Source organism: Microbacterium sp. GW823-FHT02G05 (genome assembly GCF_058797175.1).
Map to the genome: position 1 here is coordinate 1,075,788 of NZ_JBXAJK010000001.1, position 112,447 is coordinate 1,188,234.

104 protein-coding genes and 1 riboswitch (2 of these 105 only partly in view) are annotated in these 112,447 nt (G+C 68.1%); of the genes, 63 read left to right on the plus strand and 41 right to left on the minus strand.

All coding sequences use genetic code 11. The features are described from left to right. A protein-coding gene (locus AC1REM_RS05105) for an ATP-binding cassette domain-containing protein (RefSeq protein WP_492513645.1) crosses the window boundary here: on the minus strand, positions 1–2,003 show its 5' portion. It extends 721 nt beyond the left edge of the window; only the first 2,003 of its 2,724 coding nucleotides appear in the window; the start codon lies at positions 2,001–2,003; the stop codon falls past the left edge of the window. A gap of 183 nt (positions 2,004–2,186) precedes the next feature. On the opposite strand from AC1REM_RS05105, the gene AC1REM_RS05110 reads away from it, so the two are divergent. The 3 genes from AC1REM_RS05110 to AC1REM_RS05120 all read left to right on the plus strand — a co-directional run bounded on the left by AC1REM_RS05110 (position 2,187) and on the right by AC1REM_RS05120 (position 7,401). Beyond that, positions 2,187–3,278 (plus strand): enoyl-CoA hydratase/isomerase family protein, encoded by a 1,092-nt coding sequence (locus AC1REM_RS05110; RefSeq protein WP_492513646.1) that lies wholly within the window; start codon positions 2,187–2,189, stop codon positions 3,276–3,278. 161 nt (positions 3,279–3,439) lie between these two features. Further along, the gene (locus AC1REM_RS05115) at positions 3,440–5,167 is read left to right on the plus strand and encodes an ABC transporter ATP-binding protein (protein ID WP_492513647.1); all 1,728 of its coding nucleotides are present in this window, start codon (positions 3,440–3,442) and stop codon (positions 5,165–5,167) included. A 44-nt stretch (positions 5,168–5,211) separates the two neighbouring features. Beyond that, on the plus strand, positions 5,212–7,401 hold the full coding sequence (locus AC1REM_RS05120; protein WP_492514471.1) for an ABC transporter ATP-binding protein: 2,190 nt from the start codon (positions 5,212–5,214) through the stop codon (positions 7,399–7,401). A gap of 67 nt (positions 7,402–7,468) precedes the next feature. On the opposite strand, the gene AC1REM_RS05125 is transcribed toward AC1REM_RS05120, so the two are convergent. After that, a complete protein-coding gene (locus AC1REM_RS05125) occupies positions 7,469–8,992 on the minus strand; it encodes a D-alanyl-D-alanine carboxypeptidase family protein (RefSeq protein WP_492513648.1) in 1,524 nt (507 codons plus the stop codon). A 76-nt stretch (positions 8,993–9,068) separates the two neighbouring features. After that, a riboswitch (TPP riboswitch) is annotated at positions 9,069–9,178 on the plus strand. On the opposite strand from AC1REM_RS05125, the gene AC1REM_RS05130 reads away from it, so the two are divergent. The 3 genes from AC1REM_RS05130 to AC1REM_RS05140 all read left to right on the plus strand — a co-directional run bounded on the left by AC1REM_RS05130 (position 9,171) and on the right by AC1REM_RS05140 (position 12,072). Further along, positions 9,171–9,794 (plus strand): ECF transporter S component, encoded by a 624-nt coding sequence (locus AC1REM_RS05130; RefSeq protein WP_492513649.1) that lies wholly within the window; start codon positions 9,171–9,173, stop codon positions 9,792–9,794. (Overlaps the previous riboswitch by 8 nt.) A 2-nt stretch (positions 9,795–9,796) precedes the next feature. Next, on the plus strand, positions 9,797–11,263 hold the full coding sequence (locus tag AC1REM_RS05135) for an ABC transporter ATP-binding protein (RefSeq protein WP_492513650.1): 1,467 nt from the start codon (positions 9,797–9,799) through the stop codon (positions 11,261–11,263). Beyond that, positions 11,260–12,072, plus strand: coding sequence for an energy-coupling factor transporter transmembrane component T family protein (locus AC1REM_RS05140; protein ID WP_492513651.1), 813 nt, complete (start codon positions 11,260–11,262; stop codon positions 12,070–12,072). The genes AC1REM_RS05135 and AC1REM_RS05140 overlap by 4 nt, the downstream gene beginning before the upstream one ends. A 14-nt stretch (positions 12,073–12,086) precedes the next feature. On the opposite strand, the gene AC1REM_RS05145 is transcribed toward AC1REM_RS05140, so the two are convergent. Genes AC1REM_RS05145 through AC1REM_RS05155 form a run of 3 tightly spaced genes read right to left on the minus strand, consistent with a single transcriptional unit; the run spans position 12,087 to position 13,602 of the window. Beyond that, positions 12,087–12,479, minus strand: a complete 393-nt coding sequence (locus tag AC1REM_RS05145) for a hypothetical protein (RefSeq protein WP_492513652.1) — start codon at positions 12,477–12,479, stop codon at positions 12,087–12,089. Next, positions 12,469–13,098 carry a nucleotidyltransferase family protein gene (locus AC1REM_RS05150; RefSeq protein ID WP_492513653.1) on the minus strand — a complete coding sequence of 210 codons (630 nt, stop codon included), beginning with the start codon at positions 13,096–13,098 and terminating at the stop codon, positions 12,469–12,471. Before AC1REM_RS05150 ends, AC1REM_RS05145 begins: the two co-directional genes overlap by 11 nt. A 27-nt stretch (positions 13,099–13,125) precedes the next feature. Next, a complete protein-coding gene (locus AC1REM_RS05155; RefSeq protein WP_492513654.1) occupies positions 13,126–13,602 on the minus strand; it encodes a DUF1801 domain-containing protein in 477 nt (158 codons plus the stop codon). Positions 13,603–13,754: 152 nt separating this feature from the next. Between AC1REM_RS05155 and AC1REM_RS05160 the strand changes: the two genes are divergently transcribed. Together AC1REM_RS05160 and AC1REM_RS05165 are read left to right on the plus strand one after the other, a co-directional pair. Next, a complete protein-coding gene (locus AC1REM_RS05160) occupies positions 13,755–14,141 on the plus strand; it encodes a helix-turn-helix transcriptional regulator (protein WP_492513655.1) in 387 nt (128 codons plus the stop codon). Between the two features lie 10 nt (positions 14,142–14,151). After that, positions 14,152–14,556 carry a VOC family protein gene (locus tag AC1REM_RS05165; protein WP_454127632.1) on the plus strand — a complete coding sequence of 135 codons (405 nt, stop codon included), beginning with the start codon at positions 14,152–14,154 and terminating at the stop codon, positions 14,554–14,556. A 7-nt stretch (positions 14,557–14,563) separates the two neighbouring features. Here the strand turns inward: AC1REM_RS05165 and AC1REM_RS05170 are convergent, their stop codons facing one another. Beyond that, the gene (locus tag AC1REM_RS05170; protein WP_492513656.1) at positions 14,564–15,289 is read right to left on the minus strand and encodes a phosphotransferase; all 726 of its coding nucleotides are present in this window, start codon (positions 15,287–15,289) and stop codon (positions 14,564–14,566) included. A gap of 22 nt (positions 15,290–15,311) precedes the next feature. After that, positions 15,312–15,671: a DUF488 domain-containing protein gene (locus AC1REM_RS05175; protein ID WP_492513657.1), complete on the minus strand. Its 360-nt coding sequence runs from the start codon at positions 15,669–15,671 to the stop codon at positions 15,312–15,314. A gap of 125 nt (positions 15,672–15,796) precedes the next feature. Between AC1REM_RS05175 and AC1REM_RS05180 the strand changes: the two genes are divergently transcribed. Together AC1REM_RS05180 and AC1REM_RS05185 are read left to right on the plus strand one after the other, a co-directional pair. Beyond that, entirely contained in the window at positions 15,797–16,558 is a 762-nt protein-coding gene (locus AC1REM_RS05180) for an SDR family NAD(P)-dependent oxidoreductase (protein ID WP_492513658.1), read from the plus strand. Positions 16,559–16,634: 76 nt separating this feature from the next. Beyond that, entirely contained in the window at positions 16,635–17,465 is an 831-nt protein-coding gene (locus AC1REM_RS05185; RefSeq protein WP_492513659.1) for an SDR family oxidoreductase, read from the plus strand. A 7-nt stretch (positions 17,466–17,472) separates the two neighbouring features. Here the strand turns inward: AC1REM_RS05185 and AC1REM_RS05190 are convergent, their stop codons facing one another. After that, the gene (locus AC1REM_RS05190; protein WP_492513660.1) at positions 17,473–18,207 is read right to left on the minus strand and encodes an ankyrin repeat domain-containing protein; all 735 of its coding nucleotides are present in this window, start codon (positions 18,205–18,207) and stop codon (positions 17,473–17,475) included. 35 nt (positions 18,208–18,242) lie between these two features. Beyond that, complete coding sequence (locus AC1REM_RS05195) at positions 18,243–18,881, minus strand: bifunctional 4-hydroxy-2-oxoglutarate aldolase/2-dehydro-3-deoxy-phosphogluconate aldolase (protein ID WP_492513661.1); 639 nt, start codon at positions 18,879–18,881, stop codon at positions 18,243–18,245. Between the two features lie 186 nt (positions 18,882–19,067). Here AC1REM_RS05195 and rlmN point away from each other — a divergent pair, with 186 nt between their 5' ends. Both rlmN and AC1REM_RS05205 read left to right on the plus strand, forming a co-directional pair. Further along, positions 19,068–20,312 carry a dual-specificity RNA methyltransferase RlmN gene (gene rlmN / locus AC1REM_RS05200; protein ID WP_492513662.1) on the plus strand — a complete coding sequence of 415 codons (1,245 nt, stop codon included), beginning with the start codon at positions 19,068–19,070 and terminating at the stop codon, positions 20,310–20,312. Positions 20,313–20,378: 66 nt separating this feature from the next. Then, complete coding sequence (locus tag AC1REM_RS05205) at positions 20,379–22,070, plus strand: DUF4407 domain-containing protein (RefSeq protein ID WP_492513663.1); 1,692 nt, start codon at positions 20,379–20,381, stop codon at positions 22,068–22,070. Here the strand turns inward: AC1REM_RS05205 and AC1REM_RS05210 are convergent. Further along, a complete protein-coding gene (locus AC1REM_RS05210) occupies positions 22,067–22,678 on the minus strand; it encodes an NAD(P)H-dependent oxidoreductase (protein WP_492513664.1) in 612 nt (203 codons plus the stop codon). The genes AC1REM_RS05205 and AC1REM_RS05210 overlap by 4 nt on opposite strands. A 65-nt stretch (positions 22,679–22,743) precedes the next feature. Between AC1REM_RS05210 and AC1REM_RS05215 the strand changes: the two genes are divergently transcribed. After that, complete coding sequence (locus AC1REM_RS05215; RefSeq protein WP_492513665.1) at positions 22,744–23,304, plus strand: TetR/AcrR family transcriptional regulator; 561 nt, start codon at positions 22,744–22,746, stop codon at positions 23,302–23,304. Here the strand turns inward: AC1REM_RS05215 and AC1REM_RS05220 are convergent. Both AC1REM_RS05220 and AC1REM_RS05225 read right to left on the minus strand, forming a co-directional pair. Beyond that, a complete protein-coding gene (locus AC1REM_RS05220; protein ID WP_492513666.1) occupies positions 23,301–23,816 on the minus strand; it encodes a glycine cleavage system transcriptional repressor in 516 nt (171 codons plus the stop codon). The genes AC1REM_RS05215 and AC1REM_RS05220 overlap by 4 nt on opposite strands. Positions 23,817–23,848: 32 nt before the next feature. Then, a complete protein-coding gene (locus AC1REM_RS05225) occupies positions 23,849–24,904 on the minus strand; it encodes a PLP-dependent cysteine synthase family protein (RefSeq protein WP_492513667.1) in 1,056 nt (351 codons plus the stop codon). A 106-nt stretch (positions 24,905–25,010) separates the two neighbouring features. On the opposite strand from AC1REM_RS05225, the gene AC1REM_RS05230 reads away from it, so the two are divergent. The 4 genes from AC1REM_RS05230 to AC1REM_RS05245 are packed head-to-tail and all read left to right on the plus strand — an operon-like array spanning position 25,011 to position 29,228. Then, complete coding sequence (locus tag AC1REM_RS05230; protein WP_492513668.1) at positions 25,011–25,673, plus strand: GntR family transcriptional regulator; 663 nt, start codon at positions 25,011–25,013, stop codon at positions 25,671–25,673. Next, the gene (locus tag AC1REM_RS05235; protein WP_492513669.1) at positions 25,670–27,196 is read left to right on the plus strand and encodes an MmgE/PrpD family protein; all 1,527 of its coding nucleotides are present in this window, start codon (positions 25,670–25,672) and stop codon (positions 27,194–27,196) included. The genes AC1REM_RS05230 and AC1REM_RS05235 overlap by 4 nt, the downstream gene beginning before the upstream one ends. Then, positions 27,196–28,098, plus strand: a complete 903-nt coding sequence (gene prpB / locus AC1REM_RS05240) for a methylisocitrate lyase (protein ID WP_492513670.1) — start codon at positions 27,196–27,198, stop codon at positions 28,096–28,098. The genes AC1REM_RS05235 and prpB overlap by 1 nt, the downstream gene beginning before the upstream one ends. A gap of 2 nt (positions 28,099–28,100) precedes the next feature. Next, positions 28,101–29,228 carry a bifunctional 2-methylcitrate synthase/citrate synthase gene (locus AC1REM_RS05245; protein ID WP_492513671.1) on the plus strand — a complete coding sequence of 376 codons (1,128 nt, stop codon included), beginning with the start codon at positions 28,101–28,103 and terminating at the stop codon, positions 29,226–29,228. Positions 29,229–29,282: 54 nt separating this feature from the next. Here the strand turns inward: AC1REM_RS05245 and AC1REM_RS05250 are convergent, their stop codons facing one another. Further along, positions 29,283–29,897 carry an antibiotic biosynthesis monooxygenase gene (locus AC1REM_RS05250; protein WP_492513672.1) on the minus strand — a complete coding sequence of 205 codons (615 nt, stop codon included), beginning with the start codon at positions 29,895–29,897 and terminating at the stop codon, positions 29,283–29,285. Between the two features lie 199 nt (positions 29,898–30,096). Between AC1REM_RS05250 and AC1REM_RS05255 the strand changes: the two genes are divergently transcribed. Together AC1REM_RS05255 and AC1REM_RS05260 are read left to right on the plus strand one after the other, a co-directional pair. After that, complete coding sequence (locus AC1REM_RS05255) at positions 30,097–30,615, plus strand: hypothetical protein (RefSeq protein WP_492513673.1); 519 nt, start codon at positions 30,097–30,099, stop codon at positions 30,613–30,615. Between the two features lie 27 nt (positions 30,616–30,642). After that, positions 30,643–31,827, plus strand: a complete 1,185-nt coding sequence (locus AC1REM_RS05260; RefSeq protein ID WP_492513674.1) for a thiolase family protein — start codon at positions 30,643–30,645, stop codon at positions 31,825–31,827. 16 nt (positions 31,828–31,843) lie between these two features. Here AC1REM_RS05260 and AC1REM_RS05265 read toward each other — a convergent pair whose 3' ends face one another. Further along, positions 31,844–32,884, minus strand: a complete 1,041-nt coding sequence (locus AC1REM_RS05265; RefSeq protein WP_492513675.1) for a putative endonuclease domain-containing protein — start codon at positions 32,882–32,884, stop codon at positions 31,844–31,846. Positions 32,885–33,347: 463 nt separating this feature from the next. Here AC1REM_RS05265 and AC1REM_RS05270 point away from each other — a divergent pair, with 463 nt between their 5' ends. From AC1REM_RS05270 to AC1REM_RS05295, 6 genes are all read left to right on the plus strand, one after another. Continuing rightward, positions 33,348–34,847 (plus strand): CoA-acylating methylmalonate-semialdehyde dehydrogenase, encoded by a 1,500-nt coding sequence (locus tag AC1REM_RS05270; RefSeq protein ID WP_492513676.1) that lies wholly within the window; start codon positions 33,348–33,350, stop codon positions 34,845–34,847. 30 nt (positions 34,848–34,877) lie between these two features. Next, entirely contained in the window at positions 34,878–36,059 is a 1,182-nt protein-coding gene (locus tag AC1REM_RS05275; protein WP_492513677.1) for an acyl-CoA dehydrogenase family protein, read from the plus strand. Next, entirely contained in the window at positions 36,059–36,949 is an 891-nt protein-coding gene (gene mmsB, locus AC1REM_RS05280) for a 3-hydroxyisobutyrate dehydrogenase (RefSeq protein ID WP_492513678.1), read from the plus strand. The genes AC1REM_RS05275 and mmsB overlap by 1 nt, the downstream gene beginning before the upstream one ends. 47 nt (positions 36,950–36,996) lie before the next feature. Further along, positions 36,997–37,773 carry an enoyl-CoA hydratase-related protein gene (locus AC1REM_RS05285; protein WP_492513679.1) on the plus strand — a complete coding sequence of 259 codons (777 nt, stop codon included), beginning with the start codon at positions 36,997–36,999 and terminating at the stop codon, positions 37,771–37,773. A 2-nt stretch (positions 37,774–37,775) separates the two neighbouring features. After that, a complete protein-coding gene (locus tag AC1REM_RS05290; protein ID WP_492513680.1) occupies positions 37,776–38,222 on the plus strand; it encodes a putative immunity protein in 447 nt (148 codons plus the stop codon). Positions 38,223–38,314: 92 nt separating this feature from the next. After that, the gene (locus AC1REM_RS05295; RefSeq protein ID WP_492513681.1) at positions 38,315–39,469 is read left to right on the plus strand and encodes a MalY/PatB family protein; all 1,155 of its coding nucleotides are present in this window, start codon (positions 38,315–38,317) and stop codon (positions 39,467–39,469) included. A 1-nt stretch (position 39,470) separates the two neighbouring features. On the opposite strand, the gene AC1REM_RS05300 is transcribed toward AC1REM_RS05295, so the two are convergent. Continuing rightward, a complete protein-coding gene (locus AC1REM_RS05300; RefSeq protein WP_492513682.1) occupies positions 39,471–40,013 on the minus strand; it encodes a MarR family winged helix-turn-helix transcriptional regulator in 543 nt (180 codons plus the stop codon). Positions 40,014–40,155: 142 nt separating this feature from the next. On the opposite strand from AC1REM_RS05300, the gene AC1REM_RS05305 reads away from it, so the two are divergent. Genes AC1REM_RS05305 through AC1REM_RS05315 form a run of 3 tightly spaced genes read left to right on the plus strand, consistent with a single transcriptional unit; the run spans position 40,156 to position 43,579 of the window. Then, positions 40,156–40,932 carry an electron transfer flavoprotein subunit beta/FixA family protein gene (locus tag AC1REM_RS05305; protein WP_492513683.1) on the plus strand — a complete coding sequence of 259 codons (777 nt, stop codon included), beginning with the start codon at positions 40,156–40,158 and terminating at the stop codon, positions 40,930–40,932. A gap of 8 nt (positions 40,933–40,940) precedes the next feature. Then, positions 40,941–41,918, plus strand: a complete 978-nt coding sequence (locus AC1REM_RS05310; RefSeq protein ID WP_492513684.1) for an electron transfer flavoprotein subunit alpha/FixB family protein — start codon at positions 40,941–40,943, stop codon at positions 41,916–41,918. A gap of 2 nt (positions 41,919–41,920) precedes the next feature. Continuing rightward, positions 41,921–43,579, plus strand: coding sequence for a cytochrome b/b6 domain-containing protein (locus AC1REM_RS05315; protein WP_492513685.1), 1,659 nt, complete (start codon positions 41,921–41,923; stop codon positions 43,577–43,579). A 63-nt stretch (positions 43,580–43,642) separates the two neighbouring features. Here AC1REM_RS05315 and AC1REM_RS05320 read toward each other — a convergent pair whose 3' ends face one another. Then, on the minus strand, positions 43,643–44,149 hold the full coding sequence (locus AC1REM_RS05320) for a GNAT family N-acetyltransferase (RefSeq protein ID WP_492513686.1): 507 nt from the start codon (positions 44,147–44,149) through the stop codon (positions 43,643–43,645). Positions 44,150–44,289: 140 nt separating this feature from the next. Here AC1REM_RS05320 and AC1REM_RS05325 point away from each other — a divergent pair, with 140 nt between their 5' ends. Continuing rightward, positions 44,290–44,850, plus strand: a complete 561-nt coding sequence (locus AC1REM_RS05325) for an acyl-CoA thioesterase (RefSeq protein WP_492513687.1) — start codon at positions 44,290–44,292, stop codon at positions 44,848–44,850. A gap of 13 nt (positions 44,851–44,863) precedes the next feature. On the opposite strand, the gene AC1REM_RS05330 is transcribed toward AC1REM_RS05325, so the two are convergent. Together AC1REM_RS05330 and AC1REM_RS05335 are read right to left on the minus strand one after the other, a co-directional pair. Continuing rightward, positions 44,864–45,283, minus strand: a complete 420-nt coding sequence (locus AC1REM_RS05330; protein WP_492513688.1) for a hypothetical protein — start codon at positions 45,281–45,283, stop codon at positions 44,864–44,866. Further along, a complete protein-coding gene (locus AC1REM_RS05335) occupies positions 45,270–46,613 on the minus strand; it encodes a hypothetical protein (protein WP_492513689.1) in 1,344 nt (447 codons plus the stop codon). The genes AC1REM_RS05330 and AC1REM_RS05335 overlap by 14 nt, the downstream gene beginning before the upstream one ends. Before the next feature lie 62 nt (positions 46,614–46,675). On the opposite strand from AC1REM_RS05335, the gene AC1REM_RS05340 reads away from it, so the two are divergent. Then, positions 46,676–47,959 carry a hypothetical protein gene (locus tag AC1REM_RS05340; RefSeq protein ID WP_492513690.1) on the plus strand — a complete coding sequence of 428 codons (1,284 nt, stop codon included), beginning with the start codon at positions 46,676–46,678 and terminating at the stop codon, positions 47,957–47,959. On the opposite strand, the gene AC1REM_RS05345 is transcribed toward AC1REM_RS05340, so the two are convergent. The 3 genes from AC1REM_RS05345 to AC1REM_RS05355 are packed head-to-tail and all read right to left on the minus strand — an operon-like array spanning position 47,943 to position 49,851. Further along, positions 47,943–48,560, minus strand: a complete 618-nt coding sequence (locus tag AC1REM_RS05345) for a hypothetical protein (RefSeq protein WP_492513691.1) — start codon at positions 48,558–48,560, stop codon at positions 47,943–47,945. The genes AC1REM_RS05340 and AC1REM_RS05345 overlap by 17 nt on opposite strands. After that, positions 48,557–49,117, minus strand: coding sequence for a DUF4352 domain-containing protein (locus AC1REM_RS05350; RefSeq protein ID WP_492513692.1), 561 nt, complete (start codon positions 49,115–49,117; stop codon positions 48,557–48,559). The genes AC1REM_RS05345 and AC1REM_RS05350 overlap by 4 nt, the downstream gene beginning before the upstream one ends. Next, positions 49,114–49,851, minus strand: coding sequence for a hypothetical protein (locus AC1REM_RS05355; RefSeq protein ID WP_492513693.1), 738 nt, complete (start codon positions 49,849–49,851; stop codon positions 49,114–49,116). The genes AC1REM_RS05350 and AC1REM_RS05355 overlap by 4 nt, the downstream gene beginning before the upstream one ends. A gap of 138 nt (positions 49,852–49,989) precedes the next feature. Here AC1REM_RS05355 and AC1REM_RS05360 point away from each other — a divergent pair, with 138 nt between their 5' ends. The 6 genes from AC1REM_RS05360 (at position 49,990) to rocD (ending at position 57,825) form a co-directional block, all read left to right on the plus strand. Next, entirely contained in the window at positions 49,990–53,676 is a 3,687-nt protein-coding gene (locus AC1REM_RS05360; RefSeq protein ID WP_492513694.1) for a proline dehydrogenase family protein, read from the plus strand. Positions 53,677–53,884: 208 nt separating this feature from the next. Next, positions 53,885–54,334 (plus strand): hypothetical protein, encoded by a 450-nt coding sequence (locus AC1REM_RS05365; protein WP_492513695.1) that lies wholly within the window; start codon positions 53,885–53,887, stop codon positions 54,332–54,334. Next, positions 54,334–54,549 (plus strand): helix-turn-helix transcriptional regulator, encoded by a 216-nt coding sequence (locus AC1REM_RS05370; RefSeq protein ID WP_378788610.1) that lies wholly within the window; start codon positions 54,334–54,336, stop codon positions 54,547–54,549. Before AC1REM_RS05365 ends, AC1REM_RS05370 begins: the two co-directional genes overlap by 1 nt. A 26-nt stretch (positions 54,550–54,575) precedes the next feature. Continuing rightward, on the plus strand, positions 54,576–55,598 hold the full coding sequence (locus tag AC1REM_RS05375; RefSeq protein ID WP_492513696.1) for an NAD(P)-dependent alcohol dehydrogenase: 1,023 nt from the start codon (positions 54,576–54,578) through the stop codon (positions 55,596–55,598). A 155-nt stretch (positions 55,599–55,753) separates the two neighbouring features. After that, positions 55,754–56,629: a dimethylargininase gene (gene ddaH, locus AC1REM_RS05380; protein ID WP_492513697.1), complete on the plus strand. Its 876-nt coding sequence runs from the start codon at positions 55,754–55,756 to the stop codon at positions 56,627–56,629. Then, positions 56,629–57,825 (plus strand): ornithine--oxo-acid transaminase, encoded by a 1,197-nt coding sequence (gene rocD / locus AC1REM_RS05385; RefSeq protein ID WP_492513698.1) that lies wholly within the window; start codon positions 56,629–56,631, stop codon positions 57,823–57,825. The genes ddaH and rocD overlap by 1 nt, the downstream gene beginning before the upstream one ends. A 65-nt stretch (positions 57,826–57,890) precedes the next feature. On the opposite strand, the gene AC1REM_RS05390 is transcribed toward rocD, so the two are convergent. Both AC1REM_RS05390 and AC1REM_RS05395 read right to left on the minus strand, forming a co-directional pair. Next, positions 57,891–59,231 carry an MFS transporter gene (locus AC1REM_RS05390; RefSeq protein ID WP_492513699.1) on the minus strand — a complete coding sequence of 447 codons (1,341 nt, stop codon included), beginning with the start codon at positions 59,229–59,231 and terminating at the stop codon, positions 57,891–57,893. Further along, positions 59,228–59,671: a MarR family winged helix-turn-helix transcriptional regulator gene (locus tag AC1REM_RS05395; protein ID WP_204938965.1), complete on the minus strand. Its 444-nt coding sequence runs from the start codon at positions 59,669–59,671 to the stop codon at positions 59,228–59,230. The genes AC1REM_RS05390 and AC1REM_RS05395 overlap by 4 nt, the downstream gene beginning before the upstream one ends. Positions 59,672–59,791: 120 nt before the next feature. Between AC1REM_RS05395 and AC1REM_RS05400 the strand changes: the two genes are divergently transcribed. The 5 genes from AC1REM_RS05400 (at position 59,792) to AC1REM_RS05420 (ending at position 64,439) form a co-directional block, all read left to right on the plus strand. After that, the gene (locus AC1REM_RS05400) at positions 59,792–60,529 is read left to right on the plus strand and encodes a copper homeostasis protein CutC (RefSeq protein ID WP_492513700.1); all 738 of its coding nucleotides are present in this window, start codon (positions 59,792–59,794) and stop codon (positions 60,527–60,529) included. Between the two features lie 43 nt (positions 60,530–60,572). Next, the gene (locus tag AC1REM_RS05405) at positions 60,573–61,433 is read left to right on the plus strand and encodes an alpha/beta fold hydrolase (protein WP_492513701.1); all 861 of its coding nucleotides are present in this window, start codon (positions 60,573–60,575) and stop codon (positions 61,431–61,433) included. 28 nt (positions 61,434–61,461) lie between these two features. Continuing rightward, positions 61,462–62,511, plus strand: coding sequence for a lipoate-protein ligase LplAB (gene lplAB / locus AC1REM_RS05410; protein WP_492513702.1), 1,050 nt, complete (start codon positions 61,462–61,464; stop codon positions 62,509–62,511). Then, complete coding sequence (locus tag AC1REM_RS05415; protein ID WP_492513703.1) at positions 62,508–63,476, plus strand: DNA-methyltransferase; 969 nt, start codon at positions 62,508–62,510, stop codon at positions 63,474–63,476. The genes lplAB and AC1REM_RS05415 overlap by 4 nt, the downstream gene beginning before the upstream one ends. Before the next feature lie 84 nt (positions 63,477–63,560). Then, a complete protein-coding gene (locus AC1REM_RS05420; protein WP_492513704.1) occupies positions 63,561–64,439 on the plus strand; it encodes a M48 family metallopeptidase in 879 nt (292 codons plus the stop codon). A gap of 77 nt (positions 64,440–64,516) precedes the next feature. On the opposite strand, the gene aztA is transcribed toward AC1REM_RS05420, so the two are convergent. Further along, positions 64,517–65,170, minus strand: a complete 654-nt coding sequence (aztA, locus tag AC1REM_RS05425) for a zinc ABC transporter ATP-binding protein AztA (RefSeq protein ID WP_492513705.1) — start codon at positions 65,168–65,170, stop codon at positions 64,517–64,519. A 54-nt stretch (positions 65,171–65,224) separates the two neighbouring features. Between aztA and aztB the strand changes: the two genes are divergently transcribed. Genes aztB through aztD form a run of 4 tightly spaced genes read left to right on the plus strand, consistent with a single transcriptional unit; the run spans position 65,225 to position 69,405 of the window. After that, on the plus strand, positions 65,225–66,055 hold the full coding sequence (gene aztB / locus AC1REM_RS05430) for a zinc ABC transporter permease AztB (RefSeq protein ID WP_492513706.1): 831 nt from the start codon (positions 65,225–65,227) through the stop codon (positions 66,053–66,055). Beyond that, positions 66,052–67,254 (plus strand): hypothetical protein, encoded by a 1,203-nt coding sequence (locus tag AC1REM_RS05435; protein ID WP_492513707.1) that lies wholly within the window; start codon positions 66,052–66,054, stop codon positions 67,252–67,254. Before aztB ends, AC1REM_RS05435 begins: the two co-directional genes overlap by 4 nt. A gap of 2 nt (positions 67,255–67,256) precedes the next feature. Beyond that, a complete protein-coding gene (locus AC1REM_RS05440) occupies positions 67,257–68,174 on the plus strand; it encodes a metal ABC transporter solute-binding protein, Zn/Mn family (protein WP_492513708.1) in 918 nt (305 codons plus the stop codon). 34 nt (positions 68,175–68,208) lie between these two features. After that, positions 68,209–69,405 carry a zinc metallochaperone AztD gene (aztD, locus tag AC1REM_RS05445; RefSeq protein ID WP_492513709.1) on the plus strand — a complete coding sequence of 399 codons (1,197 nt, stop codon included), beginning with the start codon at positions 68,209–68,211 and terminating at the stop codon, positions 69,403–69,405. A gap of 28 nt (positions 69,406–69,433) precedes the next feature. Here aztD and AC1REM_RS05450 read toward each other — a convergent pair whose 3' ends face one another. Further along, the gene (locus AC1REM_RS05450) at positions 69,434–70,333 is read right to left on the minus strand and encodes a LysR family transcriptional regulator (RefSeq protein WP_492513710.1); all 900 of its coding nucleotides are present in this window, start codon (positions 70,331–70,333) and stop codon (positions 69,434–69,436) included. 129 nt (positions 70,334–70,462) lie between these two features. On the opposite strand from AC1REM_RS05450, the gene AC1REM_RS05455 reads away from it, so the two are divergent. Further along, a complete protein-coding gene (locus AC1REM_RS05455) occupies positions 70,463–73,912 on the plus strand; it encodes a bifunctional proline dehydrogenase/L-glutamate gamma-semialdehyde dehydrogenase (protein ID WP_492513711.1) in 3,450 nt (1,149 codons plus the stop codon). A 4-nt stretch (positions 73,913–73,916) separates the two neighbouring features. Here the strand turns inward: AC1REM_RS05455 and AC1REM_RS05460 are convergent, their stop codons facing one another. The 4 genes from AC1REM_RS05460 to galT all read right to left on the minus strand — a co-directional run bounded on the left by AC1REM_RS05460 (position 73,917) and on the right by galT (position 78,954). Beyond that, positions 73,917–75,428 (minus strand): carboxylesterase/lipase family protein, encoded by a 1,512-nt coding sequence (locus AC1REM_RS05460; RefSeq protein ID WP_492513712.1) that lies wholly within the window; start codon positions 75,426–75,428, stop codon positions 73,917–73,919. Between the two features lie 63 nt (positions 75,429–75,491). After that, on the minus strand, positions 75,492–76,469 hold the full coding sequence (gene galE / locus AC1REM_RS05465; RefSeq protein ID WP_492513713.1) for a UDP-glucose 4-epimerase GalE: 978 nt from the start codon (positions 76,467–76,469) through the stop codon (positions 75,492–75,494). 82 nt (positions 76,470–76,551) lie between these two features. Next, positions 76,552–77,736, minus strand: coding sequence for a galactokinase (gene galK / locus AC1REM_RS05470; protein WP_492513714.1), 1,185 nt, complete (start codon positions 77,734–77,736; stop codon positions 76,552–76,554). A 54-nt stretch (positions 77,737–77,790) separates the two neighbouring features. Beyond that, positions 77,791–78,954, minus strand: coding sequence for a galactose-1-phosphate uridylyltransferase (gene galT / locus AC1REM_RS05475; protein ID WP_492514472.1), 1,164 nt, complete (start codon positions 78,952–78,954; stop codon positions 77,791–77,793). A gap of 92 nt (positions 78,955–79,046) precedes the next feature. Here galT and AC1REM_RS05480 point away from each other — a divergent pair, with 92 nt between their 5' ends. From AC1REM_RS05480 to AC1REM_RS05495, 4 genes are all read left to right on the plus strand, one after another. Continuing rightward, positions 79,047–80,000 (plus strand): LacI family DNA-binding transcriptional regulator, encoded by a 954-nt coding sequence (locus tag AC1REM_RS05480; RefSeq protein ID WP_492513715.1) that lies wholly within the window; start codon positions 79,047–79,049, stop codon positions 79,998–80,000. A gap of 132 nt (positions 80,001–80,132) precedes the next feature. After that, positions 80,133–81,752 (plus strand): MDR family MFS transporter, encoded by a 1,620-nt coding sequence (locus AC1REM_RS05485; RefSeq protein ID WP_492513716.1) that lies wholly within the window; start codon positions 80,133–80,135, stop codon positions 81,750–81,752. Positions 81,753–81,759: 7 nt separating this feature from the next. Beyond that, on the plus strand, positions 81,760–82,215 hold the full coding sequence (locus AC1REM_RS05490) for a MarR family winged helix-turn-helix transcriptional regulator (RefSeq protein ID WP_492513717.1): 456 nt from the start codon (positions 81,760–81,762) through the stop codon (positions 82,213–82,215). Positions 82,216–82,267: 52 nt separating this feature from the next. Next, positions 82,268–82,717, plus strand: coding sequence for a MarR family winged helix-turn-helix transcriptional regulator (locus AC1REM_RS05495; RefSeq protein WP_492513718.1), 450 nt, complete (start codon positions 82,268–82,270; stop codon positions 82,715–82,717). 24 nt (positions 82,718–82,741) lie between these two features. On the opposite strand, the gene AC1REM_RS05500 is transcribed toward AC1REM_RS05495, so the two are convergent. The 6 genes from AC1REM_RS05500 to AC1REM_RS05525 are packed head-to-tail and all read right to left on the minus strand — an operon-like array spanning position 82,742 to position 89,189. Beyond that, positions 82,742–83,608: a Gfo/Idh/MocA family oxidoreductase gene (locus AC1REM_RS05500; RefSeq protein ID WP_492513719.1), complete on the minus strand. Its 867-nt coding sequence runs from the start codon at positions 83,606–83,608 to the stop codon at positions 82,742–82,744. A gap of 2 nt (positions 83,609–83,610) precedes the next feature. After that, positions 83,611–84,504, minus strand: a complete 894-nt coding sequence (locus tag AC1REM_RS05505) for a carbohydrate ABC transporter permease (RefSeq protein WP_492513720.1) — start codon at positions 84,502–84,504, stop codon at positions 83,611–83,613. Further along, positions 84,504–85,427, minus strand: a complete 924-nt coding sequence (locus AC1REM_RS05510; RefSeq protein ID WP_492513721.1) for a carbohydrate ABC transporter permease — start codon at positions 85,425–85,427, stop codon at positions 84,504–84,506. The genes AC1REM_RS05505 and AC1REM_RS05510 overlap by 1 nt, the downstream gene beginning before the upstream one ends. A 52-nt stretch (positions 85,428–85,479) precedes the next feature. Then, entirely contained in the window at positions 85,480–86,757 is a 1,278-nt protein-coding gene (locus AC1REM_RS05515) for an extracellular solute-binding protein (protein WP_492513722.1), read from the minus strand. A gap of 27 nt (positions 86,758–86,784) precedes the next feature. Then, positions 86,785–88,155, minus strand: a complete 1,371-nt coding sequence (locus tag AC1REM_RS05520) for a sulfatase family protein (protein WP_492513723.1) — start codon at positions 88,153–88,155, stop codon at positions 86,785–86,787. A gap of 2 nt (positions 88,156–88,157) precedes the next feature. Then, the gene (locus AC1REM_RS05525; RefSeq protein WP_492513724.1) at positions 88,158–89,189 is read right to left on the minus strand and encodes a hydroxyacid dehydrogenase; all 1,032 of its coding nucleotides are present in this window, start codon (positions 89,187–89,189) and stop codon (positions 88,158–88,160) included. An 89-nt stretch (positions 89,190–89,278) separates the two neighbouring features. Between AC1REM_RS05525 and AC1REM_RS05530 the strand changes: the two genes are divergently transcribed. Beyond that, positions 89,279–90,448 carry an ROK family protein gene (locus tag AC1REM_RS05530; RefSeq protein WP_492513725.1) on the plus strand — a complete coding sequence of 390 codons (1,170 nt, stop codon included), beginning with the start codon at positions 89,279–89,281 and terminating at the stop codon, positions 90,446–90,448. A 7-nt stretch (positions 90,449–90,455) separates the two neighbouring features. Here AC1REM_RS05530 and AC1REM_RS05535 read toward each other — a convergent pair whose 3' ends face one another. Genes AC1REM_RS05535 through AC1REM_RS05550 form a run of 4 tightly spaced genes read right to left on the minus strand, consistent with a single transcriptional unit; the run spans position 90,456 to position 95,009 of the window. Then, on the minus strand, positions 90,456–91,814 hold the full coding sequence (locus tag AC1REM_RS05535) for a sulfatase family protein (RefSeq protein WP_492513726.1): 1,359 nt from the start codon (positions 91,812–91,814) through the stop codon (positions 90,456–90,458). Beyond that, positions 91,811–92,743, minus strand: a complete 933-nt coding sequence (locus tag AC1REM_RS05540; protein ID WP_492513727.1) for a carbohydrate ABC transporter permease — start codon at positions 92,741–92,743, stop codon at positions 91,811–91,813. Before AC1REM_RS05540 ends, AC1REM_RS05535 begins: the two co-directional genes overlap by 4 nt. Before the next feature lie 8 nt (positions 92,744–92,751). Then, positions 92,752–93,717: a carbohydrate ABC transporter permease gene (locus tag AC1REM_RS05545; RefSeq protein WP_492513728.1), complete on the minus strand. Its 966-nt coding sequence runs from the start codon at positions 93,715–93,717 to the stop codon at positions 92,752–92,754. Continuing rightward, a complete protein-coding gene (locus AC1REM_RS05550) occupies positions 93,714–95,009 on the minus strand; it encodes an ABC transporter substrate-binding protein (protein WP_492513729.1) in 1,296 nt (431 codons plus the stop codon). Before AC1REM_RS05550 ends, AC1REM_RS05545 begins: the two co-directional genes overlap by 4 nt. Before the next feature lie 221 nt (positions 95,010–95,230). Here AC1REM_RS05550 and AC1REM_RS05555 point away from each other — a divergent pair, with 221 nt between their 5' ends. The 4 genes from AC1REM_RS05555 to AC1REM_RS05570 are packed head-to-tail and all read left to right on the plus strand — an operon-like array spanning position 95,231 to position 100,202. Next, positions 95,231–96,349: a GntR family transcriptional regulator gene (locus AC1REM_RS05555; protein WP_492513730.1), complete on the plus strand. Its 1,119-nt coding sequence runs from the start codon at positions 95,231–95,233 to the stop codon at positions 96,347–96,349. Between the two features lie 15 nt (positions 96,350–96,364). After that, a complete protein-coding gene (locus tag AC1REM_RS05560) occupies positions 96,365–97,363 on the plus strand; it encodes a Gfo/Idh/MocA family protein (RefSeq protein ID WP_492513731.1) in 999 nt (332 codons plus the stop codon). Then, entirely contained in the window at positions 97,360–98,820 is a 1,461-nt protein-coding gene (locus AC1REM_RS05565) for a sulfatase family protein (protein WP_492513732.1), read from the plus strand. Before AC1REM_RS05560 ends, AC1REM_RS05565 begins: the two co-directional genes overlap by 4 nt. Continuing rightward, on the plus strand, positions 98,817–100,202 hold the full coding sequence (locus AC1REM_RS05570; RefSeq protein WP_492513733.1) for a sulfatase family protein: 1,386 nt from the start codon (positions 98,817–98,819) through the stop codon (positions 100,200–100,202). Before AC1REM_RS05565 ends, AC1REM_RS05570 begins: the two co-directional genes overlap by 4 nt. Positions 100,203–100,211: 9 nt before the next feature. Here AC1REM_RS05570 and AC1REM_RS05575 read toward each other — a convergent pair whose 3' ends face one another. After that, complete coding sequence (locus AC1REM_RS05575; protein ID WP_492513734.1) at positions 100,212–101,645, minus strand: sulfatase family protein; 1,434 nt, start codon at positions 101,643–101,645, stop codon at positions 100,212–100,214. A 109-nt stretch (positions 101,646–101,754) separates the two neighbouring features. Here AC1REM_RS05575 and AC1REM_RS05580 point away from each other — a divergent pair, with 109 nt between their 5' ends. The 7 genes from AC1REM_RS05580 to AC1REM_RS05610 all read left to right on the plus strand — a co-directional run bounded on the left by AC1REM_RS05580 (position 101,755) and on the right by AC1REM_RS05610 (position 110,119). Continuing rightward, entirely contained in the window at positions 101,755–103,704 is a 1,950-nt protein-coding gene (locus AC1REM_RS05580) for a DUF2264 domain-containing protein (protein ID WP_492513735.1), read from the plus strand. A gap of 175 nt (positions 103,705–103,879) precedes the next feature. Beyond that, on the plus strand, positions 103,880–105,043 hold the full coding sequence (locus AC1REM_RS05585; RefSeq protein WP_492513736.1) for a Gfo/Idh/MocA family protein: 1,164 nt from the start codon (positions 103,880–103,882) through the stop codon (positions 105,041–105,043). A 4-nt stretch (positions 105,044–105,047) separates the two neighbouring features. After that, positions 105,048–106,220: a dihydrodipicolinate synthase family protein gene (locus tag AC1REM_RS05590; protein ID WP_492513737.1), complete on the plus strand. Its 1,173-nt coding sequence runs from the start codon at positions 105,048–105,050 to the stop codon at positions 106,218–106,220. Beyond that, positions 106,217–107,083, plus strand: a complete 867-nt coding sequence (locus tag AC1REM_RS05595) for a sugar phosphate isomerase/epimerase family protein (protein WP_492513738.1) — start codon at positions 106,217–106,219, stop codon at positions 107,081–107,083. Before AC1REM_RS05590 ends, AC1REM_RS05595 begins: the two co-directional genes overlap by 4 nt. Before the next feature lie 34 nt (positions 107,084–107,117). Then, positions 107,118–107,894, plus strand: coding sequence for a sugar phosphate isomerase/epimerase family protein (locus AC1REM_RS05600; RefSeq protein ID WP_492513739.1), 777 nt, complete (start codon positions 107,118–107,120; stop codon positions 107,892–107,894). A gap of 42 nt (positions 107,895–107,936) precedes the next feature. Next, a complete protein-coding gene (locus AC1REM_RS05605) occupies positions 107,937–109,016 on the plus strand; it encodes a LacI family DNA-binding transcriptional regulator (protein ID WP_492513740.1) in 1,080 nt (359 codons plus the stop codon). Continuing rightward, positions 109,013–110,119 (plus strand): glycerate kinase, encoded by a 1,107-nt coding sequence (locus AC1REM_RS05610; protein ID WP_492513741.1) that lies wholly within the window; start codon positions 109,013–109,015, stop codon positions 110,117–110,119. The genes AC1REM_RS05605 and AC1REM_RS05610 overlap by 4 nt, the downstream gene beginning before the upstream one ends. A gap of 110 nt (positions 110,120–110,229) precedes the next feature. Here AC1REM_RS05610 and pgm read toward each other — a convergent pair whose 3' ends face one another. Then, entirely contained in the window at positions 110,230–111,873 is a 1,644-nt protein-coding gene (pgm, locus tag AC1REM_RS05615) for a phosphoglucomutase (alpha-D-glucose-1,6-bisphosphate-dependent) (protein WP_492513742.1), read from the minus strand. A 38-nt stretch (positions 111,874–111,911) separates the two neighbouring features. Between pgm and pheA the strand changes: the two genes are divergently transcribed. Further along, positions 111,912–112,447, plus strand: the 5' portion of a protein-coding gene (pheA, locus tag AC1REM_RS05620) for a prephenate dehydratase (RefSeq protein ID WP_492513743.1). It continues 445 nt past the right edge of the window; 536 of the gene's 981 nt are visible here — the first part of the coding sequence; its start codon is at positions 111,912–111,914; its stop codon lies beyond the right edge, outside the window.

The window sequence follows — 112,447 nt, forward strand, 5'->3', positions numbered from 1 at the left end:
GCATCGGCGGATGGGGTGTCGTCTTCGACGGAGGCATCGGCCGACGGCGCATCGTCGGTGTCAGATTTTTCGGTGACCGGCAGCTCGACATGGAATTCGTCGGAGTCCGCTGCTTCTTCCGGCGTCGTATCCTCTGATCGGAACTCGTCCGTCGCCTCATCCGAGGTCGGCGCAGCGGGTTCGATGGCCTGCTCCTCAACGGGTTCGTCTTCGGCGGCGTCGCTCGCAGCGGCCGCGTCCCCGACGGACTGGTCTTCGGTCGCGGGCTCAACGGCCTGCTCATCGCCGGCGTGCTCGTCGCTCGCCTGCTCGTCGCTCGCCTGCTCGTCGCTCGCCTGAGCATCGGAGGGAGCGGCATCTGCCTGATCGCCGTTCTCCGCCGTGGTGAACATGTGCTCGAGGTTCAGCGTGATGCCGGCGATGGGGGTCTCGTCAGCGATGACATCTGCGTCGTCTGACTCTTCCTTGGCGTGCCAGGCATCCAGCAGCACCTCGGTGCCGAAGCCCGACGGCGTGACCGGAGCCGTGAGCGCGACGCCGGCGATCAGGTCATCGAACGAGGGCGCGACAGGAGCCGACTCTGCGTCGGTGGCCTCATGCTGCCCGTTGGCGGCATCCGCGTCCGTCGGGGTGGCATCCGCACGCTGTGCCTCGGGCTCCGCGTCCGTGCTGTCTGCGGCCTCCACCGCGTCGGTGATGGCGTCGTCGATCGACTCGATCGAATCTGCCTCTGTCTCCGGCGAATCTGCGTCTGTCCCCGGCGCATCCGCGTTCGGGAATCCGGTCGCAGCGAAACCTGCGCCTGCGAGCGTCGCCGACGCCGCGGCAGCAGGAACGGCGAGTCCGAGCTCAGCTGCGGCGATCGCGTCGTCCTCGGCGAGGTCGGCGTCCTCGTCGATCGCGGTGTGCGCGGTCGCGGCGGATTCGGCGGCGGAGTCAGCAGGCGCCTCGACGTCGTCGACCGCATCCGTCTCGTCAGGAGCATCCGTCGGGTCGACCGCATCCGTGGCTGCGTCCGGCGAAGCATCCGCCTCGTCCGACTCCGTGACGGGCGCGTCGAGCTCCGGCGCGTGCTGCACCGGTACCGCCATCGTCTGGGTGCGCACGATGCGCCCCTCGTTCACGAGCTGCAGGAAGACGTCTTCGAGTGTCGGACCGCGTTGCTGGAGGGTGGTCAGGGCGATGCCGGCGGAGGCGGCGATCGCACCGACGGCTGCGGCATCGCTGCCGCGCACCGTCAGACCGGAGCGCAGAAGCTCCACCTCGGCGCCCGCCGCATGCAGAGCGGATGCGAGCCCCGTGCGGTCTTCCGCATCGACGACGACCGCTGCCGACGTCGGATCGACGAGGTGCTCGATGCCGTCCGAGTAGACCAGGCGGCCTTTCGAGATGACCAGAACGTTGTCGGCGACCTGTTCGATCTCGCTCAGCACATGCGAGGAGACGAGCACGGTGCGACCCTCATCGGCGAGACGGCGCATGAGCATGCGCATCCAGCGGATGCCGGCCGGGTCGAGTCCGTTGGCCGGCTCGTCGAGAACGAGCGCACCCGGGTCGCCGAGCAGGGCGCTGGCGATGCTGAGGCGCTGGCGCATGCCCAAGGAGTAGGTGCCGATGCGCGTCTCCGCGTCGTCGCCGAGACCCACCAGGCGGATGACGTCATCGACACGGGACAGCGCGATGCCGTTGGCTTTCGCGGCCATGGTGAGTTGACGCACGGCCGTGCGGCGCGGACGGTAGGCGACGTCTTCGAGGACAGCACCGATCGTGCGCAGCGGATGGCGCAGCTCGGAGTAGGGGACGCCGCCGATCGTCGCGGTGCCGGAGGTCGGTCGGATCTGACCGAGAAGAATGCGCAGCGAAGTGGTCTTGCCGGCGCCATTCGGGCCGAGGAATCCGGTCACTGCACCCGGCTCAATGCGGGCTGAAAGGTCCGAGACGGCAGCAATCGTGCCGAAGCTCTTCGTCACCCGAGAGAACTCGAGCACCTGTCCATCGGGCATTCGGGGCCTTTCCACTCGCGGGTGTGTCACCCTATCTTGTCGGAACCCGGTGGAAAACGTGGTTTCTCCCTGTGCATTTCGCCTGATTGCACCGCTCAATGACGTCAGAGAGGGCGGTTCTCAGACACGATGCAGGAATCGGATGCGGCGGGCGCCGCAGCACCCCGGGGTAACGTGACTGTCGTGACCGCTGCTGCTGACGCCCGTGACCGCTCGCCCGTTTCCGCTCCCCGTGTGCTCACCCGTGCTGAGGGCTCGCTGGGGCGCATCACGCTGAACCGACCGGAGGCGCTCAACGCCCTGGACATCGGGATGATCCGCGCGCTGCGCGACGCACTGGACGCGTGGCGCGACGACACCGACGTGCAGCTGGTGTACATCGACGGCGCCGGGGAGCGCGGGCTCTGCGCCGGGGGCGACGTGCGCGCCCTCTACGACTACGTGCGTGCCGGGCAGGCAGAGGATGCCGCGCAGTTCTTCCGTGAGGAGTACGCGCTCAACGCGGCGATCGCCGAGTATCCGAAGCCGATCGTCACCATCGCCGACGGCATCACGATGGGCGGCGGCATCGGCGTCGCCGGGCACGCGACGATCCGCATCGTGACGGAACGCTCGAAGCTCGCGATGCCCGAGACGCGCATCGGCTTCACCCCGGATGTGGGCGGCACTCGTCTGCTCGCCCAGGCCCCGGGGCGATTGGGCGAGTACTTCGCGATGACCGGCCGCACCATGACCGCCTCGGACGCTCTCTACATGGGCTTCGCCGATTACTACGTGCCCTCCGAGAACCTGGAGGCGCTGCGCGAGGCGCTGGCCTTCCGTGCCGATCCGGCTGGGCCCGCCGAGATCGTGCTGCTTTTCGATGAGACCCCGGATGCGTCGCCGCTGGCGCAGGCCCGCGCCGAGTGGATCGATGAGGCCTTCGCTGCGGGGTCGCCTGCCGAGATCGTGGAGCGACTGCGGGAATCGACCGCGGAGGAGGCATCCGCAGCCGTCGACCTGCTCGGCGAGCTCTCGCCCACCGGACTCGCCGTCACGCTCGACGCGGTGCGCGAGGCGCGGGAGCTGCCGACGCTGCGCGACGCGCTCGAGGGAGAGTACCGCCGGGTGATGTGGTTCGTGCAGCAGCATCCGGACCTCGTCGAGGGGATCCGCGCGCAACTGGTCGACAAGGACCGCGATCCGAAGTGGCAGCCGGCGACGATCGCTGAGCTTGCAGCGGATGCCGGGGCCGGAGCGCGTTCGTTCGTGCCGGCGCTCCCGCTCTGGGACTGAACTGCGGGAATAGTGCACGCCGGTACGGCGTTGCGAAGCATGCACATCGTTTCGCTGACAGCGAAGGTTTACCTTCTCCATAGGCGAATGTCGGTGGTGCGTGGCACCCTATGTCGTGGCCATTTTTCGGCCCGCCGAATGCTGATTGAGGAAGTGCGCTCGTGCTCGCCAAACTTCTCGTCCGATATCTCACGCGATACCGATGGTTGCTCCTCGCCGTTCTGGTCTTCCAGTTCGCGAGTGCCATGGCATCGCTCTACCTTCCCCGCTTGAACGCCGACATCATTGACAAGGGCGTAGCCGTCGCCGACATCGGCTACATCTGGTCGCACGGCGCATTCATGCTGATGATCTCGCTCGGTCAGATCATCGCGTCGATCATCGCGACCTACTTCGCGGCTCGTGCCGCGATGGGCGCAGGGCGCGACATCCGCGCTGACGTGTTCTCGCGCGTGAGCGGCTTCTCCGAGCGCGAGGTCTCGCAGTTCGGCGCGGGCTCGCTGATCACCCGCAACACGAACGACGTGCAGCAGGTGCAGATGCTCGCCATGATGGGCGCGACGATGTTCGTCACCGCGCCGCTGCTTGCCATCGGCGGCATCATCATGGCCGTGCAGACGAACGTCGGTCTGAGCTGGCTCATCGCCGTCTCGGTGCCCGCGCTGCTCATCGTCGCGGTCATCATCATCGGCCGCATGGTGCCCCTGTTCCGCTCGAACCAGAAGAAGCTCGACAGTGTGAACCGCATCATGCGCGAGCAGCTGACGGGTGTGCGCGTGGTTCGCGCCTTCGTGCGCGAGCGCATCGAGGAAGACCGTTTCCGCGACGCCAACACCGACCTCATGATCCTCGGTCGCAAGATCGGTTCGCTGTTCGTGCTGCTCTTCCCCCTGTTCATGCTGATCCTCAACGTCACGATCGTCTCGGTGATCTGGTTCGGCGGCATCGAGATCAACAACGGCGGCGTTCAGGTCGGCACGCTCTTCGCCTTCATGCAGTACATCGGTCAGATCATGATGGGCGTCATCATGTCGAGCTTCATGGCGATGATGATCCCGCGTGCGGCCGTGTCGGCCGAGCGCGTGGGCGAGGTGCTGGACGCGACCTCGAGCATGGAGCGCCCCGAGCACGGCGTCACCGCGTTCCCGACTCCGGGAGCGGTCGCCTTCGACAACGTCGAGTTCACCTACCCGGGTGCGGAGGCGCCGGTGCTCACCGGCATCACCTTCGAGGCTGCTCCCGGCGAGACGGTCGCGATCGTCGGTTCGACAGGTTCGGGCAAGACGACGCTCATCTCTCTGATTCCGCGGTTGTTCGACGTGACGGGCGGCGCGGTGCGCGTCGGCGGCGTCGATGCGCGTGAAGCCGACGTCGACGCGCTGTGGAAGAGCATCGGGCTCGTGCCGCAGCGGCCATTCCTGTTCACCGGCACCGTGGCGTCGAACCTGCGGTACGGCCGAGAAGACGCGACCGACGAAGAGCTCTGGGCCGCGCTTGAGATCGCCCAGGGGCGTGATTTCGTCGAAGAGATGCCCGATGGCCTGTACACGCGGATCGCCCAGGGTGGAACGAACGTCTCCGGCGGTCAGCGCCAGCGTCTCGCGATCGCTCGTGCGATCGTGCACCAGCCCGAGATCCTCGTCTTCGACGATTCGTTCTCGGCGCTCGACCTCACGACCGACGCGAGACTACGGCAAGCGCTCTGGAGGGAGCTGCCCGACGTCACCAAGATCGTCGTCGCCCAGCGCGTTTCGACGATCACGGATGCCGATCGCATCGTCGTGATCGAAGACGGCACGCTCGCCGGCGTCGGCACGCACGAAGAGCTGCTCGCCACGAACAAGACCTATCAGGAGATCGTCGAGTCGCAGCTGGGGGTGGACGCATGAGCGAGAACGCCAAGGCTGAGAAGAAGGCCGCACGTCGCGAGCGCATGGCGGCAGCCCGCGCCGGCTCCGGGGCCACGGTTCCCGCAGTTCCCCTGACCGCCGCTGAGCTCGAAGAAGCCGAGCTCGCCGAGAAGGCGCGCCTCGAGGGCGGTGGCATGTTCGACGGCCCCGCACCCGGCAAGGCCGATCACTTCGGACCGAGCTTCAAGCGGATGATCGGGCTGCTCAAGCCCTCCGCCTGGTGGTTCGGCTTCGTGTCCCTGCTCGGCGCCATCGGCGTCGTGCTGGCCGTGATCGCACCGAAGATCCTCGGCGAGGCGACGAACATCGTCTACGAGGGCTTCATGTCCAACGTGCTGGCCTCGGGTCTGCCCAAGGGGACACCCGGCTTCCCCGACGGTGTGCCCGGTCTTCCTGAGGGAATGACGCAGGCGCAGGTCGTCGAGATGCTCCGTTCCGCGGGGCAGGACGACTTCGCCAACATGATCGGCGCGATGAAGGACTTCACGGTCGGCGCCGGCGTCGACCTGGATGCCCTGCGCTGGATCATCATCGCAGTGCTCGCGATCTACGTCGCGTCGGCTTTCCTCAGCTGGATCCAGGGCTACGTCATCAACGTGATCATGGTCCGCACCATGTGGCGCCTGCGCGAAGACGTCGAGGCGAAGATCAACCGTCTGCCCCTGTCGTACTTCGACAAGGTGCAGCGTGGTGAGCTGATCTCGCGCGTCACGAACGACATCGACAACATCACGCAGACCATGCAGCAGTCGCTGTCGGGCGCGCTCACCGCGGTTCTCACCGTCGTCGGCGTCTTGATCATGATGTTCTCGATCTCGTGGCAGCTGGCCCTGGTGGCCCTGGTGTCTCTGCCGCTCATGGGTGTCATCTTCGGCATCATCGGCCCGCGTTCGCAGAAGGCCTTCGGTCTGCAGTGGCGCAAGGTCGGTCGCCTCAACGCCCGCGTCGAAGAGGCGTTCTCGGGTCACGCGCTCGTGAAGGTGTTCGGACGCGAGAAGGAAGCCCTCGAGAGCTTCCAACACGAGAATGACGAACTCTTCGAAGCGAGCTTCAAGGCGCAGTTCCTGTCGGGCATCATCATGCCCGCGATGACCTTCGTCGGAAACCTCACCTACGTCGGCATCGCGGTGCTCGGCGGCCTCATGGTCGCCGGCGGCAACCTGCGCCTGGGTGACGTGCAGGCGTTCATCCAGTACTCGCAGCAGTTCAGCCAGCCGCTGAGCGAGCTGGGCGGCATGGCAGCGGTCGTGCAGTCGGGTACCGCATCGGCTGAGCGCGTGTTCGACTTCCTCGACTCCGAGGAACAGGACGCGGATGCCGAGAACGCGCCGACCGTCACGGACGGCCGTGGCGTCATCGAGTTCGAGCACGTCGAGTTCGCGTACGATCCTGCGCGTCCGCTCATCCGCGACCTCTCGTTCCGGGTCGAGCCAGGGCAGACCGTCGCGATCGTCGGACCGACGGGTGCGGGAAAGACGACGCTCGTCAACCTGATCATGCGGTTCTACGAACTGAACGGCGGGCGCATCCTGCTCGACGGGCAGGACATCTCCGAGATGACCCGCCACGACCTGCGTTCACGCACGGGCATGGTGCTGCAGGACCCGTGGCTGTTCGCGGGCAGCATCCGTGACAACATCCGATACGGCAACGAGGCGGCCAGCGACGAGGAGATCCAGCAGGCTGCCGCGGCGACCTACGTCGATCGCTTCGTGCACTCGCTGCCCGAGGGGTACGACACGGTCCTCGAAGAGGACGCCTCGAACGTCTCGGCCGGCGAGCGCCAGCTCATCACGATCGCGCGCGCGTTCGTGTCGCAGCCCTCGATCCTCATCCTCGATGAGGCCACGAGCGCCGTCGACACCCGCACCGAACTGCTGCTGCAGCACGCCATGGCGGCGCTGCGCGAAGGCCGCACCTCCTTCGTGATCGCGCACCGTCTGTCGACGATCCGCGACGCCGACCTCATCCTTGTGATGGAGCACGGTGACATCGTCGAGAAGGGCAACCACGAAGAGCTCATCGCCGCGAAGGGCGCCTACTGGCGTCTGTACCAGTCGCAGTTCGAGCAGGCATCCGACGTTGAAAACCCGCTCACGGAGTCGACACCGGTCCTGGTCGCGGGCGACGCGGTCGATGCCGAGCAGGTCGGGGTCGCCGCCTCTGAGGCGTCCCCATCTGGCGACAGGGGCGAGAGCCCAACCGGCGCCTGAGCCGTTCCGGCACACGCATACGACAGCGGGTCCGTCCCTTCGGGGGCGGACCCGCTGTCGTATGCGGCTACTGTGCGTCGATTCCCAGAAGCTCCAGCGGGTGGGTCAGGCGCCACCAGAAGGAGGGGCCATCGATGTCCTCCGCAAGCTCCGCCGCGACCGTCGTGTCATCGAGTGGGCCGGTGACCGTCAGTGAACCCGCATCCGCACCCTGCGTCCAGTCTTCTCCGAGCGCGTAAGAGCCTGCTGTCGAGGCGACCGCACCGTTCCACAGCACGACCCGGGCATCCTTCGCAGCGACCACGGGGACCTCCGCGCCCCACATCGTCCGCACCGTGCCCAGCACGTCGCCCTTCGTGACCGTCTGCGGCTGCGCCTTCAGGGCGGCCTCGACCTCGGTGAACAGTGAGCGGCTCGCGGTGACACGCTGCTCACCATCGGCCTGCCCGAGCACGGAGGCGTACACGCGTACGGTCGTCCCGCCGACCTCGATGTCCTTCGCGGACAGCAGGTTGTAGAGAATGTCCGGATCTTCGCCGATCGTGCCGGTCTTGACACCGATCACACCCGGATCCTCCAGTACGAGCTTGTTCGTGTTGGTCACGAGCCCCGCACCGGGGATATCCGCCTCCTTGGTCGCCACGATCTCCGCGATGACCGGGTTGCTCTCCGCGAGAGCGGCAAGCTGCAGGAGCGCGCGCGGCGTCGCTGTGTTGCCCCAGCCGATGCCGGAGGGGTTCTCCAGCTGGATATCCGTGACCCCGCGATCACGGAGCCATGCCGTTGCCGCGATCACGAACTCGGAATCGGAACCCCAGATGTCATCCGACAGGCGATCGGCGTAGTTGTTCGCCGACCCGAGCAGGATGCCCTGGAACAGCTGATACTGCGTGAGCGTCCCGTCAATCGGCACGTCGAGCGCCGACTGGTCATCACGCCGGTAGTCCCAGTGGACTTCGCTGTCATCGCTCGTGAACGCGAACGAGGTGCCCTGCTCACCCAGGCCGAGCGGCATGCGCTCCAGTGCGGCGAGAACCGTGACGACCTTGGTGATCGAGGCCATAGGCGCGGCTTCTTCCGTGGACGCCACGGCCGAAAGGCCCTCGATTCCCACAGCGGCGCTGCCGACGGCTGGCCACGTGATGGTCGCGAGTGCGGCGGCCTCGGGTGCGTAGGTCGCGGCGTCGATCGTCGGCGCCACCTCGTGCAGGGGCCAGAGCGCCATAGCGGAGGCGTAGACGATGCCGGTCGTTGCAAGCACGGCGAGCGGCGGCAGGACTCCCGATCGCAGGAACGAACGCCGCGGAGCCCCGGCGGTCAGCGCGGGGCCGGCGGCGGCACCGGTCAGGGGAGCCGGCGGGGTGGGCGTGGAGCCTGCGGCAACGGTGGCGACGTCGATCCAGCTGAGCGCGGGACGTCCGGTCGGGGCCGGGGCGGTTGCGGGTGGGCCCGCAGGTGCGAAGGTCGGCAGCTCTCCCGTCTGCTGCGCGCGCAGCGCGGCGCGGGTCCCGGGAGCATCGGCGCTGGCGGGAGCGTCCATGCGAGGCGCAGCTGCGGGGTCAGCCGCCGCCTCGGGAGTGTCGGTGGTCACCGTCCTAACGTAATGGACGCGTCCCTTGTGTCGTCTGCACGCGCGGTCTGCGACCGTGCACGGCGGGATATGATGACCTCAACACCACGGGAGTCCGGTGATCCGGGCTGAGAGGAAGCGAAAAGCGCTTCGACCGTCGAACCTGATCTGGGTCATGCCAGCGCAGGGAGGAGAAACAATGTCTACTGTCACGCCCACACGTCTCGGCCTTGGTCGTCCGGAACTCTGGCGCTGGCGCGTCGTCGACATCGTCGTCGCGAGCGTCATCGCGGTCGCCTGTGCGGTGATCTTCCTGCTCTGGAACGTCGGATACGAGGCGCCGAGCACCCTGCTCAAGCCGCTGCTGCCGGGCCTTCAGGGCCTGCTGGCCGGCCCATGGCTGATCGCCGGCGTGCTGGGTGGGCTCATCATCCGCAAGCCGGGCGCGGCGCTGTACACCGAGCTCGTCGCCGCGGTCATCTCGGCTCTGATCGGCAACCAGTGGGGGCCGCTGACGATCGTCTCGGGCGTCGTTCAGGGTCTCGGCGCCGAGCTGATCTTCCTCATCTTCCTGTACGGCGTATGGCGTCTGCCGGTCGCGATCCTCGCGGGTGCCGGTGCGGGACTCGCCTGTGGCATCAATGACCGCATCCTCTGGTACGCGGGTGCCGACACTCTGTTCACGACGGTCTACATCGCCTCGACCACGGTCTCCGGCGCCATCATCGCGGGCTTCGGGGCCTGGCTGATCGCGCGCGGTCTCGCGGCGACCGGCGCACTCAACCGCTTCGCCTCCGGGCGGGCGGCCACAGCCCGGGTCTGATCATGGGCGGTGCGGCGGCGCCGACCCCGGCCGCGCTCGAGGCGCAGGCCTGGGGGTGGCGCTATGCGACCCGGCATCGGTGGGCGCTCTGCGAGGTGACGCTGCGGATCGAACCGGGGGAGCGCGTGCTGCTGCTCGGCGCCTCAGGCTCGGGCAAGTCGACTCTCCTGCAGGGGCTGGGTGGTGTGCTCGGCGGCGCGGATGAAGGAGAGGAACTCGGCGCTCTGCTCGTCGACGGGGTGCCTGCCGCACAGGCCCACGGCCGGGTCGGCATGGTTCTGCAGGATCCGGACACGCAGACGATTCTGGAGCGCGTCGGCGACGACGTGGCGTTCGGATGCGAGAACCTGGGCGTCCCGCGAGACGAGATCTGGCCGCGGGTGGACGCTGCGCTCGACGCGGTCGGGCTCGACCTGCCGCTCGACCGGTCGACCGCCGCGCTGTCCGGAGGGCAGAAGCAGCGGCTTGCGCTCGCGGGAGTGCTGGCGATGCGCCCCGGTGCGATCCTGCTGGACGAGCCGACCGCGAACCTCGACCCGGACGGCGTCGCCGAGGTGCGCGATGCGGTCGCGGCGGCATTGGATGCCACGGGCGCGACGCTCGTCGTGATCGAGCATCGCATCGACGCCTGGCTGGATCTCGTCGATCGGGTGATCGTGCTCGGGACGGAAGGCGAGACGACGGTCGTGCACGCGGATGGCACGCCTGAGGCCGTGCTCGGCGCCCGAGGAGCAGAGCTCGCCGCTGCGGGAGTATGGGTGCCGGGGCATCCGCCCGCAGTTCCGCCCGCGCCCGCCGTGACGCCGGGGGAGGAGCTGCTGCGCACGCGCGACCTCGTCGTGGCGCGGCGGCGCGGTGTGCCGGTCGCAGGCCCCTTCGAGCTCACCGTGCGCGCGGGTGAGGCCATCGGGATCGTCGGCCGCAACGGAGCCGGGAAGTCGACGCTCGGTCTCACCCTGGCCGGTTTGATCGCACCGGAGAAGGGGCGGGTCGAGGCATCCGCGGTTCTTGCGGATGCTGCGAAGGGTGACCCGATCTCGTGGTCGTCACGTTCCCTGCTCACGCGCATCGGCACTGTGCTGCAGAGTCCGGAGCATCAGCTCCTCGCGCGCACGGTGCGTGACGAGCTTGCGGTCGGCCCGCGGGCGCTGGCCCTGCCCGAGGACGAAGTCAACACGCGCGTCGATGACCTCCTCGACCGTCTGCGGCTCACCGCGCTCGCTGCAGCGAATCCGTACACACTCTCCGGCGGCGAGAAGCGCCGACTCACGGTCGCCGCCGCGCTCGCGACGCGTCCTCGGGTGCTTGTGCTGGATGAACCGACGTTCGGGCAGGACGCGAAGACCTGGGCGGAACTCGTCGGCATCATCGCCCGTCTGCGTGACGACGGTGCCGCAGTCGTGGTGATCTCGCACGATGAGCAGGTGCTGCGTGCACTGCACGCGCGTCGGATTGAGGTGGGGGCATGACAGACCTGCTCTCGCGCGACACCGGCCGTGTGGTGCGCACCGGCCCGATCGCGCCGCGCAGCGCGCTCGCGAAGCTTGCGGCCGCGCTGCTCATCTCGGTGCCGCTCATCCTGTCGATCGATGTGCTCTCGGCGTCGGTCGCCCTGTTGCTGTCTGTGCCGCTGCTGCTGATGTCAGGTCTGCGCCCGCGTGAGTTCTGGCTGCGGACCGCCGTGCTCTGGATCGCTGCCCCCCTCAGTGCCGTGACGATCGCGCTGTACGGGGCAACGAGCGGCACGATCTACTTCGAGTGGCTCGTGATGCGCGTGAGCGAAGGATCTCTCACGCTCGCTGCGGCGACAGCCCTGCGCGTGCTGGCGATCGGCCTGCCTGCCGTCGTGCTGTTCGCCACCGTCGACCCCACCGACCTTGCCGACGATCTCGCTCAGCGTCTGCGCCTGCCTGCGCGATTCGTGATCGGCGCGCTCGCCGGACTGCGGATGCTCGGTCTCCTCGCCGACGACTGGCGGGCACTCGCGCTTGCTCGTCGCGCACGGGGCGTCGCAGACCAGGGGCGCATCCGCAGGGGCCTGGGCATGGCCTTCGCCCTCTTCGTCCTCGCTATCCGCCGTGGTTCATCGCTCGCGACCGCCATGGAGGCCCGCGGGTTCGGTGGGCACGGTCGACGCACATGGGCGCGTCCGTCTCGGTGGGATCGGGGCGACACGATCCTGCTCCTGGTCGCCGTGATGATCCCGACTGCTGCGCTCTCGGCGGCCGTCTTCTTCGGGACCTGGAACTTCATCCTGGGTCCGTCCGTCGCGGGATAGGCGACGGCGGGGCTTCAGAGGAGGCGGACGGCGTTCATGAGCTTGGTGGCCGCATTCTGCGCTTCGGTCACTCGTTGGGCGGCCATCGGCGCTGCGCCGTAGCCCGCTGCGGACTTCATGCTGATCAGGCGCTGGAGCGGGGCGGCGAGCGCCCGATCCGCGCGCTTCAAGAGAGCGACGGCATCGCTGTGGTTCGTCGAGTTCGAATACTCTCCCAGTCGCGCGCAGCAGATCGCGTCTGCCGCTGCGATGCCGGCATGAACGTAGAGCGTCACCAGAGTGTTCGGACTGGCCCCACCCAGGGTGTGCAGATCTCCCGCATCGTTCCAGAAGCCCTCGGCTTGTGCGATGCGCCCGGCGCGGTCGGACGCCGAGCACTCATTGGTTCGGGGAGCTTTAGGCGTCATTCATCGTTCCTTCGCGTAGCGCTCGTCGCAGCCAATCGACGTCTCCCGCGAAGACTATTCCCTGCTCAGCGATCTCGCGGAACAGCGGCGTCAGAGGTGTGGACAGCACATCCTGGTCTGTGACGTCGATGATGCGTGCATCATTTCCGGTCCACCGCGTCGCGTCTTCCGCGAGCTGTGCGACATCGGCACTCCATGCCTCGTCGGATGCACCCTCGGGGCGGACCAGGAAGATGTCGATGTCGCTGTCCTGCCGCATCTCATCGCGGGCGGCCGAGCCGAACAGCGCACCGAACACGGGCGGTATCGTCCACCCCGACACCTCCGCGCCGAGTCGTGCGACCAGTGCCGACTTGAGAGATGCGATCTGACGGATCGCCTCCGCTGCCAGATGGTCCTGGTTCAGCGAGAATGCGAGGGAGCGCCCGACACGGTGTGGATTCACGATGCCCTGCTGTGAGAGCCGGGCGAGCGAATTGCGGATGCCGACGGGCGATCGGTCGGGAATGAGCGTCTGCAACTGAGCGACGGTGAAGTGCGAATCAGCCCGCGCGAGCACGCTGAGCACGTCACCATCGACGGTCGAGGTGACGACACCGAACGGATGCTGCAATTGCATTACATAATTCTATACGCTCGTACAGAATTATGTATCTTGTTTGAGTCCGTCGACGTCTGCTCCCTGCGCGGCGCGACGGACGATCTCGCTGAGTCGGTCCCAGGCGGTGTCGTCGGGATCGATGAGCGCGTACGCCGTGGGCCACAGGCCGCTCGGATCGTCGAGGCTCGCCTGGGCGCTCACGCCGAAAGTGGAGTATCGCTCCTTGTCCATCTGCCCACTGCGGAAGAAGACGATGACCTTGCCGTCACGGGAGTAGCCGGGCTGCCCGTAGTACAGCTTCGGGGTCAGGTCCGGAGCGACGTCCGCGACGATCTTGTCCAGGCGTTCGGCCATCTGCCGGTCGCCCTCGGGCATGCTCGCGATCTTGGCGCGCTGTTCCTCCGCTTCGGCGGCGGCCTTCGCCGCCCCCTTCGCTCGTCGGGCGTCGGCCTTCAGCTCCGCGGCGCGGGTCTTCATCGCCGCACGTTCCTCTGCAGAGAACTTCCCGTCTGTCGATGCCATGTCAGTGGTCTCCCTTGTCGTGTGCGAACCACGCTAGCGAGCGGGATGCTGCGCTGCTTCTCGATTCCTGACCAGCCGGAGCGGATCGCTTCCGGCACAATGAGGGGGTGGGTGAGGCAGGGGATCGACGCGACATCAGGGTCATCCGCCGTGTGCGCGACCGGATCGATCGCGAGTTCGCCCAGCCGCTCAACGTGGAAGAGCTTGCACGCGGCGCCCTCATATCGGCCGGTCATCTCAGCCGGGAGTTCCGCCGTGTTTACGGGGAATCGCCCTATTCCTACCTGATGACGCGCCGGATCGAGCGGGCGATGACGCTGCTGCGGCGTGGAGACCTGTCTGTCACAGAGATCTGCTTCACAGTGGGGTTCTCCTCGCTCGGCACCTTCAGCTCGCGCTTCTCGCAGCTCGTCGGTGTCTCGCCCAGTGCGTATCGGGAGGACCGGTCTCGGTCCGTCGAAGGCATTCCGGCATGCCTGGCGAAGCAGATCACGAGACCGGTCAGGAATCGAGAAGCGGCCACCGCCGGAGCGTCCTAGCGTGGCGGGCATGGATATCTCGATTCACTACACGTTTCTTCCCCACACCGATGCTGAGGCCGCGCTCGGCTTCTATCGCGACCTCCTCGGCTTCGAGGTCCGCCAGGACGTCGGGTACGAGGGCATGCGCTGGATCACGGTCGGACCTGCCGGCAGCGCGACGTCGATCGTGCTGCATCCGCCGGCAGCAGACCCGGGAATCTCGGATGCGGAGCGCGAGACGATCCTGGATCTGATCGCCAAGGGCGTCTACGGGGCCGTCACGCTCGCGACCGACGATCTCGACGCGCTCTTCGAGAAGCTCGAGGCGGGTGGCGCGGACGTCGTGCAGGAACCCACCGACCAGGACTACGGCGTGCGGGACTGCGCGTTCCGTGATCCCTCCGGGAACCTGATCCGCGTGAATCAGCGCTGAACGGTCGTCAGCCGGCGTTCCACAGGTCGCGGTAGTACGCGAGCCGTTCCCGGTCAGGGTCGACTCCGTAGGCCTCGATGAGGGTGTCTTCCCATCCGGGACCGAAGTTCCACAGGGTGCTCATGGAGGCGACGGCGATGTCGGCCCAGCGGTCGCCGGTGCCGAGGGCGGCGAGATCGACGTGCGCGATCCCGCGGCCGGCATCGTCCAGCAGAGTGTTCGGCAGGCAGGCGTCGCCGTGGCAGACGACGAGGCGATCGATGGAAGGTGCGTCGCGCAGGGCATCCGGAATCTCAGCGCCCCAGCTCTCTGCCTGCGCGATCCTGTCGGCGACGCTCCATTCCCAGGGGCACTCGTCGACCGGCAGCGCGTCGTGCAGTATCCGCAGGGCTTCGCCCACGGCCCGCACCGCCGTCGCCGGTTCGTCCTTCCACCGCGGATCGACGGCGCTGTGCCCGGGGATCGCGACGGTGACCAGCCACTCGTGGGTGGCATCCTCTCCCTGCGTGATCACCTCGGGAACCGTGATCCAGCGCCGCGCCCAACGCATGCGCTCGGCTTCGTCGCGCATGCTCGCCTCAGGATCGTGCGGGCCCCACTTGATGTAGCGCCCGTCGTCGGTGCGGAAGGTGAGTCCGCCGATCCCGTTCTCCCACACGGGCGTGAGCGCCGCGCCCCGGGCAAGGTCGCGCACGAGCGCAGGGGCGGGCGTGGTCGCGACGGGGATGCTCACCGTCCGAGCCTATCCGCGATGGTCAGAGCAGCCCGCGGAGGGCGGCTTCCAGAACTACGGTGTGATTGTGCACGGGGTCATGGGCCGCGTAGACGAGAGTGACGCGCGGATGCTTCCGCACGATATCGGCCAGTCCGCGGAGCGCCTCGGCCGACTCGCCGTGCAGTTGCGCGCGGTAGCGGTCGGCGTAGGCGTTCCAGTCGGCGTCTGGTGCGGCGTGCCATTCACGCCGCAGCTCGGTGCTCGGGGCCGTGTCCTTCGCCCAGAAGTCGATCGCGGCGTGCTCCTTCGAGACACCGCGCGGCCACAGGCGATCCACCAGGATGCGGAAGCCGTCATCGGCGGAAACGGTGTCGTAGGCTCGCTTGCGACGCAGTTCCATATCGCCAGCATTCCCTTATCGGGGCGTGAAATCCAGGCGATCTTCTGCAGCGTGAGTGAATCAGGTGAAACTGAGAACCGCGTATGCTGAAACCCCGTCGCACGACGTTTCGAAGGAGAACACGTATGCAGATCCAGGGATCCGGCGCACTCATCACTGGCGGCGCGAGCGGCCTCGGCCTCGCCACGGCCCGACGACTCGCCGCCGCAGGTGCGCACATCACGATCATCGATCTGCCCTCCTCGCCGGGTGCTGACATCGCCGCCGAACTCGGCGGCCTCTTCGTGCCCGCCGACGTCACGAGCGTGGACGAGGTGCACGCGGCCGTCGCCGCCGCCCAGTCCGCAGGGCCCCTGCGCATCGTCGTGAACTGCGCCGGCATCGCGCCTCCGGCCAAGGTGCTCGACCGAGAGGGCAACCCCGCTGTGCTCGCCGACTTCGAGCGCATCGTCCGCATCAACCTCGTCGGAACGTTCAACGTCACCTCGCAGGCGGCAGCGGTCATCGCCAAGAACGATCCGGATGCGACGGGCGACCGGGGCGTTATCGTCAGCACCGCGAGCGTCGCGGCGTTCGACGGCCAGATCGGCCAGCCCGCATACTCGGCGTCTAAGGGCGGCGTTCACGCGATGACGCTGCCGATCGCACGCGAACTCGCCCGCTACGGCATCCGCGTCTGCACGATCGCCCCCGGGATCATGGAGACACCGATGCTGAAGGGGCTGCCCCAGGCGGCTCAGGACTCGCTCGGTGAGCAGGTGCCGTACCCGTCACGTCTCGGCAAGCCCGAGGAGTACGCGGCGCTCGTGCAGTCGATCGTCGAGAACGGCTACCTCAACGGCGAGACGATCCGCCTCGACGGCGCGATCCGCATGGCGCCGAAGTGATTCAAGGAGCGATGTTCACCCACATTCGCGCCGAACACCCCACAACATCGCTCCTCGAACGCTGAAAGGGATCACCATGAGCACTCTGGCAGGAAAGACCATCCTCATGTCGGGCGGAAGCCGCGGCATCGGCCTCGCGATCGCGCTGCGCGCCGCGGCCGACGGGGCGAACATCGCGATGCTCGCGAAGACCGACACTCCGCACCCGAAGCTCGAGGGCACGGTGCACACGGCCGCCGAGCAGATCCGTGCGGCGGGCGGGCGTGCCCTGCCGATCGTCGGGGATGTGCGCGATGACGACGACATCACCGAGGCCGTGCTGAAGACGCAGGGTGAGTTCGGTGGCATCGACATCGTCATCAACAACGCCAGCGTCATCGACCTGTCTCGCTCGCTCGACCTGGGTGCGAAGAAGTACGACCTCATGCAGGACGTCAACGTGCGCGGCACTTTCATGCTGTCGCGCGCGGCGGCGCCGATCCTGAAAGAGGCGCCGAACCCGCACATTCTGTCGCTGTCGCCGCCCCTCAACATCACGCCGCGCTGGCTCGGTGCCCACACGGGGTACTCGCTCGCGAAGTTCGGCATGACGATGGCGACACTCGGCTTGGCCGCTGACTTCGCGGAGTACGGCATCGCCGCGAACACCCTCTGGCCCAGGACGACGATCGCGACGGCCGCCGTGCAGAACCTGCTTGGCGGAGATCGTGTGATGGCGGCGAGCCGGACGCCCGAGATTTACGCGGACGCTGCCCATGAGGTGCTCACGAAGCCTGCGCGCGACTACACGGGGCAGACGCTGATCGTCGAGGACGTTCTGGAGGCTGCGGGCGTCACCGACTTCGCGAAGTACGCCGCGGTGCCCGGAACCCCGGACGACAGGCTGTTCCCGGACATCTTCCTCTGAGCGGGGCTCAGCCGGCGCGATCGATCTCTGCGACGATCGCGTCATACCCGCTGTTCGCGGCCAGATCGCGCGGGCTCACTCCGTTGCCGTCGGGGATCGTGACATCTGCGCCGCCCGCGATGAGTGCGCGCACGATGTCGACGTAGACGGCTGAGCCGTCGCCGAGCACGATCGCCTCGTGCAGGGCGGTCCAGCCGAGGTTGTTGATGTGGTCGGGGTCGACACCCGCGTCGAGCAGGATCTGCACGGTCTGCAGGTGGCCGCGTTCGGATGCCGGGATGAGGGCGGTGCCCCCGTAGCGGTTGGTGCTCGTGAGGTCGGCGCCGTTCGCGAGGGTGAGCTTCAGGATCTCGTTGTGCCCGCGGGCGCCGGCATAGAGGTAGGCGGAGTCCTGGATGTCGTCCTTGGCGTTCACATCGGCACCCGCGTCGATGAGCACGCGCGCCGCCTCGACGTGGTTGGACTTCGTCGCTGCCACGAGCGCCGTCATTCCCTCGGTGCCGCGCGCGTCGAGGTCGGCGCCGGCGTCGATCGCGGCCTGGACGCCGGTGGCGTCGCCGGCGGCAGCGGCGGTGAAGAGATCGGTGGTGGCCATGGGGTTCTCCTCGGCGATCGGGGTCGCGCTCGCGCGCGGGGTCGACGAGGTGCTCGCCGTCGGTTCAGGGGCGGATGCTGCGCAGGAGGCCAGCCCCGTCAGCGCAGCCGTGAAAGCTGCGGCGAGCAGCATCCGTCGAAGTCTCATAGCTCAGGTGTACCAACAGCGCCTGAGCACTGCGCTCAGCCGCGGACGGCTGCGAGGGCTGCGGCGAAGCGCACCGAGCGCTGTTCGATGTCTGCCCAGTCGCAGGCTGCGATCGATGCGCCGTTCGCGAGGTCGCCACCGGCCCCTACGGCCACAGCGCCCGCCGCGAACCACGCGGCCAGGTTGTCGGGGTTCACTCCACCGGTCGGCATGAGCGGAGCATCCGGGAACGGGCCGCGCAGCGCGCCCAGGTACGAGGGGCCGCCGAGGGAGGCGGGGAAGATCTTGGCCACATCGACGCCGAGCTCGAGTGCTGCCATGACCTCGGTCGGCGTCATCGCGCCGGTCATCACGACGCGTCCGGTCGCCAGCATGGCCCGGGTCAGGTCAGGCAGCGTGCCGGGGCTCACCAGGAACTCCGCGCCCGCTTCTGCTGCCGCCTCGGCCTGTGCGACGGTCGTGACGGTACCTGCGCCGACATAGGCGGCGTCGCCGTGGCGGGCGATGAGCTCGCGTATGACGGCGGGGGCGTCGGGGGTCGAGAAGGTCACCTCGATTCCGGTGATCCCACCTCGGATGATCGCTTCGGAAGCCTCCAGAGCAGCCTCCGGTGTGGCGGCACGCAGCACAGCGAGGACTCCGGTGGAGCGGGCGCGGGAGAGGCGGTCAGTCATGGGGCTCCTTCAGTGATCGCCTTCGCGGTCGTCGGCGTGAGTCGGGGGATCACTTCATTCTCTCGCGGTTCCTGCGGCGGCATGCACAACCGGCGTTGCAAATGATGCATCGTGCTGCGGCGTTGCATCCTCGTCCCCACGGCGACCCCAGGCGTCTCCCATCCGACACCGCGTACCCTAGGGGGTATGACTGAGTCACCTTCCGCGCGCCCTGCGAACACCGGCGTCCGTCAGACGCGCCCGCGCACCGAAGGCTGGACCCAGAAGAAGGATGCCGAAGGGCGTCCGCTGCTGCAGTTCGCCAGCCCCAAGCGCGGCAAGCCGCCGGTGCACCTGGCCGACCTCACGGTCGCCGAGCGCGCTGAGAAGGTGAAGGAGCTGGGGCTTCCCGGTTTCCGCGCCAAGCAGCTCGCGACCCACTACTTCACGCACTACACGTCGAACCCCGACGACATGACCGACCTTCCCGCGGCGACGCGGAGCGACCTCGTCGCCGGCATGCTTCCGCCGCTGCTGACCGAGGTGCGCCGGCTGGAGACCGACCGTGGAGACACGATCAAGTTCCTGTGGCGTCTGCACGACGGCGCACTCGTCGAGTCAGTGCTCATGCGCTACCCCGGACGCATCACGCTGTGTGTGTCGAGTCAGGCCGGATGCGGCATGAACTGCCCGTTCTGCGCCACAGGCCAGGCGGGTCTGACGCGCAACATGTCGGCCGCCGAGATCGTCGAGCAGGTCGTGCGCGCCAACGCGCTCATCGCCGCCGGTGGCCTGGGTGGCAAGAAGGCCGACGATCACAGCATGGAGCGTGTCTCGAACATCGTCTTCATGGGTATGGGTGAGCCGCTGGCCAACTACAACCGCGTCATGCACGCGGTGCGCACGATGGTGGCCCCGCAGCCAGAGGGCCTCGGCATGAGCGCCCGTGGCATCACGGTCTCGACCGTCGGCCTCGTTCCTGCGATCAAGAAGCTCGCTGACGAAGACATTCCGGTGACGTTCGCGCTGTCGCTGCATGCGCCGGACGACCAGCTGCGTGACGAGCTGATCCCCGTCAACTCGAAGTGGAAGGTCGACGAGGCTCTCGACGCCGCGTACAACTACTACGAGAAGACCGGCCGCCGCGTGTCGATCGAGTACGCGCTCATCAAAGACATGAACGACCACGCCTGGCGTGCCGACCTGCTCGCGACCAAGCTCAATGAGCGCGGCCGCGGTTGGGTGCATGTCAACCCGATTCCGCTGAACCCGACGCCCGAGTCGGTGTGGACTGCCTCCGACAAAGATGTGACCGCCGAGTTCGTGCGTCGTCTGAACGACGCCGGCATTCCGACGACGCTCCGCGACACCCGTGGCAAGGAGATCGACGGCGCCTGCGGACAGCTCGTGGCCACGACAGAAGACGAGGCCGCCGCGGAGGCGCTGGCCTGACGTTCCTGGGAGTGCGCCCAGCGCTCTCGCACCGGTCTTCCAGGCGGGTTTTCGTACATTTGACGAATGTCTTTCTCCGCGCATCGGCCTGGGCGTCTCGATTCCCAGGGGCGAATCTCCTTCGGCGTCGACGGTTCCGCTGAGGGCGAGAACGCGATCGATGACGAGCTTCTCGACTTCGTTCGCGAGTTCGAGCCCGATGCCACGGGCGGCCGTCCCGCGCAGGCGAGCACCGCTCCGACCGAGGTCGTGACAGCACAGGGTCAGCGGGATATCCCGCATGTGCCGACGTTCGGCCGCGACACCCAGGCTGCGCCGGCCCAGAGCCCTCCCGCTTCGACGGCACCGATTCTGCCCGAGCCGCAACCCGTCGCATCCGCACCTGCTCCCGCCCCGCAGCCGCGCGCCCAGCGGGCGCCGAGGCTTCCGCGCGAGCGCCGCGAACGTACGCCAGGATCACGTCTGCGTCAGCTGGCGATCCTCGGCGGAGCATCCGGCCCCATCCTCGATCGCGTGCCGATCGAGACGTCCCGGTTCGTGCAGATGTTCTTCGTGCTGCTCGGAACGGCCGTCGTCTCCGGTCTGTCGATGCTCTTCGCGCTGACCACCGGTGTGCAGGTCGTCGTCTGGCTGGCGGTGCCGCTGTCGATCGTGTGGGCGCTGCTGATCTTCAACCTCGATCGCTTCCTCACGTCGACCATGAAGTCGACCCGCAGCGCGTGGAAGCTCACGGGGCTTGCGATTCCGCGTGTGATCATGGCCATGATCATCGGCTTCGTCGTCGCGGAGCCGCTCGTGCTGCAGGCGTTCCACAACGACATCGCGCGTGAGGTCGCCTCGACCAACATCACGCAGTCGCTCAGTGACCAGGAAGCCCTGGAGACCGGACCCGAGCGCAAGGCGCTGGATGCTGCGACCGAACGCGTCGCGACACTCGAGACCCAGGCCGCGACAGGAATCGTGGCGGGTGCGGAAGGAGCATCTGCCTCGCAGTCCGCGGCGAAGTCGACCGTCGATCAGCTGACGGCGCAGATGGCGGAGCAGCAGCTCGTGATCGACCAGGCGCGCGCGCTGTACCAGTGTGAGCTGACCGGTGAAGGCGTCGGCACGGTTCCCGGCTGCACAGGTGTGTCCGGTGAGGGCGCGAGCTCGGGTGCCGCGGAAGCGCAGCTGGCTCAGGCCCAGCAGACGTACGACGGTCTGGCCGCGCAGCTGCGCGATGCGAACGACCAGCTCTCCGCCGCGGACACCGCCGCGAAGGACGCCACCTCGGCGTCCGAGGCGCAGAACCGCGAACAGGCCAAGGCGCAGCTCCCGCAGGCGCAGGCCACCTATGAGCAGGCGCTCGCCGCCTACGAGGCTCGCTCCGCCGCCGTCGCGGGAACGAACGCGGATGCCATTGGTCTGCTCAGCCAGATCGGGGCGCTCAACCGCCTTGCCGAGAAGGAGCCCACGATCCTCTGGGCGCATCTCCTCATCGCGGCACTCTTCTTCATGATCGAGTTGCTGCCCGTGATCGTGAAGGTGCTCACGAGCTGGGGCGAGCCCTCGCTCTATGAGAAGGCCGAGCGGATCGCGACGCAGACGGAATCCGACCGCATCACGGCGCAGGGCTTCCGTGATCGTGCGGGCATCGTCGCGGCGGGTGCCACGGCGGTCGAGCGAGCTTCCGCCGTCGAGCCGCTCTCTGCGGTCGAGCAGACCCCCGCGGACGAGGAGCGCACGACGGAGCCCGAGCCGGTCGGGGCGCGCGCCTAGCGACCGACGAGCGCTTCGGCGGTGGTGGGGCGAGTACTGTGATCGCGACGCCCATCGTCGGCGCCCAGCTGCTCGGCGCGGTCGAGCCAGCGGGCGATCGTTGACGGCGAGGCATCCTTCACCCCGAGCATCCGGTGCGTGCGCACCGAGCGCACGCCGCCGAGCTTCAGCGTGTTGCGCGCCACCTGCGTCTGCGCGGGCAGTCCCGTGAACGGCAGGAAGAACCAGGGAGTGTCGGCGAGCAGGAACAGCCGCGCGCGATCTGCAGGGATGAGCCCGACCGGCAGCCCCAGCGCCGAGTAGCGGTACTCCTGCTGGGGCAGGAATGCGCGGTCGAAGAAGCCCTTCAGTAGAGCAGGGACGGAGCCCCACCACAGGGGTGATGCGACGATGATGCGCCGTGCATCGTGCAGCGCCTCCTTCGCGCTCACGAGGTCGGGTTCGAGAGTCATCCGCGCTCGGTAGCCGAAACGCAGGTGCGGGTCGAAGTTCAGATCCCGCAGCGCCAGCACCTGCGCGTCGGGGTGGCCGGCGGCGTAGCGCTGGGCGATCGCGGCGGTGAGGGACTGGGGGTCGGGGTGGCCGTCGATCACGAGGGCTGAGGGCATGCGCGCTTCCTATCTTGACAGTGTCAACCTGCTGGACACTGTCAAGATAGGAGAGGATGTTGCTCATGTCAAGTTCGAAGGATGCCTACCACCACGGCGATCTCGCTCGTGCGCTGGAAGACGCGGCGATGCAGCTTCTCGAGCGCATGCCCGCATCCGAGGTCAGCCTTCGCGAGGTCGCGCGCGCAGCGAACGTCAGTCACAACGCGCCCTACCACCACTTCTCCGACCGACGAGGTCTGCTGAAGGTGCTCGCCGAGCGCAGCATGGCAGACCTCAACGCGGCTGTCCGTGCCGCCGTGGAGCGGGCGGATGCCCCGGGTGCGGCCCTGCGTGCCGGGGGAGCCGCATACATCCGCTTCGCCGTCGCGCGGGCCAACGCCTTCGACGTCATCTACGACCCGACCGTGTGCATCCCCGGGGCACCGACCGCGACCATGGCGCCGCTGATCGTCGAACTGGAGGAGCTTCTCGGAGCGGCAGCCGCGGCCGTCGGGCGCGGAACGGCCGACGAGATCACGGCGCTGTGGGGGGTGGTGCACGGCCTCGGCACGCTCGCCGCCGCCGGGCACTTCACGCTCGACCAGGCGCTCTCGGCCTGGGATGCAACTCTCGTGGCGGGCTAGCCCGCGAGGGTGATGTCCACCTGGATCTCCGTCGCCAGGCGCTCGAGATCGGCGCGGAGGCTCTCGGGATCGACGCTCGACGGAACGTCCGCGGTCACGGCCGCCTCGAAGAGCCGCCCGCCCGCCATCGCAGCGTCGCGGGTCGTGGTGCTCATGTCGTCGATGTTCACGCCATGCGCTCGGAACACCGTCGAGATCTCTCGCACGATACCCGGACGATCGTTCCCGAGCACCTGCACCGTGAGCGGTCGGGTGTCGGCGGTGGCATCCGCGGTTTCAGCGCCAGCCTGCACCGTGACCGTCAGCAGGGAGTCCAGGCCACGCAGCGCCCGTTCGAGGTCGGATGCGCGTTCGGGCGCGATCGACACCTCGACGACGCCCGCGAAGACACCGGCGAGCTCGGTGAGGCTGCTGTTCTCCCAGTTGCCCCCATGCGCGTCGACGACATCCGCGACAGCGGCGACGAGGCCAGGGCGATCGGAACCGACGACGGCGAGGATGAGCGTGGTCATGGTGACAGCGTAGGCCGCGGCTTCGCTGGTGGCTACGACCAGGCTCCGCCGTCGAGGAAGCGCTCGTATCTGTCGCGGTGGGGCGTGAGGTCCCAGCCCTGCGCGCCGACCCAGTCATCCGAGTAGTAGGTGTCGGCATAGCGGATGCCGCTGTCGCAGATGAGGGTGACGACGCTGCCGGTCTCGCCGGCATCGCGCATGCGGGCGATCACCTCGAAGGCGCCGTAGAGGTTCGTGCCCGTTGAGCCGCCCGCCCAGTGCAGGGTGCGTTCGCGCAGCAGGCGGATGGCGGCGACGGATGCGGCATCCGGAACCCGGATCATCTCGTCGATGACCCCTGTGACGAAGGACTTCTCGACGCGCGGACGGCCGATGCCCTCGATGCGGCTCGGGCTGCCGGTGATGTCGTTGCTGCCGCTGCGCCATCCTTCGTAGAATGCCGAGCCCTCGGGGTCGACGACAGCGATCTGCGTGTCGTGGCGGCGGTAGCGCACGTAGCGTCCGAAGGTCGCGCTCGTTCCGCCCGTTCCCGCTCCGACGACGATCCAGCGCGGGATGGGGTGGCGCTCGCGGGAGAGCTGGCTGAACACGCTCTCGGCGATGTTGTTGTTGCCGCGCCAGTCCGTCGCGCGCTCGGCGAACGTGAACTGGTCGAGGTAGTGTCCGGTGCAGTCGTTAGCGAGACGCACGGCTTCGGCGTCGATCTCGGAGGCGTGGTCCACGAAGTGGCAGCGCCCACCGTAGAACTCGATGAGGTCGATCTTCTCCTGGCTCGTGGAGCGGGGGACGACGGTGACGAACGGCAGCCCGAGCATCCGTGCGAAGTACGCCTCGGAGACAGCGGTGGAACCGCTGGATGCCTCGACGAGCGTCGTGTTCTCGTGGATGCGCCCGTTGACCAGGCCATACAGGATGAGCGATCGCGCCAGGCGGTGCTTGAGCGATCCCGTCGGGTGCACCGACTCGTCCTTCAGATACAGGTCGATTCCCCACTCGGCGGGAAGGGGGAAGAGATGCAAGTGCGTATCCGCGCTGCGGTTGGCGTCCGCCTCGAGCTTGCCGATGGCGGAATTGACCCAGTCGCTCATGAGATCGAGCGTAGTGCGTGGCCGCGTTCATCCAGCAGTGTGTACATAAATAGGCCATCTATGCCTTCTGATGGCCTTCAAGTGGTTCTGTGTATACACTGAGGTGATGAGTTCGGCGACAACGACGCGCACCACGGCGAGTGACCGCGCCTACGCGGAATTGCTGACCGAAATCCAGTCGGGAGCGCTGTCGGCCGGCACCGTGCTCGCCGAGGTGGAGCAGGCGTCACGGCTCGGAGTCAGCCGCACCCCGCTGCGGGAGGCGCTGCGCCGTCTCGCCGCGGACGGGCTCGTTGTGCAGCAGTCCCCGCGCGTCACGGTCGTCGCAGGTATCGACGCCGATGACATCCGCGGGCTCTTCGAGATCCGCCGCGCACTGGAGGAGACCGCCGCGCGACTGGCCGCCCAGCGCGGCGACCGTGCCCACTTTGCCTCCCTGGCCGCGGAGCTCGCCCGCGTCCACCTCGACGGCGAAGCCGCCCGCGACGACTACTACGCCCTCATCGCGCGTTTCGACCGGGCACTCGACGACGCCGTCGCCAACGACTACATCACGGCCGCGCTCCGCACAGTGCGCACGCATCTCGTGCGGGTGCGGCGGATGGCCCGCGACAAGCCCGCTCGCCTCGCTGCGTCCGTGGCCGAGCACCGTCTGCTCGCCGACGCCCTTGCCGCCGGCGACGCTGAGCTCGCCGCCCACGCCACGCACGTGCACCTGCACAACGCGCTCACCAGCATCCTCGATTCCCTGTCGGAAGGAACATCATGACCGTCACCCACCACCTCCGTGTGCACCGCAGCGACGAGAACCTCGCCCGCGAAGGACAGCTGGCCTGGCGCATCGCCGAGATCGCCGCGGACCCGGTCGAGGTCGACGCCGACGTCGTCGACATGATCATCAACCGCCTCATCGACAACGCCTCGGTCGCGGCAGCATCCCTCACCCGCGCACCGGTCAGCGCCGCCCGTCAGCAGGCGCTCGACCACCCCGTCTCGGTCGGCGGCGCCGGCGCCACCATCTTCGGCGCCGCGCTCGAACGCCGCAGCAGCCCCGAGTGGGCTGCGTGGGCCAACGGCGTCGCCGTGCGCGAGCTCGACTACCACGACACGTTCCTCGCGGCCGACTACTCACACCCCGGCGACAACATCCCGCCGATCCTTGCCGTCGCGCAGCACGTCGGCTCCGACGGCAAGGCCGTCGTCCGCGCGCTCGCCACGGGCTACGAGATCCAGATCGACCTCGTCAAGGCGATCTGCCTGCACAAGCACAAGATCGACCACGTCGCCCACCTCGGCCCCTCGGCCGCGGCCGGCATCGGCACCCTTCTCGGCCTCGACGTCGAGACGATCTACCAGGCGGTCGGTCAGGCACTGCACACGACCACGGCCACGCGTCAGAGCCGCAAGGGCGAGATCTCCACATGGAAGGCGCACGCCCCTGCCTTCGCCGGCAAGATGGCCGTCGAGGCTGTCGACCGTGCCATGCGCGGCGAGACGAGCCCCTCGCCGATCTACGAGGGTGAGGACGGTGTGATCGCGTGGATGCTGGACGGTCCGGATGCCTCCTACGAGGTGCCGCTGCCCGCCGCCGGTGAGGCGAAGCGCGCCATCCTCGACTCCTACACGAAGGAGCACTCGGCCGAGTACCAGGCGCAGGCCTGGATCGACCTCGCTCGCAAGCTGCACAACGAGCGTCCGGAGCTCGGCGACCCGGCGAACATCGAATCGATCGTGCTCCACACCAGCCACCACACGCACTACGTGATCGGCTCGGGGGCGAACGACCCGCAGAAGTACGACCCGCACGCCTCGCGTGAGACGCTCGACCACTCGATCCCGTACATCTTCGCTGTCGCACTGCAGGACGGCACCTGGCACCACGTCGACTCCTACGCGCCGGAGCGCGCGCAGCGTGAGGACACCGTGGCCCTGTGGAACAAGGTCACGACGTTGGAAGACGCCGAATGGACGCGCCGTTACCACTCGAACGACATCACCGAGAAGGCATTCGGCGGGCGTGTGGAGATCACGCTGACCGACGGAACCACCGTCGTCGACGAGATCGCCGTCGCCGACGCGCACCCGCTCGGCGCGCGCCCGTTCGTCCGGGAGAACTACATCGCGAAGTTCCGCCTGCTGGCGGAGCCGGTGCTGGAACCCGCCGAGATCGAGCGCTTCCTCGACCTCGTGCAGCGTCTTCCCGAGCTGACGGCCGATGAGGTCGCGCAGCTGTCGATCGTCGCGAAGCCCGGTGTGCTGGCCAACGCGCCCGCTCCCAAGGGGCTGTTCTGATGCTGTACTCCACGACCCCGGCGTCCGAGAAGCGGCGGATCTTCCGCGAGCGCCTCGCCACCGGCGAGCTGCTGCGCTTCCCGGGGGCCTTCAACCCGCTGAGCGCGCGCCTGATCGAGCGCAAAGGCTTCGAGGGCGTGTACATCTCGGGCGCCGTGCTCTCGGCGGACCTCGGCCTGCCGGACATCGGCCTGACGACGCTGACCGAGGTCGCTGGCCGAGGCCAGCAGATCGCCCGGATGACGGAGCTGCCCGCGATCATCGACGCCGACACCGGATTCGGTGAGCCCATGAACGTCGCGCGCACGATCCAGACGCTCGAAGATGCGGGCCTTGCCGGCATGCACATCGAGGATCAGATCAACCCCAAGCGCTGCGGGCACCTCGACGGCAAGGCCGTGGTCGATGAGAGCACGGCGACCAAGCGCATCCGCGCCGCGGTCGACGCCCGCCGTGACCCGAACTTCCTCATCATGGCGCGCACGGACATCCGTGCGGTCGAGGGGCTGGATGCGGCGATCGATCGCGCGAAGGCGCTGGTGGATGCCGGCGCTGACGCGATCTTCCCCGAGGCGATGCGCACGCTCGCGGAGTTCGAGGCCATGCGGAAGGCGATCGACGTGCCGATCCTCGCGAACATGACCGAGTTCGGAAAGAGCGACCTCTTCTCGACGGATCAGCTGCGCGATGTGGGCGTGAACATCGTGATCTGGCCGGTCTCGATGCTGCGCATCGCGATGGGAGCGACGGGTCGTGCGCTTGACACGCTGCTCGACGAGGGGCACCTCACGGGCAAGCTCGACGAGATGCAGCATCGCGCCGATCTCTACGATCTGGTGGACTACGAGCACTACAACCACTTCGACACGAACGTCTTCAACTTCCGCATCACGAAGGAGTGACCATGACCGATACCGAGATTCGCAAAGGCCTGGCCGGCGTCGTCGTCGACTACACGGCGATCTCCAAGGTGAACCCCGAGAGCAACAGCCTGCTCTACCGGGGCTACCCCGTGCAGGAGCTCGCGGGGACCCAGCCGTTCGAGGCGATCGCGTACCTGCTGTGGAGCGGTGAGCTGCCGGATGCCGCGCAGCTGGAGGTGTTCCAGAAGCATGAGCGGGCGCAGCGGAAGCTGGATCCGCGGACCGTGGCGCTGCTCGACACGATGCCCGAGGATGCGCACCCGATGGACATCGTGCGCACGGCGGTCAGCCAGTTGGGCACGTTCGATCACACGCTGCACCGTCCCGGCGGATGGACCGATCCCGACCTCGACCTGGGTCGCGCGCTTTACCTGTTCGCGCAGATCCCGACGATCGTCGCCGCCGTCCAGCGTCGTCGCCGCGGGCTCGAGCCGATCGCTCCGCGCGATGACCTCGACTACTCGCGCAACTTCCTCTGGATGACCTTCGGAGAACTGCCCTCGGACGCCGCCGTCGACGTGTTCCGGGTCTCGATGGTGCTGTACGCCGAGCACTCCTTCAACGCCTCGACGTTCACGGCGCGCGTCATCGCGTCGACCACCTCCGACATGTACTCGGCGGTCGTCGGTGCGATCGGCGCGCTCAAGGGCCCGCTGCACGGCGGCGCCAACGAGGCCGTCATGCACATCTTCGACGAGATCGGCGCCGCCGAGAACGTCGTCCCGTGGCTGGACAAAGCGCTCGCCGAGAAGCGCAAGATCATGGGCTTCGGGCACCGCGTCTACAAGAACGGCGACTCGCGTGTGCCGACCATGAAAGCCGCGCTGGATGTGCTGCTCGAAGAATCCGGACGCACGGATCTCGCCGAGCTCTACGCGACGCTCGAGAGCGAGTTCGTCGCACGCAAGGGCATCTACCCGAACCTCGACTACCCCTCGGGGCCGGCCTACAACCTGCTGGGCTTCGACACCGAGGTGTTCACCCCGCTGTTCATCGCCGCACGCGTGACCGGCTGGACCGCCCACGTCATGGAGCAGGCCGCATCCAACGCACTCATTCGGCCGCTGTCGGCCTACAACGGCGTCGACGAGCGGCACGTCGAGGGCTGAACCTCTGAACGACGAGAAGGGCGGATGCTTCGTGGCGAAGCATCCGCCCTTCTGTCAGCGCTGGAGCCAGGGGCGCAGCGCCTTGGTGACCCACGGCAGCACCCAGTACGCCATGATCGGGGTGAGCACGAGAGTGGTTGCAAGAACCCGCAACCAGATGTCCAGCGAGCCCCAACCCGGAATCGGGTTCGTCGCGTAGGAGAACGCGAGGTTCACGGGGAAGAAGCCGAGCCAGATGGCGGTGGCCTGCTTCCAGCGCGGGGGAGTGCGCACGAGCGCGACCGTCGTGGTGCCGTCGCCGGTCGGGGCAGGGATCGTGATGCTGCCCGTCGCCGGCTCATCGAACCAGCCCTCGATGCCCGTCCGGCGGCGGCTGCGTTCGCTGATCACGAGTCCGTCGCCGGTGGAGCGCCACCATTCGCGCTCGGGTGATTGCTCCCAGGCGTCGAGTGTCTCTTCGCTGTCGAAGCGATAGAGCATGTGCCAGACGTGCGAGTCGGAACTCTGTCGCACCCAGCCGGAGCCGAGAAAGCCGGGGTACGTGTTCGCGAGGTTCACCCCGCTCTGCGCCCAGGCCGTCGCTTCGGCGATGCGGGTGGGATCGACCTCGCGACGGATCGACACGGTGATCGGTGCGGGGGATGCAGTGACGCGGGATTCGCTGGACATGGTGAGCCTCGGGAAAAGCGTCTCCCCAGTCACACCCGGGTTGCGGAGGCGATGAGGAGACAAGACGACGCGCTCGGGGTTTCCGAGCGCGGGACACCTCCATTCTACGGATCCCACAGCTGGGCGGATGCTTCATGACGACGAGCGCGCGGGCGCGGATCGCGAGGCACGGAGTGGACGAATCTGGCAGGGTGGCAGGGTGTCCGCATCCTCGCTCATGATCCGTGTGTCTCGTTCCGTCGCCGCCGTCGCCCTGGCCGCCGTCGTGCTGAGCGGCTGCGCGCCCGCCGCGCCCGAGGCGACGCCGTCGCCCTCTGCGCCGGTCGCCGCGGAAACCTCGACCCCGACGCCGGAGCCCACCGTGGAGCCGGTCCGTGCAGAGCAGGGGTTCCGCACCTGGCTGGAGCTCTCGCGCATCCCGGATGCTCCCGCAGCCTGCGCGCTCATGACCCCCGCGCTCATCGAGAAGATGCTGGCCGAGGTGGCCGCGAGCGGGATGCCCATGAGCTCCTGCGAAGAGATGGTCGCCCTGACGGCCGAGGCATACCGCGCGACGGGTACGGATGCCGAGGTCAGCATCGCGGTACAGGAGGAGACGGCGACCGCTGCCACTCTGTTCGTCACCTACGTGAGCTCCGGCAAGTGCGGCACCGTCGTGATGGAGCGCGCCGGAGATGACTGGATCCTCACCGAGCAGTCCGAGGTCTGCGGCGCCTGATCCCTCTGCACGCGCGATGATGGAGGCATGAGCACGCGCAGAGAAGCCGTCATCGTCGATGTCGTCCGCACCCCGGTGGGGCGCGGCAAGCCGGGAGGTGCACTCTCAGGCGTGCATCCGGTCGATCTCGCCGCCGGAGTGCTCGCGAGCATCCTGGATCGAAACGGTCTCGACTCTGCTCTCGTCGAGGATGTGCTCATCGGATGTGTGAGCCAGGTCGGCGAGCAGGCGATGAACATCGGTCGACAGGCCGCGCTCGCCGCGGGTTTCGATGAACGGGTCCCTGCGACGACGATCGATCGGCAATGCGGATCCAGCCAGCAGGCGGTGCACTTCGCCGTGCAGGCGATCGCCGCAGGAGACGCGGACATCATCGTGGCCGGCGGTGTCGAGTCGATGAGCCGTGTGCCCCTTGGCTCCTCGCTCGGTGGCGTATCGCCGATGTCGCCGCGCCTACGCGCCCGCTACCCGGACGGTCTGGTCAACCAGGGCGTCTCGGCCGAGCTGATCGCTCAGCACTGGGGCTTCGACCGTGCGGCTCTGGATGCCTTCTCGGCGCGGTCGCACCAGCGTGCGGCGCAGGCGTGGGCGGACGGATGCTTCGCCGATGCCGTCATCCCCGTCGAGGAGGCTCCCGACGCCACGATCGATGAGACGATCCGGGTGACGACGACCGCGGAAGGCCTTGCCGGGCTGCCGGTCTCGTTCCGCACGGACGCGCTGGCCGAGCGATTCCCCGAGCTCGATTGGCGAGTCACCCCGGGCAACTCCTCGCCCCTGACCGACGGCGCCTCGGCAGCGCTGATCATGAGCGCGGAGCGTGCGGCCGAGCTCGGGCTGCGCCCCCGCGCGCGCATCCACGCAATGGCCGTCGTCGGAGACGATCCGCTCATGATGCTCACCGGCCCCATTCCGGCGACGCGCGCGGTGCTTGCGCGTGCGGGCCTGTCGATCGACGACCTGGATGCCTACGAGGTCAATGAGGCGTTCGCCTCGGTGCCGTTGGCGTGGGTGGAGGAGCTCGGCGCAGATGAGGCGAAGCTCAACCCCTGGGGCGGCGCCATCGCACTCGGTCATGCCCTCGGTTCCTCGGGAACCCGCCTGCTGGGCACCTTGCTCGCCTATCTTGAGCACACCGGCGGACGCTACGGGCTGCAGACCATGTGCGAGGGCGGCGGTATGGCCAACGCCCTCATCATCGAGCGCCTCTAGGTGGCGTAGCTGCCGTTCAAGGAGCGATGTTCACCCTGTTTTCGCGCGAAAGGGGGTGAACATCGCTCCCTGAATTGACGGCCAGGGCTGCCCGAACGCGCGCAATCAGATCTTCCGGACGCCGCAGCAGCGGCGCTGTGACTTCGATCACTATCCAGCCGGCGGCGCGCAGGGTCGCGGCACGTTCGACATCCTGTGCCCACTGCAGCCCATGCAGCATCCCGTGATACTCGATGGCCACCTTCGCCTTCGGATACGCGAGATCCGCGCATCCGAGAAAGCGACCGTTGTCGTCGTAGAGATCCACGTTCAGCGCAGGCTCGGGCAGCTCGTTCGACACCAGGATGCACCTCACGCGCGATTCCCGCGGCGACCAGGAATCCTCGCGGACCAACTCGAGTGCTGTGCGGAGGCGTGATGCGCCCAACCGGCGCCCGGCGCCCATCGCTTCGCGCAGTTCCGCGATCGTCGCGAGTGGCGGCCGGCCGGCGTGGAGACGACCACGCCCTTCACGCCACTGGCGGCAGAAATAGTCGCCGATGGCGACCAGATCGAAGGTCGGCAGGTGCCCGAGCATCGCCCACGTCGTGGCCGGAGAGGAGACGCGAAGACCTGCGTGCTCTCGCAAGATGGCCATGCTCGCGCGTACACGATGGCCGGTGATGCCGGCGGCCCGCGGTAACGGGACACCTCCCAAGGCACAGACATGCATAGCGAGCTGAGTGCGGTCAGCGATCTCGACCTCCGACGAGAACGCAAGGGGCAGGGGTGCACCCCAGATCGACGCGGCGGTCTCATGGCTGAAGAAGTGGCCGGTGTGCAGACGTGGGGCGTAGTCGCGGGCCGTCGCCACGCGGAATTGGCGTTGGCGTTCGTAGGGATCGTCGATCGCTGTGAGGAGCGCATCCTGCGAAGCATCCGCCGGGCGACGCACGCCGGGGAAGGGCGACCGCAGGTCTGCGCTGCGCAGTCGACTGTGGCTGATCCCATGTCGGCGTGCCGCCTGGACGGAGAAGTCGTCGCCGAGCTCGGAGGGGAGGATGCTGCGCGTGACCATCGGCTCAGCGTGCCATGCCGCGCAGAGCGAGGTGTCGGACTGTCCACAGCCTCCGTTCGAGGAGCGATGTTCACCCTGTTTTCCCGCAGAAGGGGGTGAACATCGCTCCTTGAACGGGAGGAGGAGACCCCCGCCGACCCGAATTCGGCGGGGGTCTTCGCGGCGTCAACACCGCGGCGGAGGCCCACGACAGGGCGGTCCGCGAAGCACGGAGGACGTACACCCCATCCGGTCGGCGTCTGCGATCCGCGCTGAGACAGTTCTACGCGGGAAAGATTTCCGTGAGGTAAACAGCGGGCGACAGCTCGCCCTGACGCTTTCGAAGAGCGATGTTCACCCCGTTCTTGGCCGAAACAGGGTGAACATCGCTCTTCGAACAAGATAGAAGGGCTCCCTAGTAAATTCTCTGTGATCCGCGTATCCTGAACAGGATGCCAATGACGGCACGAGAGGATCGAGCACAATGATTCGTGAAATCCCCCACTTCATAGGCGGAAAGCGTGTCCCGACCGCCGGCGGTCGCGTCGCGGACGTCTTCGAACCGAGCACCGGAGCCGTTCAGGCGCGCGTGCCGCTGGCCACCGCAGACGAGGTGCGCGCCGTCATCGCGAACGCCGAAGAGGCGCAACCGGCCTGGGCGGCCACGAACCCGCAGAAGCGCGCGCGGGTGCTGCTGCGTTTCCTCGAACTCATCCAGGGCGAGATGGACGACCTCGCACGACTTCTCGCGAGCGAACATGGCAAGACCGTGGACGACGCGAAGGGCGACATCCAGCGCGGTCTCGAGGTCATCGAGTTCTGCGTCGGCGCACCGCATCTGCTCAAGGGGGAATACTCCACCGGCGCGGGTGCGGGAATCGACGTGTACTCGATGCGTCAGCCGCTCGGCGTCGTCGCCGGAATCACGCCCTTCAACTTCCCGGCGATGATCCCGCTGTGGAAGGCAGGCCCCGCGATCGCCGCGGGCAACGCCTTCGTGCTCAAGCCCAGCGAGCGTGACCCCTCGGTGCCGGTGCGCCTGGCCGAGCTCTTCATCGAGGCGGGACTGCCCGCGGGCATCTTCAATGTCGTGCACGGTGACAAGATCGCGGTCGACACGATCCTGGAGGATCCGCGGGTGCAGGCGGTCGGATTCGTCGGGTCGACCCCGATCGCCGAGTACATCTACGCCACGGCCGCGGCGAACGGGATGCGCGCGCAGTGCTTCGGCGGGGCGAAGAACCACCTGATCGTGATGCCCGACGCCGACCTGGACCAGGTCGCCGATGCCCTGATCGGAGCGGGATATGGCTCGGCCGGAGAGCGCTGCATGGCGATCTCGGTCGCCGTTCCGGTGGGGGAGGAGACCGCGGACGCTCTCGCCGCGAAGCTCGCAGAGCGCGTGCGCGACCTCCGGGTCGGTCCCTCGCTCGCTGAGGGCATCGACTACGGACCGCTCGTCACCCGGGCCGCCGTCGAACGCGTCGAGGGCTATATCCAGCAGGGCATCGATGAGGGGGCGACGCTGCTCGCTGACGGGCGTGGACTGGTGGTCGACGGCTATGAGAGCGGCTTCTACCTCGGGCCGACCCTTTTCGATCACGTCACGACCGACATGGCGATCTACCGGGAAGAGATCTTCGGCCCTGTGCTGGTCATCGCCCGCGCTCACGACTACGAAGAGGCGCTGCGGATGGCCTCCGAGCACGAGTTCGGCAACGGGGTCGGCATCTTCACCCGCGACGGCGACGCCGCCCGCGACTTCGCCGCGCGCGTCAACGTGGGCATGGTCGGCATCAACGTGCCCATCCCCGTGCCGATCGCGTACTTCACCTTCGGCGGCTGGAAGAACTCCGGCTTCGGCGACCTGAACCAGCACGGCGCCGACGGCTTCCGCTTCTACACGAAGACCAAGACGGTGACGAGCCGCTGGCCAAGCGGCATCCGCGAGGGCGCCAGCTTCGTCATCCCCACCATGCACTGACCCACCGCCCACAAGGCAAAGGAGCCTCCGATGACCACCGTCACCCCAGAAGAACGCACCGCCATCCTCGACGCCGTGCGCGAGTTCGCTGACACCGAGCTCGCGCCGTTCGCCGCCGAGCGCGACGAGAAGCACCTGTTCCCGAGGGAGTCGCTGCAGAAGGGAGGCGAACTCGGCCTGGGCGGGATCTACGTCAGTGAAGAGCATGGTGGCACGGGCCTCGACCGGGTCGACACGGTGGCGATCTTCGAGGAGCTCGCGAAGGGGGACCCGGCCGTCGCCTCGTACATCTCGATTCACAACATGGTCGTCGGAATGATCGACGTCTACGGCGACGATACGCAACGAGCGAAATGGCTTCCCCTGCTCACCTCGATGGAGGGCTTCGGTGCCTACTGTCTGACGGAGCCGGGTGCCGGATCCGATGCCGCCGCGATCGCGACGAGTGCGATCCGCGAGGGCGATGAGTTTGTGCTGACGGGGGTCAAGCAGTTCATCTCCGGTGCGGGAGAGGCATCCGTGTACGTCGTGATGGCGCGCACGGGTGAGCCCGGGGCAAAGGGGATCACGGCGTTCCTCGTGCCCGCCGATACCGCAGGCCTCAGCTTCGGTGCGCCGGAGAAGAAGATGGGCTGGCATGCGCAGCCGACCCGTCAGGTGATCCTCGATGCGGTCCGGGTTCCGGCTGCCAACGTGCTGGCGGGCGAAGGGCGCGGGTTCGGCATCGCGATGTCGGCGCTCAACGGCGGCCGGCTCAACATCGCGGCCTGCTCGCTGGGCGGTGCCCAGTGGGCGCTCGATCAGGCAGTGCGTTACGTGCACGAGCGGTTCACCTTCGGCGACCCGCTGGCGGAGAAGCAGTCGATCATCTTCGCGATCGCAGACATGGAGACGGAGCTGCGGGCGGCACGACTCATGGTGCGCGACGGGGCCACCGCGATGGATGAGGGTGCGCCGGATGCAGCGATGCGCTGCGCGGCAGCCAAGCGCTTCGCCACCGACGTCGGCTTCCGCGTCGCGAATGAGGCCCTTCAGCTGCACGGCGGCTACGGGTACCTTCAGGACTACGGAATCGAGAGGGTCGTGCGCGACCTGCGCGTGCATCAGATCCTGGAAGGGACGAACGAGATCATGCGTCTCATCATCGGTCGTGAAGTTCTCAAGGCGGATGCCTCGGCACCACGTCTCACCACCGCGCAGAGGGCGTCCTGATGGCTACCCGGGTGGCCTTCCTCGGCCTGGGGCACATGGGGCTGCCGATGGCGCACAATCTCGTCGCCGCGGGCTACGACGTCATCGGATTCGATGTCGTCCCCGCGGCGATCGAGGCCGCGCGCGCCGTAGGCATCCCGATCGCGGAGAGCGGCATCGCCGCAGCATCCGACGCGGACGTCGTGCTGACGATGTTCCCCAGTGGTCGACACGTGATCGACGCCTACGAGAAGGGGCTGCTGGCGGCCGCGCGCGCAGACGCCCTGTTCATCGACTCCTCCACGATCGCCGTGGATGAGGCCCAGACCGCGCACGAGCTCGCGCTCGCCGCAGGACATCGCAGCATCGACGCACCGGTCTCCGGTGGCGTGGTCGGCGCGGAGAACGGCACGCTCGCCTTCATGGTCGGCGGATCGGACGAGGACTTCGCGAGCGCGCTGCCGCTGCTGGAGGTCATGGGCCGAAGGATCGTGCACTGCGGCGGCCCGGGACTCGGACAGGCAGCGAAGGTGTGCAACAACATGATCCTCGCGGTGTCGCAGATCGCTGTCGCGGAGGCATTCGTCCTGGGGGAGCGGCTGGGGCTGACGCATCAGGCGCTTTACGACGTGGCATCCAACGCCTCGGGGCAGTGCTGGGCGCTGAGCACGAACTGCCCGGTGCCGGGGCCGGTTCCCACAAGCCCGGCGAACCGCGACTATCAGCCGGGCTTCGCCGGAGCGCTTATGGCGAAGGATCTCGGCCTCGCGCTGCAGGCGATCGAGGGCACGGGAACGGACGCCAGGATGGGCCGTCTCGCGCAGGAACTGTACGCGGCCTTCGCCGCGGGCGAGGGCGCGAGCCGCGACTTTTCGGGCATCATCACCGACATTCGCGACGGCACCGTTTAGCGGGAGATACTGGAGGGGCCGCAGCGTCGCGGCGGAGGGGAGCCGACATGGCGGAGTACGAGACTGTCCTGGTCGAGCAGCGAGGACGCGTGGGGTGGATCACCCTGAACCGTCCTGACGCACTGAACGCACTGAATGCGCAGGTGTCGCGCGAGGTCTCGCACGCCGCTGCGGCGTTCGATGAAGACCCCGGTGTGGGGGCCATCGTCGTCACCGGATCCGACCGCGCCTTCGCCGCGGGTGCCGACATCAAAGAGATGGAGGACATGACGGCCGAGCGGATGCTCGCGACCGACCACTTCGGCGAATGGAACACGTTCGCCGCGGTTCGCACCCCCGTCATCGCCGCCGTCTCCGGCTACGCGCTGGGCGGCGGATGCGAGCTGGCGATGATGTGCGACATCATCCTGGCCGCCGACTCCGCGAAGTTCGGACAGCCCGAGATCAACCTCGGCGTCATCCCCGGCATGGGCGGCACGCAGCGACTCATCCGCGCGGTCGGCTACTACAAGGCCGCCGAGCTCGTGCTCAGCGGGCGGATCATGGATGCCGCCGAAGCGGAGCGCAGCGGCCTCGTGTCGCGCGTGGTTCCCGCTGCGGAACTGCTCGCCGAGGCATCCGCGCTCGCCGAATCCATCGCCGCGAAGTCACTGCCCTCGGTGTACGCGGCCAAGGCGGCCCTCGACACCGCGATGGAGACGACCCTCGCTGAGGGGCTGGCGCACGAGAAGACCGCATTCGCGGCCCTCTTCGACACCGCCGATCAGAAGGAGGGCATGTCCGCCTTCCGAGAGAAACGTCCGCCGGAATTCCGACACCGATGAGCATGACGATCGATACGACCCTGCCGGACGACGACGATCTGGAGTTGCCCGAGCGCGACCGCCGCGCCCTTGTGGAGTGGACAGTCGCGTGCGCGGAACGGCTGCTGCCGCTCTATCTCGCGGAACGTCCGGATGACACGCGCCCCCGCGACGCCCTCGACGCGGCGCTTTCGTTCCTCAGCGGCGAGCTGAGCATCGACGAGGTGCGCGAGAGCGCGTTCGCCTGCCATGCCGCCGCGCGCGAAGTCGAGGACCCCGCGGCAAGCGCCGCCGCACGGGTCTGCGGGCAGGCTGCCGCTGTTGCGCACATGGCCGGCCACAGTCGCCAGGTGCCGCGGCACACGGCCAAGGCCTTCCCCGATGACAGGTCGCGCCGCGACGAAGAGCTCGCCTGGCAGCGGATGAACATTCCCACGCGTTACGACCGCTACGTCTACGAGGGCGACTGACCCTTTTCCGGCGCATAGAGTGGACGGTGCGACCCCCTCGGCGGCGACTGCCCAGCATCCGCTCGAGCTCATGGCAGACGGAGTGAATCACAGTGCACAAGGCTTTCGACGAGACCACGATCGCAGACCTGCAGGAGCAGGGGAGCCTGAAGTGGACCCACTTCCCGGACACGATCGGCGCGTTCGTCGCCGAGATGGACTTCGGCACTGCTCCCGCCGTGCGGGACGCGATGCACGCGGCCATCGATCGCGGGCAGCTCGGCTATCTGCCGCAGCACCTGCTCACCGGTCTCGGTGAGGCGACCGCCGCCTGGCACCGCGATGCCTACGGCTGGGAGATCGATCCTGAGCGCGTGCACCACGCCTCGGATGTGCTGAACGCGCTTGAGGTGACGATCCGTCACTACTCGACCCCGGGGTCGCCGGTGATCGTGCTGACGCCGTCGTACATGCCGTTCCTGCGTGTGCCGAAGGAGTGCGAGCGCGAGATCATCGAGGTCCCGATGCTCGTCCGCGACGGTCGATACGAGATGGACCTCGACGGCATCGAGCGTGCGTTCGAGGCCGGTGCGAATCTCTTCATCCTGTGCAACCCGCACAACCCGGTCGGAACGGTGTTCCGCCGCGACGAGCTGCTCGCGCTGAGCGAGGTCGTCGAGCGCCACGGCGGACGTGTGTTCTCCGATGAGATCCATGCGCCGCTCATCTATCAGGGTGGCAGCCACGTGCCCTATGCGAGCCTGAGCCCTGAGACGGCCGCGCACACCGTGACGGCCACCTCGGTGACCAAGGCCTGGAACATTCCGGGCCTCAAGTGCGCGCAGCTCATCTTCAGCAATGATGCGGATGTCGCGACGTGGAACGACGGCGCGCAGGTGGCGCGCAGCTCGGCGAGCACGATCGGCGTCATCGCGAGCATCGCCGCGTACAACGAGGGCCGCGAGTGGCTCGACGGTGTCATCGAGTACCTTGACGGCAACCGTCGCGAGCTGCACGCGCAGCTGGCCGAACACCTGCCCGAGGTGACCAGCACGCTGCCGGAGGGCACGTACATCGCGTGGCTTGATGCGCGTGCTCTGGGGCACGAGAACGCGTCGGTGTTCTTCCGCGAGGTGGCCGGTGTGGCGCTGACGGATGGCGTCGCCTGCGGACGCGGCTACGAGAACTACCTGCGCTTCATCTTCGCGACGCCCCGTCCGGTCATCACGGAGGCCGTGCGCCGTATGGCGGCGGCCGTTCACGGCTGAGCTACGGCGAGAGCGGTTCGGGCTGCGGCCGCGGATCTGCGAAGTCGCCCGCGTTCTTGCGCATGCGTGCGACGATCGCGACGAGGTCGGTGGCGTCGTCTTCGCTGAGGCCCGGATCTGCGAAGACCTCGCGGTTGAGGGCCTCGGTGGCGTCCTCGACGAGCGTGCGTCCTGCGGGGGTGAGTTCCAGCAGAGCCGCGCGTCCGTCGTGCGGATGCTTGTGCCGGGCCACCAGGCCGTCGCGAACGAGACGGTCGGCGGTGCTCGAAACGCTCGTCGCGTGCACCTGCAGACGTGCCACGACACTTGACAGAGGCAGGCGCCCTTCGCGGCTGAACGCCAGAAGTCGCAGCACCTCGTAGCGGGCGAACGACAGCTCGAAGGGCTTCAGCGTCGATTCGACGCGGGCGAGGAGCAGCTGCTGCGCGCGCATGACCGAGACGACGAGAGACATGCCGCCTGCGGCATCCGTCCACCCGTGCGCGAGCCACTGCCGCTTCGCCTCGGCGAGCGGATCGACAGGCAGCGGGTGCGATCGGGCCACGGCTCTACGGTACCGGCAGGGCAGTCGATTTCCCCGTCGTGACGAAAGCCTGGATCCAGTGCCTGAACCTGAGTCGCAGGGTCGATGAGACTCAGTCTCACCGGCTAGAATCGAGAATCAAGAGCGTCGTGAGGAGTAGTCGATGAAGATCTTCGTCCTGGTCAAAGAGGTGCCCGACACCTATGGCGACCGCACCCTGAACCTTGCGACGGGACTCGCCGAACGCGGGGCGAGTGACGCCGTGCTCGACGAGATCACCGAGCGGGCACTCGAAGTCGCGCTCGTGACCGCCGCGGCGAATCCGGGTTCAGAGGTCGTCGCACTGTCGATGGCTCCCGAGACGGCGACGGCCTCGGTTCGTCGCGCTCTCGCGATCGGTGCGGATTCGGCGGTGCACATCGCCGACGAGGCGCTGCGTGGGGCAGACCTGGGCGTCACAGCGAAGGTCCTCGCGGCGGCGATCCGCCGTGGCGCTCCCGATCTCGTCATCACCGGAAACCTCTCCACCGACGGCTCGGGCGGCGTGCTTCCGGCGATGCTCGCCGAGCACCTCGGCTTCGCCCAGGTCACCGCGCTGAGCGCTGTGCAGATCGGGGCGGACGCCGTCACCGGCACCCGCGCCACGGACTTCGGCGCGCAGGAGGCATCCGCGCCGCTGCCGGCCGTGATCTCGATCACCGAGGCGCTGCCGGATGCTCGCTTCCCCAACTTCAAGGGCATCATGGCGGCGAAGAAGAAGCCGCTCGAGGTGCTGAGCCTCGCCGACCTCGACGTCGACATCGACCCGGCCACAGCTCCCCAGGCGATCATGACGACTGTCGCCGAGAAGCCTGCCCGCGCCGCGGGTGTCAAGATCACGGATGAGGGCGACGCCGGCGTGCAGCTGGTCGAGTTCCTTGTGCAGAACCGGCTGGTGTGAGGACCATCATGAGCTACCCCGCAGACGCAATCCTTGTTCTCGTCGACGTGACCCCGACCGGTGACGCGGCGCCCTCCACGGCAGCCCTCCTCGGTGCCGCCGCGCAGATCGGCACTCCGGTCGCGCTCGTGGCCGCCCCGGCGGGCACCGCCCAGGCTGCGGTCGACGCCGCCGCATCCGCGGGTGCCGCCGTCGTGCTGACGGCCGACGCGGATGCCACGGCGCTGACCGTTCCCCTCGTCGATGCGCTGCAGGCCGCGGATGCGCTCGTGCACCCGGACGCCGTGCTGGTCTCGAACTCGATCGCCGGTCGTGACGTCGCCGGCCGCTTCGCCGCCCGCGCCGAGCGCGCCCTGCTGGTCGACGCGATCGGCGTCTCCCGTGACGATGAGGGCATCGTCGCGCATCACTCCGTCTATGGAGGGGCGTTCCTCACGGACTCGGCGGCGACGTTCGGCGCTCCGGTCATCACCGTGCGCCAGGGTGCCATCGATGCGCGTGCTGAGGCGCAGCAGGCGCAGGTCGAGGAGCTCTCTGTCACCGCTTCCGGTGCGGCCGTGGCCACGGTCGGCGTGATCGAAGCGGTCGAGGCGACATCCTCGCGTCCGGATCTCCGCGGCGCAGCGCGCGTGGTCTCCGGCGGACGCGGGCTCGCCTCGAAGGAGAAGTTCGTACTCGTCGAGCAGCTCGCCGATGCTCTGGGCGCTGCGGTCGGTGCATCCCGTGCGGCTGTCGATGCCGGGTACATCCCGCAGTCGCACCAGGTCGGTCAGACGGGCGTCTCGGTCTCGCCGCAGCTCTACATCGCCCTGGGGATCTCGGGCGCGATCCAGCACCGCGCAGGAATGCAGACGGCGAAGACGATCGTCGCGATCAACAAGGACGGCGAGGCGCCGATCTTCGACGTCGCCGACTTCGGCATCGTCGGCGATCTGTTCACGGTCGTGCCGCAGGTGATCGAGGCACTCGAAGCCCGGAAGAAGTAGTCATGGTCGAGCGGATGCTGCGCCGAGGCCTGCCACGCGTCGCCGGAGGCGATCCGTGGCCGCCTGCTCAGGCCGTCGAGGTCGTGGTGAGTGCCGAGGCGTCCGCCGGGCCCGTGCCCGTCGTGTCTCCCGTGCCCGCGCCTGCGGTCCCAGAAACCCCGGTCTCCGCAGGCCTGAGCCCCGCAGAAGTGGGACCGCTCGCAGAGCAGAGCCCCGCGGTCCCAGAAACTCCGCCAGCGTCGGCCGCTCACACTGCGAAAGCAGGACCACTCGGTGCGATGCGTCGCGGGCTGCCGCGCGTCGCCGACGGTGAGCCGTGGCCCCCTGCTGGCGTCGCGTCGCCGGCGGGTGTCACCACGCCCTCGTCAGTGGTCCCAGAAGCTCCGGCCTCGGCGGGACTCAGCGCTGCAGAAGCGGGACCGCTCGCAGAGCAGAGCCCCGCGGTCCCAGAAACACCGGCGGCGGGGACTGCGCAACCAGCACAGACGGGACCGGCCGCGACGATGCGCCGCGGGCTGCCGCGCGTCGAAGGGGGCGAAGGGTGGCCGCCCGCAGGGGTGACCGCTCGCGTCTCGGTGGCCGCGGCGACGACGGATGCGCCGCCCGTGCCGGCATCCGAGGTCGCTGAGGTTCCCGTGGTCGCACCCGCCACCGTTGCGACGGCCATCGTCACGCGTGACGTCTCGACGCCGCTGCCGTTCCGTCGAACGGTCTGGCAGGGAACGGCACCGCGCCATGCGGTCGAACCAGAGCCCGAGGCATCCCGCTTCCGCCCCACCTGGCCGCAGGTGCTGGCCGGACTCATGGGTGCAGTTGCGCTCGGCATCATCGCAGGTGCCGGCATCGCGCTCGTACGCGCAGTGCTGAGCATGTCGTTCATGCAGGACTTCCTGGCGGCGTTCCCCGGTGAGTACCACCTGCCGGAGGGCACGCAGCCCGGCTTCCCCGCCTGGATCGGCTGGCAGCACTTCTTCAACGTGTTCCTTATGGTGCTGATCATCCGTTCGGGTCTGCGCGTGCGCAGCGAGAAGCGGCCTACGGTCTTCTGGGCACCGCGGGGCAACGCGAAGGGCAAGATCAGCCTGACGCTCTGGTTCCACCAGGCGCTCGACATCCTGTGGCTCGTCAACGGTGTCATCTTCGTCGTGCTGCTCTTCGTGAGCGGACACTGGGTGCGCATCGTGCCGACGAGCTGGGAGGTCTTCCCGAATGCGCTGTCGGCGCTGCTGCAGTACATCTCGTTCGATTGGCCGACCGAGAACGGCTGGGTGAACTACAACAGCCTGCAGCAGCTTGCGTACTTCACGACCGTGTTCATCGCGGCTCCACTCGCGGCGATCACCGGCTTCCGCATGTCGGGGATGTGGCCCAAGAAGGCCGAGAAGCTCTCGAAGGCCTACCCGGTCGAGTGGGCGCGCACACTGCACTTCCCGATCATGCTCTACTTCGTGGCTTTCATCTTCGTGCACGTGATGCTGGTCGTCCTCACCGGATTCCTCCGGAACCTGAACCACATGTATGCCGCGCAGGATGCCGTCACCTGGACCGGCTTCTGGGTCTTCATCGCATCGATGGTCGTCATCGTCGGCGCATGGATCGCGGCGAGACCGATCGTCCTCGCACCGATCGCCAAGGTCTTCGGCAACGTCAGCGGGCGCTGAACGCAAAGACAAAGTGAGGGGCGGATGCTGTGCAGCATCCGCCCCTCACTCTTGCGAAGATGATCAGCGCACGAAGCGCACCTCGGTGAGCGTCTCGCCGAGGAAGGGCTCGGTGTGCGAGGCGCCGTCGAGGGTCATCCCGTTGCGCGTGTAGAAGCGGTGCGCGCGGGGGTTGTCGTCGGCGACCCAGAGGTAGACCGGCTCGTCCTTCTCGATTGCCGCATCGAAGAGGCGCTGGCCGATGCCGGTGCCGTGCCACTCCTCGAGCAGATAGATGAAGTACAGCTCGCGGAACGCGGGGGCATCCTTGTCGCGGGCAGGACCCGAGCCCACGAAGCCCACGATCTCGCCGTCGACGAGGGCGGCGCTCATGCGGAAGTCGGGACCCTGGGCGGCCCAGTGCGTCCAGAGCTCTGCCATGCGACGGGGCGACACGTTCTTCAACGCGGCTTCGCTGATCAGGTGGTCGTAGGTCTCGTGCCAGCACTGGGCATGGACGCGACCGAGGGCTTCCGAATCCACATCACGGACCGGACGGACAATGACTTCAGGCTGGGCAACGGCGCTCATGCCGTGACTCTACGCTCGCGACGCCCTGACACGAAATCGAGGCGAAATCCAGGGCGAGATGCGCGAGGCCGTCGGTCGTCTCTGTGCGTTCTCTACAACGGAATGTCGGATCTGTGCGGTGATTGCTACGCTCGCACCTCGTGAACGTGATCTGGCGCACTCTCCTGACGATCCTCGGCGCACGACGACGTGTGCGACGCGAAGGGCACATCGACGCGACCGCCGTCGGCAGCATCCGCCTCACCACCCTGCCGACAGATCTCGACATCCTGCAGCACATGAACAACGGCCGGTACCTGTCGCTGTTCGACCTCGGACGCTGGGACCTGCTCATCCGCACCGGCCTGTTCGACGCGATGAAGGAGCGCGGCTGGTACGCCGTCGTGTCGAGTGAGACCGTCACCTTCCGCAAGTCTCTGGAGCTCTGGCAGCGCTTCGATGTCGAGTCGCGCTTCATCGGTCATGACGACAAGGCGCTGTTCCTGGAGCACCGCGCTGTCGTCGACGGTGAGGTCTATGCGCGTGTGATCGTGCGCGCGCGGATGCTGCGCCGCAGCGGCGGGACGATCTCGCATGAAGAGCTCTTCGGCGCGCTCGGACGGCCGGAGGGTGTTCCTGACATCGACGAGTGGATCCACGACTGGGCCGTCGCCAGCGCCCTGCCGCCGACGAAGAAGCCCGCCCCGAGCATCTGGGCGTGATGCGTCCGCGTCGTCAGCTCGTCGGCGTCTGTCGGCGAGCGAGTGCCCGGCGGAGTGCCGGTCCGAAGAGCGCGACAAGAGTGGCGAGAAGCGCCCACAGTGCGAGCGCCGTGAGTGAGACGTTGCCTGCGAGCGCCAGCCAGTCCACCGTCGTGGGGAGGGGATCCACCCGATCGCCGATGATCCGGACGACCGTCGGGTAGTCCGAGAACGCGTATCGACTGAGGTCCTGGTGATACCAGGGGATCGGCCATCCGAAGGCGACGCTGCGCATGGCCTCAGCCGAGCGCACCGTCACCGGAACCATGTGCGCGATCGTCCAGGTCGTCGCGAGCGCGGCGAACAGCAACCCGGCGATCATCGCGATCCGCTGTGGCCAGCGCCCGTGCAGTGCCCGCGTTGATACGCGCTCAGGCGAGTCAGGCTGCGTCATTCCAGGCCTCCAGGAAGGTGCGCTTGTGCCGAGTGGCGTCACGGATCTCGGCCGGATCGCCAGCGCGGGTAGCGGAGAAGCAGAGACTGTCATCCGGCCATTCGACGCAGACCCTCTCGTTTCCGTTCGACAGTGCGCGCAGCGCCTGTGCAGAGGCGATCAGAGCGGCCTTCGCCGGTGGGGTCCGGAGCACGAGATCGATTGAGATGCCGTGCACGGCGCTGACGGATGCGACGCCATCGTCCGAGGCGAGGGCGTTGGCAAGAGAGAGCCGCTCGGCGAGGTCGCCGGGCGTCGCCGTGACCCGCAGTGACGGCGCATCAGCTGGTCCCGCCGTCGCCTCGATCGTGGAAAAGCCTGCGGCTTCTGGAGCGGCCGAGAGTGCCGCGCCGAACGTGCCGGCGTTCTCGCGCGAGTCGAATCGGAACGAGGCGGAACGGTCGTCGGTCCAGACGGCGAGGAGTCCCGTGTGCGCGGCGGCGCCGAGACCTGAGAGCAACGCTCGCGTGGTGGCTCCACTCGCACCCGGAGCCAGCGTGACCAGATCGCTCTGCACGAACACATCGACCGGCGCACCACCGAGGAGGGATGCCGCGAGAGACGCCGCGTCGTCCGCGTCGTTCTCGTCGGGCACCTTCAGCGTCAGCTCGCTCTCCGACGCCCGGAACACACGGAGGGGCAGTGCGGCGAGGATCCCGTCATACACCTCGCGGGCCGTCTGCAGCCACGGCCCCGGTCGTCCCTCGACGCGCACGGCGACAGAGGCATCGCCGGGGGTCTCCACCGTCAGCGCGGCGTTCCGCGCGGCGGCGGGCAGCGCCTTCTCTGATTCGGCGAACAGGGCGAACGCGTCGGTGGGCGCCGTGACGACCAGGCTCACGTGATCGACCGTGCGCCGATAGTCCGAGGACTGAACGGCACCGGAAGTGACGCGAGGATCGGAGCGATAGTCCTCGACGAGATCGAGCACGTTCTCATTCGCGGCGTGCTCGGCCAGGACAGGGAAACGCCATCCGTCGCCGTCGAGGTCGATGCGGTAACGCGGATCCGACGCATCGCCGATGAGGTCTTCTCCGAACGCCCGCACGTCCTCGGAGAAGGCGCGCCTCTGCGGATCGTCCAGGTCGGGCCGGAGGAAGACCGTGCCGCCCACGCCGCCGGTGAAGGGCATGTTGTCGGCGGTCGACAGTTCGAGGCGCTCGACCGCGGGAGCATCCGCGAACTCCCTGGTGAAGTCCGTGACCTCCGCGCTGCCTGCCAGGCAGCCCGTGAGAGACATCGCCGCCGCACATGCCACGGCGACGGTCAGCAGGCGTTTCGGTCTCGACATTCGGCGCATCGTGCCTCACTCTAAGCGACGAGATGGCGCGCCGTGCGCGGTAGCGTAGGCGCGTGCTCTCGATTCTGCAGACGTTCGGTCGCGTGCTGCGGCGGCACTGGCCCGCCCTTCTCGCATGGGCCCTGATCGGTGAGCTCGGCAGCTATGCCGCGATCGAGATCTCGGGTTTCGTCGGCGCGTACACCTCCGTCGGCGGCCTGCTCCTGCTCCCGCTCGCGGTGCTTGTGCGACTGGTGAGTTTCGTGGCGATGTTCCTCGTCATCCGCGATGCCCTGCAGAACCTCCAGGCGCTGGCGCCGGTGCCGGCATCGCCCGCGGAACGGCGCAGGACCTTCGTCGACGCGCTGCTGCTCAGCATCCTGCCGTTCTTCGCTGTGTATGCGGCATGGGGGATGCTGCGCGATGACGTAACGGCGTACTCCGAGCGCGCGCTGGAGGTGCGGCAGGGGCTTCGCTTCGAGTCGATCCTGAACGGCTCGACGCTGGCGGAGGACGCCGTCACCAATATCGCCTTCAGCCCGCTGACGGTGTCGATCGTGCTGGTCGCGTTCTCTGCCCGCTGGCTGGTGAAGCGCTTCGCGGAGCGGCTTCCGAAGATCGCCGCCGTCATCTCGGTCTACCTCGAGGCCGCCTGGGTCTTCTTCACCGCCTTCTTCGTGTCGAACGCCATCGGCTCAGTGACCGGATGGATCGACAGCCGCGTCGCCACGCAGTGGCTGGCCGATGCGCGGCAGTGGTTCAGCGATCAGTTCGTGCCGGTCGCCTGGATGTGGGACTTCGTCGAGTGGGCCCTGGGTGCGATCGGCGGAGTGATCCTGGAGCCGCTCGCCTGGCTCGCGATCGCGGGTGTCATCTATGGCCAGGCGATCGCGCCGGAGCGTCTTCGCGTGAAGTTCCGTTCCGTGGAGACCGCGAAGGGGCGCTACGAGCGCGTGCCCGAGGTGGTGCGCGCACGCATCGATGACGTGGCGGATGGCTTCATCGGGCGCTTTCGGCCGATCGGTCGCTCGCTGCTGCTGATGTTCCGTTCCGGGCCGCTTCTGCTCGCGGGTTTCGTGTTCGCGCACGCCGTGCTGATCTTCGTGGAGAACTCCGTCAAACCGGCGATCGTGCTGCTGTTCGGTCCACAGGATCTCTACACCTTCTGGATCGTCGCCGACACTCTGATCTTCACGCTCATGGCGCTGCTGATGGAACCCCTGCGTGTCGTCGTCGTCGCGGTCTTCTACGACGCGACGCTGGGTGGATTGCGCAGGTCGGTGGTCGCGGAAGCGGCGAAAGCGGATGCTGCCGCGCAGTCGCCCAGTCCTCCGGGTCCGGCTACGGATCGATCGTGAAGCGGATGAACTCCGGACTCGTGAGGGTGTCGATCTCGACCCAGTAGGGTCCCTCTGCGTCGTCGGGCACGACGAACGGCACGAAGATGTCGAACGGCTCGGATTGATCGGCCAGACAGTCGGTGGGCTCTTTGGAGTCCGAGGGCAGACCGATCTCCGTGCGGACCTGCGTCCAGCGGCGGCCGGTGCGCTGCTCGACGAGTTCCGGGGCCTCGCAGTTGGTCTTCTCGCCCCGCACATCGACGGGGATCTGCACGAGGATCAGGCTGCTGCCCGGTGGGACATCGAAGCCCTCGTCCGTGGCGAACGCCTTGGACTTCACCGGACCCCAGATCGCGTCGGCGTGCGTGACGACACCTTCCTCGTCCGGGTCGATCGCGATCACGGGCCGTCCGGAGAAGTATCCCCACCATTCGTAGGAGCCGATCACACCCACCGCGAGGGGGAACAGGACGGCAATCGCCCCCAGGGCGAGTCGATTGCGGCGCCACCAGGTCTCGCGCGGCGGCGCTGCCGACGCGGCATCCGTGATCTCGGGTACCACGAGCGGCGGAGCCAGCGGTGGGGCAAGAGGGTTCTGGGCGTCTTCGGGCAGAGTCATCGTGTCGACCACCCGTTCGGGAGGAGCTCGGCGTCGGTGGCCACGGGAAGCGTGTCGAGGTCGATGGGCACCTGGATCACGGAGTCACCACGGGTGTCGCTGCTGGTGGAGAGCGAGAGGACCGCGGTTCCGGTGAGTGCGCCTTCCGGAAGCTCGAACGCGACGCTGCCGGAGCGCGGCACGCCGGCCACGAGACGCTGCTGGAAGAACGACTCCATGCGCTCGCTCGCCTGGAACGTCAGGTCACCGATCTGGAGGGTCGCCCCTCGCAGGCCCGCCGTCGACGAGACCACGGCGGCGGCGTCGAGATCGACGACGAGCCAGGTGCCGGCGGCCTGCCACTCCGGAGTGGACGCCATTCGCGCGGCACGTACGTCGGTCACGGTCGCGACGATGTTGCGCCCGCCCGCCTCTTCGCCGATCTGCGCCGTGACCACGTGCGCGGGTTCGATCGCGTGTTCCGGCGGGGTCGCCACGCCCACGCCCCAGGCCGCGACCAGGAGGACCGCCGCTCCGGCCCACGGGGCGGCGCGGCGCGGCCAGGTCTGTCCGGTCATGGTGTCGCCTCCACATAGGCGGTGCCGAGCCCGATGTCGTCTACCGTCACCGTGACGTAGGCGCCGGTGCGGAGGTCCGTCCAGTACTCGCCGCTCACGACCATCGTGCCGACCGTCTCGACACCCGTCGGCAGGCGGAGACGGATCTCGTCGCCGTCGCGAAGCGTATCGGCGGCGACCTGCCACGACAGGACCACCCGGACGGGCACGTTCGGCTGGAGGTAAGGGTTGAAGGTCACTTCGTCGATGCGCGAGACGCTGGCCTCTCCGTTGAGGATGCCGGTGGTCTCGTCGACATCGCGCGTCTCGACATCGACGAGCGTGATTCCCCGCGCGGCGTCGAAGCCGAAGGAACTCCGTGGCTCCTGGTCGCGGTTGACGAGATCCATGACAACCGTGAGCACTCGGTCATCGCTGTCGTCTGCCGGATAGACGCCTGATCCGCTGCGCTCATCCGCGAGCTCGGCGCTCACGACGGTCATCTCCAGCTCCGCGCCGAGGAACATCTGTCCTGCGCTGAGCTCGGGGATCGCGGGCTTCGCCACCTCGGCGGCACCGCCGAAGGCCGCCGTCGCGCCCAGGAATGCGAGCGTGCCGATCGTCGCGATCCACTTCGTCGGCACACGATCGTTGACGGCGCGCGCCCAGCGGCGGGGCGACCAGCGCGGAGGAGTATGCGGGGGAGCAGCGGGCGGCGCAGCATCCGCTCCGCCGGGGCTCTGCTCACTCGTCACGCCACACAGCCTAAAGCCGCGAGCGTGATTCTGCGCGCCGCCGGGGTGTGCAGAGAACAAGGCCCCGACGCAGGGGGATGATGGAACCACCGCCCGATGCCGTGCGGACCGTTCGATGAGAAAGACCCGATCGCTCTGATGCCGCAACCACTGTCCGACGAGACCCGAGAACGCGCCGAGAACGCGATCGTTCTGACGCAGCGGTGGATCGCGGAAGCATCCGTCGCCGAGGTGGATCCCGCGGCCGAACGGCTCGCCGGCGTGCTGCACGACCCGCAGGGGCTGCCGTTCACGGTCGGCTTCATCGACGGCGTCATGCGCCCCGAGAGCCTCGCCGCCGCGGCGACGCAGCTCAGCAGAGTCGCCCCGCTCGCCCCGGACTTCCTGCCCTGGTACCTGCGCGCGGCTGTGCGCGTGGGAGGTGGCGTCGCGCCGGTTCTTCCGACGCCGGTCGTGCCGATCGCCCGGCGGATGCTGCGCGAGATGGTGGGCCACCTCGTCGTGGATGCCCGCCCGAAGAAGCTGGGGCCGGCTCTGGCGCGGATTCGAGAGAACGGCTCGCGACTCAACCTCAACCTCCTCGGTGAGGCTGTGCTCGGCGAGAAGGAGGCGCAGCGTCGACTCGATGGCATCCACGAGCTCATCCGCCGCCCGGACGTGGACTACGTCTCGGTCAAGGTCTCGGCGATCGCCAGTCGCCTGTCGATGTGGGCGTTCGACGACGTCGTCGAGGATGTCGCGGCTCGTCTGCTGCCGCTGTACCTGACGGCCGCGAGCGATGGCACCTTCATCAATCTCGACATGGAGGAGTATCGCGATCTCGATCTGACGATCGCGGTGTTCACTCGGATTCTCGAAGACCCCCGCCTGAGGAATCTCGAAGCGGGGATCGTCCTGCAGGCGTACCTGCCCGATGCCCTTCCCGCGCTGCGAGAGCTCACCGCCTGGGCGGTCGATCGTGTCGAGCACGGCGGCGCGCGCATCAAGGTGCGTCTCGTCAAGGGCGCGAACCTCGCCATGGAGCGCGTCGAGGCGACGATGCACGGCTGGTCTCGAGCTCCCTACGACCGCAAGGCCGACACGGACGCGAACTATCTGCGGTGTCTGAACGAGGCGCTGCGCCCGGAATCGACGAAAGGCGTGCGCATCGGGGTCGCCGGGCACAATCTGTTCGACATCGCCTATGCGTGGCTGCTCGCCGGTGACCGCGGGGTGCGCGACAGCGTTGAGTTCGAGATGCTGCTGGGCATGGCGGAGGGGCAGGTGCGCGCGGTCAGCCGCGAGGTCGGTCGGGTCCTGCTGTACGTGCCGGTCGTGAAGCCCGCGGAGTTCGATGTCGCGATCAGCTATCTCGTGCGTCGCCTGGAAGAGAACGCCTCAGACGAGAACTTCCTCTCCTCCGCGTTCCGGCTGCACGCGGATGCTGCGCTCTTCGACCGCGAATGCGAGCGCTTCGTCTCCTCCCTGGAGCGATCCTTCGACACAACCCTGCCGATCGGACCGCGGCGTACGCAGAACCGTCTCGCGCCCGTGCACGAGTCCTTCGCGCGCCCGTTGGAGAACGCCGAGGCGGATGCGGCAGAGCTGACCGCCGCGGTTCTCGGCATCGGACAGGATGCCCGCGACGACGACGGCTACGTCGAAACCGCCGTGTACTCGTCGCGAGAGCATTCGCCGCTCGTCTCCGCGTTCGGTGATCCGCTGGCGCTGCCGCAGGGAGCCCCTGGCTTCCTGAACACCGCCGACAGCGATCCTGCGCTTCCATCGACGCGCGAGTGGGCACGGGGAATCCACGCCCGCATCGGGGAGTCCGCGCTCGGTGAGGCGACGGTGCGCACCGCGCGCATCGAGGATGCGGAGACCCTGGAGCGGACGATCGTGCGCGCCGCTGCGGCCGGTGCGGCATGGGGCGCGCGCCCCGCCGCGGAACGCGCCGAACTGCTCTCCCGCGCCGGTGTGGTGCTGGAGGCGCACCGTGCAGAACTCATCGAGGTCGCCGCATCCGAGACCGGCAAGGTGCTCTCGGAGGCCGATGTCGAAGTCAGCGAGGCGATCGACTTCGCCCGCTACTACGCAGCGAAGGCCAAGGAGCTCGACACGATCGCGGGCGCCGCATTCGTGTCGGCGGCTCTCACGGTGGTCACGCCGCCCTGGAACTTCCCGCTCGCGATCCCCGCCGGTGGCGTGCTCGCCGCGCTCGCCGCAGGGTCTGCGGTCGTGCTGAAGCCGGCGCACCAGGCGCGGCGCTGTGCCGCCATGCTCGCCGAAGCACTCTGGGAAGCCGGCATCTCGCGGGACGTGCTGACGCTCGTCGACCTCGATTCGCGCGAACTCGGACAGCACCTCGTCGCGCACCCGCGCGTCGATCGGGTGATCCTCACCGGCTCGTGGGAGACCGCAGCGCTGTTCCGCAGCTGGCGTCCGGACCTGCCTCTGCTCGCCGAGACGAGCGGCAAGAACGCGATCATCATCACGCCCTCCGCGGACGTGGATCTCGCGGTCGCCGACCTCGTCAAGAGCGCGTTCGGGCACGCCGGGCAGAAATGCTCGGCGGCGTCGCTGGCGATCCTGGTCGGACCCGTTGGGCGTTCGAAGCGCTTCGCACGGCAGCTGTCGGATGCGGCGCGCTCGATCCGCATCGGCCTGCCGAGCGACCCGCGTGCCGAGATGGGGCCCGTGATCGAGAAGCCGACGGGCAAGCTCGCGTGGGCGCTGAACACGCTCGAAGCGGATGAGCAGTGGCTGCTGAAACCGCAGTCACTCAGCGAGGACGGGACGCTCTGGAGCCCCGGTATCCGCGTCGGCGTGCAACCGGGTTCGCGCTTCCACCAGGAGGAGTTCTTCGGTCCTGTGCTGGGCATCATGCATGCGCCGTCGCTCGCGAAGGCCATCGAGCTGCAGAACGGGGTCGCCTACGGGCTGACCGCGGGGTTGCACACCCAGGATCCGGACGAGCTCGCCTTCTGGCTGCGCCGCGTCGAGGCCGGAAACCTGTACGTCAATCGCGGCATCACCGGGGCGATCGTGCAGCGGCAGCCTTTCGGTGGATGGAAACGCTCGGCCGTCGGGCCCGGGGCGAAGGCGGGCGGCCCGAACTATCTGATCGGTCTCGGATCGTGGAAGGCGACGAGTGGCGGGGCGCCGTCGAGCACGCTGCATCTGCGCGGGCTCGACACCCGGATCACGGCACTCATCGAGGCCGCGCAGCCGTCGCTGGACTTCGACGGTTTCGAGTGGCTGCGCCGCGCAGCGCTCGCCGATGCCGTCGCCTGGGACCGAGAGTTCGGTCGCGTCCGCGACGTTTCGCGCCTCGGTGTGGAGCGGAACCTCTTCCGTTATCGCCCTGTGCCGGTCGCCGTGCGGGCGACGGGCGATGCGCCGTGGCGGGAGCTGCTGCGTGTCACGATCGCCGCGATCCGGGCGGGTTCGGACTTCACGCTGTCGACGCCGGTCGGACTGCCGGCTGGCGTGCGCCGCGTGCTCGGCGAGCTGAGGGTTCCGGTGTCGGTCGAGACGGACGACGAGTGGATCGAGCGGATGCGGCGTCGCGGCGATGCCGTCGGGATCGATGCGGACGCCACGGGCGACTCCGTCGTCGCGACACCCGCTGCGCGCACGCGCATCATCGGGGGTGCGGCATCCGTCGCCGCGCTCCACCGGGCGCTCGCGGAGGCCGTCGATGGCGATCCCGACCTCGCGGTGTACGACGGCGAGGTCACGACGGCCGGCCGTATCGAGCTGCTGCCCTTCGTGCGGGAGCAGTCGATCGCGATCACGGCGCATCGCTTCGGGCACCCGGACGCCTGGTCGGAGGATGTCATCTGAGCCGCGCGGGTGTGCTCTTGCGGGAGCTCTGACGCGCGGGGCGGCGTGTCGCGCGCGACGCGCCATGCGGCGCGCGTTTCGCCCGCACGACGACACGGATTCCGGATGGCGCAGTGCGCAGCATCCGGAACCGCGACCGAGGCATGTAAATAATTCTTGACACGCGTTCCCGCCAGGCGTACCGTTCTGCATGTAAAGAAACTTTGACATGCAGGAGGTTGTCATGGCCTACGAAGAGCGCAACGTCTGGGCATCGCTCGTCGTGAGCGTCATCACGCTCACGACCTACATCGTGCTCGTCTTCCAGCAGGCCGGCGGTGGGCCGCTCACCGACGTCGACTGGCTACCGCTCATGCTGTGGACGATCGGCGGCGGCATCGTCGCCGTCATCGTCATCAGCATTCTGTGGGGGATCATCGCCGGTGCGCGCGACCGCGACGGCATCGGCACGGCAGACATCCGGGATCGCGACATCAGCCGCATGGGCTCCCGTGTGGAACAGGGCTTCGTCGTGATCGCCGGACTCGGCGTGATCGTCCTCTGCGCGGTCAACGCGGATGTGTTCTGGATCGCCAACACGATGTTCCTCGGATTCGCGGTGGCGGCCTTCGTCGGCGGCATCGCCCGCGTCATCGCCTACCGGCGAGGTCTCGTGTGATGGTCAAACCCACCCTCGTCACCAACGTGATCCGTGAGCACCGCGAAGCCGCCGGGCTCACGCAGGCCGAGCTCGCTCGTCAGATCGGCGTCACCCGACAGACCCTCATTGCGATCGAGCAGGGCAGGTACTCGCCGACACTCGAACTCGCCTTCCAGATCGCACGAGCCTTCCGGCTCCCACTCGATGACATCTTCCAGTACCCCGACGCCTGAACGCACGACCGAACGAGAGGTGTGACATGACTCAGAAGACCGCGGCACTGCCGCACACCATGACCGCCTGGCAGCGTGAGACCTATGGGCACGCGGAGGGCACGCACAGGAGCCAGATCCCCGTGCCGACGCCCGGCCGCGGCGAGGTCCTGCTGAAGGTGCGCGCCACCGCGCTGAACGCCGCGGACGTGCGCATCCTCCTCGGCGACCCGCTGCTCGTCCGGCCGGTGTTCGGGGTGCGGACGCCGAAGCAACCGGTACGCGGGATCGACGTCGCAGCCAGCGTGGTCGCGATGGGGTCAGATGTTACGGGGATCGCACGCGGAGACGAGGTCATCGTCGAGCTGCCCGGAGGCGGCGGGCTCGCCCCCTACGCGGTGGCTCCCGCCGAACGACTTGTGAAGCGCCCGGCGACGCTCGCACCGGAGGTCGCGGCGTGCCTGCCGGTCGCCGGTGGGACCGCCTGGCAGGCGCTGGATCTCGCGGGGGTCGACGAGCAGACCGGGCGGGTGCTGATTCTCGGCGCCTCGGGCGGCGTGGGCACCTTCGCCGTTCCGCTCGCCGCGCTGCGCGGTGCCGAGGTCTGGGCCACCTCCGGTGAACGCAATCGCCGCCTTGTCGAGAGCCTCGGTGCGGTGCGGACGTTCGATCACCGCACCTCACCGCTCGACGACCTCCCCGCCGACCATTTCGACGCCGTGATCGACATCGCCGGCGGGGTGCCGTTGCGCGCGCTGCAGCGCCTTGTCGCCTCGGGCGGCACGGTCGTGCTCGTCGTCGGCGATGGCGGCCACGTTCTGGGGCCCGTTCCGCGGATGATCCGCGCGGCATTCCTGTCGATCGGATCGAGACGGCGCATCCGCCCGCTGGCCGCGACGGCCAGGCACGAGATCGTGCGTCAACTGGTGGCACTCGCCGCAGACGGGCGGATCGCCCCGGTGATCGAACGCGAATGGCCGTTCGAGGAGGCACCCGCCGCCCTCGCCCATGTCGAAGCCGGACATGCCGTCGGCAAGGTGGTCGTGCGCGGCGCGGCATCCGCTGGATGAATCGCCCGCCGGATCTGGTGCCTCACAGCGCCGGGATGCGACAATGCTTCTGGCGTGCCTGAGTCGCATCTTCCCCGCATGGTTCTTCGGAGCGCGGGTCGAACTTCCGCCAGGCCCCTGGACAGCGTCCGCCGCGCCCCTCTCGAGGAGGACCCATGACGACGCCCGAAACTCTCGCCACCCCGGCCACGACGCGGACCGCGCACCACCGCCGGTACCTGATGTGCCGGCCCGAGCATTTCACGGTGAGCTACACGATCAACCCCTGGATGGAGCCGGCCAAGCCGACCGACACCGCCAAGGCCGTCGCGCAGTGGCAGAAGCTGTACGACCTGTACCTCGAGCTCGGTCACGAGGTCGAGCTGATCGAGCCGCTCGCCGGCTACCCCGACATGGTCTACACGGCCAACGGCGGTTTCGTGATCGGCGGGCGTGCGTACGTTCCCGAGTTCCGCTTCGTGGAGCGACAGGGTGAGGCACCGGCGTTCGCCGACTGGTTCCGCGCCAACGGCTACGACACCGTCATGCCCGAAGAGGTCAACGAGGGCGAGGGAGACTTCCTCCTCGTCGGCGACGTGATCCTCGCCGGCACCGGCTTCCGCTCGACGGGCGACAGCCACCGGGAGGTCGGCGAGGTCTTCGGCCGCGAGGTCGTCTCGCTGAACCTCGTCGATCCGCGTTTCTACCACCTCGACACGGCCATCGCGGTGCTCGACCCGGTGCAGGGCGTCGAGAACGGCGGCCCCGAGCGTGCCAACATCGCCTACCTGCCTGGCGCGTTCGACGACGAGAGCCGCGCGATTCTCGAGGACCGCTTCCCTGACGCGATCCTCGTCGCGGACGAGGACGGTGCGGTCTTCGGGCTCAACTCGGCCAGCGACGGCTACAACGTCATCATATCGCCGCGCGCCAAGGGCTTCGAGAAGCAGCTGCGCGAGCGCGGGTACAACCCCATCACGGTCGATCTCTCCGAGCTGCTGCTCGGCGGCGGCGGCATCAAGTGCTGCACGCTCGAACTGCGCGGTGCCTGATGAGCGCCGTTGCGGGCGTGAGCGTCGAGCCGCACGTCGCTGAGAACTACCACCCGCTGCCGGTTGTCATCTCGCACGGCGAAGGCGCGTGGGTGACCGATGTCGACGGCAAGCGCTACCTCGACCTGCTCGCGGCATACTCGGCCGTCAACTTCGGTCACCGTCATCCCGACATCGTGGCAGCGCTCGAGAAGCAGCTGGGACGCGTGACCCTCACGAGCCGGGCGTTCATGAACGACCAGCTCGAGCCGTTCGCCGCGGCGCTTGCGCGCCTGTGCGGCAAAGAGCTTGTGCTGCCCATGAACACGGGCGCCGAAGCGGTTGAGACCGGCATCAAGGTCGCTCGCGCCTGGGGTTACCGGGTCAAGGGTGTCGCGGCGGGACAGGCGCGGGTCATCGTCGCGGCCGGCAACTTCCACGGGCGCACGACGACGATCGTCGGCTTCAGCGACGATGAGACGGCGCGTGACGGCTTCGGCCCGTTCACGCCCGGCTTCGACGTGGTTCCGTATGGGGATGCGGATGCCGTCGCTGCGGCGATCACTCCGGACACGGTGGCCGTTCTCATCGAGCCGATCCAGGGAGAGGGCGGCGTCATCATTCCGCCTGAGGGATACCTGCGTCGCATCCGCGAGATCTGCACGGCGAACAACGTGCTGTTCGTCGCGGATGAGATCCAGTCCGGACTCGGCCGCGTCGGCACGACCTTCGCCTGCGACCGCGAGGGCGTCGTACCCGACCTGTACCTGCTGGGCAAGGCTCTGGGCGGCGGCATCCTCGCGGTCTCGGCCGTCGTGGGCGACCGCGACGTGCTCGGGGTCATCCGCCCCGGCGAGCACGGCTCGACCTTCGGAGGCAACCCGCTCTCTGCTGCCGTCGGCCACAAGGTCGTCGAGATGCTGGAGACCGGCGAGTTCCAGAAGCGCGCCCTGCGGTTGGGCACTCACCTGCGGGAGTCGCTCGAGGCGCTGATCGGACACGGCGTGACCGCCGTCCGCAGTGCCGGCCTCTGGGCGGGCGTCGACATCGATCCCGCCTACGGGACGGGGCGCGAGATCGCCGAGCGTCTCCGCGAGCGCGGCGTGCTCGTGAAGGACACGCACGGTCAGACCGTGCGCATCGCGCCGCCCATCGTGATCCGGGCGACAGAGCTCGACTGGGCGGTGGAGCAGCTCCGGCTCATCCTGGAGGGCTGACGCCAGACCAAGGGGCCGGATGCTGCGCAGCATCCGGCCCCTTCCTCGTCCCTGTGCGATACGACTCAGCCGAGCCGCTTCTTCTCCGTGCGGATCGGGGTCGTCGCGGCGACCTCGTCGCTGAACTCCGCCGGCTCGATCGGTGGGACGACGGTCAGGGACCGCGTCTCGTCGATCGTGAGCAGGAAGCGGCGTCGCTCGCTGCGGTGCAGACGGCCGGAGGCGATCATCCAGATGAGTCCGAACAGGCAGGCGATGATGCCCGCTGCGGCGCCGACGGTGATCGCGACGCGGGGGCCGAAGGCGTCAGCGATCCAACCGATGAACGGGGCGCCCAGCGGGGTGCCACCCATGAGGACCGCCATGTACAGGGCGAGCACGCGGCCGCGCAGTGCCGGATCTGTCGTCGTCTGAACGTAGCCGTTCGCGGTCGTCAGCGTTGTCACGATCGCGAAGCCGATGAACACCAGCAGTCCTGCATACAGCCAGTAAGACGGCATGAACGCCGAGATCAGCGAGGCGATGCCGAATCCGCCGGTCGCGAAGATCACCACGCGCAGCCGTGCACGATCCCGGCGGGCTGCCATGAGCGCACCCGAGAGTGAGCCGATCGCGAGGATCGACGAGAGCAGGCCGAAGCCGTCGGCGCCGTGGCCGAACTCGAGCGCCATCGTGGAGGCGTAGATCGGGAAGTTGAGCCCGAACGCGCCCAGCAAGAACACGATCAGGAACACCACGAGCAGGTCAGGGCGCTTCGAGACGTAGCGGAAGCCCGCGGCGAGACCACCGCGGCTTGCGCCGGCGACGCGTGGGATGAGCTCGTGCGGGCGGATCAGGAACAGGGCGATGCCCATGCCGATGAAGGTGACCGCATTGATCAGGAACACCCAACCGCTGCCGAATGCCACGATCAGCACGCCGGCAGCCGCGGGGCCGATCATCCGTGCGCCGTTGAACGACGCGGCGTTGAGGGCGACGGCGTTGGAGGCGTTCTCGCGGGTCACGAGGTCGGAGACGAATGCCTGCCGTGCGGGGTTGTCGAACGCGGCGACGATGCCGAAACCGAGCGCGAACGCGTACATCATCGGCAACGTCATGACATCGGTCAGCAGCAGCACGCCGAGGGCGATGGCGAGCGCCATCAGCAGCCCTTGCGTGATGAGGAGGAGCTTTCGGCGGTCGAAGCGGTCGGCGACGTAGCCGGTGACGCTCACGAGCAGCAGGGGAGGGGCGAACTGCAGGGCCATCGTGACGCCCATCGCGGCGGCGTCGTTGTCGGTGAGCTGCGTCAGCACGACCCAGCTCTGCGCGGTCGACTGCATCCACTGCCCGACGTTCGAGACCAGCGCGCCGATGAACCAGACGCGGTAGTTGAAGGACGAGAACGATCGGAACATCGCGCTCATCGTTCGGCCACCCTTCGCATCAGGGCGCTGGCTTGGCGCAGGATCTCGAGTTCCTCTTCGCTGAGGTGCAGTTCGGCGAGCGCCTCTGCGAGTGCGTGATCACGAAGACGGATCGTCTCGGCGACGATCTCAGCGCCGCTCTCGGTGATCTCGATCAGCACGCGGCGACGGTCTTGCTCGTCGGGGGTGCGCACGAGGTAGCCGGTCTCTTCGAGGACGTTGACGGTGCGGTTCATGGAAGGCGCCGTGACGCGCTCGCGCTCGGCGAGTGCGCCGAGCGTCTGGGTGCCGTGCTGGCGCAGGATCACGAGAACGGCGAACTGCGCGTCGCTCATGGAGTCGAGGGCGCGCTCGTGGCGCAGCCTCCGTGCCAGGCGGAAGGTCGCCAGGCGCAGGTCGGTGGCGGCGAGGTCGAGGGAGGGATCAGGCGAATGCGGCATTGTTTAGGTAGTCTAACTAAATTTTCTCCGCGGATGCTGGGTGTCGTCGGATTCCGTCACCGAGAGGGTGCCACGCACGAGAACCGGCAGAATGGAAGCTCCACTCAGCCAGGAGGATCCATGAGCCGCTCGCTCGCCCTTGAAGTCGCCGTGCAGGATGCTGCGGGAGTCCGCGTCGCGCGGGAGATCGGCGCCGCTCGTGTCGAGCTCACCCAGGGTCTTGCGCTCGGAGGGCTCACCCCGTCGCCGGCGACGCTCGACCTCGCGCTCGAGGTCTCCGCAGATGGCGGCCCGGAGATCCATGTGCTCGTGCGCCCTCGTGCGGGCGGCTTCCAGTACGACGCCGGCGAGCTGGAGACGATCGAGCGAGACATCCGCTTCGCCGTCGAGCGCGGTGCGCACGGCGTCGTGATCGGAGCGCAGGATGCCTCGGGCGGTCTGGATGTCGACGCGCTGAAGCGCCTGCGTGACGCGGCGGGCGAGGCATCCGTCACCCTGCACCGCGTCATCGACGTGACCCCTGATCTGCTCGCATCGCTCGCGATCGTGCGTGAGCTCGGCTTCGCGCGCGTGCTGACCTCGGGCGGAGCATCCGCCGCGATCGACGGTGTCGAGACGCTGCGCGCTCTCGTGGGCGCTGCCGAGGGCGCCGTGCAGATCATGGCGGGCAGCGGAGTGACCTCCGCGAACGTCGTCGAGATCGCCGGCACCGGTGTCGACGCGGTGCACTTCTCCGCCAAGCGCACCGTCGCGGAGCAGGGCGGCGTGCGTATGGGGTCCGCCTCCGACGGTGTCGGCGGCTACGAGGTCACCGACCTCGCCGAAGCGCAGGCCGTCCGCACCGCACTCGGCCTCTAGTCGAGAGATGTTGCGGATGCGTCGGCATCCGTAGACTGCATCCATGCCCGAAACCCGCACCGCCGAGTTCCGCGACGCCTACGACATCGCCATCATCTATGACGTGCACCCCGCCGAGGGCGACGTCCGCGGGGTCGTGCAGCTGCTGCACGGCGTCGGCGAACACGCCGGACGCTACGGCGCGCTGATCGCCGCCCTCACCGGCGCGGGGTTCACGGTCTATGCCGACGACCACCGCGGCCACGGGCGCACCGGCATGCGCCAGCATGGCGACCCCGAGAAGCTGGGGCGCCTCGGGCCGGGTGGCCTGAACGCCGCGGTTGACGCGGTCTGGCAGCTCACCCAGATCATCCGTTCGGAGAACCCCGGGCTTCCGCTGATTCTGCTCGGCCATTCGTGGGGGTCGTTCCTCTCGCAGAAGCTGGTGAACCAGCATCCAGAGGCCTACGACGCCGTCATCCTGAGCGGATCCGCGCACCTCACTCCGAGCGACCTGAACGCGGCGCCGCTCAACGCGCGCTGGGCGGGAGACGATGCCACCGGCCTCGAGTGGCTCTCGCGCGACCCGGCCGTTCAGGAAGACTTCCACAACGACCCGCTCACGACGGAGGTGCCGCTGCTCAAGCTCTTTGGAGTGATCGAGGCGGCGAAGCTCTACGGTCGTCCGAAGAAGAACCTCGGCCACGACATCCCGCTCCTGCTGCTCGTCGGACGCGATGACTCCGTGGGTGGGCCGCGCAGCGTGCACAAACTCGCCGATGCCTACCGCACCCGCTCGGGCCTGACCGACGTGACCACCCTCGTCTATCCGGACGCGCGTCACGAGATCTTCAACGAACTGCAGCAGGACGAGGTGCGCGCCGACGTGCTCGCCTGGCTCGACAAGCACTTCCCTCGCGCCTGACACGAGGCCCGCGCCGTAGGCTGGGATCATGCACGGTGAGTACAAGGTTCCTGGCGGAAAGCTCGTTGTCGTCGACGTCGATGTGATCGACGGCGAGCTGGCGAACTTCCGGCTCGCCGGAGACTTCTTCCTCGAGCCCGACACGGCGCTCGACGACATCAATGCCGCCGTCAACGGCCTTCCCGCAGAGACCGATGCGGTCGGCATCGCGACTGCCGTGCGCGAGGCGCTGCCGCAGGGGGCGCAGCTGCTCGGGTTCTCGCCGGAGGCGGTCGGCACCGCGGTGCGGCGCGCTCTCGTCACCGCGCCGGGCTGGCGCGACTTCGAGTGGGAGATCGTGCACGACAAGGCCGTCTCGCCGCGCCTGCACCTCGCCCTCGACGAGGTGCTCACGACCCGCGTCGGCACGGGCGACCGTCGCCCCACCCTGCGCATCTGGGAGTGGGACGAGTCCGCTGTCGTGATCGGCTCGTTCCAGTCGTACCGTAACGAGGTCGATCCGGAGGGTGCCGCCCGTCACGGCTTCGACGTCGTGCGGCGCATCTCGGGTGGCGGCGCGATGTTCATGGCGGCCGGGCAGATCATCACGTACTCGCTGTACGTGCCTGCGGCTCTCGTGCAGGGCATGACGTTCGCGGACTCCTACGCGTTCCTCGATGACTGGGTGCTGCAGGCGCTGCGCTCGCTGGGCGTGGATGCCACGTATCAGCCGCTGAACGACATCGCGAGCTCCACCGGCAAGATCGGCGGCGCAGCGCAGAAGCGCCTCGCCAACGGCGGAGTGCTGCACCACGCCACACTCTCGTACGACATCGATGGCCAGAAGATGACCGAGGTGCTGCGCATCGGGCGCGAGAAGCTCAGCGACAAGGGAACGACATCCGCTGCGAAGCGCGTCGACCCGCTGCGCACCCAGATCGGACTGGAGCGCTCGGCGGTGATCGAGCGGTTCATCGAGACGTTCCGTGGGCTGACCGGTGCCGTGGACGGTGCGGTGACCGATGAAGAGTATGCGGAGGCAGAAGCACTCGTCGCATCGAAGTTCTCCACCGATGCGTGGCTGCATCGCGTGCCGTGACCGACGCTCCTTCCGTGCCGGCGCGCGGCGCGGTCACCCTCTACGAGGGAGACAATCTCGAGGTGGCGGGCCGTCTTCCGTCGTCGTCCTTCACGCTCGTGTATCTGGATCCGCCGTTCAATACGGGCAGGATGCAGGGGCGGCAGATCGTGACGGCTCGTCGCGCGTTCGCGACTCCGCAGGGCTCTGCGTTGCCGGACGAGCAGGTGTCGGAATCTCATGAGTCTGTCGCCGAGCAGGGTGCAGAACCGAAGCACGCGGGCGAGGTGCGCCACGGCTTCCACGGGCATGCGTACGAGCGCGTGCGGGGGATGCTGCGCGCCTACGACGACCGCTTCGACGACTACGGCGCCTTCCTCATGCCGCGTCTGGAAGAGGCCTGGCGCCTGCTCGCCGATGACGGCACGCTCTATCTGCACCTGGACTACCGCGAGGCGCACTATGCGAAGGTCATGCTCGATGCCGTCTTCGGGCGGGACTGCTTTCTCAACGAGCTGATCTGGGCCTACGACTACGGCGCGAAGCCGCGCACCCGCTGGCCCACGAAGCACGACACGATCCTCGTCTACGTCAAGAATCCCGGCGAGCATGTGTTCAATGTCGACGACATCGAGCGGGAGCCGTACATGGCTCCTGGTCTTGTCACGAGGGAGAAGGCGGAGCGCGGCAAGCTGCCGACGGATGTGTGGTGGCACACGATCGTGCCGACGACGGGTCGGGAGAAGACGGGCTACCCCACGCAGAAGCCGGAGGGTGTGCTGCGCCGAATCGTGCAGGCGTCCAGCCGCCCGGGTGACCGCGTGCTCGACCTTTTCGCGGGGAGTGGCACGACGGGTGCGGTCGCGGCGGCTCTGGGGCGCGATGCGGTGCTTGTCGATGACAATCCGGAGGCCATCCGGGTGATGCGGGAGCGGATCCCGGATGCGGTAGTCGGCGACCGTTCGAACCAAGCTTGGACAGAGTAAAAGTTTGCACTGGATCCATAGTTATACGTAGAGTGTGATTCTCCCATCCCGTGGAGAGCCGCTTGCGCATGACAAGGACCGTCTGTGACCACTTTCACCTCTTCCGCCGCTGAAGCGGCGCCCGTCGCCCCTGCGGCCACGCCCACGAACGCGCATTTCCGCCACCGGGCGGAGGTTCCGATGCTGATCGTCGGCGGGTTGACGACGATCGTCGCTTTCGTCGGGGCTCTCACCTTCATCACGCAGGGCGTCGATCAGCTGCCGGAATGGGCGGGAGCTGCGCTCTCGGCCATGATGATTCCGCTGCTCGCCGTCTTCCTCATCCGGTACATGTTCTGGAGCACGATGGGCGATGCCGTGCCGGTCACGCCCAAGCAGTTCCCCGAGTTGTACGAGCTGTACTCGGAGCTCGGCACCGAGATGGGCTTCACGGGCGAGAAGCTGCATGCTCTGCCGCAGCTGTACGTCGTCAACGGCAACGGTGTGCTGAACGCGGCTGCCGCGAAGTGCCAGGTCCGCAAGGCGTTTGTGCAGATCAACAGCGACCTGCTCGACATTGCGTATGAGCTGGGTGACTTCCGCACGGTGCGCTTCGTGCTCGCCCACGAGCTCGGGCATGTGAAGCTGCGACACGTCAGCATCTGGCGCATGATCCTCCGGCCGGTGAACACGCTGCTGACCCTGGCGCCGAGCATCAGCCGTGCGCAGGAGTACTCGGCGGATCGCGTCGGCTGCTACTACGAACCCGAAGGTGCGCGCGGCATGGCCGTGCTCTTCGCCGGCAAGCGCATGTACCAGCGCGTCGATGTCGAGGAGTACTACGACTCGATCCGCACCCACCGTGTCGGATTCTGGTTCAAGGTTGCGAACTACTTTGCCGACCACGCTCTCGGCTTCCGTCGTATGGCGGCGATCGAGCAGACTGCGACTCAGGGCTGGAACGTGCACGGCAAGATGCTCTGAGCCCCGGTTCCCCACACGACGCCCGGCCTGTGTGCCGGGCGTCGTCGTGTGTACGGCGGTGTCTTCTCGGCTGGCGGTCAGGGTATGAGTCGACCCTCACGCAGTTCGATGACATCGTCGACCGCGGTGAACTCCCCGGGGTCGTGGGTGGCCGCGACGACCGCGGTGCCGCTCGTGACGAGCTGATGCAGCGTGTCGGCGATGATCTGGCGGGAGCGCGTGTCGAGTGCCGACATCGGCTCGTCGAGCAGGACGAGATCGGCGCGCTGGGCGAGCGCCTGTGCGAGCAGTGCCCGCTGGCGCTGCCCGCCGGAGAGCATGCTGATCGGGCGACGTGCCTGCGCCGTCAGCTCGACGGCGGCGAGAGCGGCGTCGACGATGCTCCGGTCGGCCGGGCGGCGCCGGCGCCAAGGGCCGAGTCGAGCCCATGTGCCCATCGTGACGACGTCGCGCACGGTGAGCGGCAGATGTGCGGGCAGTGGCGTCGACTGCGCGAGAAGGGCGATGCGGATGCCACGCTGACGCTCGACGCTGCCGCGCTGCGGCTCGCGCAGACCGGCGGCGACGTCGAGCAGAGTGGATTTTCCTGACCCGTTCGGCCCGACGATGACGCAGAGTCGTCCGGCGTAGAAGGCGGCGGTGACGCCCTGAAGTGCGACGTGGTCACCGTGGGTGACGCGTACGTCCTGCAAAGAGAGCACGCGGGTCGTCGTGAGCGGTGGTGTCGTCATGTGTTCATTATTGCAAATGAAAATCATTCTCAATAAGTGCTACCGTGTCGGACTATGCTCCCGTTCCTCGAGCTCTTCGACGTCGCCTTCGTCCAGCGCGCCCTGGTCGCCGGCGTGCTTGTCGCCGTGATCTGCGCCGTCGTCGGCACGTGGGTCGTGCTGCGCGGCATGGCGTTCCTCGGGGAGGCTATGGCGCACGGGATGCTGCCGGGTATCGCCGTCGCGACGCTCGTCGGTGCTCCGCCGCTTCTCGGCGCTGCGGTGAGTGCCGCGGCCATGTCCACGGGCATCGGCATGCTGCAACGGCGTGGTCGCATCTCGGCCGACACGGGTATCGGGCTGTTGTTCGTCGCCAGCCTGGCGCTCGGCGTCATCATCGTCTCCGCCTCGCGCTCCTTCGCCACCGACGCGACCGCCATCCTCTTCGGCGACATCCTCGCGACGACGACGGGCGACATCCTCACTCTCGCCGTGGTCGCCCTCGTCACACTCGTGGCTGCGTGCCTCGGGCATCGTGCGTTCGTCGCGCTGACGTTCGATCCACGCCAGGCCCAGCTGCTCGGTCTGCGGCCGCGCGCAGCGCAGGTGCTGCTGGTCGCGCTCGTGACACTCGCCGTCGTGGCCGCCTATCAGTCCGTCGGCTCGCTGCTCGTGGTCGGCATGCTGCTCGGACCCGTCGTCGCGGCGTCGAGATGGACGCGCCGCATTCCGACCACCGCAGCGCTGGCCGCGGTCATCGGCGCCGTCAGCGTGGCCCTCGGAGTCTTCATCTCCTGGCACTCCAGCACCGCCGCCGGCGCGACGATCGCATTCGTCGCGATCTGCTCTGGTGCTGTCTCGACCCTCGCGCACCGCCTCTTCGTGCGCCCGGAAAGGAACTCATGACACCTCGTCACACTGCTCGCACAGCGCTCCTGCTGGCAGCGGCGCTCACCCTTCCCGCCTGCGCATCCGCCGTGGAACCGCAGGACGATCCTGCGCCTCCCGCGGAGAGCGCACACGGGGACTTCGCCGGCGCGCGCGAACTCGCTGAACCCGCGCTGCATCTCGCGACGGTCGACGTCGCGGGAGAGGTCATCCATGTCGACCTGATCGACGGGAGCCGCGAGACGCTCGCCGAGATCGACCCCGTGGACGAGCTCATCGGCGACGGACGCTTCCTGTTCGGAGTGCGCGAAGGATCGGTCAGCGTGATCGACAGCGGCGTGTGGACATGGAGCCACGGAGATCACTTCCACTACTACGAGACTCCTTCGCGCGTCGTGGGGGAGATCGCCGGCGAAGGCATCGCCACGGTCGTCGCGAACGACCACGGCGTGGGTCTGCGCTTCGCCGAAGAGGCGGTGTTCCTGGATCAGAAGGCGCTCGGCGAGGGGAGGATCGTCGAGACGTTCCGCGCAGCGGTCGAAGGCACGCACGGTATCGCCGTTCCACTGAGCGGCGGCGCGGCGCTCGCCGGAACTGATCCCGACGGCACATCTGTCATCGAGATCGTGACGGCCGGGGGAGAACTGCACTCCACACAGGAGTGCGCAGGCGCGGGAGGAAGCATCACGACCACGGTCGGCGTGATCATCGGCTGCGCCAACGCCGCACTGCTCAGCGTCGGCGGCTCCGTCGACGAGTGGGAGCGCATCCCGGCGCCTGCGGATGCGCTTCTCCCGACCGACTTCGAGGGGCGAAAGGGCCGGCCCCGCGTGTCGGGTCTCGCCGACGACGGCACGCTGTGGATGCTCGACACCCGGGCGCGGCAATGGGTGAGGCACGACATCGGCGAGCCGATCGTGCGTGCCGCGGCGATCGACGATTCCGAAGGGCGGATCATCCTGCTGGCGGCCACGGGAGAAGTGCTCGTCCTGCAGGACGGGATCATCGTGGCGCGCACGGCGCCGCTCGTCGCGGAGTCCCTCGCCACCCCCGAACTCGCCCTCGGCCTCTCCTTCGTCGTCGATCAGCAGCGTGTCTACCTCAACGGCCCCGCGGAGAGCGCCGTGTGGGAGATCGCCCCGGCAGACGGTGCCCGCATCTCGCGGACGTTCGAGGCGCAGCATCCGCCCCTCCACCTCGCGGGGACAGGACGATGAGCATGCGCCGCCCCCGATCCCTCGCGGCACTTGCAGCGACAGCGCTCGCGCTCGCCGTGCTCAGCGGATGCGCGCCGGCCGCGCAGAGCCAGCGGCCTCAGGTGCACGTGACCACGAACATCCTGGGCGATGTCGTCGCCGAGCTGGCCGGTGATGAGATCGACGTCACGACGCTGATGGCGCCCGGAGCCGACCCGCATTCGTTCGAGCTGTCGGCTCGCCAGGCAGCGGGGATGCGCAGCGCCGACCTCATCGTCGCCAACGGCCTGGGCCTGGAAGAAGGCCTCGGCCAGCACGTCGCCGCGGCGGCGGCGGAGGGTGTCGCGGTCTTCGAGGCGGGCGCGGTGGTGGAGGTTCTGCCGTACGCCGAGGGAGCCGGGGACGACCCGCACTTCTGGACCGATCCTGCCCAGATGATCCGCGTCGTCGACGCACTCACCCCGCTCCTGGCCGGCCTCGCCGCAGATACGCGCGGAGCCGAGCGAGTGCGAGAGGCGGCCGCGGACTACCGGGCGCATCTCACGGCGCTCGACGAGGACATGACTGAGGCTCTCGCGGCGATCCCGCCGGCACAGCGCGCGCTTGTCACGAACCATCACGTGTTCGGATACCTCGCGCGCCGCTTCGACTTCGACGTGCTGGGCGCGGCGATCCCGAGCGGCACGACGCTTGCGGCACCCAGCGCCGCAGATCTCCGGGGCCTCGTCACCGCGATCGATGCCGCCGGTGTGCGCACGATCTTCGCCGAATCGTCGCAGCCGGACCGGCTCATGCAGGTGCTCGCGGAGGAGGCGCACCGCGAGGTGGCCGTGGTGGAACTGCTGACCGAGTCACTGGCACCGCACGGAGAGGAGGGTGACACCTACATCACCATGATGCGCACGAACACGGCGCGTCTGGCGGCCGGACTGAGCCGCTGAAGAAAGTCCCATGAACCCACCCAGAAAGGTGACGATGAAACATCCCTCACGCAACAACACCCGCGCACTGCTCGGTCTGGCCGCAGTGACGGCGCTCGCCGGCATGGTGCTGGCCGGCTGCGCCGCACCGGCGCCCGCAGCCCCACCCGCAGAGGAACCTGCTCCCGCGGCCGACGGCCCCCGCGTCGCGGTCGCCTATGAAGGCGGCGTGCTCGTCGTCGACGGTGCGACCCTGGAGGTGATCGACGACCTCCCTTCCGAGGAGTTCGTGCGAGTCAACCCCGCGGGCGACGACCGCCACGTCGTGGTCACGACGTCCGAGGGCTTCCAGTTCCTCGACATGCGGGCCGCAGAGCTCACCGATCTCGTCGTCCCGGCGGCGGCCGCAGGCCATGTCGTCCGGCACGCCGGTCGTACCGTCCTCTACGACGATGCGACGAGCGACACGACGATCTTCGTCTCGGCCGCGCTCGCCGACATGGACGGTGCACTGCCCGACGCCGAGGTCATCCCCGGTGTCACCGCGCATCACGGCGTCTCGGTCGTTCTCGAGGATGGCACGCTCGTGTCCACCGTCGGAGACGAGAAGACCCGCACCGGCATCCGCGCCACCGACGATCACGGTCATGAGATCGCGGCGAACGCCGACTGCCACTCGGTGCACGGAGAGGGAGCCGCCGCGAACGAGGCGCTCGTCTTCGGCTGTGAGAACGGCGCACTGCTCTACGTCGACGGTGAGATCACGAAGCTCACCTCTCCGGATGCGTACGGCCGCATCGGCAACGCCTACACGAGCGATGACAGCCCGCTCGTGGTCATGGACTACAAGAACGACCCGGATGCCGAGGGTTACCTGCTGACGAACATCGCCCTCGTCGACACCGAGGCTAAGTCACTGCGCACCGTGGCACTGCCGGAGGGAGTGAGCTACACCTGGCGGGGTGTCGTACGCGGTCCTTCGGGTGACGCTCTCATGATCGGATCCGACGGCAAGCTGCACGTGATCGACCCGGCGACCGGTGAGGTCACGGCGTCGCACGCCGCGATCGAGTCCTGGGAGAGCCCGAGCGAGTGGCAGCAGCCGCACCCCGCGATTGCCGTCGCGGGCGATGTGGTCTACGTGACGGATGCCGCGGCGCAGAAGATCGTCGCGCTCGACGCGACCACCGGAAAGCGTCTCGCCGAGGGCGAGCTGCCCCACGCCCCGAACGAGATCGCCGTCGTCGGCTGACCTCGCAGAATCCTGGCGGCACCCGGTCTCAGAGGCCGGGTGCCGCCGTGTGGGCGGCGAAGGCATCTGCGAGCGCCTCGCGTGCGGTGCGGATGCTCGCGCTGTCGCGGGACGCGGTGCGCATCGCCGTGAAGACCTCGCGCACGGGTTCCCCAGGAAGCAGGGCGAGGGTGACCGGCGGCTGCTGGGCGGTCCAGACGAGGTCGGGGAGCACCCCCACGGCGTGTCCGGCGGCGATCAGACGCACATGGGCGGCGAGGTCTGCGGCCTCGAAACGCACCTCGGGCTCGAATCCGGCGGCTCGGCACTGCTGCACGGCCCAATGCCGGGAGGCGGTTCCGTGTGGCTCCATGACCCAGATCCGGTCGCGCATCTCCGACAGTCGGGTCTCCGTCTCGCCGGGCGGGAGCACGAGGCGGATCGGGTCGTGGCCGAGCAGGCTGTGCTCGACGCCCTCGTGACGCTCACGCGTGTAGCCCGGGTACTGCTCGGCGATCACGAGGTCGAACCGACGCGCCGACAGCTCGAAGAGTCCCTCCTCAGGTGGTGCTTCGGTCATCTCCACGCGCAGTGTCGGTGCGCGTTCGGCGAGCAGCGTGAGTGCCGGAGGGATGATCGCCTCGGCTGCGGTCTGCATCGCGCTGATGCGCACGGGGTCGAGGCTGCTGTCGCCGGTCGCGAGCGCCTCGCGCGCGGCTTCGTCGAGTTCGAGAGCGCGGGCGGCGTGCTCCGCCAGCAGGCGTCCGTGCGCGGTGAGGCGGATGCGGCGCCCGTCGGGTTCGAGGAGCACGACCCCCGCCTCTCGTTCGAGCTGGGCGAGCTGCTGAGACACGGTGGATGGGCTGTAAGAGAGGTTCGCGGCGACCTCGGCGATCGTGCCGCGCAGGGCGAACTCATGCAGCAGACGCAGGCGGCGCAGCTCGAACATCAGGTTCTCAATTCATCGGGAATAGTGGATGGTATCCATTGTAAATGTGCGCTTTTCTCGGATAGTAGTCTCGCTCCACACTGAGGGGAGCGCTGCCCACCCGGCGGCCTTCACGAAAGCCGAGCACCGATGACTGCTTCCCCCGGCGCGCACACCCGCGCAACACCTTCCACTGATCTCGCCGACCTCGCCGACGACGCCGTCGCCCTCGTGCGACAGTGGCTCGTCGAGAGCCGGAAAGCGCCGGTGGATGCCGCGGCGGAGCGTCTCGCCGGAGTGCTGCGCGACCCGAATGGTCTTGACTTCACGGTCGGCTTCGTTGACGGCGTGGTGCGCCCCGAAGACACCAAGGTCGCAGCCCGGGCGCTCAAGGACCTCGTGCCGCTGACGCCGGCCTTCCTGCCTGCTCCGCTGCGCGGTGCGATCGCTCTCGGCGGTGCACTCGCCCCCGCGTTCCCCGGCATCGTCGTGCCGATCAGCCGCCGGGTGCTCCGCAGCATGGTGCGTCACCTCATCGTCGACGCCCGTGACGCGCAATTGGGCGCGGCGATCCGTCGCATCCGCTCGGAGGACGTGCGGCTGAACATCAACCTGCTCGGCGAGGCGATCCTCGGCCAGGAAGAGGCGGCTCGACGCCTCGATGGCACCCGCCGCCTTCTCGAACGCGACGATGTGGACTACGTCTCGATCAAGGTCTCGTCGACCGTCGCCCCGCACAGCCCGTGGGCCTTCGACGAGGCCGTCGCGCACGCCGTCGACGCGCTGCTGCCGCTGTACCGCATCGCCGCGAACGGCACGGCATCCGGGCGCAAGTTCATCAACCTCGACATGGAGGAGTACAAGGACCTCGACCTGACGATCGCCGTGTTCACGAGCATCCTCGATCGACCTGAGTTCCACGACCTCGAAGCCGGCATCGTGCTGCAGGCCTACCTCCCCGACGCGCTCGCCGCCATGATGCGCCTGCAGGAGTGGGCTGCTGCCCGCATCGCCTCCGGTGGTGCGCCGATCAAGGTGCGCGTCGTCAAGGGCGCAAACCTGCCGATGGAGACGGTCGATGCCGAGGTGCACGGCTGGGAGCTCGCGACCTGGTCGACCAAGCAGCAGTCGGATGCCTCGTACAAGGCCGTGCTCGACTACTCGCTGCGCCCCGAGCACATCGATAGCGTGCGCATCGGCGTCGCCGGTCACAACCTCTTCGACATTGCACTCGCGTGGATGCTCGCCGAGCGTCGCGGGGTGACCGCGGGCATCGAGTTCGAGATGCTGCTCGGCATGGCCTCGGCGCAGGCGCAGGTCGTGCGGCGGACCGTCGGCTCGCTCCTGCTGTACACGCCCGTCGTGCGTCCGCAGGAGTTCGACGTCGCGATCGCCTACCTGATCCGCCGCCTCGAAGAGGGGGCGAGCCAGGAGAACTTCATGTCTGCGGTGTTCGACCTCGACGAGAACCCGGCCCTGTTCGACCGTGAGAAGCAGCGCTTCCTCGACTCGATCGCAACCGTGCCGGCGGAGGTGCCCGGTCCGAACCGCGTGCAGAACCGCGCGCTGCCGGCTGCGCCCGCCCCGACCGACGCCTTCGGGAACACCCCTGACACCGACCCGTCGCTGCGCGCGAACCGTGAGTGGGCCGACGGCATCCGTGCTCGCATGCAGGGATCGACGCTCGGCAACGACACCGTCGCACAGAACACGCTCTCGACGACCGATCAGGTGGACGCCGTCATCGCCACTGCGGTGGCCGCGGGGGAGAGCTGGCGGGCGCTGGGCGCCGAAGGGCGTGCGGCGATCCTGCACCGCGCCGGCGATGTGCTCGAAGCGCGCCGCGCCGAACTGCTCGAGGTCATGGGCTCGGAGGCCGGCAAGGTCATCGAGCAGGGAGACCCCGAGGTCTCCGAGGCGATCGACTTCGCGCATTACTACGCGGAGAGCGCGAAGAACCTCGCCGCCGTCGACGGTGCGACCATGCAGGCCGTGGGGCTGACGGTCGTCACGCCGCCGTGGAACTTCCCCGTCGCGATCCCCGCGGGGTCGGTGCTCTCGGCGCTCGCGACCGGATCGCCCGTCATCATCAAGCCTGCCCGTCAGGCCCGACGCTCGGGCGCGGTCATGGTCGAGGCACTGTGGGAGGCCGGTGTGCCCCGTGACGTGCTGCAGTACGTGCAGCTCGACGGGCGTGAACTCGGTACGCAGCTCGTGAGCGACCCGGAGGTCGAACGTGTGATCCTCACGGGTGGCTACGAGACCGCGGAGCTGTTCCGCGGCTTCCGCGCTGACCTGCCGCTGCTCGCCGAGACGAGCGGCAAGAACGCCATCATCGTCACGCCGAGCGCTGACCTCGACCTCGCCGCGAAGGACGTCGCCTACTCGGCCTTCGGCCACGCGGGCCAGAAGTGCTCGGCCGCATCGCTTGTCGTGCTCGTCGGCTCGGCCGCCCGCTCGGAGCGCTTCCGTCGTCAGCTCGTCGACGCTGTGAAGGCGTACCCCGTCGGCATGCCGTGGGAAGGCTCGACCCGTATCGGTCCGATCATCGCTCCCGCCGAGGGCAAACTGCTGAGCGCTCTCACGACGGTGCACGCGGGCGAGTCGTGGCTGCTCGAGCCCGAGAAGCTCGACGACGCCGGTCAGCTCTGGCGTCCCGGCATCCGTCAGGGTGTCGCCGCGGGCTCCGAGTTCCACCTGACCGAGTACTTCGGCCCCGTTCTCGGCATCATGACGGCCGAGTCGCTCGATGAGGCGATCGACATCGTCAACGCGATCGACTACGGCCTCACCTCCGGCTTGCACTCGCTCGACGAGGATGAGATCCAGACCTGGCTCGCCGCGATCCAGGCCGGGAACGTCTACGTCAACCGCGGGACGACGGGCGCGATCGTCCAGCGGCAGCCGTTCGGCGGGTGGAAGAAGGCCGCTGTCGGCGCCGGCACCAAGGCGGGTGGCCCGAGCTACCTGGTTGGTCTGTCGAACTGGGCGGATGCTGCGGTGCAGACGAGCACGCCGCTGGACGCTCTGGCCCGCGCAGCAGCAGTTGCGGGTGGCGACGACGAGTGGCTCCGTGCCGCGCTCGCGACCGACATCGACGCGTGGAACACCGAGTTCGGCGTCGTGCGCGACGCGACGGGACTCGTCTCCGAGCACAACGCCCTGCGGTATCAGGCCGTGCCCGTGACGGTGCGCTTCGAGGGCGACCGCATCGCCGATCTCGTGCGCGTCGTCGCCGCAGGTGCGCGGGTCGGATCGGCGCTCACCGTGAGCACCGTCGATGCGCTGCCGACCGCGCTGCGCGCGTGGGTCGCATCGACGGGCGCGACGGTGGCGGTCGAGGATGCGTCGGCCTGGGGTATCCGCGCTCGCGAACTCGCCACGCAGGGCGGCCGTGTGCGTCTGATCGGCACGTCTGCCGCAGCGACCGCCGAAGCCGTCAACGGTTCTCCGAGCCTTGCGATCTACGCGGCGCCGGTCGTCTCTGCGGGACGCATCGAGACGCTGACCTTCCTGCGCGAGCAGGCGGTGTCGATCACGGCGCACCGCTTCGGAACGCCCCACCGCTACGAGATCCCGGTGCTGCAGCCCGCGCGCTGAATCGCTAGATGAGGGGAAGTGCCCCGTCGTAGGCATCCACACTGAACTGCTCGGCAGAGTAGTCGGATGTCTCGGCGGGGCCGACCCCGAAGTCGCGGGTGTATCCAGGGTCGGAGCGCCAGCGCGCCCACCCGGGGTCGCCGTCGGTGACGAAGCGCACGGCTGCTGTATGCATCGCGGTGGCGAGAGCCTGCGGCGGGTTGTCACCGGTCTGATCGGCGACGAACGCGTCGTCGAGGCAGTCGAACCAGAACGGCACGTCGAGGCAGTGGCTGGCATGGCCCGTCACGGGAGACGCCCAGGCGAAGCGGTACGCCCAGGTGGGGGCATCGGTCCGCGCTTCCGCCGCCCGCGCGACCAGCGAGCGAAACACGTAGTCGGTGACATAGCGCCCGAGCAGAACAGGGGTTCCTGCGTGAACGAGGGCGCGATTCGCGTGCACATAGGCGCGGCGGCGGACGCGATCCTTCTGCAGCTGACCGAGCGCGATACGCGGCGGAACCCAGCGCAGCTTGCGGCTGATGGGGCCAGCAGGCAGAGCGAACTCGTCGTCTGCGGCACCGAGCAGGAGCGGCTTGTCGGCGCCGATACCCGCCCGCAGTGCCTCGATCGTTCGTTGCGGGAGCAGTTCGCCGTCGATCGTCGGCCCCCAGGGCAGGCCCTGCGTCAGCTGCGTCAGCGCGCCCGCCGGGCCGTGCGCGCCGAGAGACCCGGCCTTCCCCTGCAGCTCGTGCACGCGCTGTTCGGGCAGAGAACGGATACCGTCGACATTCGCGTCGACGCCTGCGAGCTCGGCGAGCAGCTGCGTGCGCTGCTGCGCGAGACCGAGCGGCACGTCACCGAGCGCCGCCGAGATCGCGAGTGCCCCGTGGAAGAGGTGCTGCGCGCGCTCCATCCCGAGCAGTGTGAGCACGGCCCCGCCGCCGGCCGATTGTCCACCGATCGTCACCCGAGCGGGGTCACCGCCGAAGGCCGTCACATTCTGTTGCACCCATTCGAGGGCGGCGATCCAGTCGAGGACAGCACGGTTCGAGGGAGCGCCGTCGATCTCACCGAAGCCGTCGAAGCCGAGACGGTATGACACGGCGACCAGCACCACGCCATCGCGGTTGAACGTGCGGCCGTCGTACCAGGGGCTCGACGGGGAGCCCGCGATGAAGCCGCCGCCGTGGATCCAGACGAGCACCGGCAGCGCCGCGCCCGGCGTCGGATCCGGCGAGAAGACATTGACGTTGAGAGTGCTGTCGCCGGGGATGCTCGGCTCAGGGATCAGCGTCTTGCCCATGTCGCCGCGCTGTGGCGTGGGGCCGTATGCCGTGGCATCCCGAACCTCCGACCATGGCGCAGGCGGGACGGGCGCGGTGAACCGCAGGGCACCCACAGGAGCCTGCGCGAACGGGATTCCGAGAAAGGCCGCGGACGCGCCGGCGCTGCCGGGGTCACCGCGCCACGTGCCGCGCACGGGACCGGCGCTGGTCACGACGACGGGGGCGGTATCGGGGGTCGCGACAGTCATCGTCACCTTTCGCGGCGTCGGGCGTTTCCGTCAGCGTACCGGCCGCCTGACACCCGGGTGAGATCAGCCCGCGTTGCGGTGCGCCGCCCAGCCGGATGCCACCATCTCGTCGACGGTGTGCCGCATCGTCCATTCGAGGTCGCGGGCGGCCAGCTCACCGGATGCCACGATGCGGTCGGGGTCGCCCTGGCGACGCTGATGCATCTCGGGCACGAATTCGATCCCCGTGACGCGCGCCATCGCATCCATGATCTGCTTCACCGAGAGTCCATCGCCCGAGCCGAGGTTGTACGCCGGCTCGATCGGCTCGCCAAGGGACAGGCGCTTCGCAGCGACGACGTGCGCGTGGGCGATATCGCCGACGTGGACGTAGTCGCGCACGTTCGTGCCGTCCGGGGTGTCGTAGTCGTCGCCAAAGATGCGGGGCGTGCGGCCCTCGAGAAGTGCCGAGAACACGAGCGGGAACAGGTTGTGCGGGCTGGAGTCGTAGACCGTCGGGTCGGACGAGCCGACGACGTTGAAGTAGCGCAGCGAGGTGTGGCGCAGGGGGCGATCGGATGTCTCGGTGGCGACGCCCTGATCGCGCAGCAGCCATTCGCCGATGAGCTTCGACTCGCCGTACGGGCTCGCGGGTCGCTTGGCGGTGTCTTCGACGACGAGGTCGACGTCGGGGGTCCCGAAGACGGCGGCGCTGGAGGAGAAGACGATGTTGCTGACGCCCGCGGCCTCCATCGCCTCGAGGATCACGCGCGTGCCTTCGACGTTCTGCGCGTAGGTGTGCAGAGGCCGCTGCACCGAGACGCCGGCGTACTTGAACCCGGCGACGTGGATCACGCCCTCGACGCCGTGGGCGCGCAGAGTGTGTTCGACGAGCTCCCGATCGAGGATGCTGCCTTCGACGAGTACGACGTCACCGGGGACGAAAGATGCGTGCCCCGACGACAGGTCGTCGATCACGACGGGGGTCATTCCGGCTTCCGCGAGAGCGCGTACGACGTGTGCTCCGATGTATCCGGCGCCGCCGGTGACCAGCCAAGACATGTGAGCTCCTTACATCCTCCGCGAGACTCGCGGTGGTCTTCAGTCTGACAGACGCCTTCTCCGACGCCAGGTGTGCGAACTATCAGGCGTCGCGGCGCGGACCTGCGGAGGGCGCCACCGTGAACAGGTACGGTGCGTCGAATCCGGATGCCGCGAACGTGGCTCGCACGGATTCGGCGACCTGCTCGCTGCGGTCGTGCTCGATGAGAGCGATCGCGGAGCCCCCGAAGCCGCCGCCCGTCATGCGGGCACCGAGCGCTCCCGCCGACAGTGCCGCATCGACGGCGACATCGAGCTCGGGGGAGGAGATCTCGAAGTCGTCGCGCATCGAGGCATGCGAAGCCGTGAGCAGCTCGCCGATCGCTCGCGGTCCCTGGGCAGCGAGGGCGTCGACGGTGTCGAGGACTCGCTGGTTCTCGGTCACGATGTGGCGCACACGGCGGAATGTCACGTCATCCATCAGGGCTGCGGCACGATCGAGGTCGTCGACCTGCACATCGCGCAGGGCGGGAACTCCCAGGATCGCGGCCCCGCGCTCGCAGGACTCTCGGCGTTCGCGGTAGCCCCCGGTCGAGTGGGCGTGCATGACCCGCGTGTCGATCACGAGCAGCTCCAGACCGGCGTCGGTGAAACCGAGGGCGACCGGGCGTGAGACGAGCGAGCGGCAGTCGAGGAAAAGGGCGGCGTCGGGTTGTCCGAGCATCGATGCCATCTGATCCATGATGCCGGTCGGCGCTCCGACCGCCTCATTCTCCGCGCGGCGGCCGACCCGCGCGAGGGTGACGGCGTCGAGCCCGAGATTCCAGAGGTCGTTGATCGCAGATGCGGTCGCACCCTCGATTGCGGCCGACGAGGAGAGCCCCGCCCCGACCGGCACGCCTGACGACAGGGCGATGTCGAGTCCGGGCAGCGCACCGCCATCCGGCGCATTCGCGAGAAGCGCCCACGCGACACCCAGCGGGTAGGCGGCCCACTCGGTCACCGCGGGCACCGCGCCAGAGGCAGTCGGGAAGATACGGTCGAGATCGTCGATCGCGACCTCGACCGCCTCGGCGGTGAAGGTGGAGGTGACCCGGATGCGCCGGTCGGCGCGGGGGCCTGCCGCGGCATAGGTGCGCTGCGGGATCGCGAAGGGCAGGACGAAGCCCTCGTTGTAGTCGGTGTGCTCGCCGATCAGATTCACGCGGCCGGGCGCCGACCAGACGCCGGCAGGCGAGGTGCCGGTGACGGCGTCAAAGAGGGTGCGGGCAGCATCCTGAGAAGTCATGGTGTCTTTCCTTGTCGGCGTGCGCCGGAATCGTGGGACGAAGGGGGCGCCGGCTCAGACGGCGACGGTGTCGATGGCCGTGCGGAGTCGATTCGCGGTCTCCTCCGGGAGGATCTCGGCGGTCCAGGCTGACATCGCCGCTTCGGAGCCTGCGAGGAACTTGAGCTTGTCGGCGGCGCGGCGCGGGCTCGTGAGCTCGAGACGCAGTCGCACGGAATCGCGCCCGACGTGCACCGGCGCCTGGTGCCAGGCGGCGATGTAGGGCGTCGGCGTCTCGTACAGTGCGTCGACGCCCCGCAGCAGTCGCAGATACAGCGGCGCGAGCTCGTCGCGTTCGGCGTCGTTCAGCGCGGCGAAGTCGGGCGCGTGCCGGTGCGGCATCAGCTGTACCTCGAGCGGCCACCGTGCGGCGAACGGCACGAATGCAGTCCAGTGCTCGCCGCGGAGCACGACGCGCTCAGATGCCTGCTCGAACTCGAGCACCCGGGCGAAGAGATCCGGTGCCGTGCGATCGATGCCGTCGAGCAGTCGCGCGGTGCGGGGAGTGACGTAGGGGTAGGCGTAGATCTGCCCATGCGGATGCGGCAGTGTCACGCCGATCGCTTCACCACGGTTCTCGAAGGGGAACACCTGCTCGATGCCGGGCAGCGCGGAGAGTGCGGCGGTGCGATCGGCCCAGGCCTCGATCACAGTACGCGCTCGGGTCACGCTCTGGGTGCCGAAGGAGCCTGCGTGCTCGGGGCTGAAGCAGACGACCTCGCACCGACCGACGCTCGTGCGCGTGCGACCGAGGCCGAGAGCGGCGAGATCGTCGAGTCCGCGGGGCGCGTTCGGAGCGGCGGGAGCGCCGCCGACAGCCTCGGCAAGGTCGGGGCCGAACGAGGGGGAGCGGTTCTCGAACACCGCCACGTCGTACATGCTCGGCACTTCCGAGGGGTTGCTGGCGGTCTGCGGCGCGAGCGGATCGGCGTCGGTGCTCGGCATCATGACGCGGTTCTGTCGCTTCGTGGCGAACGTGATCCAGTCACCCGTCAGGACGTCCTGTCGCATCGTCGCGGTCTCGGGGCGGGGGTCGAGTACACGAGCGTCCACACCGCGATCGGAGCCGAGCGTCGTGCCGGCATCGTCGAAGTAGATGAGTTCGCGGCCGTCGGCGAGCAGCGTGGGGCGCTTGATGACGCCGGCGCTGAGGGCGATCGTCGTGGAAGAGTCGTCCATGTTCACGTGAACATGGTACGCATGGCGACGTGATAACGTCAACACGACCGAACGGAACGGGGGAGCGGATGCCGCAGCCGCAGCGTGTATCGATGGCGCAGGTTGCTGCGCTGGCTGGTGTCTCGACCCAGACGGTGTCCCGGGTCGCGAACGACAGTCCGCGGGTTGACCCCGCCACACGCGAGCGCGTCGAGCGAGCAATGGGTGAACTCGGATACCGGCCGAATCGCGCGGCAAGGGCCCTGCGCACCGGTCGTACGCAGACGCTGGGTCTCGTTGCGCAGACGCTCTCCACGGTGGGGAATGCGCGCATGCTTCAGGCGGTCGCTGAGGCGGCAGCATCCCGCGGCTACGCGCTCACGATCTTCACGCTCGGCGCCGATGACGATATTGCGACCGCGTTCGATCGCCTGCATGACCAGGGTGTCGACGGTGCGATCGTGCTCAATGAGGCGACGGCGCTTGCGCGACACGCTGCGTCGGGAGGCCTGCGCCTCGTGATCATCGATTCGCCGCCCGACGATCGCTTCTCGGCGGTCTCCACCGACCATGCTGTCGGCGCCCGGGCTGCCACAGACCGCCTGCTCGCCGCGGGGCATCGTGTTGTGCATCATCTGTCCGGTCCAGACGACTCTTTCGCGGCTGCAGAGCGCGAGCGCGGCTGGCGTGCCGCTCTTGTGGTTGCGGGCGTCGAGGCTCCCGCGATCGTGCGGGGTGATTGGAGTGCAGCATCCGGCTATGAGCAGACCAGGCGGATGCTGAACGGTGGCGCGATCACAGCTCTCTTCGCAGCGAACGACCAGATGGCTCTCGGGGCGCTGCGCGCGATCGACGAGGCCGGGCTGCGGGTTCCGCAGGATGTCGCGGTGATCGGATTCGATGATGTCGTGGATGCTGCACAGTTTCGTCCTCCGCTGACCACTGTGCGGCAGGACTTCGACGCGTTGGGTGAACGCGCGGTGCAGCAGCTGATCGCGCTGATCGAGGGGGCTCCGGTGCAGGATCTGCGCTTGGCGCCCGAGCTGATCGCTCGGGAGAGTGGTTGAAGGGCGTCCCTATGGTTGCTGTTCCTCAATAGTTGCGAAAGAGCAACTATCGGCGTATGGTTGATATCCATCAACTTTCTACGCGGGAGCGCCCACCTTTTGACTTCACACACAACCACCACGCCCGAGACCGTGCGCTCAGCTCGCGAGGTCTTCACCGCGATCTCCGGGCTCGTCGTCGGCATGTTCGTCGCCGTCCTCTCGGGGACCGTCGTCTCCACCTCTCTGCCCGTCATCATCGCCGACCTCGGCGGAACCCAGGCGCAGTACACCTGGGTCATCACGGCCAGCCTGCTGGCCACCGCCGTTTCGACCCCGGTCTGGGGCAAGCTCTCCGACCTGCTCGATCGCAAGATGCTCGTGCAGCTGTCACTGGGGCTGTTCACGATCGGCACCGTCATCTCGGGCTTCGCGACTGACACGAACATGCTCATCGCGGTTCGCGTCGTCCAGGGGATCGGCGTCGGCGGTCTGATGTCGCTGGTCATGGTGGCGATCGCGCTGATCATCTCGCCGCGAGAGCGTGGCAAGTACATGGGCGTGGTCGGCGGAATCATGGCGTTCGCCACCATCGGCGGGCCGCTGCTCGGCGGATTCATCACCGATGTCTGGGGATGGCGCGCGAACTTCTTCGTCGGCGTCCCGTTCGCGATTCTCGCGTTCATCCTGCTGCAGGTCACCCTGCACCTGCCCAAGCCGCAGAACGCCAAGGTGTCGATCGACTACCTCGGCATCGTGCTGCTTGCCGTCGGCGTCTCGGGTCTGCTGATCTGGGTGTCGACCGGCGGCGCGCAGTTCGAGTGGGATTCGATGACCAGCTATGTGCTCGTGATCGGCTCCGCTCTGACACTCGTCGCCTTCGTCGTCGCGGAGTTCTTCGTGAAGGAGCCCATCATCCCGATGACGCTCTTCCGCAACAGAACCTTCACCCTGTCGGTGATCGCCTCGATCTCGATCGGCGTCTCGATGATCGCCACGTCGGTGTTCCTCGCTCAGTACTTCCAGCTCGCCCGCGGGGCGACACCTACCGAATCGGGACTGATGACGATCCCGATGATCGTCGGCCAGATGGGCGCTTCGATCATCATCGGCCAGCTCGTGAGCCGATTCGGCAAGTGGAAGGGCTGGATGCTGCTGGGGTCGGTGCTCTCGGTGGTCGGCATCAGCCTGATGGCGACGCTGCGCTACGACACCCCCTTCGCTCTGGTCGCGGTGTACATGTTCGTTCTCGGTGCGGGCCTGGGCATGGTGATGCAGAACCTCACCCTGATCGTGCAAAACGACACCCCGCCGCAGCAGCTGGGCGTCGCCTCGTCGGGCGTGAACTTCTTCCGCACCATCGCCGGCACCGTCGGCGTGACGATCATGGGGTCGATCCTCGCCTCCAACGTGGCCAGCTACATCAAGGACGGACTCGGTGCGTTCGTTCCGACGACGCCTGAGGAGATCGGGGCGCTGAAGGCGCTCGGGTCGGGCAATGTGCCTCACATCGCAGACCTGCCCGACGGCATCCGCACCGTCGTGGAAGCGGCATACGGAAACGGCATCGCCGATGCCTTCTTCATCGCCGTGCCGCTCGCTCTGATCGGCGTGATCGCGATCGCCTTCATCAAGAACAAGCCGCTGTCGACCAAGACCGCCGCTGAGCACCTGCGGGAGCAGGCGGAGGAATCTGTGATCGAAGTGGCCGAAGCCGAGATCGGAGCGTCGCTCAACTCGACGGGATCGATCCGCACGGCAGAGGTGAAGTAGCGCGGCGATGAGTACCGTCGATGGCGCAGATCGGGTCGACCTCGATGCGGTGGTGACCGAGTTCCAGGGGCACATGAGCCTCATGTTCACGCGGGCACGATCCCTGTGGCGAGAGTCTGCGGCGATGGTGCACCCCGATCTGCAGCCATCCGGATACAAGCTTCTGACCCATATCGCGCGGGTCGGCAGCTCGAATGCGCACCAGCTTGCTGAGTGCTTCGAGATGGACAAGTCGGCGATCAGCCGGCAGGTGCGGATGCTGGAAGAAGCCGGCCTGATCGAATCGCGCGCTGACGAGAGTGACGGGCGGTTGCGGGTGCTCACAGCCACCGCATCCGCCCGCGAGCTGCTGGCGACGGTGCGCAGTCATCACAGCAACCGAATTCGCACGGCCATCAGCGGGCTGACACCGGACGAGATGCGGGTCGCATCGATGGTCTTCAGCCGCCTCGCTGAGATCTGAGTCACGACTGCCGCGCGGATCACCGGTGAGCGTTCCCCGTAAACTGGCGAACATGGATGCCCAGCCCGCCGACGACGTGGCGCTCGATGCGGCCATCGCTCGGGTCGAACAGGAACTGGGGCGTCTGTTCGCGCGAATTCGCGTCGGCTGGCGAGAAGCCGCGGCCACGGTGCATCCGGACCTGCAGCCTCTCGGCTACCAGGTGCTCACCTCGATCGCCACGGGCAAGGCGACCTCGGCCGGTGCGATCATCGATCGTCTCCAGACCGACAAGTCGGCAGTGAGCCGCCAGGTTCGTCAGTTGGAGGAGTGGGGCCTCATCGAGAGCGTCCGTGACCCGAACGATCGACGGGCTCGGCTCCTCGTGGCCACACCCCTCGCGCAGGAGCGGGTAGAGATCGCCCGGTCCCGCTACCACGACCGCATCGGTGAGCGGCTCCGAGCCTGGTCAGCAGAAGACGTCGATCATTTCGCCGAGTTGATCCACGCTCTCGGAGCCTGACGCAGCGTCGTCGCGGGCACTGGATCAGAGCGATACGGGCTGTCCGTGTCGCAGCGCCGCAGAGCCCGCGGTGACGATCGCAGAGATCTCTCGAATCTCCGCAGGGGTGATGTTCGGCACTCCGGTGCGGCACGATGTCACGATGCCGTCGAGCAGGCCGGTGAGCATGTCCTGGTTCGCTTCAATCGCGAACTCGATGCGCGCGGTGCCGTGCCGCGCGGTGCCGCTGGTCCAGGCGACCCACTCGGCGGGGCCGGCGATGGTCGCGATCCGCCCGTCATCCCAGACCAGGCGCAGTCCGCGTCCCTCTGGTTCGACGACGCGGCATCCCGGGCCGAACGCGGCGACGGCGAGATCGACGAGGTGCACCCCGTACCAGGCGAGGCCCTCATGGCCGGGCTGCTCGACGAGGGCGCCGGTGAGGTCGAGGCGATCGGTGCCGGCGGTCTCGCGGACAGGCCGGAACTCCGGCGTGAAGCGCTTGGGGGAGCCGCTCAGCACCAGGGTGCCCGACTCGTCGGCGATCCGCAGCATCCGCTCGGTCTCCTCGACGCCCGCGGAGAAGCGAGTGTCGAGGTACACGGGCAGCCCGTAGGGCACGACGCGGGTGAACTGCGCCAGTCGGGTGCGCGCATCCGCCGAGACCACCAGCAGAGCATCCGATGCCTCCGCGACCGCCTCCGGTGAGTCGAGCAGCTGCACGCCGAGCCCGGGGAGCTCGGCCGCGTGCGCCTCGGCGCGCCTTCCCGGGGGGAAGTCCTCGGCATCCGGTCCGCGCCATGCGGTCGTCACAATCCCGTCCGCGACGAGCCCGTCACGGAACAGGCGAGTGAACTGCAGTGCGTGTGAGGAGTCGATGCCGATGAGGCCGAAGCGCAGCGGCCGAGCCATGTTCATCCCTTGATGCCCGTCGCGGTGATGCTCTCGACGATATGGCGCTGCAAGAAGATGAAGATCAGGAAGCACGGGACGAAGCTGATGAGAGCGGCAGCCATGATGTTCGACGTGGAGACCGTCTCGGTGTTGAGCGTCGCCAGGCCCACCGTCAGCGTGCGCGCGGCATCCGACTGGCCGACAACAAGCGGCCACAGCAGATCGTTCCAGTGCCAGAGGAAGACGAAGATCGCGAGCGTCGCGAGCACCGGCTTGATCAGCGGCAGAACGATCGAGACGAAGGTGCGCCATTCGCCGGCGCCGTCGATGCGGGCGGCGTCGAACAGCTCATCGGGCATGTCCAGGATGAACTGGCGGATGAGGAAGACGGCCTGAGCGTTCGCCAGCGTCGGCAGGATCAGGCCCCACAGGGTGTTCACGCCGCCCGCGCCGGCAATCATGATGAACGTGGGAATCAGGGTCGCCTGCATCGGAACCATGAGCGTTGCCACGATCGACCAGAGCAGCGCATTGCGGCCAGGGAATCGCTTGCGGGCCAGCGCATACGCGGCCATAGACGCCGTGAACAGCACGATCACGACCGAGACGACGGAGTAGACGATCGAGTTCCACACCCAGACGGGGAACTCGCCCACGCGGAAGATGCGCAGGATGTTGTCGAATGTGAGCGACGGTGGGAGTGCGTGGGGGATCGTCGGGCTGTCAGCGGGAGACAGCGCGAGAATGACCACGGCGAGCAGCGGAGCCACGGTGAACAGGGAGATCAGAATCAGCGTGACGAGAGTCCACGGCCGACGATCGACTTTGCGGCGACGGGCCGGCTGCCGGTTCGAGGGGGCGGGCGAAGGATGCACGCCGCTGGACGTGCCTGCGGGGGCGAGTGCGGTGGTCATCACCGCTCCTTTCTTTCGAAGACTCCGCGCTGGATCAGGGTGAGAACGAGCACGACGGCGAACAGCACGAGTCCGATCGCGGCGGCATAGCCGAAGTCGAAGAACTTGAAGCCCTGGTCGTACAGGAAGTAGATGAGGCTGTAGCTGGCGCGGGCAGGGCCGCCTCCGGTCATGACATAGATCGTGTCGAAGACCTGGAACCCGACGATCGTCTCGATCACGAGCACGAAGAAGAGAACGGGCTTGAGTAGCGGCAGGGTGATGTGCCAGAACGCCTTCCATGCTCCGGCGCCGTCGATGGTGGCTGCTTCGTGCACCTCGGCCGGCTGGGCCTTGAGGCCGGCGAGGAAGATCAGCATCGAGTAGCCGAAGCCCTTCCAGACCGCGACCAGGGCGAGGCTGGCCAGAACCAGCCACTGATCGCCCGTGAGGAACGGCACCGGCTCCAGACCGACCGCTGTGATCGCGGTGTTGACGGGCCCGTCGACGGCGAAGATCCACTTCCAGACGATGCCGGCGAGTACGAAGGAGCTGAGATAGGGCACGAACAGCAGAGCCCGGAACAGGCCGCTCAGGTGCAGCAGGCGGTTGAGCAGCACAGCGCCGGCGAGCGAGACGACGATGATGAGCGGCACGAAGAGAAGTACATAGCCGATCGTGACCCAGAGGCTGTGCCAGAAATGGGGATCGGCGAACAGTCGGGTGTAGTTGTCGGCGCCGATGAACTGCACATCGCCGTTGAGGCGGTAGCGGGTGAGGCTCATCGCTCCGGCTCCGGCGATCGGCAGGAACTTGAAGAGCGCGAAGATCACCAGCGTGGGGAGGATGAACAGGATGCCGGCCAGCGCTTCGCGGCGACGCGCGGCGCGGCCCGCGATGGCTCGAGCGTCGGAGGCTCTGCGCGGGGCGTTGGTGACGGTCATGTCGACCTCTCAGGAGAACGTGCGGGGGCCGGAGCCCCCGCACGGGGTGGAATCAGGAACGATCGAGAACGGCCTGCGCCTCGTCGGCGGCCTTCTGGAGCGCCTCCTTCGGCGTGAGGTCGCCGCGCAGGGCTGCCTGGATGTAGGGAGCCAGCACGGCCATGACCTGGCGGGCGGCGGGGTTGGACTCGCCGGGGTTGGCGACCTTGAGCGCAGCGGCGAAAGCCTCCTTGTCGGCGGGCTCTCCGAGAAGGGCGACATCCGTGCGCGTCGGGAAGTTGCCAGCCTGCTTGTTCAGCGCGCTCTGGAACTTCTCGGTCGTGAGGAACGAGAGAACCTCGTAGGCAGCGGCGCGGTTCTCACTCTTGTTGATCGAGGTGAGCGACAGCAACCCGGGGTTGCCGTAGGTGGCTTGTTTCTCACCCGTCAGCGGTTCACCGAGCACGACGTTCTCCGCACCCAGCGCTGCACGCATCTGCGCGACCTCGGGCGGGAAGGCGATCGCGCGCAGGCCTACGGTGCCCGCTGCGAACGGCGAGCCCTCGATGCCGACGGTCTGGGTGGCGGCGTCGGTCGGGACTCCGCCCTCCTTCTTCAGGTCGACGAGGAACTCCAGAGCCGCGACGCCCTCCTTCGAGTTGAAGGCCACCTTCGTGCCGTCCTCGGAGAAGATCGTGCCGCCGGCCTGCCAGACGAGCGGGTAGAAGGTCATGTTCAGCGTCTGCTCGGGCGAGCCGATGTAGTCCATGACGGCGACGCCCTGCTTGGCGAGCACGGGTGCGGCATCGCGCACGTCATCCCACGTCTTCGGCAGCTCGAGACCTGCGGCGTCGAAGGCGGCCTTGTTGTAGGCGGTCGTGTAGATGTTCTGGAACAGCGGAACCCCGTAGAGCTCGTCATCGAAAGTCGCGGCGTCGAGCGTGCCGGGGAAGAAGACGTCGCGCTCTTCGGCGATCGCCTCGTCGACGGGCTGAAGTCCGCCGACGTTGAGGTAGGTCGCGGCCTGGTCGGGCGTGATGAGCACGATGTCGGGACCGGAGTTCGCGGCCAGCGCAGCGGAGATCTGCTCGTCGCGCTTGTCGAACGTCTGCAGCTCGATGCTCAGATCGACATCGGGGAACTCCTTCTCGAAGTCGGCTTCGGCCTGTGCCCAGAAGTCTTTGCTGGCTGCCTCGTCGCGGATGACGGGGTACATCCAGAGGGTGACTTCTCCGGCCACGGCACCGTCTTCGACGGGGTCGACGGTCGTCGGGGCCGTCGAGGCGCAGGATGTCAGTGCCAGGGCGGCGACAGCGCTGAGTGCCGTCACGCGGGCGATACGGTGCGTCATTGCAGTGATCTTTCTTTCGGGGGCGGGTCAGACCGGGCGCAGGACGTCCGCTGCGGGACGCACGCGCGCGATCTGGTCGAGGGTGGATAGGGCAAGTGCATGGCGGGGCGAGGCGGGCTGGGACAGCAGCGGGTCGGAGGTCTCGTGCATCCAGTCGCGCAGAGCGAGCGCGCATTCCGCGATCTGATCCGCGTATGCGACGTCGTCGATGCGGTTGTCGAACTCGTGAGGGTCGGCCCGGAGATCGTAGAACTCCAGGACAGGGCTCGTACCGATCGTGGGGCCGCGCAGGTCAATCGGCACGCTCCGGTGCATCCAGGACTGCGTGGGGTCCATCGCCTTCGGGGCGTTCGACAGGTTCAGGATGAGCTTCGCGTCGGCGGAGCGCACCGACCGCTTCGGGTCGAAGTACGTGTGATAGGTCAACTGACCGAAGGTGTACTCGCGGATGGGACTGTCGCGCTCCACGAGGGGGACGAGGCTCGTGCCGGAGACGCCGGCGTCCCCGTGCTGGCGCGTGAGCTCCCACAGGGTCGGCAACACGTCGACGTGGCTCACAAGACCGTCGATGCGGCGACCGCTCCATTCCGGGCGATCGGGGACGCGCACGATCAGCGCGACGCCGACGCCGGCGTCGTACAGCGTGCACTTCGCACGCGGGAGGGCGAGGCCGTGGTCGGTCGTGAACACCACGATCGTGTCGTCGGCGAGGCCGAGTTCGTCGAGCATGGTCAGGATCTGCCCGACGCCCTCATCCATGTGGCGCACGGCGCCCTGCAGCTCGGCGATCTCCTCGCGGGCCGCGTCAGTCGGCGAGAGGTAGGCAGGGACGGATACGCCTGCCGCGGCATCCGGTTCGATCTGCTCGCCGAGGAATCCCATGATTCCGGTGCTGTCGCGCATCGATGGGGACCGGTGGGGCTCATGGAAGCCGACCTGCAGATAGAAAGGACGACCATCTGATGCCGCGAGCGAGAGTGCATCCTCGGCGCGGGTGACGACCGTGTCGCGGTCGCCCCCGGTGCGCACGCGGTCGAAGCCGAGCCGCTGTTCGATCTGCTCGTCGGGCAGGTCGGCCGACTCGTGGTGCACGCCGATGAGCTCGGTGCGGAGGCCCTCCGCACGCAGGCGGTGGGCGATGTGCGTCGACGGCTCGCGGAGATCCCAGCCGAAGGGCTCGTGCGCGAGTCCCAGTACACCGTGCTGCTGCGGGTAGGTGCCGGTGAAGAGCGATGCCCGGGCAGGGCTGCAGTGCGGGGCCGTCGCGAACGCCGACTCGAAGACGGTGGATTCGGCGGCGAAGGCGTCGATGTGGGGCGTGCTCACGGTGCTCACGCCGTAGGTGCCGAGGAAACGGCCCAGGTCGTGGCAGTGCAGGATCAGGATGTTGCGCGCCATGCTCAGCCCATCCGCTCGAGTGCGTCGCGCGTGATCGCGTGCTGCAGAGGGCGGTCGGCGAGGAAGTTCTCGATCTCGTCGACGACGATTCGGCCGGCCCGTGCGCGGGAGTCGGCGGTGGCTCCGGATACATGCCCGGTCAGCAGGACGTTGGGCAGGGAGCGCCAGCGGTCCTCGAGCGGCAGCGGCTCGGCGTCGAACACGTCGAGGGCGGCGTCGAGTCGACCCGAGGAGACCTCGGCGAACAGGGCGTCGCTGTCGATGAGAGTGCTGCGGGCGGTGTTGACGATCGCACCGCCGTCACGGAGCAGAGCAAGCTCCGCAGGGCCGACCATTCCGGCGGTCTCGGCGGTCGCCGGCGCATGCAGCGCCACGACATCGCTCCACGCCATGAGCTCGGGCAGCGTCATCGAGAAGGGCTGCAGGGAATCTTCCGTCGGGAGGTAGGGATCGAAGACGCGGATGTCGGCGCCCAGGGCGCGGCACATGCGGATGTACTCGCGGCCGGTGCGGGATGCGCCGATGATGCCGATCCGCGCCCCGGAGATCTCGCGTGCACGGGTGATGGCGCGTGCGCTGTCCCAGTCCTTGCCGTTGCGGAGGGCGTGATCCATGCGGTGCACGCGACGCAGCAGCGAGAGGGTGAGCGTGAGGGACATCTCAGCGACGGCGGGTGACATCGCCGTGCCCGACTGCGTGATCGGGATGCCGGTGGCCCAGAAGTCCTCGGTTACCAGCGAGCGAACGGAGGACGCGGCGTTGACGACCAGACGCAGCTGGGGCAGGCGCTCGAGCATCGCCGCGTCCAGGCGAGGAAAGCCCCAGGCGACGACGGCGATCTCGGTGGAGTGGGGCGCGGACGATGCGGCAAGATCTGCGGGGTCGATGACATCGACGTTCCGTGACACGGAGGAGAGTGCGGCCTCGGTGCCCTCCGGGAAGAAGGCGGAGCGCTCGTGCGGCGCAATGCTCACGAGGAGGTGGGGCTGCGTGTCCCTCACCGCGTGGTGAGTGCGGACGACATCGTTCGGCATAGCAGAAGCTAATCAGGCGCATTTCGTTTTGTCAATGACAAAAATAATAGAATCGTGGCAAGCTAACGACGAGGAGAGGATGTGCGGCGATGGTGCTTCACGAAGAGCAAGAGCGTGCGGCAGCGCGTGCGGGGAGCAAAGCCCTCATTCGCGAGATCAACGAGGCGCTCGTTCTCGATATCGTCCGCCGCCGAGGTGTGACCTCCCGTGCGGAGATCACTGCAGTGACCGGGCTCAGCCCCGCCACCGTCACCGGCATCACCGGTCAGCTCGTCGGAGACCGGCTTCTCCTCGAGAGCGATGTGCTGCGTGGTACGGGTGGGCGCCCCGCTCGACTTCTCGAACTCGGCCGGGATGCCGTCGTCGCTGCGGGCGTGCGCCTGGCGCGCGACAGCGTTGAGGCTACCCTCGTCGACCTGCGGGGCGACGTCATCGCACGCTACCGATCCGCACTATCCACGACCGATCCCGATGTCGCCGCGGACGCCGTGGTCGCGGCTGTCGCCGCAGTGCGCGCAGCGAAGCCGCAATCACGTCTTCGCGGGGTGAGTATCGCACTGTCCGGCATCGTGGATCGCGCTCGCGGTACCGTGCGCCACAGTGGTTCCCTCGGATGGCGGGATGTGCCGTTCGCCGCACTCGTCGCGCAGCGCAGCGGCTTGCGAGTGCTGGTCGACAGCCTCGTCAACTCCTTCGCGACCGGGCTGCTCTTGCGCGATGAGCAGCTCGCCCATCGCGACGCGCTCATCTTCAACGTGGGCATCAGCCTCGGTGTATCCGTTCTCGTCGAAGGGCGCATTCATCGGGGATTCGCCGGTTCGGGGGGCGGTTTCGCCCACTCGGCCCCGGGGGTTCGCGATGCGGCCCGCCCGTGTCACTGCGGCGATGTGGGCTGCCTCGAGACGTGGAGCAGCCTCTGGGGGATGAGCGCTGAGCGCGAGCGGCGCAGCGCGGGCGATCTCGCGGACGCTGATGGCCAAGAGGTGCTACGTGAGGGCGGCGAACGACTCGGCGTTGCCGTTGCCAACGCGGCGAAGATGTTCGCCCCGGAGCGCGTCGTGCTCGTGCTGGCGTCCGACGTCTTCGATTCGCCCTTCGCCGTATCCTGCGAGGACGCCATCGCGCGGGAGTTCCTGCACGGGGAGACGTCGGCGCCGCAGATCACGTTCGTCCCGGCCGACAGCGACGTCTTCGCGCGTGGCGCCGGGTACGACATGATCACCGAGCTGTTCGCGGTCGATGGGAGGGACCCCGCCTGATTCGCCGCTAGTAGGGGCGGGTGAAGATCTCTCGCTGCGTTCCCGCCGGTGCACCCGCGGGGAGCACCAGCACCTTGAGGAAGCCGCGGTCCTCGGTGGCGAGGCACCACTCCAGCAGGCGCGTCCGCATCTCTTCACGCACGGCGTCGAAGGCGGACTCGACCGCCAGATTCCGACGCTCGCCGGGATCTGCCTCGATGTCGAAGAGCTGCTCGCGATAGCGGCCCCAGCTGTACACGACGTACTTGTAGACGCCGTGGTACAGCGCACGCCCGCGGGTGCGCGGCGGAGCGTCCTGGTCGAACAGCGTCTCGACGACAATGCTGCGCGACGCCGCGACGTCCGATTCCTCCGCGCTCTCCACCGGCAGCGCGTGTCCGGGCAGGTCTTCCGGAGCCGCTGTCTGCGCCCAGGCGAGCACACTCGGCAGGATGTCGATGCTGGCGGAGACGCGAGTGCGACGGGGGCCGGGCGTGATTCCCGGGCCGCTCACGATCAGAGGCACGCGTACGCACTCCTCGAAGAGCGCCGTCTTCTGGTTCCAGCGGTGCGCCCCGTCACCGTCGCCGTGATCGCTCGTGACGATGACGATCGTGGACTCGGTGAGGCCCGCGGCATCCAGACCGTCGAGCAGAACGCCGAGAGCGTCGTCGAAGCGCTCGATCAGCCCTCGATAGGCGAAGCGGTACTGGCGCCAGTCGTCAGGGGAGTAGTCCAGGGTGCCGTAGGACTGCGCGGCACGGGCCTGCTCGTCGCGCACGGCCTGCGACTCGAAGGGCGCCGGCGCGAAGTTCGGCGGCAGCGGCGGGGCGTCGCGCACGTCTCCGAGCGTGATATCGCCGTAGGGGAGCGGCTGGTTGCGTGCGAACTCGCAGATCGTATGGGGGTCGTCGAAGGATGCCACGAGCAGGAACGGGCTGTCCTCGGCGTCTCGGTCGGAGAGCCAGGACGTGCACGCGTCGACGAGGCCGACGTCGCCGAAGGGATGGATGACGTCGAAGCCGGCGTCGTGCGGCGGTTCCGGCGTGGTCGCGTGCCATTTGCCCGCGTAGGCGCAGTCGTAGCCCGCGCCGGAGAGCAGGTGCCCGAGGGTGTCCGGTCGCGTGCCGGGCTCGACCACGTCGGCATGGCGGTTGCTCATGATGCCGACTTCGTGCGGCATCCGCCCGGTCAGCAGACTCGCCCGCGCCGGTACGCACAGCGGGAACGACACGTACGCGTTCTCGAACGCGGCTCCGGAGGCGCGCAGACGATCCAGCTGCGGTGTCCGCACTCCCGCGCGATCCCGATCCAGAACGTGGGCCCCGAGCTGATCCGCCATCACGAGCAGAACGTTCGGGCGGCCGCCGGGGCCCACGCGGGTCACTTGCCCATTCCCAGAGTGAGGCCCTCGGTCAGGCGGCGGCCCAGCCAGAGGTAGATCGCCAGCATCGGAAGCACCACGATGCAGAGTCCGGCGAAGAGACCGCCCCAGTCCGCACCCGAGTAGGTCTGCTGCTGGATGAACGAGATGAGCGCTACGGGCAGCGTGTACTTCTCGGTGGACTGCAGCAGGGTCAGCGCGAGCAGGGTCTCGTTCCAGTGCGAAATGACCTGCAGGACGAAGGCCGTCAGGATGCCGCCCTTCGCGAGCGGCAGCGTGATGCGCCAGAAAGTGCCGAACGCCGTCGTGCCGTCGAGCGCCGCGGCCTCCTCGAGTTCCAGGGGCAGTGATCGGAAGAACGCCGTCAGCAGGAACACCGTGAACGGCATCGAGACGCCGATGTAGACGAGGTTGAGGCCGATCAGGCTGTCGGTCAGATAGACCTCGTTGAGCATCACGAACAGGGGGATCACGATGACCTGCGCGGGGATGCCGAGGCCGAGCACGAAGTACAGGGTCAACGAGTTCGTGAGGCGGTTCTCGACGCGGCTGAGGTAGTACGCGGCAGGGGCTGCGAGGAGCACGGTGAGGAACGAGGAGACGAGGGTCGTCACGACGCTGTTCATCGTCGCGGTCGCGAAGTCGCCCACGGTCCAGGCCGTCACGAAGTTGATCGGGTCCAGCGAGGTGGGCATGCCCCACGGGTCGCTGAGGATCGCACGTGTGTCGCGGAACGCCTGGATGACCATCCAGACCATCCACGCCACATTCAGGACGACAAACGACCACAGCAGGACCAGACCGACGCCGCGCAGCAGGCTGCGCTCGTGGCCGATCGCCGCGCCGCGCCGACGGCGCCGCCGTTTCTGAGCCGGGACGACGACGGCCTCCGTGGAGAGGGTCGGGGTGGGGAGCATGTCAGTGGTGGTCACGATTTCTCCTAGAACTCCACCGCATCGCGCTTCATGACGCGACGCAGAAGCAAGACGAGCACCGAGACCAGTGCAAGCGAGAGCACAGCCGACGCGGTGGCCGCGCCGTATGCGGGGACCGACTCACCGGAGAAGGCGGTCACGTAGGTGTAGACCGCGGTCGTCCAGGTCTGGGTCGGCGGCATGCCGGCACCTGTGGATCCGCCGAAGACCCAGATGATCTCGAAGATCTTCACCGAGGAGATCGTCCAGAGCACGGCGCAGGTGCCGAAGACATCCCAGGTCAGGGGGAGGATCACGTAGCGCAGACGCTGGAAGGCATTGGCGCCGGCGAGGGCGCAGTCCTCGTAGTAATACGGGGGGATCCGGTCGACGCCAGCCATGAGGATCGTCGTGAAGTAGCCCGTCGTGACCCAGGTCATCATGACCATGATCAGCGGGAACAGGTTGTCGTGCGACAGCCAGGCGGGGGGTTCGTTCACGCCGAAGACGGCGAGAAGCGAGTTGACGAGGCCGCCCGGGTTGAAGATGAAGCCGGCCAGGACGCCGAAGATCATCGCGTTCACGAGGTGCGGGAAGAAGATCACCGACCGAGCGATCTTCCGTCCTGCCATGTCGCGCAGCACGAGCGTGAGTCCGAAGGCGATCACGAAGATCGCGATGCCGACGACGAACAGCAGCAGCAGCGTGTTGCCGAACGACTGCAGGAAGAGCTTGTCGGAGAACAGGCGGATGTAGTTGCCGAACCCGACGAACTCCATGGGGCCGGCGCCGGCCCACTTGTTGAAGCTGATCCAGACCGCGTACCCGGCGGGGACGACGAAGAGCAGCGTGTAGAGCAGGAATGCCGGTCCCACGAAGGGGACGAACAGGCGCTTGCGGGCGCGATCGATGGCGTTGCCGCCGGTACGGCCACCCCGAGGGGCAGCCGTACCGACGGTCAGACGCTCTGTCGCGGTGGCGACCTGGGTCATGAGTTCTGCTTCCAGTAGTCGATCTGGCCGCTCTTCATCTGGGCGACGAACTCCGCGGCGGAGATCTTTCCGAGCACCAGCTGATCGATGGTCGGCCACAGCAGCTTCTCGGTGTAACCGGGGAAGCTGATGCCGTCGTTCTGCTGGTAGTACCCTTCCGCGTTGTCGAGGGCGGCCTTGACCGTCGACATCTCGGTGCTCACGGTCGCGTCGCTGCGAATCGGGATGATCTTCGCGTCGCTGCCGAGGCTGTCCTGGTAGGACTTGCCGAGGAAGTATGCGGCGAACTTCTGCGCGCTGTCGGCGTTCTTTGCGCGCGTCGGAACAGCGAACCCGACGAAGTCGGCGCGCTGAGCGTTGCTGCCGCCGTCGACCGTCGGGAACGGGAACGACGAGTACTCGAATCCGTCGGCGGCGTAGGGGCCGGTCTCGGTGGGGATCCAGGTGCCGTTGAAGAGCAGCGCGGCCTTGTTGTCGGCCCAGGCCTGCTGCTGCGCCGGCCACTTGCTGGCGTTGTAGCCGGAGATGAAGTAGCCGCCCTGGACGAGCTCCTCGACGAGTTCCGCGGCCTTCAGCGCCTCCTTCGAATCCCAGCCCTCACCGCTCGGGTCCTCGGCGATCTCCTTGAGCGAGCCGGGTCCCGCGACGCGCACCATCGCGGTCGTGTACCAGTAGGCGTTGTAGCCCGAGACATCGCCGTCGACGGCGAACGAGGTCTCGCCGCCGGCCTTGATCGCATCGAGGGTGTCGATGAAGCCGTCCCAGTCGGCCGGCGGGGCGTCGACGAGCTCGGGATGCGCCGTCGCGTTGAACCAGATCGCGTCGCTCGTGAGCGAGTAGGGGAGCATCCACGGGGCGTCGCCGCCGTCGACCGACAGCGTGTCGACATCGAGGTAGGCGCTCGGGATGAGCTCGGACACCTTCGAGCCGTCGACCTCAGCGTCGTAGGCGGCCTCGAGTGACTTCGCCTGACCGGTCTCGGCGAGGATCGGCGCGAGCTTCGCGAACGAGCCGTCCACAAGGTCAGGCACCTTGTTCGTGTTGAGCGTGGGCACGACCTTCTTGATGTTGTCGCGGCCCTGCCACTGCACATTCACCTCGATGCCGGTCTCCTCCTCGAAGTCGGCGATCGCGGCAGCCACGACCTTCTGCTGAGCCTCGCCCTCCTTCCACATGGACCAGTAGGTGAGGGAATCACTCGATGAGTCGCCCGCGGCGGAAGCGCATCCGCTGGCGGTGACCGCCAGAACGCTGACGAGGGCGAGTGCAGAGAACGTACGGATCTTCGCCATCGGATTTCCTTTCGTGTCGAGGGTGCCTCTTCGCCCCTCGGAGCCTCGACTCAAACAAGCACTAGAGAGAGTATTCAAGGAGTAATTCAGAATCGATTTCTTTGGGTTTGGCGCGAGATCGAACAAAACCCGAGATATCCGAGAGTCCTTCCCTCAAATACTTCTTTATTCCTCTCTTCTGGAGAGGCAGACTCGGAGAAGTACGTAGGAGGGGAGAAGCCGTGGCGACACGACGATCTGTGATTCGCGATGCGGATTCGAAGGGACTGAAGTTCGAGGCCCTTGCGGACGAATTGCGCCGCGGAATCCTTGCGGGCACCTGGACGGCGGGGCAGAAGCTCCCGACCGAGCAGCAGCTCGCAGAGGAGACCGGATACTCCCTGACAACGGTACGCCGTGCATTCGACGACCTCGTGGCGGAGGGCGTCGTCGTGCGTCGTCAAGGCGCGGGCAGCTTCGTCGCCCACACCCGTCCGCGCGAGCAGCGCGCGCGACGTCGCATCGGCGTGCTGCTGCCCGACACTCAGCTCTACTACCCCCGCGTGCTGCAGGGCATCGACGAGTCGCTGTCCGCTGCAGGTGCGAGCCTCCAGCTCGCGACCTACCGCTACGACCGGACCAAAGAGGATGCGGCGATCGAGTCGCTGCTGGATGCCGGTGTCGACGGGCTGCTGCTCTCTCCGACTCTCACCGAGATCGACGATCCGGATGCGCGGGCCCAGACGCTCATGCAGCTCCCCGTGCCTGTCGTGATGGTCGAGCGCAGCCTCGTGGATCTCGGGCCGCGTGACCGCACAGAGCACGTCTGTTCGGACCACCGCGGTGGCGCGTACGACGCGGTGCAGCACCTCGCGGCCCTGGGGCATCAGCGCATCGCGCTGCTCATGCGCGAGCGGACCCCGACCGGGCCGGCGATCATGAACGGCTACCGCCATGCGATCGCCGATCTCGGTCTTCCCTCGGGGCTGGAGTTCACCCAGGCGAAGACCGCCTGGGAGGTCGACTCGGCGCAGGGTGCCTTCGATCGGCTGCGCGAGCTCGAGGCGACGGCGGCGCTCGTCTTCGGCGACCGTGAGGCCACGCTGCTGCAGGGCGCCATCCGTCGCAGCGGCCTGAGCGTGCCCGGCGACATCGCGCTCGTCTCCTATGACGATGAGGTCGCCGACCTCGCGGAGGTGCCACTGAGCGCGGTCGCCCCGCCCAAGTACCGCATCGGACGGATGGCCGCCGACGTGCTGCTGCGTCGCCTCATCGAGGGTGATGACTGTCCGCTGCATCAGATCAGACTTCGGCCGCGTATCGTCATCCGCCGCTCCTGCGGCGCTGTCGCGGCCGAGTAACGACGAAGGAGTTTCATGCGTATCGGACTGATTGGCGCCGGAGCAGTCGCCAAGTACCACGTCGAGGCCGCGCTGGCGCTGCCGGGCGCGCACTTCACGGCGATCTGCGATCTCGATGAATCCGCCGCGGCGCGCGCCGCGAAGGGCGTCGACGGCGTGCAGTTCTTCACGGACTATCGGGCGCTCGTGGAGAGCGATGACGTCGATGCGGTCATCGTGAACACTCCGCATGCGCTGCACCTGCCCATGGCGATCGACGCGGCGCGCGCAGGCAAGCACGTTCTCGTGGAGAAGCCGATGGCGACGAGTCTCGCCGACTGCGACCTCATGCAGGAGGAGACGGTCGCCGCCGGAGTGAAGCTGGCCGTCGGCCACATCCAGCATTTCCTTCCCGACAAGGTCGCGGCGCGGACTCTTCTGGAGCAGGGCGATCTCGGCGAGGTCGTGATGATCCGCGACCAGCGCAGCACCGACTATCGTCCCGGCACCCGCCCGGAGTGGTTCTTCTCCCGGCCGATCGCGGGCGGCGGCGCGCTCATCAACATCGGAGGGCACTGTCTTGATCGCGCGCTCTGGTTCGGTGGCGCGCCGGCGGTCGAGGTGAGCGCCAGCGTGGCGCAGCGCTTCGGTGTTCCGGTCGAGACGGATGGCACGATCGCGCTGCGCCTGGCCAACGGCGTCGGCGTGACGATCGCCGTCGTGAGCGATCCGCCCGCGCGCAGCGACCTGCTGGCGATCGTGTGCGAGCGAGGAGTGATCGAGGCAGACCCGCGCGTCGGGACTCTGGTCCGCGTCGACGGGCACACCCGCGTTGTGCGCGACCCGGATGCCGGCGACATCCAGCGGGCCTTCACCGCACAGCTCGCGGACTTCCTCGGTGTGATCGACGGCGACGCCCCCGCGGTGCCGCTCGAGCATGCGCGGCACGTCGTCGAGCTGGTTCTCGCCAGCTATGAGTCCGCCGCCGCGCAGCGCTCGCTGCAGATCCCTCTCCGTGCAGAGGTGCCGGCGTGACGCAGGAGACGCGTCGGGCTCCCCACATCGTCTTCGTGATGAGCGACGATCAGGGCCCCTGGGCATTGGGAGCGGCGGGCAATGCCGAGATCCACACCCCTGTGATCGATGCGCTCGCGGACCAGGGCATCCGCCTCTCTCGTTTCTTCTGCGCATCGCCGGTCTGCTCCCCGGCCAGGGCGTCACTGCTGACGGGGCGGGTTCCCTCGCAGCACGGCGTGCACGACTACCTCGACGGGGCGCATGCGGGACCGGACAGCGTCGACTACCTCGGTGGAATCCCCACGTTCACGGATGCGCTTGCGGACGCCGGGTACCGCCTCGGCCTCAGCGGCAAGTGGCATCTCGGTGCGAGCGATGTGCCGCGTCGTGGCTTCGTGCACTGGTTCGCGCTCCACGGAGGCGGAAGCAGCTACGACCGTGCGCTCATGTATCGCGACGGCGTCGCCGAGCATGTCGAGGGGTATCTGACGGACATCATCGCGGACGATGCGATCTCGTTCATCGAGGCGGAAGCAGGGGGATCCGCGCCGTTCTTCCTCGCGGTGAACTTCACGGCACCCCACAAGCCGTTCGCCGGGCAGCACCCGGAGCAGTTCACATCCCTGTACCGTGACTGCGCCTTCGAGAGCTGCCCGCAGGAGCCGCCGCATCCCTGGTTGCAGACGCTGGACGGCGGGCCGATCGGCGGTGAGTCGGACGCGCGCGAGGCGCTGATCGGGTACTTCGCGGCGGTGACCGCGATGGACGCTGCAATCGGCCGCATCCTGGATGCGCTCCGCGAGCAGGGGGACGAGCGAGAGACGATTGTCATCTTCACGAGCGACAACGGCTTCAATGCGGGGCATCACGGCATCTGGGGCAAGGGCAACGGCACCTTCCCGCTCAACATGTACGACGAATCGGTCATGGTGCCCCTCGTGATCCGTGCTCCAGGTCTCGTGCCCGAGGGTGCCGTCGACGATACGCTCGTGAGCGCCTACGACATCGCTCCTACGCTGCTGGATCTCGTCGGCATCGACCCGACGCGCTTCGAGAGAGGGCCGGGGCGAAGCCGGGCGCCGCTTCTGCGCGGAGAGACCGAGGGTGACACGGACGCGGAGATCGTCGTGCACAACGAGTACGGTCCGGTGCGGATGATCCGCACCGCCGATCGCAAGTACGTGCACCGCTTCCCCTATGGGCCGCATGAGTTCTACGATCTCGCCGCCGACCCCGGAGAGCGGGAGAACGTCGTGGACGATCCCGCACGTGCGGACGAGGTCGCCGACATGCGGCGACGACTGGCCGACTGGTTCGCCACCCACCGAGGCGATGCGCGCTACGACGGCGCGCTGCTGCCGGTCACGGGGGCCGGGCAGACCGCTCCGCTGGCCGACGATCCGCAGTCTGCCTTCGGTATGTCAATGTGGGATGGCGCGCTCGCGCAGAACTCCGAAGGAAGAACCAGAGCATGAACCAGAAGCGGCCCAACATCGTCTTGATCGTCTCGGATGATCACGGGTACGCGGACCGGTCGGCACTGGGAACCCCCGGGGTCAGCACCCCCGCTCTCGACCGGCTGGCCGCAGAGGGCGCCACGTTCTCCGACGCCTACGTCACCGCGCCGATCTGCTCGCCGTCCCGGGCGGGACTCATCGCGGGGCAGTATCAGCAGCGCTGGGGTGGGCTCTGGTTCGACTCAGCGGAGATCGGCGACGTCGACACGATCGCCGAGCAGCTCAGCGCCGCCGGGTACACGACCGGCTACTTCGGCAAGGTGCACTACGGCACCGAGACCGAGAAGGATCGAGGGGCACCTCCCGGGCACGGCTTCCACGAATCCTTCTACGGGCTGGCTGGCCAGTCGATGGGACGACTGCACTATCGACACCACAGCGCCGAGGCTGTCGAAGCCTACGGCGACGCTGCCGAGGCGATGGGCGTGCAGCCTTTCTGGTCGGGCACGGAACAGGCCGAGTTCGACGGCTTCACGACGGATGAGATCGCCGATCGCGCCATGGACTTCGTCGAGCGACACCAGGACGAGCCGTTCTTCGCGATGGTCGCCTTCAACGCGGTGCACAATTTCTGCTGGCAGCTTCCGGACGACGAGCGTGAAGCCCGCGGCCTGCCGGACTTCGCCGACTGGAACCCGGGGGCGAGCGAGTACCTCGACTGGTACGACGGCGCGATCAGCCCGAACCTTCCGGACGGGCGTGCGTTCTACCTCGCGCAGCTCGAGCTCATGGATCGGGCGATCGGGCGCATCCTCGACCAGCTCGATGACGCAGGCCTCGCTGAGGACACGATCGTCGTGTACCTCACCGACAACGGAGGCTCGCACTGCAACTACGGCGACAACGGCACCCTGCGCGGCTCGAAGTACACGCTCTGGGAGGGTGGCATCCGTGTGCCCTTCCTCGTGCGCTGGCCCGGCGTCTCGGCACCCGGAGCGACGTTCGATGCTCCCGTGAGCGCGCTGGACCTTGCCCCGACCTTCGCGGCGGCGGCCGCTGTCTCACCGGCGCCAGAAAGCGACGGCACGGATATCCGTCCCGTGCTGGAGGGTGCGAAAACAGAAGAGCGTGCGCTGCACTGGGACTGCGGATGGCAGTGGGCGGTCCGCCACGGCGACTGGAAGCTCAGCTGGTTCGACGGTGCCGATCCGACCGCGGCGTACATCCGCAGCGTCGAGCACACCGAGCCGGGCGATGGCCTGATGCTCTGTGACCTGACGAAGGATCACAGCGAGCAACGCAACGTCGCCGCGGAGCATCCGGACATCGTCGAGAGCCTGCTCGCGCAGCATCAGCAATGGCGAGCCGAGGTCGGACTGTCGTCACCCGGCCCCGCCTGAGCACTTCCGCTAGGAAGTGAGGGGGGAGAGGGCTCGAAGAGCGTCGGCCCCCTCGAAGTTATCCGCTGTCGCGTCGAGCGCGGCGATGAGCCGCTGCGCGAGCAGACCAGCCGCGGCCGAGTCCGCCTCATTGCGCACCTCGAACGGGTCGCGTGCGAGGTCGTAGTACTCCACGCGCAGCCCGGTGGTCGGCTCCCACGTCGTGATCAGCTTGTCGACGCGGGTGCGGATGCCGCGGGCGCTGCTGTGATCGCTGCGGGAGGGGTAGCGGTAGTAAAGAGCCGCGGGATCAGAGGATTCCGGGGCCTCACCGCGGAGGGTCGCAGAACTGTCCTGACCGACCATCTGTGCGGGGATCGCGTGTGCAAGGCCCGCGAGGCCGAGCAGGGTGGGCGCGAATCCCAGGGAGTCGATGAGTTCGCCGCTCTCCTGCGCCGGCAGCAGCCCGGGGGAGTGCACGATGAGCGGAATGCGCATCGACTCCTCGTAGCCCACGTTCTTGTAGAGCAGCCCGTGGCTGCCGAGCTGCATGCCGTGGTCCGAGGTGAACACCAGGATCGGTGCGGGAGAATCCGGATCGGATGCGTCGCGGAGTTCGTCGAGTGCCGCGACGAGCCGGCCGATCTCGGCGTCAACGCCCGAGACGGCAGCGAAGTAGTCTGCGGCGACGGAAGCGGCCTCGTCCACGGCGACCGCTTCGACGGAACCGGGCTCGGCGTCGCGCGGCACATTCGGACGCGTGAGGAGATCCGCGCCGTCGACATCGGCATAGATGGCACGGTACTTCTCGGGCACCTGATCGAACGGCTGATGCGGAGGGTTCAGAGAGACCATGAGGGCGAACGGCGGCGCATCCGCCCTGTGCCCGCGAATGAACTCGATCGCGACGTCGATCTCGTGCTGGGCCGACCACTGGTCGACATCGATGCGCTCGCCGCGTTCTGCATCCCCGTGCCAGTAGTGCGGTGCCAGATGGCGGTCGGCGGCGCCGTAGGAGTACCAGAAGTCGAACCCGAAACGACGTGCGGGCGGCGACCAGGCGTCCCACACCTTGCCGTCCGGGCGACGCCCTTCGCCGTGCGTCTCGTCATCGGGGGTGGGCGGTTCGAGATGCCACTTGCCGATGTAGCCCGTGCGGTATCCGTGCGCGTGCAGGATGCTCGCCCAGGTCGGAAGCCCGTCGCGCAGGCCGACGCCGTCGGCGCCCGTCTCGGAGTTGACGTTGAGCGTGACGCCGTTGTCGGCGGGGCGCAGTCCGGTGAGGAACATCGCCCGGTGCGGGCTGCACACCGGATAGCTGCTGACGGCATTCCGTACGAGACGTCCCTCGCGGGCGAGACGATCCAGATGGGGAGTGCGGACCGGATCCTCTCCGAGAAGTCCCAACGCCGAAGCGCGGAACTGGTCGGCCATGACGACCACGATGTGGGGGTGCGCGGACATGCGGGCTCCTCTGTACGGCGGGCTCCTTTCGATCAAAGCGGGTGGGTACCAGAGGATTCCACGACTTTTGGTCTGTAATCCTCTGCTCGTGTGCGCGGACGATGGGGGCATGCCCTCTCGTCTGCTCGCTCCTGCCCTCACGGCATCGCCGCCGTGGATGCCCGCTTTCGACCGTGACACCTCCCCGTTCACCGGGTACACGCGGGCGCACTGGGAATCTGCCGCCGACCGGCTGCTCGCCGGTGCGCGCACGCGCGCAATCGAGGGTGGTGCGCTGATCGACTTCTCTGCGGACGGGTCGTCGGCTGCGGTCGACCGGCTCGAAGGGTTCGCCCGGGTGTTCCTGCTCGCGGCATTGCGGATCGCAGGCGACCCGTCGGCAATGGCCGAGGAAGCGGAGTACTGGCGCGAGGCCCTGCGCCGCGGCATCGCGGGGCGGTTCTGGCTTCCGCTCACCGATCACAGCCAGCCCACAGTAGAGGCGTCCGTCATCGCGATCAGCCTGCATGTCGCGCGCGCCGAGCTCTGGGAGCCGCTGGAGGAGGCGACGAAACTCGGCATCTGCGAGTGGTTCGACGGTGCGGCCGGCACCTGGTGCGCCGACAACAACCACGTGCTGCTCGGAGCGACGCTCGCCGCGTTCACGACAAGCGTCGGCTTCGGTGATCGACGCGCTCTCATCGAGAATGCGCTCGACCGTATGGAGGACTGGTATCGCGGCGACGGCTGGTACACGGATGGCGACGGTCGGCGTTTCGATTACTACAACGCCTACGCGTTCCACTGGTATCCGTTCTTCATCGCCCGGATGCTGGGCGCGCGCCTCGACGACCGTCGTGCGGCCTACCGTCAGCGGCTTGCGGCGTTCCTCGATGGCTATCAGCACCTGTTCTCGCCGAGCGGTGCGCCCGTGCTGATGGGGCGCTCGCTCATCTACCGCTGGGGGATCACGGCCCCGTTCTGGATGGCTCGCTGGGAGGGCGTGGAGTCCCTGCCGCCGTCAAGGATGCGGCGGATCGCCAGCGGGACGTTGCGGTACTTCGCCGATCGGGGCGTGCTCGATGACGGGGCGCTCTCACTCGGCTGGCGTCGAGGGGCATCGCACGACATCGTGCAGTCGTACAGCGGATCCGGCTCTCCCTATTGGGCGAGCAAGGGGTTTCTCGGGCTGCTCCTCCCCGCCGATGACGCGGTCTGGGCCGATGTCGAGGCGCCGATGGTCTCGGAGGGGCGGGATGTGCGGGTGCCGTTGCGCGCCCCGCGCTGGTTGGTCGAGAGCCGGGACGGGCTCGTCACGCTGCACAACTTCGGCAGCGACGGTCACCCCACGCGAGACGACCACCTCTACCGGCGTCTGCTGTTCTCCTCGGCGACGGTCCCGGTGCGTGGCGACGGCCTGCGCGATGCCGATCTGACCGTCGAGGGGGCGGCGCACCGGGCTGCGGCCACTGCGACCGTCACGCCCCGGGGCGGAGCGGTGACGCGCGCGCTCGACGCCGCGGGGCGGCACGTCGACACGTCTGTTTGCGCCCACGTGACCGCGGATGCGACCGTCTACGTCGCGCGCGTTCGCGGCGCGGTTGGGCTGGCGGTGGCGGTGAGCGGCGCAGCGGTGTCGTGGGACGACGCAGATGCGCCCGATGTGCACGACCGTGTCTCATCGGTCGGCGAAGCCGCGGTCGCCACAGCAGGACTGCGATCGGCGATCCGCTGGCTCGGAGCCTGGCGTGCGGAGGCGGGATCCTGTCCTGCGGAGGCTGCGCTTCTCCCGGTGGAGGCACTGATCGAGCAGACCCCCGGGGGGACGGCGCTGGGCGACCATGCGGCATTTCCGCGTGTGCGCGCGTCGCCGCTCCGCGGTGACGTCGTGATCGCCTGGGCGGTCTCGCTCCGCGCAGGGGCGAGTGGGGGCGCGGAGATTCGCTCAGAGGTCTCCGACGTGCACGTCGCCGATGACCATGTGCGTCTGCGTCTCGACGGCGAAGAGCGTGTGTTCCGATGGGCGGCGTCTGAGCGATTCGACGGTGATGGTCGTGCACAGCAGGTCTTCCGTCCCTGAGTTCTTTTGGGCTGGTCGCAAGGCATTTTTCGACTGACTTCTTGAGTGTTCTGTTGCGGCCTCCCAGAATCTGTGACACCATCTCGGAAAGCGCTTACCCGAATCGACGCCGCGACGCGATCGATCCGACGAACTCCCTCCCGCGGCGCAGCCGCCCCACAGAACGGACCTCCTCATGTCTTCCACGCAGACCCGCGAGATCGGCATCATCATGAACGGCGTCTCCGGACGCATGGGCTACCGCCAGCACCTCGTGCGCTCGATCCTCGCGATCCGCGGTCAGGGCGGCATCGTGCTCTCCGACGGCAGCCGCGTCACCGTACGCCCGCTGCTCGTCGGCCGCAACGAGCAGAAGCTCGCAGAGATCGCCGCGGAGCACGGCATCGAGGACTACACGACCGATCTCGATGCGGCCCTCGCCGACCCGAAGTGGGAGATCTACGCCGACTTCCTCGTCACCAAGGCACGCGCCACGGCTATTCGCAAGGCGATCGCCGCAGGCAAGGCGATCTACACCGAGAAGCCCACGGCCGAGTCGCTCGAAGAGGCCCTTGAGCTTGCGAGCCTCGCGAAGGCGGCAGGGATCAAGACCGGTGTCGTGCACGACAAGCTCTACCTGCCGGGTCTGCAGAAGCTCAAGCGCCTCATCGACTCCGGCTTCTTCGGACGCATCCTCTCGGTGCGCGGCGAGTTCGGCTACTGGGTCTTCGAGGGGGACTGGCAGCCTGCACAGCGCCCCAGCTGGAACTACCGCACTGAAGACGGCGGCGGCATCATCTCGGACATGTTCCCGCACTGGAACTACGTGCTGGAGAACCTGTTCGGCGAGGTCAAGAGCGTCTACGCGCAGGCGGCCGTGCACATCGCCGACCGCTGGGACGAGAACGGCGAGCACTACAACGCCACGGCCGAAGACGCCGCGTACGGCATCTTCGAGATCGAGGGCGGCATCATCGCCGAGATCAACTCCAGCTGGACCGTCCGCGTGAACCGCGACGAGCTCGTCGAGTTCCAGGTCGACGGCACGCATGGCTCGGCCGTCGTCGGTCTCTTCGGCTGCAAGATCCAGCCGCGCAACGCAACCCCCAAGCCGGTGTGGAACCCCGACCTGGAAGACACCCGCGACTACGACGCCGACTGGCAGCAGGTGCCCACGAACGACGTCTTCCTCAACGGCTTCCGCCAGCAGTGGGAGGAGTACCTGGAGTCGTATGTGCTCGGCACCGACTATGCCTTCGACCTGCTGGCTGGCGCGCGCGGCGTGCAGTTCGCCGAGGCAGGACTCACCTCCAGCGCTGAGGGTCGCAAGATCGTCCTCGACGCGCTGAGCCTGGACTGATCCGATGAGCACCCTTCGCCTGCTCGCGGCATCCGGGGCCACCTCGGATGTGCCGCTCAACGACTCCGGCGTTTACACGCGCCCGACGTCGCCGCTGCTCAGCCGCGTTGCCTACGCGGCCGCGCACGTCGTGCCGAAGACGCACGCCGACAACACCCCCGGCCAGCCCGCCGACATCGACTGGGATGCGACGCTCGCGTTCCGCCGCAACGTGTATTCGTGGGGTCTCGGCGTCGCCGACGCCATGGACACCGCACAGCGGAACATGGGCCTGGATGCGGCGGCCACGCGCGAGCTGATCGCGCGCAGCGCCGAGGTCGCTCGTGAGGAGGGCGGATCCGTTGTGGTCGGCGTCAACACGGATCAGGTCGACGAGACGCACATCTCGCTCGACCAGGTCATCGACGCCTACAAGGAGCAGCTGCACTTCACCGAGGAGCAGGGTGCGGGGCCTGTGCTCATGGCTTCGCGCCACCTGGCACGGGTCGCGCAGAGCGCCGACGATTACCGCCGTGTGTACCGCGAGGTGCTGGCCAGTGCCACGACCCCGGTCGTGTTGCACTGGCTCGGCACTGCTTTCGACCCGGAGCTTGCAGGGTACTTCGGTGCGGACGACTGGCAGACGGCCTCGGCGGTGCTGCTCGACATCATCAACGAGAATCCCGCGAAGATCGCCGGCGTCAAGATGAGCCTGCTGAACGCCGAGAGCGAGATCTCGGTGCGTGAGCGCCTGCCGCAGGGCGTACGCATGTTCACCGGCGACGACTTCAACTACGTGGGACTCATCGGCGGCGACACCGTCGGTCAGGGCGACAGCCATTCGGATGCCCTGCTCGGGGCCTTCGCGGCGATCACCCCGGTCGCCTCCGCTGCGATCCAGGCTCTCGATGGCGGCGATCCGGCCCGGTACCTCGAGATCCTCGGCCCGACCGAAGAGCTCAGCCGCCAGGTTTTCGCAGCACCCACCTTCTACTACAAGACGGGTGTGGCCTTCCTCTCCTGGCTCAATGGGCATCAGCCCGCGTTCCAGATGGTGGGAGGTCTGCACTCCGCGCGCAGCCTGCCGCATCTGAGTCGCATCGTCGAATTGGCCAACGCCTCGCTCGCTCTCGAAGTTCCGGATCTTGCGCGTGAGCGCTGGCACGGGATGCTGCGCCTGAACGGGATCGACGCATGAGCGCCGTGGATCCGCGCCTGTCGATCAACCAGGCCACCATCAAGTACGCCGATCTCGCCACGGCGCTGCGGGTGACCGCAGACACCGGTGTCGAGGCCATCGGCCTGTGGCGCGAGCCCGTGAACGAGGTCGGACTCGACGTGGCGACGAAGATGCTCGCCGACTCCGGACTGCGCTTCACGACGCACTGCCGCGGGGGCTTCTTCACTCTCCCGGCGGGCGCGGAACGCGACGCCGCGCTCGATGACAACCGGCGTGCGATCGATGAGACTGCCGCACTCGCTGCTGCGGGCGCGGAAGGATCGACGGCGGTGCTCGTGCTCGTCGCAGGCGGCCTGCCCGAGGGCTCTCGCGACCTCGTCGGCGCACGGGAGCGCGTGCGTGACGCGATCGGTGAGATCGCGCCCTACGCGCAGAGCGCTGGGGTGACGCTGGCGATCGAGCCGCTGCATCCGATGTTCGCCTCTGACCGCTGCGTCGTCTCGACGCTCGGTCAGGCGCTCGACATCGCCGCGGACTTCGATGCTGCCGTCGTCGGAGCGGCCGTTGACACCTTCCACATCTGGTGGGATCCGCAGGTCGAGGAGCAGATCGCTCGCGCAGGGCGGGAGGGCCGCATCGCGACCTATCAGGTGTGCGACTGGGCGACTCCACTGCCAGCAGATGTCTTGTTGTCACGGCACTACATGGGTGACGGTGTGATCGACTTCACCGCTCTCACTCGTGCGGTCATCGCGACCGGATACGACCGAGACATCGAGGTCGAGATCTTCAACGCCGACATCTGGAGCCGCCCGGCAGACATCGTCGTGCGCGAGACGATCGAGTCCTTCGCGCGGACAGTGTCGCCGGTGCTGCGCTAGGGGCCGGCCACACACGACGTGAGAGAGTGACACGATGACCACGATCCGACCAGGCCTGTGCTCGGTGACCTTCCGCGCGCACACGCCCGAGCAGATCATCGAGGCTGCCGCCGCGGCGAAGCTCGAGGTCATCGAATGGGGCGGCGACGTGCACGTGCCGCCCGGAGACGTCCGCACGGCGGAGCGGGTTGCGACAGCGACCCGCTCCGCCGGGCTGCTCTCCTGCTCGTATGGTTCGTACTATCGGGCGACGCCGTCCGACGAAATCGCCCCCGTGCTCGACAGCGCGGAGGCGCTGGGCGTCGATCGCGTGCGGATCTGGGCGGGGCGCACCGCCTCGAAGGACCTGAGCGGCGCCGAGCGCGAGGCTCTCGTCGATCGGCTGCAGGACGCGGCGGACCTGGCCGCACAGCGCGGCATCCGCCTCGCTCTCGAGTACCACGCGCGCACGTTGACCGACACGGTCGAGACGACCGAGTGGCTGCTGCAGCGCGTGCCTGCGCTGAGCACGTACTGGCAGCCCGACGTCGGGGCTCCGGACGATGTTGCTCTCGCGGGCTATCGCGCACTTGCATCGAAGGTCAGTGCTGTGCACGTCTTCTCCTGGTGGCCGACGATCGAGCGGCTTCCCCTCTCGGCGCGCGAGAGTCTGTGGCGCGCGTTCGTGTATGAGGCATCTCTCGCCGATCGGGCGCCCCGCGACGCCCTGCTCGAGTTCGTTCCCGACGACGACATCGACGTGCTCGCACGCGAAGCCCAGACGCTCCGCGACTATCTCGATTGCGGTCTGAACGCGGGCGCGGCCGGGTGACGCGACCGAAGCTCCGGGGATGGCGCCGGATAGGGTCGGAACATGACCCGGCCTGACCCCTCCGCACCACCGGCACCAACGCGACGGGCGCCGGAGACGACCGGACTCCCGACACTCGAGGACGTCGCTCGAGTGGCGGGCGTCTCGCTCGCGACAGCCTCCCGGGTGCTCAACGGATCGACCCGCAAGGTCGCGGATTCCTACCGCGAGCGCGTCGAGCGGGCTGCTGCAGAACTCGGCTACTCGACGAACGTCTCCGCGCAGGCCATCGCCCGCGGCACCTCGCCCGTCATCGCGCTCCTCGTCGCGGACATCGCCGACCCCTACTTCGGTCTCATCGCGAGCGGGGTGGCACGGGGTGCAGACGAGCACGGACTCATCGTCACCATCTCCGTCACCGAGCGCGACCCTGCCCGGGAGGCGCGCACTCTGCGTGCCCTGCGCGGCCAGCGTCCCAAGGGGCTCATTCTCGCGGCGTCCCGCGCCGCTGACGCATCCGAAAGCGACACCCGGCACGAGATCGCCGAGTTCGCGCGCACCGGCGGACGCGTCGTCGTCCTCGGTGCCGCGGGGCCGGACACGCGCGGTATCGAGATCGACAACCGGGGCGGAGCCGAGATGCTCGGACGCCAGATGGCCGAGCTCGGCTATCGTCGCGCGATCGCTCTCGCGGCCGACGACGGCGTGCACACCTCCGATGAGCGTCTCGCGGGCTTCCGGCGCGGCTTCGCAGACCGCGACGGCGTCGTCGACCGGGTGTACCGGGGCGACTTCCGGCAGGAGTCCGGAGCCGAGATGATGTCCTCCGCCCTGCAGGACGGCGTCGAGGCAGGCACCCTCGTGTTCGCGCTGAGTGACGTGGTGGCGATCGGTGCGATGTCGGCCATCCGCGCCGCCGGACGCGAGATCGGCCACGACATCGCGGTCTGCGGCTTCGATGATGTCCCGTCGAGCAGCGACGTCACACCGCCGCTCACCACTGTCCACGTGCCTCTGAGTGATGTCGGGCACGAAGCGTTCCGTGCGGTCGTGGACGAGGACTGGACGCCGGGCGACCTCGCGCTCGACGTGGTCGTGCGCGAGAGCACACCACCCCGACCCGCCACACGGGAGTCTGCATGACCCGCATCGTCCTCGCCCTCGACAGCTTCAAGGGCTCCATCACGGCAGCGGAAGCCTCAGTCGCGCTCGCGGCGGGCATCCACGATGTCGATCCGTCGATCGATGTGGTTCCGCGGCCGATGGCAGACGGGGGCGAAGGCACGGTGGCGGCGTTCGCGAGCGCGGTGCCGGATGCGCGGCTGATGCCGGTGACGGTCGACGGCCCGGCGGGTCGTCGCGTCGAGGCATCCTGGCTCCTGCTCCCTGCGACACCGGATGCGCCAGAGGGAACCGCTGTCATCGATCTTGCATCGACCTCGGGGATCGAGCTGCTCGACGAGTTGCGTCCGTGGGATGCCGACACGACGGGGTTCGGGCAGGCGATCGCCGCGGCGCTCGATCACGGGGTCTCTCGGCTCGTGCTCGGGATCGGCTCGAGCGCGTCAACGGACGGCGGCACCGGTCTGCTGACGGCACTCGGCGCGCAGTTCCTCGACGCCGCAGGCCAGCCGATCGCCCGCGGCGCCCGGGGTCTCGGCGAGCTGGCCCGCATCGATCTCTCCGGCCTCCGCTCACCGATCGAGGCGCTCGTGCTGACGGATGTGCTGAGTCCGCTCGTGGGGCCCGCCGGGGCCGCCGCGGTCTTCGGCCCGCAGAAGGGGCTCAGGGACGCCGCCGATATCGCCGCGGTCGATGCGGCGCTCGTGCGGTTGGCGAAGCTTCTGGGCGTTGACCCGGCCACGCCTCGCACCGGCGCTGCCGGCGGCGCCGGACTCGCGCTGCACGCCTGGGGGGCGAAGCTCGTGTCCGGAGCCCCCGAGGTCGCCGCACTCATCCGCCTCGACGAGGCGATCACCGATGCCGACCTCGTCGTCACGGGTGAGGGTTCCTTCGACGGACAGTCTGAGGAAGGCAAGGTGCCTTCGCTTGTCGCCGAACGGGCGCAGGCGCACGGCGTGCCGATCGCCCTTGTCGCGGGGCGTATCGCGGCGGATGCGGATGCCACGGCGTTCGCCTCCGCGATCTCGTTGACCGTGCTGGCCGGTAGCGCCGACGCGGCGATCGCCGACCCCGCGCGCCACCTGCACGAGGCGGGGGCGTCGCTCGCCTCATCCATGCGCTGAGTCCGCAGGACCACCTGCACGACGCTCCGGGCGCACCTGCACGACGCTCCGGGCGGATGCATCATCCGTATCCGCGTTGTGCATCCGTACCCGACGGACGGGCCTCGTGGTCAGCCCCCGAGGGCCGCGCTGACGACCGCCCGCGCCTCGTCCTGCACCTGCGCCAGGTGCTCCGGGCCGAGCAGGCTCTCGGCGTACAGCTTGTAGACGTCTTCCGTGCCCGAGGGGCGCGCGGCGAACCAGGCGTGCTCAGTCTGCACCTTCAGCCCCCCGATCGCCGCGCCGTTGCCGGGAGCGTGCGACAGCTTCGCGATGATCGGCTCACCGGCAAGCTCGGTCGCGCTGACCGCATCCGGAGCCAACTTGCCGAGCGTCGCCTTCTGCTCCGGCGTCGCCGGCGCGTCGATGCGCTGATAGACGGATGCCCCGAACGCCGCTTCCAGTTCGCGGTAGCGCTCGGACGGGCTCTTGCCGGTCACCGCGGTGATCTCGGCGGCGAGCAGACACAGCAGGATGCCGTCCTTGTCGGTCGACCATGACGTGCCGTCCATGCGCAGGAACGAGGCGCCCGCGGACTCCTCGCCGCCGAACGCGACCGTGCCGTCGAGCAGGCCGGGGACGAACCACTTGAAGCCCACGGGAACTTCCAGCAGACGTCGACCCAGCGACTCGGCGACGCGGTCGATGATCATCGATGAGACGAGCGTCTTGCCGATCGCGGCGTCCCGTGCCCAGTCCGGACGGTGCGAGAAGAGATAGTCGATCGCGACCGCGAGGTAGTGGTTCGGGTTCATGAGTCCGGCGTCCGGGGTGACGATGCCGTGGCGGTCGGCATCCGCATCGTTGCCGACGAGCACGTCGAACGAGCCCTTCTTCGCGACCAGCGACGCCATCGCGTGCACCGACGACGGATCCATGCGGATCTTCTCGTCCCAGTCCAGCGTCATGAACCGCCAGGTCGGGTCGACCTCCGGGTTCACGACCGTGAGCTCCAGGCCGAACAGCTCGCCGATACGCGCCCAGTAGTCCACCGCGGCGCCACCCATGGGGTCGGCGCCGATGCGGATCCCGGAACGCTTGATCGCATCGATGTCGATGATCGACGGCAGATCGCGCACATAGCTGTCGCGGAAGTCGTAGGCGCCGATGCGGTCACGGTCGATGTCGGCGAAGCGCACCCGCTGCACGCCGTCCAGGCCCGCCTCGATGAGCTCATTCGCGCGGGCCGCGATCCAGCCCGTGGCATCCGTGTCGGCAGGGCCGCCGTGCGGCGGGTTGTACTTGAATCCGCCATCACGGGGCGGGTTGTGCGAGGGCGTCACGACGATGCCGTCCGCGCGGCCCGCAGCATCCGGCGCGAGCGCGCGGTTGAACGTGAGGATCGCGTGGCTCAGCGCCGGCGTCGGCACCCACGCGTCGCGCGAGTCGACCAGCACCTCGACACCGTTCGCGACGAGCACCTCGATCGCGCTGCGCTCGGCAGGGCGCGAGAGCGCATGCGTGTCGCGGCCGAGGAAGACGGGGCCGGTGAGTCCCTGCGCGCGGCGGTAGTCGACGATCGCCTGCGTCGTCGCGAGGATGTGCTGCTCGTTGAAGCTGCCTGACAGCGAGGAGCCGCGGTGCCCGCTTGTGCCGAAGGCGACGCGCTCTGCGGTGACCTCGGGATTCGGCACGCGGTCGTAGTAGGCGGCGATCAGTTCGTCGACATCGATCAGATCAGACGCCTCAGCGGGGAGGCCAGCACGGCTCGTCATGGTTCTAGTGTGCCCCGCGCGTCTGCATGTCGCATCTCATGCGTCCTCACGTGGCATCCGCCGATAGGCTGAACGCCGTGACTGAACGCCGCACCTACAGCTACCTCGGCCCTGCGGGCACCTTCACGGAAGCGGCTCTGGCACAGGTGCCCGAAGCCCGCGGCCAGGTCTGGAACCCCGTGCACAACGTGGGCGAAGCGCTCGCCGACGTGCTCGAAGGTCGCAGTGACGCCGCGATGATCGCGATCGAGAACTCGATCGAGGGCGGAGTGTCCACCACGCTCGATGCACTTGCGACCCTTCCCGGTTTGCGCATCGCGGGGGAGTACCTCGTCGCGGTGAACTTCGTGCTCGTGGGGCGCCCCGGCATCCGGCTCGAAGACGTCCAGGTCGTTGCCGCGCATCCTGTCGCCTACGCGCAGTGCCACGGATGGCTCGGCGAGCACCTTCCGCGTCATGCGCATGTGCCCGCGGCGAGCAACGTCGCCTCAGCGCTCGGAGTGCTTGACGGATCGCTGCCCGCACAGGCCGCGATCGCGGCACCCGGTGTCGTGCAGCACCAGGACGTCGAGGT

What these genes read in the sequence shown, in the direction of transcription:
- AC1REM_RS05545 (WP_492513728.1), bottom strand. Translation starts at nt 93,717, where the DNA reads ATGACCCAGGTCGCCACCGCGACAGAGCGTCTGACCGTCGGTACGGCT.
- AC1REM_RS05510 (WP_492513721.1), bottom strand. Translation starts at nt 85,427, where the DNA reads ATGACCGTCACCAACGCCCCGCGCAGAGCCTCCGACGCTCGAGCCATC.
- AC1REM_RS05245 (WP_492513671.1), top strand. Translation starts at nt 28,101, where the DNA reads ATGACCGATACCGAGATTCGCAAAGGCCTGGCCGGCGTCGTCGTCGAC.
- AC1REM_RS05530 (WP_492513725.1), top strand. Translation starts at nt 89,279, where the DNA reads ATGGTGCTTCACGAAGAGCAAGAGCGTGCGGCAGCGCGTGCGGGGAGC.
- AC1REM_RS05505 (WP_492513720.1), bottom strand. Translation starts at nt 84,504, where the DNA reads ATGACCACCGCACTCGCCCCCGCAGGCACGTCCAGCGGCGTGCATCCT.
- AC1REM_RS05120 (WP_492514471.1), top strand. Translation starts at nt 5,212, where the DNA reads ATGGCGGCAGCCCGCGCCGGCTCCGGGGCCACGGTTCCCGCAGTTCCC.
- AC1REM_RS05395 (WP_204938965.1), bottom strand. Translation starts at nt 59,671, where the DNA reads ATGCCGCATTCGCCTGATCCCTCCCTCGACCTCGCCGCCACCGACCTG.
- AC1REM_RS05320 (WP_492513686.1), bottom strand. Translation starts at nt 44,149, where the DNA reads ATGAGCGCCGTTGCCCAGCCTGAAGTCATTGTCCGTCCGGTCCGTGAT.
- AC1REM_RS05315 (WP_492513685.1), top strand. Translation starts at nt 41,921, where the DNA reads ATGGTCGAGCGGATGCTGCGCCGAGGCCTGCCACGCGTCGCCGGAGGC.
- AC1REM_RS05375 (WP_492513696.1), top strand. Translation starts at nt 54,576, where the DNA reads ATGACTCAGAAGACCGCGGCACTGCCGCACACCATGACCGCCTGGCAG.
- mmsB (WP_492513678.1), top strand. Translation starts at nt 36,059, where the DNA reads ATGGCTACCCGGGTGGCCTTCCTCGGCCTGGGGCACATGGGGCTGCCG.
- AC1REM_RS05490 (WP_492513717.1), top strand. Translation starts at nt 81,760, where the DNA reads ATGAGTACCGTCGATGGCGCAGATCGGGTCGACCTCGATGCGGTGGTG.
- AC1REM_RS05570 (WP_492513733.1), top strand. Translation starts at nt 98,817, where the DNA reads ATGAACCAGAAGCGGCCCAACATCGTCTTGATCGTCTCGGATGATCAC.
- prpB (WP_492513670.1), top strand. Translation starts at nt 27,196, where the DNA reads ATGCTGTACTCCACGACCCCGGCGTCCGAGAAGCGGCGGATCTTCCGC.
- AC1REM_RS05495 (WP_492513718.1), top strand. Translation starts at nt 82,268, where the DNA reads ATGGATGCCCAGCCCGCCGACGACGTGGCGCTCGATGCGGCCATCGCT.
- aztB (WP_492513706.1), top strand. Translation starts at nt 65,225, where the DNA reads ATGCTCCCGTTCCTCGAGCTCTTCGACGTCGCCTTCGTCCAGCGCGCC.
- AC1REM_RS05515 (WP_492513722.1), bottom strand. Translation starts at nt 86,757, where the DNA reads ATGACGCACCGTATCGCCCGCGTGACGGCACTCAGCGCTGTCGCCGCC.
- AC1REM_RS05550 (WP_492513729.1), bottom strand. Translation starts at nt 95,009, where the DNA reads ATGGCGAAGATCCGTACGTTCTCTGCACTCGCCCTCGTCAGCGTTCTG.
- AC1REM_RS05265 (WP_492513675.1), bottom strand. Translation starts at nt 32,884, where the DNA reads ATGGTCACGCGCAGCATCCTCCCCTCCGAGCTCGGCGACGACTTCTCC.
- AC1REM_RS05360 (WP_492513694.1), top strand. Translation starts at nt 49,990, where the DNA reads ATGCCGCAACCACTGTCCGACGAGACCCGAGAACGCGCCGAGAACGCG.
- AC1REM_RS05435 (WP_492513707.1), top strand. Translation starts at nt 66,052, where the DNA reads ATGACACCTCGTCACACTGCTCGCACAGCGCTCCTGCTGGCAGCGGCG.
- AC1REM_RS05345 (WP_492513691.1), bottom strand. Translation starts at nt 48,560, where the DNA reads ATGACTCTGCCCGAAGACGCCCAGAACCCTCTTGCCCCACCGCTGGCT.
- AC1REM_RS05175 (WP_492513657.1), bottom strand. Translation starts at nt 15,671, where the DNA reads ATGGAACTGCGTCGCAAGCGAGCCTACGACACCGTTTCCGCCGATGAC.
- AC1REM_RS05335 (WP_492513689.1), bottom strand. Translation starts at nt 46,613, where the DNA reads ATGTCGAGACCGAAACGCCTGCTGACCGTCGCCGTGGCATGTGCGGCG.
- AC1REM_RS05370 (WP_378788610.1), top strand. Translation starts at nt 54,334, where the DNA reads ATGGTCAAACCCACCCTCGTCACCAACGTGATCCGTGAGCACCGCGAA.
- AC1REM_RS05190 (WP_492513660.1), bottom strand. Translation starts at nt 18,207, where the DNA reads ATGAGACTTCGACGGATGCTGCTCGCCGCAGCTTTCACGGCTGCGCTG.
- AC1REM_RS05185 (WP_492513659.1), top strand. Translation starts at nt 16,635, where the DNA reads ATGAGCACTCTGGCAGGAAAGACCATCCTCATGTCGGGCGGAAGCCGC.
- pgm (WP_492513742.1), bottom strand. Translation starts at nt 111,873, where the DNA reads ATGACGAGCCGTGCTGGCCTCCCCGCTGAGGCGTCTGATCTGATCGAT.
- AC1REM_RS05590 (WP_492513737.1), top strand. Translation starts at nt 105,048, where the DNA reads ATGAGCACCCTTCGCCTGCTCGCGGCATCCGGGGCCACCTCGGATGTG.
- AC1REM_RS05275 (WP_492513677.1), top strand. Translation starts at nt 34,878, where the DNA reads ATGACCACCGTCACCCCAGAAGAACGCACCGCCATCCTCGACGCCGTG.
- AC1REM_RS05455 (WP_492513711.1), top strand. Translation starts at nt 70,463, where the DNA reads ATGACTGCTTCCCCCGGCGCGCACACCCGCGCAACACCTTCCACTGAT.
- AC1REM_RS05260 (WP_492513674.1), top strand. Translation starts at nt 30,643, where the DNA reads ATGAGCACGCGCAGAGAAGCCGTCATCGTCGATGTCGTCCGCACCCCG.
- AC1REM_RS05210 (WP_492513664.1), bottom strand. Translation starts at nt 22,678, where the DNA reads ATGCCCTCAGCCCTCGTGATCGACGGCCACCCCGACCCCCAGTCCCTC.
- AC1REM_RS05405 (WP_492513701.1), top strand. Translation starts at nt 60,573, where the DNA reads ATGCCCGAAACCCGCACCGCCGAGTTCCGCGACGCCTACGACATCGCC.
- AC1REM_RS05155 (WP_492513654.1), bottom strand. Translation starts at nt 13,602, where the DNA reads ATGGCATCGACAGACGGGAAGTTCTCTGCAGAGGAACGTGCGGCGATG.
- AC1REM_RS05580 (WP_492513735.1), top strand. Translation starts at nt 101,755, where the DNA reads ATGCCCTCTCGTCTGCTCGCTCCTGCCCTCACGGCATCGCCGCCGTGG.
- AC1REM_RS05150 (WP_492513653.1), bottom strand. Translation starts at nt 13,098, where the DNA reads ATGCAATTGCAGCATCCGTTCGGTGTCGTCACCTCGACCGTCGATGGT.
- AC1REM_RS05525 (WP_492513724.1), bottom strand. Translation starts at nt 89,189, where the DNA reads ATGCCGAACGATGTCGTCCGCACTCACCACGCGGTGAGGGACACGCAG.
- AC1REM_RS05610 (WP_492513741.1), top strand. Translation starts at nt 109,013, where the DNA reads ATGACCCGCATCGTCCTCGCCCTCGACAGCTTCAAGGGCTCCATCACG.
- AC1REM_RS05130 (WP_492513649.1), top strand. Translation starts at nt 9,171, where the DNA reads ATGTCTACTGTCACGCCCACACGTCTCGGCCTTGGTCGTCCGGAACTC.
- AC1REM_RS05230 (WP_492513668.1), top strand. Translation starts at nt 25,011, where the DNA reads ATGAGTTCGGCGACAACGACGCGCACCACGGCGAGTGACCGCGCCTAC.
- AC1REM_RS05390 (WP_492513699.1), bottom strand. Translation starts at nt 59,231, where the DNA reads ATGAGCGCGATGTTCCGATCGTTCTCGTCCTTCAACTACCGCGTCTGG.
- AC1REM_RS05520 (WP_492513723.1), bottom strand. Translation starts at nt 88,155, where the DNA reads ATGGCGCGCAACATCCTGATCCTGCACTGCCACGACCTGGGCCGTTTC.
- AC1REM_RS05215 (WP_492513665.1), top strand. Translation starts at nt 22,744, where the DNA reads ATGTCAAGTTCGAAGGATGCCTACCACCACGGCGATCTCGCTCGTGCG.
- galE (WP_492513713.1), bottom strand. Translation starts at nt 76,469, where the DNA reads ATGTCTTGGCTGGTCACCGGCGGCGCCGGATACATCGGAGCACACGTC.
- AC1REM_RS05250 (WP_492513672.1), bottom strand. Translation starts at nt 29,897, where the DNA reads ATGTCCAGCGAATCCCGCGTCACTGCATCCCCCGCACCGATCACCGTG.
- AC1REM_RS05575 (WP_492513734.1), bottom strand. Translation starts at nt 101,645, where the DNA reads ATGTCCGCGCACCCCCACATCGTGGTCGTCATGGCCGACCAGTTCCGC.
- AC1REM_RS05600 (WP_492513739.1), top strand. Translation starts at nt 107,118, where the DNA reads ATGACCACGATCCGACCAGGCCTGTGCTCGGTGACCTTCCGCGCGCAC.
- rocD (WP_492513698.1), top strand. Translation starts at nt 56,629, where the DNA reads ATGAGCGCCGTTGCGGGCGTGAGCGTCGAGCCGCACGTCGCTGAGAAC.
- AC1REM_RS05365 (WP_492513695.1), top strand. Translation starts at nt 53,885, where the DNA reads ATGCAGGAGGTTGTCATGGCCTACGAAGAGCGCAACGTCTGGGCATCG.
- AC1REM_RS05135 (WP_492513650.1), top strand. Translation starts at nt 9,797, where the DNA reads ATGGGCGGTGCGGCGGCGCCGACCCCGGCCGCGCTCGAGGCGCAGGCC.
- galK (WP_492513714.1), bottom strand. Translation starts at nt 77,736, where the DNA reads ATGACTTCTCAGGATGCTGCCCGCACCCTCTTTGACGCCGTCACCGGC.
- AC1REM_RS05225 (WP_492513667.1), bottom strand. Translation starts at nt 24,904, where the DNA reads ATGAGCGACTGGGTCAATTCCGCCATCGGCAAGCTCGAGGCGGACGCC.
- ddaH (WP_492513697.1), top strand. Translation starts at nt 55,754, where the DNA reads ATGACGACGCCCGAAACTCTCGCCACCCCGGCCACGACGCGGACCGCG.
- aztD (WP_492513709.1), top strand. Translation starts at nt 68,209, where the DNA reads ATGAAACATCCCTCACGCAACAACACCCGCGCACTGCTCGGTCTGGCC.
- rlmN (WP_492513662.1), top strand. Translation starts at nt 19,068, where the DNA reads ATGACTGAGTCACCTTCCGCGCGCCCTGCGAACACCGGCGTCCGTCAG.
- AC1REM_RS05460 (WP_492513712.1), bottom strand. Translation starts at nt 75,428, where the DNA reads ATGACTGTCGCGACCCCCGATACCGCCCCCGTCGTCGTGACCAGCGCC.
- galT (WP_492514472.1), bottom strand. Translation starts at nt 78,954, where the DNA reads ATGGACGACTCTTCCACGACGATCGCCCTCAGCGCCGGCGTCATCAAG.
- AC1REM_RS05440 (WP_492513708.1), top strand. Translation starts at nt 67,257, where the DNA reads ATGCGCCGCCCCCGATCCCTCGCGGCACTTGCAGCGACAGCGCTCGCG.
- AC1REM_RS05285 (WP_492513679.1), top strand. Translation starts at nt 36,997, where the DNA reads ATGGCGGAGTACGAGACTGTCCTGGTCGAGCAGCGAGGACGCGTGGGG.
- AC1REM_RS05560 (WP_492513731.1), top strand. Translation starts at nt 96,365, where the DNA reads ATGCGTATCGGACTGATTGGCGCCGGAGCAGTCGCCAAGTACCACGTC.
- AC1REM_RS05330 (WP_492513688.1), bottom strand. Translation starts at nt 45,283, where the DNA reads ATGACGCAGCCTGACTCGCCTGAGCGCGTATCAACGCGGGCACTGCAC.
- AC1REM_RS05220 (WP_492513666.1), bottom strand. Translation starts at nt 23,816, where the DNA reads ATGACCACGCTCATCCTCGCCGTCGTCGGTTCCGATCGCCCTGGCCTC.
- AC1REM_RS05450 (WP_492513710.1), bottom strand. Translation starts at nt 70,333, where the DNA reads ATGTTCGAGCTGCGCCGCCTGCGTCTGCTGCATGAGTTCGCCCTGCGC.
- AC1REM_RS05605 (WP_492513740.1), top strand. Translation starts at nt 107,937, where the DNA reads ATGACCCGGCCTGACCCCTCCGCACCACCGGCACCAACGCGACGGGCG.
- AC1REM_RS05400 (WP_492513700.1), top strand. Translation starts at nt 59,792, where the DNA reads ATGAGCCGCTCGCTCGCCCTTGAAGTCGCCGTGCAGGATGCTGCGGGA.
- AC1REM_RS05270 (WP_492513676.1), top strand. Translation starts at nt 33,348, where the DNA reads ATGATTCGTGAAATCCCCCACTTCATAGGCGGAAAGCGTGTCCCGACC.
- lplAB (WP_492513702.1), top strand. Translation starts at nt 61,462, where the DNA reads ATGCACGGTGAGTACAAGGTTCCTGGCGGAAAGCTCGTTGTCGTCGAC.
- AC1REM_RS05140 (WP_492513651.1), top strand. Translation starts at nt 11,260, where the DNA reads ATGACAGACCTGCTCTCGCGCGACACCGGCCGTGTGGTGCGCACCGGC.
- AC1REM_RS05595 (WP_492513738.1), top strand. Translation starts at nt 106,217, where the DNA reads ATGAGCGCCGTGGATCCGCGCCTGTCGATCAACCAGGCCACCATCAAG.
- AC1REM_RS05305 (WP_492513683.1), top strand. Translation starts at nt 40,156, where the DNA reads ATGAAGATCTTCGTCCTGGTCAAAGAGGTGCCCGACACCTATGGCGAC.
- AC1REM_RS05235 (WP_492513669.1), top strand. Translation starts at nt 25,670, where the DNA reads ATGACCGTCACCCACCACCTCCGTGTGCACCGCAGCGACGAGAACCTC.
- AC1REM_RS05585 (WP_492513736.1), top strand. Translation starts at nt 103,880, where the DNA reads ATGTCTTCCACGCAGACCCGCGAGATCGGCATCATCATGAACGGCGTC.
- AC1REM_RS05310 (WP_492513684.1), top strand. Translation starts at nt 40,941, where the DNA reads ATGAGCTACCCCGCAGACGCAATCCTTGTTCTCGTCGACGTGACCCCG.
- AC1REM_RS05205 (WP_492513663.1), top strand. Translation starts at nt 20,379, where the DNA reads ATGTCTTTCTCCGCGCATCGGCCTGGGCGTCTCGATTCCCAGGGGCGA.
- AC1REM_RS05350 (WP_492513692.1), bottom strand. Translation starts at nt 49,117, where the DNA reads ATGACCGGACAGACCTGGCCGCGCCGCGCCGCCCCGTGGGCCGGAGCG.
- AC1REM_RS05290 (WP_492513680.1), top strand. Translation starts at nt 37,776, where the DNA reads ATGACGATCGATACGACCCTGCCGGACGACGACGATCTGGAGTTGCCC.
- AC1REM_RS05165 (WP_454127632.1), top strand. Translation starts at nt 14,152, where the DNA reads ATGGATATCTCGATTCACTACACGTTTCTTCCCCACACCGATGCTGAG.
- AC1REM_RS05180 (WP_492513658.1), top strand. Translation starts at nt 15,797, where the DNA reads ATGCAGATCCAGGGATCCGGCGCACTCATCACTGGCGGCGCGAGCGGC.
- aztA (WP_492513705.1), bottom strand. Translation starts at nt 65,170, where the DNA reads ATGACGACACCACCGCTCACGACGACCCGCGTGCTCTCTTTGCAGGAC.
- AC1REM_RS05500 (WP_492513719.1), bottom strand. Translation starts at nt 83,608, where the DNA reads ATGGCTCGGCCGCTGCGCTTCGGCCTCATCGGCATCGACTCCTCACAC.
- AC1REM_RS05480 (WP_492513715.1), top strand. Translation starts at nt 79,047, where the DNA reads ATGGCGCAGGTTGCTGCGCTGGCTGGTGTCTCGACCCAGACGGTGTCC.
- AC1REM_RS05145 (WP_492513652.1), bottom strand. Translation starts at nt 12,479, where the DNA reads ATGACGCCTAAAGCTCCCCGAACCAATGAGTGCTCGGCGTCCGACCGC.
- AC1REM_RS05195 (WP_492513661.1), bottom strand. Translation starts at nt 18,881, where the DNA reads ATGACTGACCGCCTCTCCCGCGCCCGCTCCACCGGAGTCCTCGCTGTG.